The sequence below is a fragment of the Nocardia sp. NPDC049935 genome (assembly GCF_055586645.1).
On sequence record NZ_JBVJHV010000001.1, the window covers coordinates 847,248 to 959,697 of the forward strand.

Sequence of the window (112,450 nt, forward strand, 5' to 3'; positions counted from 1 at the left end):
GGACCGGATCGGCGCAGTGCACACCGAGCGCGCGGATCCAGCCGATCGCGTCGGCGAAACCGTCGACCAGTGCGTGGCGCAGTGCCGGATCGCCGTCCGGATTCACCACGTCCATCACCGCACGGGTGGGCGCGGTCCACGCGTAACCGGCGTACCGGGCCGACCCGCCGACCGATTCGGCCTGCTCCACCACGACGACCGAGCTGCCCCGGTCGAGTGAGCGGGTCGCGGCGGTGAGGCCGGCCATCCCCGCTCCGATCACCAGAACGTCGGTTTCGATTGTTCGCATCGTCGTCTCCTCATCGCTCGAATCGCGGGTCACCGCCCGCGGCGGATCCGGAATCGGCCGGTTCACACCGTGAACCGGCCGCCGTTGCTCAGCAGGACCGCACCGATCACATTGGCGGCACCCGGTGAGGCCAGATACAGGATGTTGTCGGCCAGTTCGGTGGCGGTCGCGTATCCGCGCGGGGCGTTCGCGGTCATGGCCGCCCGCAGATGCGCCGGGGTCCGGGCCGCCATCCCGGTGTCCACCGGGCCCGGGGCGACGGTGTTCACCCGGATTCCGAAAGGCGCGACCTCCTTGGCCACCGCCTGGCTCAGGGCGTGCACGCCCGCCTTCGAGGCCGCGTAGTGCGGATATCCGGTCAGCGTGTCGAACGCCGCGGAGGAGCCGACGGTGACGATCGCGCCGCCACCGGTCTCCTTCATCGCGCGGACCGCCGCGCGCAGCACATGGAAGGTGCCGTCCAGGTTCACCGAGATGATCCGCCGCCACTGCTCGTCGCCGAGGTGGGTGAGTACATCAGCGGGCAGGTTCTGCTCGGCCGCCTCGTAGATCCGCTGTTTACTGAGCGGATCATCGACACCGGCCGCGTGGACCACTACATCCACCCGGCCATGGTCATCCAGTGCGCGGGCGAAAGCGCTGTCGACCTGGGCGGAGTCGGCCACGTCCAGCTTCAGCGCGGTAGCACCGGCCAGATCGGCCGCGGTCCGGGCAGCGGCCTGCCGGTCGATATCGCATGAATACACGGCTCGGGCGCCCCGCCGGGCGAGGAGCCGGGCGGTCGCGGCTCCGATACCAGAACCGGCGCCGGTCACCAGTGCCACCCGGTCGGCGAACTGTGCTGCCGTCGTCTCCCGCGCCCCGGTCGCCGAGCGGTCGGTGTCCGTCACTGGAAGATCCCCTCCCAGTCGTTGCGGTAGCGTTCGGCGCCCGCGCCGGTGGTGACCGCGAGGTTCTGGTCCGGGACGTCCTGCGCGACGGCGAGCGCGCCGTCGATTCCCGGGAGTGCGGAACCGTAGCCGGGGGAGGTCGCCCGCTGGCCCGGCCGGCTCACCATGAAATCGGCCAGCACCTGGGCGGCGTTGGGATGGGGTGCCGAACCGAGTGCGAGCCCGTACCAGCGGGCGCCCCACACCTGTGGGCCCTCGGTCCAGCCGACCGGAGCTCCGGCGGCCCGTTCCGGCAGCATCGGATTGCACATGAGCGCGGCCACGATCTCCCCGGAGGCCAGTGCCTGCCCCAGTGGCTGGGTGCTGGGATAGATCCGGGGACTGTTCTGTGCGAGCTGCCGCAGGAAATCGCGTCCGCCGTAGTTCTCCTCGATATGGTCGTAGTAGTCGATATAGGTCGGCGAGGTGGCCGGGGTGACGATGCCGACCTTGCCCTTCAGCGCGGGGTCGAGCAGATCCTGTGCGGTCCGGATTCCCCGGCGGTAGGCGGCGGTGTTCCAGCCGAAGCCCAGGACCACCGCGCCCTCGAGGAAGAACTTCCCGCCGACCACGCTGTCCGCGCGCCGGTACTCGGGTGCGTCGAACGAGGGGCCCGTCACCTCCACCGCCAGATCGGTGCCTTCGGCCTTCTGCATCCACGAGACATCGGTGATCACCGCGATATCGCCGGTGCCCTTACCCGTGCGCGATTCCGCATCGATGCGGGAGAGCAGGTCGGCGTCCACACCGCGGACCACGGTGAGATCGATCTGCGGATAGGCGGCTTCGAATGCCTTCTCCAGATCGGCGAGCACCGGCTGTGCCTGGGTGGAGTAGATCGTCACCGCGCCTTCGGTATTCGCGGCGGCGACGATATCGTCCCAGGTGCCGGAGACCGGCCGGGAGACCTGGCCGGTTCCACCGCAGCCGGCCAGCGTCAGGGCAAGGGTTGCGAGCGCTGCCGCTGTTCGCAGCGCGTGCGTTCGGCGAGTTTTCCGCATGGGTACCTCATCATTTCGATCCGCTGCCGATCGGTCGGCAGCGTGGGTTCGATATTTCCGGTGGGCCACCGGGCCGGCCGGGGGAGTGGCGGGAGTGGAGTTCCGTGCCGTCACCCCGCCGGAGCGGGGGAACGGCTGGTATTGCCGATGACGGCGGCCGCGGCCGCGAAGCCCTCGGCCACGGCGTGCGACACCCGCCGGGGCACCACCGCGTCGCCGATGACCTGCACCCGGGCGTGCGGAAGTTCCCGCCGGAACGACGCCGTATCGGTGACCCGGCGTTCGCCCGCGACCACGATGCGATCGCAGATCAGCCGAGTAGTACGGCCGGAGAGCAGATTCCGGTAGACCACCGCGGTCTCGGTCTCTTCCCGCACCAACTCCGTCACCGCGGTGTCGACGACGAACTCGACCGGTGTGCCGGACAGGCGCCTCCGTAACTGCACCCGGCTCTCCGCGGGGATACCCGCCGCGACCGCCGGCGCCGGCACGAGCACGGTGACCTCGCCGGCGCCGCTCGCCAGCGCTGCCTCCACGGCGCCGAGGGCGGGCCAGTACCCGAACCCGTCGTCCACGACCACCACCCGGTCGCCCGGCCAGAACTGCCGGGGGTCGAGCAGAGCCGCGGTGGTGGTCGCGGTGCCGGAAGTGGCGTTTTCGGTCGCGCCGGTCGCCACGATCACCTCGTCGAAATCGGTGAGGTCCGCCGGCCGGGCCCGGTGGCCCAGTTCCAGCGCGACACCGGCGAGATTGTCCTGGTAGTACCGCAGCAGGGCCGACCAGCCGGTGCGATTCGGGGCCTGTGCGGCAGTGCGTAACTGTCCGCCGAACCAGCGGTTCGCCTCGAAGAGGGTGACATCGCGAACCGGAGCCAGCCGGAACGCGGCCTCCAGTCCGGCGGGTCCGGCGCCGACGATGGCCACCCGGGCTCCCGGGGCGGGCGCCGAACCGAATCGCAGCGGCCGGGCGGGGCGGGCGGAGTGGCCGGGCGGGGCCAGGGCCGGGTTCACCGAGCAGAGCAGTACCGGGGTGAACGACCGGCAGTCCTCGTTACAGGAGACGCACGGCCGGATCCGCGAGTCCTCGCCGTTCAGCAGCTTCACCGCGATATCGGGGTCGGCGATGAACGGGCGGGCCATACCGACGAGATCGGCGCCGGCGGCCAGCGCCGCCTCGATATCGGCCCGGCCCCGGAACGCCTGGGAGACCAGCAGCGGCCGGTCGGTGGCGGCACGCAGCCGGTGCAGATCCGGGAGCAGCGGGGGCGCGGCGGTCGCCATATCGCGGACGTAGGTGGTGCGCACGCCCACCGTGACGTTGAGGTAGTCGAATATGCCCAGTAGCGGCAGCAGTTCGCACAGGCCGTCGGTATCCAGGCCCGCTTCCTCGGCGCCGTCGATCGATACTCGGACGCCGAGGACGAGGCCGGGACAGGCCGCGGTGATCGCGGCGTGCAGCCGGTGCAGTATCGCGGCGCGCCCGGCCGCGGTGGCCGCCTCCGGTCGGGTATTGGACGCGGGGGACAGGAACTGGGCCAGCAGGTACCCGTGCGCCGCGTGCAGTTCCACCGCCGCGAATCCCGCCTCGGCGGCGTGCCGGGAACTGAGCACGAAAGCCGCGATGATCTCGTCGATATCGTCGTCGGAGAGCACTCGCGCCCGGACCGGTTCGCGGGGTGAGCGGATACCCGAGGGCGCCACCGGGTGTTCCCAGATCTCGGCCCCGAGCGTTTCGCGCCCCAGATGGACCAGCTGGCAGACCGGGACAGCGCCCGCTGTGGCGATCGCGTGCGCCCGGCGGTGCAGGCCCGGCAGGCCCGCCGGGTCCGACGCGTCGGTGATATTGCCGGTCCGGTTTCCCGAGTCCGGGCTCACCACCGTGCCGCCGGTGATCACCATGGCGGCACCGCCGGCCGCGCACCGATGCCAGTAGTCGTCGTCTCCGGGCCGGGCCACACCCGCGCTGACCACCCCGGATCCGTGCGCGGTGGCGACCAGGCGGTTGCGCAGGGTCAGGGGACCTATCCGCAGTGGTGACGACAGATGAGGGGAGAGCACCGTTCCTCCTTGAACTGGATTCACTTCATATTATTGCCACACAGTGATTGACACCACAATGGGTTTGGCATAGTTTCAAACTGACATCAGTTCAGTTCTGCGGGATGTGGGTATTCGCACCATGAAGTTGTTGTTCAAGGCCACGGCGGCCGCGGCAGCCCTCGCTGTCACCTCGGTTCTGGCGGCGTGCGGCGGAGGTCCGGGCACTACGGGCCCGGTCTCGGGCGCCTGGTCCGACGTCGAGGCGGCCGCCGCGCAAGAGGGCAGTGTCCTGCTCTATTCGAGTCAGAAGCCGGCCAATCTGGAACGGCTCGAGACGGCGTTCGAAAAGAAATATCCGGCGATAGACCTGGAGTTCGTCCGGGGCACCGACGCCGATATCAATCCGCGGGTGGAAACCGAGAACCGTACCGGTCGCGGCACGGCCGATGTCCATATGCTCACCGACGCGACGTGGATCGGCAACGCGGCCCAGTCGGGCAGCTATTCGACCGATCTGGTCGGCCCGAATCTGCGGGCGCCGGAATACCGGCCGGAATCCAGTGTGCTCGAGAACCGGTTCGCGCTCAGCAGCGCGGCGGTTTTCGCCCTCGGCTGGAACACCGGCGCGGTGCCCGGCGGCCTGCGCTCCCCGCAGGACCTCCTCGATCCGAAATACCGCGGCAAGATCGGCATCGTCAATCCCACCGGGATCGCGTCCTATGTCGATCTCTACCGCTTCTACGCGCGGACCTACGGGGACGACTACTGGGATCGGCTGGCCGAACTGAAACCGCGTATCTATCCGAGCGCACTGGGTATCGCCCAGGCGCTGACCTCCGGCGAGATCGTGGCGACCCCGTCGGTGCAACCACTGGTCACCGAGGTGGCCGCCGGTGCACCGGTCGATTGGGCGCTACCGTCGCAGCCCTGGGGAACACCCTGGTACACCCATGCGCTGAGTGTCGCGCCCCATCCGAACGCGGCGCAGGTCCTGGTGGATTTCATGACCACCCGGGAAGGCCAGATTGCTCTGAACGACGGATACGCGGCCGCGCTGCCGGATATCCCGGGAGCCGTGGTGCAGGCGCAGGAGATCGCCGCGCCGGATACCGCCGATCTCACCCCGGACAAGGTCACCGAGTACTCCCAGGAATGGGCCCGGCGCTTCCAGAGCTGATCCGGCTCCGCCGCACACCGACCGATCAAGGAACAGGTATGGACAACAGGGCCGAGCCCCTGCACGGTACGAACGTGCTGGTCACCGGGGCATCCGGAGGGATCGGCGGGGCGACCGCCGAATTGTTCGCCGCGAGGGGCGCGACGGTCTACCTCACCGATATCGACGATATCGCCGGCCGGAAACGGGCACTGGCGCTCGGCCCCCGCGCGCACTATCGCCACCTGAACGTCGCCGAGGAGACCGATTGGCAGGCCGCGGCCGCCGCGATGGAGCAGGCCGGACACCGGATGAACGTCCTGGTGAACTGTGCCGGGGCCGCCATGAAGGCAACGCTGGCGCAGACCACCCTCGCCCAGTTCCGCGGGATGATCGATCAGCACCTCGTCGGTACCTTCCTCGCACTGCGGACCGCCGCGACGGCTATGACCGGCGGCGGCACCGTCATCACCATCTCGTCGCTGCGGGGTGTCCTCGCGACCGCCGAACTCGGCGCCTACGGTGCGGCGAAATCGGGTGTGCGCGCGCTGACCAAGGTCGCCGCGCTGGAATTGGCAGAGCAGGGAATCCGGGTCAATTCGGTCTGCCCGGGCAGTTTCACCACCGAGATCACCTCGGCGCCCGGTTTCGCTGCCGACGATATGGAGAGCTACGTCCGCAGTATTCCCATGCAGCGCCGCGGCTCGCCCGACGAGGTCGCGGCGGTGATCGCATTCCTGGCGGGTTCGGACAGCAGTTATGTCACCGGAATCGACCTGCTGGTCGACGGCGGGACCGCCGCCGGTGTCCGTACCCCGAAACTATCGACCCAGAAGGTATGACGATGACGTCGACATTCACCGTTTCCGGCCTCACCAAGACCTACGGCGCCAATATCGTCGTCGACCAGCTCGATCTCACTATCGAAGACGGTGAATTCCTGGTTCTGCTCGGGCCGAGCGGCTGCGGTAAGACAACAACGTTGCGCTGTCTCGCCGGACTGGAGAATCCGCAGGGCGGTTCGATCGCGTTCAAGGACAGGCCGGTTTTCGATGCCGGGACCCGGGTGAATGTGCCTGCGCACAAACGCAATATCGGGATGGTGTTCCAGTCGTACGCACTCTGGCCACATATGACCGTGCGCGACAATATCCGCTATCCGCTGAAGGTGCGCAAGATGAAGACCGCGGTCGCGGAGGGGGCGGTGGAGGCCGCCGCCGAGATGGTCGACTGCGGCGCCCTGCTCGATCGCTATCCGGCCCAGCTGAGCGGCGGTCAGCAGCAGCGCGTCGCCGTCGCGCGGGGACTGGTCGCGCGGCCCGATCTGGTGCTCTTCGACGAACCGCTCAGCAATCTGGACGCGCGCCTGCGTGACCAGGTGCGGTCTCAGATCCACCAGCTGCATCAGCGGCTCGGGTTCACCGCGGTGTTCGTCACCCACGATCAGGCCGAGGCGTTCGCCCTCGGCGACCGGCTGGCCATTATGAAATCCGGGAAGATCGAGCAGTACGACGAACCGGAGCGGGTGTTCGAGAATCCGGTATCGGATTATGTGGCCGCCTTCATCGGGATGAGCAACCGCTTGTCGTTGCGAAGGGGGCACAACGGATGGGCCACCGCCGCAGGGGATTCCATCGATCTGACCCATGCGGTGGTCCGCGATTCGGCCGATGAGCACAGTACCGCGATAGCGCGGTTACGTCCCGACGATGTGCTGCTGCACGCCGGCGTCGAGGAGGTGCCGCCGGGCAATGTGGCCCTGCATGCCGAACTCGTGACCTACGAATACGGCGGCCGGTACTTCGATGTCACCGTCGAAACCGGCGGTGAACAGCTGATTCTGCGTGCCCCGGCGGCCCGGCACAGTGCGGCGCTACGGGGGAGCGGCCCGGGTGCGCCGCTGGTGGTGAGTTTCTCCCCGGCCGCGCTCCGCGTCTTCGCGGCGCCGGGCGGAGCTCCGGCGGCGGCGCCCGAGCCGGTGGCCGTGAGCGCGGGAGGGCACGTCTGATGGCCACCGTGACCACCACCGTGTCGCGGTCGTTCGCCGTCCCCGCGCAATGGCGCTCGCGCCTGGGTTACGCCGCTCTGCTGGCCGTGCTCGGTTATCTGGTGGTGCTGCCGATGATCCGGCTGCAATCACTGGCCTTCGCCGACGGCGCCCGCGGCTATCGGGCGCAGTACACCCGCTTCGATATCGCGGAAACCATCCGGACCACCATCGCCCTGGCGCTGGGATCGCTGGTGATCGCGATGGTGCTCGGCACCCTGCTCGCCTTCGCCGCGAGCCGGCTTCCGGATCGGCTCGGGTTCCTGCGGATCATCCCGATCCTGCCGATCGTGATGCCCGCGGTCGCCAATATCGTCGGCTGGGCGTTTCTGCTGTCGCCGGGACCGGGGTATCTCAATGTGCTGCTGCGGAAACTGCCCTGGTGGAGCGGATCCGATACCGGGCCGATCGACGTCTACACCGTGCCGTGGATCATCATCCTCACCGGATTCGGCCTGACCTCGTTCGTCTACCTGTTCGTCAGCGCGGGTATGCAGAACATCAGTGCCGAACATCTCGAAGCCGCGCAGATCAGCGGATCCTCGACCGTCGGCGTGTTCTTCCGGGTGGTGCTGCCACTGCTGCGTCCCTCCCTCATCTACGGCGGCGGTATCGCGCTGCTGCTGGGTCTGGGCCAGTTCACCGGACCGCTGCTGCTGGGGCAGAACTACGGCGTCAAGGTCCTGACCACGGAGATGTATCGCCGGGTATCGGAATCGCCGTCGGATTTCGCCGCGGCCGCGGCCGCCGGCTCCCCACTGGTGATCTTCGGACTGGCGCTGGTGCTGATCCAGAAAGGCCTGCTGGGCAACCAGTCACGGTTCGTGACCCACGGTGGGAAGGCGTTCGCCGCGCCCGCCGGGCGGTCGGTGTGGGCCACCGCGACGATTATCGTCTACGCGCTGTTCGCCCTGATCATCCCCCTGATCGGCCTGATGATCGTCTCGCTGACGCCGTACTGGTCCGGTGCACTGTCGTGGGACCTGCTCACCCTGGACAACTTCCGGACCCTGGCCGCGGACAACGCGATCGTGGAATCGGTGGTCACCAGTGTGTCGACCTCGCTGGCCGCTGTGCTGATCTGTGTACCGCTCGGCTACCTGATGGCGACCCTGCTGGTGCGCGGAAGGCAGTTCAAGATCCTCGCGTTGCTCGCCGATCTGATGACCGCGCTGCCCCTGGGAATTCCGGCCGTTATCTTCGGTGTCGGATTCCTGCTCACCTACACCGAGCCGCCGTTGATCCTGTACGGAACCAAAACGGTGATCATCCTGGTCTACATCGTGCTGATGCTGCCCTACGCGACCAGGATGCAGATGACGGCGATGCTCTCACTGGGCAACACCTACAGTGAGGCCTCGGCGACCAGCGGGGCATCCCCGCTGGTGACGAATCTGCGCGTGATGCTGCCGCTGATGCGGCCGACCATCCTCAGTGCCGTCGCCCTGATGTTCATCCTGCTGACCCACGAGTTCGCGGCGTCGCTGCTGGTCCGGGCTTCGACCACACAGGTGATGGGGACCCTGCTGTTCGATCTGTGGCAGAACGGGTCCTATCCGCTGGTGGCCGCCATGGCCCTGCTGATGACCGCGGTGACCACCGTCGGCGTCGCGATCGCGATGCTGGTCGGCGGGCGGAACGTGCTGAACAAACTATGAGCCCGGCCGAGTTCGCCGGCACCGCGACAGAAAGGACAGCCATGGCACCGGGAGCGTCCAGACTCCGGGACAAGGTCGTACTGGTCACCGGGGCGACCGGCGGTATCGGCGTCGAGATCGTGCGCCGCTTCGCCGCCGAGGACGCCGCGGTGGTGGTGACCGATCTCGGCGAAGCCGCCTGCGCCGAGCTCGTCGCCGGGCTGGACCCGCCCGGCGGGCATCTCACCCATCCGCTCGATATCGCGCGCGAGGACGAGTGGCGCGACGTCGTCGCCGCGGTACGCAGCCGGTACGGGAGGCTGGACGCCCTGGTGAACAACGGCGCCATCGGCAGCCTGGCCTCGGTGGTGGACGAGGACCTCGACCGCTACAACCGGGTGATCGAAGTGAGCCAGACCGGTACCTGGCTGGGTATGAAACACGCGGGTGCCCTGATCGAGGAGGGCGGGGGCGGGTCGATCGTCAACCTGTGCTCGATCCTGGGCACGGTGGGCGGACTCGGCAACAGTCTCGCCTACGCGGCGGCCAAAGGTGCGGTCCGCACCATGACCAAGAACGCCGCGTTGCACTGGGCGATGAAGGGGGTCCGGGTGAATTCGATCCATCCGGGATTCATCGAGACCGAGCAGTTGCTCGAGCGGTACGAGGGCACCGAGCGGCACCGGGGGATGCTGGCGGGTACCCCGATGGGTCGTCTCGGGCGGGCCGCCGAAGTCGCGGCGGCGGTCGCGTTCCTGGCCGGGGACGATGCCACGTTCGTCACCGGCACCGAACTCTATGTGGACGGCGGCTGGACCTGCGCCTGAACGCAGCGATCCGGTCATCTTCATCGGATGAGGGTGAAGATGACCGGATCCTTCGTGTGCTGGTGTTACTTCGCCGCGGAAAAGATGTCCACACCCTCGCAGTTCGCGGCGGTCACGGTATCCAGGGTGGTGAGAACGTCGAGGTGTGCCATGGTCTCGCAGGTCGCGACCATCTGATTGAACGTGTCCAAGGTGGTGAACGGGCGTTCCCGGCGGGTCCAGCTCAGGGCCTGGGCCACCTCGAGGCCGGTGCACGGCGCCAGTTCGGCGAGCGCGGACCGGACCTGGGCGAAACGTTCGCCGTGGTGTTCCAGCAACTCCCTGGCCCGGCGGCCCACACTGCCGCCGTCGGGCCCGTGGGCCGGAAGCATGGTCTGGTCGTCGTTGTCGCGCAACAGTTCCAGGGAGCGCAGGAAATTGTCCAGGGGGAGTTCCCAGGTGCCCAATTCGAACCCGATCGACGGGGTGATCGTGGGCAGCAGGTGATCGCCGGTGAACAGCAGCCGGCGGGCGGGATCACGGAATACCAGGTGTCCCTTGGTATGGCCGGGAGTGGCGAGGGCTTCCAGTTCGAGTCCGCCGAGCCTCAGCGTTCCCGGGAGCAGCCAATGATCCGGCGCCGCCCAATCCTGTGGGTCGAAGGGTTCGCCGGCGCTGTCGATGTGGACTCGTGCGGCGATACCGGCGGCGCCGGCACGGCGCAGTTCCCGCAGCGAACTCTCGGGCACATTGCTACCCAGTTCTCGAATCGATTGCAGGCCGGGGGATTCGGCGGCACCCAGATGGACCCGGCAGCCGTGCCGGCGGCGTAGTTCGACCGCGAAGGTGTAGTGGTCGCGGTGGATATGAGTGACTAGCACATCGTGGATCTCGTCGGGGGAGCGGCCGATTCGCGCGAGTCCGTCGGACAGTTCGCGATAGGTGTGCCGGCGATGCCAGCCGCCGTCGATCAGCACCAGCCCGTCGTCGGTGTCGAGGGCGTAGACATTGACCGCCCGCAGGCCGTCCTGGGGCAATTGCAGCGGTATGCGATGGATACTGTCGGCGACCGGATAGCAGCCGGGGTCGGCCCAGTGGGCGGTCACGCGCCACCGGCCAGGGGCACCATGGTCTGCTCCTCGCCGTACCAGATCATGCGCCGGCCGCGCATCGCGCCGACATGGCGCACGGCCGCCTTCCATTCCGGACTGGCCAGTGCGGCGTCCAGGGCCTCCCGTGACTCGAAGCTGAGAATGGACAACCCGTCCCAGCCGGCGGATTTCTCGTCGGCGGTGTCGAGCAGTTCGGTGTGCTGCCAGCGCAGCAGGCCGGGCAGTGGATAGGTCACCTCGGCGTGTTCGCCGCGCCACCATTCGATGAACTGGTCATGGGTCCAATCGCTGGGGCGCGACGCCAGCACGATGAGGTTGTACATCCTGGTATCCTAACTGAATTCTGTTCGGTTTGACAGGGCACGCGAAACGCCGGGGGCGCTTGCTGCGGGGAGTTACGCGCGCACCATCCGCACCGCCGTCTCGGTGACGGTATCGGTGATCTCGGCCAGAGTGAGTGCGCCGTCGGGGCGGTACCAGCGCCAGACGCTGATCACCACGGCCAGCACGAGCCGGCCCTGGATGCGGGGATCGGCGTCGGTGAAATCACCGGACTCGATACCGCGGGCGATGAGATCGGTCCAGTTCTGTTCGATCTCCTGGACGAGCTCGCGAGAACGCAGCCTTTCGGCTTCCTCTTTTTCCGATTGCCGCGGCGCGGCCAGCAGATCCATATGGTTCTGCAGAATCCGCCGCTGCAATGCGTCGGTGGGCTCGGCGCGCAATGCTCCGGCCACCGCGGCGCGGAGTGCGCTTTCCGGATTCTCCTCGCCCTCGGTGGCCGCGACGAAACGGTCGACCGAATCGGCCAATTCCAGGCGCATGATCGTCAGCAGGCAATGTGCTTTCGATTCGAAATAGTGATAGAGCGCCGTCTGGCCGATTCCGACCTCGTCGGCGATCGACGCCCATTTCGTATGCTCGTAACCGATTCGTCCGAATTGCTCGATGGCCGCGGCCAGGATACTGCCCCGCTTGGATCGCGGGCTTTCCCGCCGAGCTCCGGTATCAACGGTCATGAGTGAAGTGCCCCCAGGATTGGACTGTGTGGATGCTTCAACACTACCCCACCTGATATGAACTCGAGTCGGCTGCGGCCAACCGCGCGGCGAGCCGGACCGCATCGGGCCGGGATAATTTCCCGACCCGATTCTGCGGGAGGTCGGCCACGGTGAACAGGTATTCGGGCCACTTGAATTTGGGAAAATCCGCGGCCTCGAGCTGTGCCGTCACGGCCGGCAGCGTCAGCTCTCCGGTATCGGCCACGACCAGCGCCGCGGCGCGTTCACCGAGTAGATCGTCGGGCACGGGGACGACACACACCTGCACGACACCAGGTATCGCCGCGATCGCGGCCTCGATCTCGTTGATATCGATATTGCGCCCGCCCCGGATGATGATCTGCTTCTGGCGGCCCATCACCTGGATGGAACCGTCCGGCGCGACCTCTACCAGGTCGCCGGTGGGCAGGAATCCGTCCTCGGTGAGCGCCGGCGGTACCGGAACACCGCCGCGGGCGTAGCCGACGAACAGGGAGGGGCCTTTCACCTGCGCGTCGCCGATTTCGCCGGTCGGTAGCACGGCGCCGTTCTCGTCGACGGCGCGGACGACGGTGCCCTGGAACGGGCGCCCGTCCCGCCCCAGCCGGATCTCCGGCGGATCGCCGAGTCGCGGCGTGGTGTGTCCTAGGCACTCCGACATACCGAACACCCGCAGGAATGTGGTGCCGAGTTTCGCCTCCGCCTCGGCGAGGGCCCGCTGGTTCATCGGCCCCCCGCCCACAGTCATGGCCCGTAGTGCCGCGAGTCGGCCGGCGCTGTGCTCGACCACCGAGAGCTGGAGTGCCATGGTCGGCACCAGCATGGTCCATGCCACTCGGTGCCCGGCCATCGCGTCGAGCGCGGCGGCCGGTGACCAGCGGCCGATGGCGACCATGGTGGAGCCCAGGAAGGCCGGGAGATACATACCGAAGCAGAACGCGGCCACCGAGGACAGCGGGACGAAAGCGCCCACGGACTCGCCCGGCCGCAGCCCGACGGTGTCGATGGTGCTGCGGCAGGCGTAGCGGATGGCGTCCTCTGATTGCACAACGCATTTCGGCCTGCCGGTGGAACCGGAGGTCATGGCGATCGCACTGCCGCCGTGCCAGCGCCGCACAGGTCCGAAGGGTGCCTCGCGTGCCAGCAGGAGATGATCGCCGACGGCGGGGCCGCGGCGCGGGAAGAGGTCCTCGGGCACATCCCAGCTGCGCAATGACTCGGGTTCGCCGATCACCAGATCGGGCTCGATATCCTCGAGGGCCAGCCGGAACTCCGATTCGCTCGCGTGCGGGCTGAACACGGCGACCACACCGCCGCGCAGACCGACCGCGAGCGCCGCGGCGAGGGTCCGCCAGGTGTTATCGGCCTGGATCAGCACCGTGGGCGCGCGGTCGTCGATAGCCGCTATCCGGTCGGCGAGGGTTGTCGCCGCCGCCGTGATCTCACCGAGGGTGTGCTGTCCGAGCTCGTCGATCACCGCGATATCCGCCGGTGTCCGCCGCGCTCGCTCGAGCATTTCCTGCGCCAGTACTCTCATCGCCCGTTCCTCGTGCCGCTGTGATCTCTGTTTACTCGTCGCCGCGTCGCCGCGGGGCGGAATGCGCTCGTCACGCCGGTGGCACCAGTACGGCGCGGCCGGTGATATCACCCGCGCGCAACCTGCGGTACACCTCGGCGGCCGCGGTGAGCGGGAAGGTCTGTGCCGTGACGTGCAGGACGCCCCGCCGGGCCAGCTCGACCACCGCGGCCAGATCCGATCGCGGACCCCAGAACGGCGCCGTGACACCCCAGCCCATGGCGAGACCCACGTCTTTGCCGACCTCCAGCCGGCCGCCCGCACTGCCGACCACCACCAGCCGCCCGCCCGGGGCCAGCGCCGGTCCGGCCGGGCCGACGGTATCGGGTGCGCCCGCGAAATCCAGGATCAGATCCGCGCCCTCGTCCAGTTCGGCGAGCGCGGAGCGGATATCCGGATGGACCGCGTCCACGCCGAGGCGCCGCGCCTGGGCGCGTGCCTCCGGCCGGTTGTCGACGCCGATGATCCGCCCCGCTCCGAATTCACGAAGTATCTGGACCGCGAGATGGCCGAGCCCGCCGATCCCGGCCACGAGGCATACGCTGCCCGAATCGATCAGGTCCCGCTGCCTGCTCACCGCGTGGTAGGCGGTGAGGCCGGCGTCCGCGAGGGGCGCGCAGATCGCCGGATCCACCCCGGGAGCCCGGACCAGGAACCGGGCCGCGGGGACGATCATGGCCTCGGCCAGCCCGCCCGGGTGACCGAGCCCGTTGCCGATGGGAACTCCCGGGCCGCCGGATCGCAGCCGCAGGCAGTAGTTCTCCCGCCCCCGCAGGCAGTTGCGGCATATCCCGCAACTCCAGATGCCGTGGACCACCACGTTCTCCCCGATCCACCCGGGATCGGCGGCCGGTCCGGCCTCGATGACGGTGCCCGCCACCTCGTGACCGAGGGTCAGTGGCAGGGGATAGTCGAAGTTCCCGGCGTCGGAATCCATCACGTGCAGATCGGAGCGGCACAAACCGGCCGCCTCGACCCGCACCAGCAGTTCCTCGCCCCGGGGGCGCGGAGTGGGGATCTCGCGCAGCTCGGGTTCGGATCCCCAGGCGGTGAGCTGGACCGCGAGCATCAGCGGGCCGTCCAGCCGCCGTCGACCACGACGGTCTGCCCGGTCATATACGAGGAGGCGTCCGAAGCGAGGAACAGTACCGCGCCGTCGACCTCCCCGGGGCGGCCGCCCCGGGCGAGCATGGTGTTGCGCCGGACCCAGCCCGCGGATTTCTCGTCGGCGAACAATCCGTCTGTCATCTCCGTATCGAACCAGCCCGGGACCACGGCGTTCACCCGGATACCGCGCCGGCCCCACTGGCCGGCGAGCTCTCGGGTGACGCCCAGGGTTCCGGCCTTGGACGCGGCATAGCTCGCGCCGCCGATGGGCGCGGTCGACACCAGGCCGATCACCGAGGAGATATTGATATAGGAGGCGCGTTCGCCCTCGGGTAACCGGGCCGCCGCGCAGACGGCGAGGTGGAACCCGGCGAGCAGGTTCAATTCCAGGATCGCGTGGAACTCCGCATCGGTTTCCTGTTCCGCCTGTGGCGGCCCGGGCCGGCCCGCATTGTTGACCAGGACATCGAGGCGCCCGGACTCCGTATAGCAGCGGTCCACGAGGGCGGTGCGGTCCTCGGGCCGGGTCACATCACAGGCGACCGGCACGATCCGGGGGTCGGTATCGGCCAGTTCCCGCAATCGGTCCACCCGGCGGGCGGCGGCGTAGACGGTGGCCCCCGCTCCGGCCAGGGTGCGGGCGAATCCCAGACCCAGCCCCGACGAGGCGCCGGTGACCACCGCGACCCGCCCGCTCAGCCCGAACAGGCTCTGCACTGTCCCGGTATCCGATCCGGGTGGCTGCGCGCTCATCAGTACACCGCGGTCCGGCCGCCGTCGACCGGGATCAGGGCCCCGGTCGTATACCCGGCGGCATCGCCGGCCAGATGGACCACCAGCCCGGCGATCTCCGCCGGCCGCCCCAGGCGGCCCGCGGGCAGCCGGTCGACGATTTTGCCGACGAACTCCTCGTCCCAGTGTTCGGCCATATCGGTCGCGAAGCCTCCGGGCAGTATGCAGTTCACCCGCACCGTCGGGGCGTACTCCTGGGCGAAGGCCATGGTCAGCGCGTTGAGCCCGTTCTTGGCCGCCGCGTACATCGCTTCCGGCGGGCTGGGCCGGACCGCGCCGATACTGGAGATGTTGACGATCGACCCGCCGCCCGCGGCGGCCATCCGGGCACCGGCCACCGCCATCAGGCGGAACGGTCCCTTCAGGTTGACCTCGAGGGTTTTGTCCCACAGTCCCTCGGTCACCGAGACGAGGTTCTCGGCCAGGGGTGCGATTCCGGCGTTGTTGACCAGGATGTCGAGGCCGCCGAAGTCGCCGATCATCCGGTCGACCGCGGGTTCGATGCTGTCCCAGCGGCCCACGTGCAGTTCCCGGGGATGCGCGCTGCCGGGACCGTCGTCGCCCAGTGTGGCGACCGCTGCCTCACAGGCCGCGAGTTTGCGGCTGGAGACGATCACGGTGGCCCCGGCGTCACGCAGTCCACGGGCGATCGCCAGCCCGAGTCCGCGGCTCGCACCGGTGACCAGTGCGACCTTTCCGGTCAGATCCATTGTGCTCATCGGTATTTCTTCACTTCCAGACGCGCGATGGTGCGCAGATGTACTTCGTTGGGGCCGTCGGCGATCTGCAGGGCGCGGGTGATGGCGTGCATCCGGGCCAGCACGGTGTCGTTGCTGACCCCCGCCGCGCCGAAGGTCTGCACCGCGCGGTCGACCACCGCGTGCGCGACCTCCATGGCGGCGACTTTGATCGCGGCGACCTCCGACCGCGCCGCAGCATTGCCCGCGGTATCCATCAGCCAGGACGATTTCAGGACCAGCAGCCGGATCTGATCGATCTCGATCCGGCTGCGCGCGATCCACTCCCGCACCACCCCGCGGTCGGCGAGCGGTCCGCCGAACGCGGTGCGCTCCAGCGAGCGCCGGCACATCAGTTCCAGTGCGCGTTCGGCCATGCCGATGGCGCGCATCGCGTAGTGCATCCGGCCGGGGCCCAACCGGCCCTGGGCGATCGCGAATCCGTCGCCCTCGGCGCCGAGCATATTCGCGGCCGGCACCCGGACATCGGTGAACTGCACCTCGCCGTGACCGAGCCGATCGTGGAAACCGAACATCGGCAGATCCCGCAGGACTTCGATTCCGGGTGCGTCCGCGGGAACCAGGATCATGCTCTGCTGCCGGTAGGTCGTGGCGTCCGGATCGGATTTACCCATGAATATGACGAGCTCGCAGTCCGGGTCGAGAATGCCGGAGATATACCATTTGCGGCCGTTGAGTACGTACTCGTCGCCGTCACGGCGGATGGTCGAGGTGATATTGGTGGCATCGGAGCTGGCGACGGCGGGTTCGGTCATGGCGAATGCCGACCGGATCTCACAATCCAGCAGTGGCCGCAACCATTGCGCCTTCTGTTCGTCGGTGCCGAACATCGCCAGGATTTCCATATTGCCGGTATCGGGCGCCGAACAATTGATCGCCTCGTTGCCGATAATGGACCGGCCCACCATTTCCGCGAGCGGGGCGTATTCGAGATTGGTGAGCCCGGCGCCCAGGCCGTCGTGGGTCATGAACAGGTTCCACAGGCCTGCCGCTCTGGCCCGTTCCTGCAGTTCCCGCATGATGTGCGGCTGTTCGTGCGGATTGTCCGCGGCGGCGATCTGCGCATCGTAGATCGGCTCGGCCGGATAGACATGGTCGTGCATGAAACGCTCGAGTGTTCCGAGCAGATCCTGGGTGCGGGCGGAGTAGGAGAAATCCACAGTGCGGCTCCTGAACAGGGGAGGGACCTCAACCGGCGAGCAGCGCGGTTCCGGTCTCGATGAGGCGGGCGATGGTGGCGGGCAGCTTTTCCTGGTCCGGGTCGTGGTGCCGGCCCTCCCGGTGTCTGCGCAGGTTGTGGCCCATGATGGCGGCCATCTTGAGGCGGCCCAGGGCGTCGAACCAGGTCAGCTCGGGCAGCGCCGGTCCGCCGGTGCGGTAGCGGTCCACCAGTTCGGCGGCGCTCGGCAGGCCGGGCACGGTACGCCCGACCTCGGGGAAGTTGGCGCCGTCGGCGAAAACGAGGAACCAGCCGAGTTCCACCCTCGGATCGCCGGCGCTCCAGATCTCCCAGTCGATCAGCGCGACCGGTTCGGTACCGGCGGCGATGATATTGCCCAGCCGATAGTCGCCGTGGACCAGCGTGGGGGGCAGCGGCTCCGGGATCCGGTTGCCGAGCAATTCGAGCAAGCGGTCGCCTCCGGCCACCAGTTCCGGCGGTACCGCGCCGAGGGTGCGGGCCCAGCGGGCGAGTTCGTCGGCCGGAGTGAGGGCGGCCTCGATACCGGGAACGGTGCCGAGTGCGACCGCGTGCAACCTGGGCAGTACTTCCGCAGCCCGCAGCATCCGGGCCGCGGCGATATCCGGGGCGACCGCCGGGTCGTCCAATACCGGCTCCAGCGACTGCCCGGCGACGAATTCCATGGCGAACCAGGCGGGCTCGCTATCGTCTTCCACGACGATCGCCGGCACCGGGACGTCGGTCGGCGCCAGCGCGCGCATGATCCGGGCCTGGCGCAACATATCGTGGCGGCCGACCGGTTCACGGCCCTCGGGCACCGCTTTCACCACATAGGTTCCGCCGGTGGTCACGGCCCGGTAGGTGAGTCCCGAATGACCGCCGGGCAACCGCTCGAACCCGGTGAGTTCGGCCCCCGCCACAGCGGACAGCCTCTCGCGGACACGGACTTCCAGCGTCATGGGCGCGGCTCCTTGGGCAGGCCGAGCACCCGCTCGGCGATGATGTTGTGCTGGATCTCGTCGGTACCGCCGGCGATCCGGTAGCCGGGCGCACCGAGGACGTGCTCGGTCCAGGCGTAGGTTCCCCAGCGCCCCGAATCGGCGGCCAGATCGCGTCCGAGCAGTAGTCGTACGACCTCGGAGGTGCGGGCCATCGTGTCGGTGGCCAGGAGCTTTCCCGCCGAGGCCTCCGGACCGGGATCCCGGCCGGCGACGACCGCCGCGGCGACCCGCATACCCGCCACCCGCTGGACGTAGCTGCGCGTGACCAGATCGGCGACCCGGTCGCGTTCCAGATCCGACAGTTCACGGCCCAGGTTGCGGGCCAGTGCCACGGCCCGGTCGGCATTGGCCAGGCCGAGCGTCGCGCCGTCGAGGCGTTCGGCGGCGAGAACGGTCAGCGCCACCGGCCAGCCCTTGCCGACCGGCCCGAGGCGTAGCGCGTCGTCGACCACCACACCGTCGAGGTAGACCTCGTTGAACGAGGTTCCTCCGGTCATCTGGCGGATCGGCCGGATGGTGACGCCGGGCGAGTCCATCGGGACCAGGAACACCGTGAGTCCCGCGTGTTTGGCCGCGTTGGGATCGGTCCGGCAGACCGCCACCCCCAGATCGGCGACGCGGGCGCCCGAGGTCCACACCTTGTGACCGTCGAGGGTCCAGGTACCGTCGTCATTGCGGCCGGCCCGGGTCCGCGCGGCCGCCAGATCGGAACCCGCTTCGGTTTCGGAGAAGAGCTGGCAGGCGATCAGATCGGTGCGCAGCATGGCCCGGACGTAGCGGTCCCGCTGTTCCGTGGTGCCCCACTGCTCGATCGCGGGAGCGATCAATTGCTGTGTCACCGAGAACATTTCGGTGCGACGCGGTACCTCGAACTCCGCCTCGGCGCGCCGGAATGCCAGCACATACGACATCGGCAGCCCGCGTCCGCCGTATTCGGCGGGCCAGTCCAGCGCTCCCCAGCCCGCATCGAACTTGGTTCGTTCGTAGTCGCGGATCACGTCGGTGTGCCGGCGTTCTTCCGCGGCGGTCCAGTTCTCGAATACGGCGACCGAATCGTCACCGTGACCCCACGCGGCCTCGGTCCGGGGGGCGGCGACCTCACGCAACCAGTCCCGGGCCGAATCGGTGAATTCCACGATATCCGGCAGTGTCCGTGTACTCATCTGCTACCTCGACTCACACCGAAAGAACTGTGCAGGCGCTGATTCCGGGAGCGCCGTAGACGTGGGTGAAACCCGTGCGCGGACCGTTGGGAACCTGCCGCTCACCGGCTTCACCGCGCAGCTGGGTGACGATCTCGTGGACCTGCCGCAGCCCCGAGGCGCCGATGGGTTCGCCGTTGGCGATACAGCCGCCGTCGGTATTGATCGGCAGCCAGCCGTCGATCTCGGTGGCGCCCGCGGCGATCATTTCTTCCTGGGCGCCGTGCACACAGAATCCGCATTCGGCCATATGCATGATCTCCGCACCGCTCTCGGTGTCCTGGAGCTGTGCGACGTCGATATCGGTGGGCCCGATCCCGGCCTGTTCGAAGGCCGCCGCGGCGGCATCGGCACTCACACTGGTCGGTTCCCCGCTGCCCTGGACCGCAGGGCTGAAGACCTCGAACGACCCGAATCGGCGGGTGCGATGGCTGATCGCGCGCAAGCGCACCGGGCGGCCCTCGAGCCGCCGTGTGGTGGCCGAGTTCGCCACGATCACGGCCGCCCCGCCCTCGCCGGGCGAGCAGAACATGAACTTGGTGAGCGGATCGTTCACCATCTCCGCCGCGGCGATCTGCTCCGCCGATACCGGGTCCCGCCGCCAGGCGTTCGGGTTGCGGCTGCCGTTGCGGTAGGCCTTCTCGGCGACCTTGGCCAGCGTCGCGGCGGAGATATTGTGTTCGCGCATATAGCGGCCGATCTTGGCGCCGAAGAACTGGGTGGTCACCATGAGCCCGGCCGCACCGTATCCCTCGGGGAGTCCCCAGTCGGCGGGGTCGGGATCGAAGGCCCCGCGCGGATGTTTGTCGAAGCCGACCGCCAGCGCGATCTCGGCGGCACCGGACCGCACCGCGTTGACCGCCGAGAACAATGCGCTGCCGCCGGTCGCGCAGCCGTTCTTGACATTGGTGAACGGGATCCCGGTGAAACCGAGTTCCGCGACCAGGGTGTCGGCCAGACCGGCGCCGTCGCTACCGCCGAAGGCGACCTGGATATCGGGCCAGGTCAGTCCGGCGTCGGCCACGGCCGCCGTGATCGCCTCCACCGCCATCCGCCGGCCGCTGACGCCCGGCCGGCGGCCGAAGCGGGAGAGCCCGCTGCCGATGATCGAAACCTGCTCTGTCACCGGTCCTCGCTCTGCTGGATGGATGTGGCGGCGAATCGGGGGACCGGTGTGACCGCGACCAGTCGCACCGGAGCCCGGTCCAGGGCGGCGAAATCGTCGCAGTCGAGGATCGCCTCGATCTTGATCCCCTCGGGGAGTTCGACATAGCCGACCGCGTAGGGGCCGAAGCCCTCGGCGGGAACGACATACGGTGGTGACTTCGGCGGGAACCGCTGGACGGTGTAGGCCCAGACCACTCCTTCGCTGCTCAGCGGCAACGGGTCGGCCGTCGGCCGGGCGCAGCGCGCGCAGATCGCGCTCGCCGGGAACCCCACCGTCGCGCATACCCGGCACCTACTGCCTTCCAGTACGGGTTTCACCTGCTCACCCATATCGTTCCTTCCGAATCGCCGCTACCGGTGGATGCTCAGCGGCCGACCCACTTGGGTTCGCGCTTCTCCAGGAAGGCGTTGACACCCTCGCGGGCGTCCTCGGACTGCAGGGCGTTGCCGACCGCGAGATGTTCCATCACCATCAGCGATTGGATATCGGCGTCCAGGCCGCGGTCGATGGTCATCTTGGTGAGCTTCATGGCGAAGGGGCTCTTATCGACGATCGGCGCGATGAACTCCGCCACCAGGGCGTCGAGTTCGGCGGCCGGGGCGGAGGCGTTGATGAGGTCGAAATCCTCGGCTTCCTTGCCCGAGAGCAGTTTTCCGGTGAGCATCAGTTCCTTGGTCTTGCGGATGCCGATCATCCGGGGCAAGCGGTAGATCGGGCCCGCGCCGCCGAACAGCGCGCGGCGGATATGGAAGTCGCCGATCCGGGCGTCGTCGGCGGCGACCGCGAAATCGCAGGAAATCATCAGCTCGAAGCCGCCCGCGGTGACGTATCCCTCCAGCACCGCGACCGAGGGGGTGTTCATGGAGTAGAGCCGGTCGCAGACCTTCGCCGAGAGCACCGCGACATCCATCGCGTTGGTCTTGCCGACGTAGTTCTCGCGCAGTTCGTCGAGGTCGAAGCCCGAGCAGAAGGTGTTCGCCCGCCCCCGCAGCACCAGGACTTTGAGGTTCGGGTCGTTGTCGACCTCGACGATGATCTCGTCGAGCCGGTGCAGCAGCTCCACGGTGACCGCGTTCTTCTTGTGCGGGCGGTTGAGCCAGACACGCGCGATCTCGCCGTCTTTCTCCAGGACGATGTGGTCGGTGTCAACCATGGTGGGGCCTCTTTCGGTGTCCGTTATTGAACTGGATTCACTTCAGTTGTACTGGATGGCGCGGGACTCGTCAATACGGATTCCCGCACCGGTTCCGGGCCTGTCACACGCCGATCAGGTCGGCGATACGCGCCCGATGACTGCGCGAATCACCATGTGCTGCTTCATTTCCGAGTGCGCGGCGAAGATAGGAATGCGCAGGATGCTCCCAGGTGAAGCCGACTCCGCCGTGTAGTTGCACGGCTTCGGATGCCGCGAAAACGGCCGCATCGGTGCAGACGGCGCCCGCCACCGCGACGGCCAGGCGGGCCGCATCGGGGTTCTCGGCATAGGCGGCCGCGGCGTAGCGGGACGCCGATCTCGCGCGTTCGAGCGCGACGAGCAGATCGGCCAGGCGGTGTTTGATCGCTTGGAACGAACCGATCGGCCGGCCGAACTGACGGCGTGTACCGGCGTAGCCGACCGTGAGTTCCAGGAGCCGGTCGATGATGCCGGTGTTCTCGCAGGCCGTCGCGAGAGTGGCGAGGTCGCGTAGTCGTGCGGTCGCCGTCCCGGTGGATCGGGGGTCTGTCAGCGCGACGGCCGGGCAATCTCGCAGGGTCAGATCCGCTTGACGCCGGGTGGGGTCCAGGACCCGGCGTGGCGTGTGCGCGGTCCCGGGTCCGGGTCGGAGGGCGAAGAGCCGGCGGCCGTCGTCGGCGTCCGCGGACGCCACCACGATATGTGCGGTCGCGCCACCGATCAGGTGTGTCACCGTTCCGTCGACGCGCCAGCCCGCCGGGGTCGGGTGGGCGCGTAGGTCGTCGGTGTCGGTGCCGAGTGTGCTGACCGCGGTGAGGAGCTGTCCGGCCAGGACCTCGGGGTAGAAGTCGATCTCGCCGGCGACGGGTAGGAGGGCGCGGGGCCCGAGGACCGCCGCGCCGAGAATCGGTTCGCAGGTCAGTGCCCGGCCGCATTCCTCGAGAACGATCGCCAGCTCGGCGGTGCCGTATCCGAGGCCGCCCGCCTCCTCCGGGATTGCGAGACCGGCCACCGACATCTCGTCGGCCAGGAGTCGCCACAGGGTTTCCGAGTAGCCGATGCCGGATTCCGCCGAGGCGCGGATCTGCTCGATATCGCTGTGCTTGCCGAGTATGGCGCGCAGTGTCTCGCGGAGTTGGCTCTGCTCGGGGCCCGGTGTGAGTGCTGCCGGTTCCGACCCGGGCCAGGGGGCTTCGGTAACGGCTGCGGGGGTCGGGGACATATTTCTCCGGTTGAGTTGAGTTCAATTCGGTAAACGGAGCCTAGCGCTTCGGACTCTCGACAAGAAGAGGTTTGCTGAACTAAGTTCATTTCATGAGTTACGTGATCGAGGACTACTACGCGACGGTCGACAGCGGCCGGCTGCGGGACGCGGTGGCGTTACTGGCCGACGACGTGGACTTCGTGATGATCCTGCCCACCGGGATCAATCGGGACCGTGGCCGTTCGGCGATGCTCGACTATCTCGGCGGCCGGCCCGCGGTGAATCGCAAACACGTTCTGCTGCGCGCGGCCGCGGACGGCGACCTCCAATTCGCCCACGGCGCCGTCACCGAGAACGACACCGTGACCACCGGCTACTTCGTGGCCGCCATGCATCTCGACGCGGCCGGTCTCATCGACCGGTACCAGGTCACCTTCAGCGCGGATTTCGCGCTGGTGGGGCAGTCCTCGAACGAAGGAGAACGGATATGACGGCCGAGGTCCCGGTGCTCACCCGCTGGTTCGGGTACATGGATTCCGAAGATCCCGACCGGGTGCTGGGAATGATCGCCGAGGATTTCACCATGTCGGTGCAGTTCTCCAAGGGTGCCGGGCAGAGCGCCGAATTCGTCGGTGACCGGGCGGGACTGATCGCCTATCTGGCCCAGCGCGAGAAGAGCACCCTGGTCCATCACATCGATATCGGCGCGGTGGTGGGCGAATACGAGCTGGTCCTCGGCCGCACCACTCGCGACGGTGTGTTCGAGGCCTCGTTCAACGCGACCCTGCAGCTCGATACCGCGGGCGCGGTACGCCGTCTGCTCATCGCGCGGACCCCGGAGGTCGCCTTCGCGCCCTGATCGGCGCACCTATCCGGAACAGCCGGGCCCACCACTGCAGGAGACCACGATGAATCGCCGACTCTGCCTGGCTCGACGACCGGCCGGGAAGCTGACCGTCAACGATCTCGCACTCATCGACGAACCCGTGCCGGTGCCCGGCCCGGGTGAGGTGCTGGTACGCAACACCTGGCTCTCGATCGACCCGTCGATCCGTATCCGGCTCGCCGAGACCACCCCGAACGGATACCTGCCACCCCTTCGGCCGGGCGACCCTCTCACCGGGCTCGCCCTCGGCATCGTGGCCGAGACCCGCAATCCCGATTACGCCGTCGGCGATCTGGTCTCGCATACCCTCGGCTATCGCGAGTTCGCGGTGGTGGGAGCCGGTGCCCGGACCATCGGCGGTTATGGGGCACCGGCCCGGGTCGATGCCGGTGAGCTGCCACCGCAATGGTTCCTCGGACCGCTGGGCAGCGCCGGGCTCACCGCCTATGTGGGGCTGGTCGAAATCCTCGAACTGACGGCGGCGGATACGGTATGGATATCCTCGGCGGCCGGCGCGGTGGGCGCACTGGCGGGGCAACTCGCGGCACTGCGGGGCGCCACCGTCCTCGGGTCGGCGGGAAGCCCGGGCAAGGTCGCCTACCTGCGCGACGAACTGGGAATCGCGGCCTTCGACTACCACGAACCCACCCTCGCCGAATCGCTGGCCGCGCTCGCGCCCACCGGGATCGACGCCTATTTCGACAATGTCGGCGGCGGCCATCTCACCGCGGCGCTCGACGCCCTGCGCCCGCGGGGCCGGGTCGCGCTGTGCGGCGCGGTCTCGGGGTACGACGGCGCCGCACCGGCCGGACCGCCGAACCTGTTCACCATGGTGGCCAAGGGATTACGAATGCGAGGATTCCGGGCCGGTTCCTTCACCCACCTCGAGGGGCCGATGCGTACCGAGATCGCGGGTCATCTCGCGGCCGGCCGGCTGGTGCATCGCGAGTCGGTTTTCGACGGTATCGAGCGGGCGGCGGACGCGCTGGTCGCCATGCTGTCCGGTGCCACCACCGGCAAAACGCTGTGCCGCCTGGCGTGACACCGGACGCTCACCGTACGCGGACCGGCGGTCCGGGGCAGAATAGCCTCCGACGTGGCCTTCGCGTGGATCGCCGGTCGGGCCGGAGGGAGTGGTATGGCGACAGTCCGCGACTTCGCGGTCCGGGCCGGACTTCGCTCCCTCACCCCCGGTCCCGCCGCGAGCGCGTGGTCCGAGCCGGTCACCGCCCTGCACGAACTCGACCTCGGTGAATCGGGCGGTATCGGCCCCGGCAGCGTGATCTATGTGCCGTCGAAGCGGTGGGCCGCGATCGCGGTGCCCGCGGAACTACCCCGGGAGCTGAAATCGGCCGGCGGTCTGGCGGTGGTGGTCGACAACGATGATCGCGATCTGCCGCCCGAGTTCGTCGCCGAATGTGTCCGGCGCACCCTGCCGGTGTACCTCATGCCGAAAGGCGCCTCCTTCGAGCAGCTGGGTGCGGCGCTCACGGCGGAGACGCCCGGTTCGGCCGCGGGGGAGGCCGGTGCCTCGGGGCCCGAAGCGATACGGGCCGCGCTCGACCGCTTCATCGGCTCCAGTACGCTTCGGATCTGGCTGGTCATGCAGGGGTGCGCACTGCCGGGGTCCCACGGAACCGATATCGAGCTGCTGACGAAGCTGCTGTCGCGGAAACCGGTGGGACCGGAACAAATTCCTTCGGCCACCGCGGCCGCATTTCATATCGCGCTGCCCGAGTCCGGTCTCGCCCTCGTTATCTCGAATCCGGACCGGCTCGAGATAGCGCTCAGGCGCCTGACCGGACTGCTCCGGCACCTCGATGCGCTGGCCGGGGCGATCGAGGTGAAACGATCGGCGCGACAGGAGTTCGAAACCGCCCTGATCCGGGAGCTGGTAGAAGCCACGGTCGCCTCCGCGGCGCTGGATCCCTGGGCCGGGTCCCTGGGACTCGAACCGGGGGCGCGTATCCGGGCGCTGGTCGCGCGTACCCCCGCAACCGGTGCCGAAGACGGCAGGCGGGTGGTCACGGCGCTCCGGGATCTCGGGGCGAGTATCGGGAATTCGTGTGTGGCCGGGGTGCACGGCGAGAACACCTACGCGCTGATCACGCTGAACAGCGAGGAGTTCGGAGCACCGGGTGAACCCGCTCCGTTCGAACGGGCCGCGGCGGTTCTCGATGCGCTCTTCGAACTCCGCTACGGTTCGACCCTGGCGCTCGGCACCAGCTCGTTTGTGATGCGCGACAGTAACGACCTGGTCCGGGGATTGATCAATGCCCAGCAACTCGCGGACCGGCAGGCCCGTTCGGCGCACGCCGGCGCGGTCGCGCTCCCGTCGCCACTGGCGGCGACCCTGCTCGCCGGAGAACCACAGCTGTCGGCAGTCCTCGAACGTTCGCTGCTGCAACCGGTGCTCGACTACGACCGTGACAAGGGGTCGAGCTACCTGCATACCCTGCGGACCTTCCTGGCGCTCGACTGCCACTTCGGCGCGACCGCCGCGGAGCTGGGTATCCATATCAACACCCTGCGGTACCGGCTGAGCCGGATCGAAAGGCTCACCGGCCGTGGCGTCCAGTCCACCGCGGACCGGGTGGACTTCTATCTTGCGCTCTGTCTGCGGGAACTACCGCGGACCGATTAGCGACCTGCCTTCGGACCACCGGGGTTCCGGCAGCCGCGGCGCGAACTCCTCGACCACCTCGTAGTCGCCGCCGGCCGCCCGGCCGACGTAGGCGGGGTGGGCGCTGTAGTGATCGCTGCGGAAATAGAAGGGCAGGCCCTCGGGATTACCGTCGAAACGGATTTCGAGCAACGCGTCGGCGAGAGCGTCCGTGGCCGCGGATCCGGCTTGCTCGGCGGCGAGCCGGAGTGCGTGAACGGCGTTGTAGGCCCCTACTTGCGCCGAATGCGAATGTTGTTGTCCGCGAACGGCGGTGAGTGCGGACCGATAGGAGGTGTTGGCGGGGGATTCGAGCCGGGAGAAGTAGGTGGCCACCATATAGTGCCCGTCGCTCACCTCCGGCGGCATATGGGCGAGGTCGATCGCGGTGGTGACGGTGGCCGCGATGGGCAGGGTCGCCGATTCGAAGCCCGCCCGGTGGAACTGGGTGTAGAACTGCGTGGTGGAATCGATACCCACGAGGTTGCTGATGACGACCGACGGGCGTACCCGCGCGATATCGGCGAGTACCGCCGTGAAATCCGTCTCGCCCAGCGGTGCGTGCCAGCTGCCCACCGTGGTGAGGTCCCAGCGTTCTCCGAACCGCCGGATCACCTCGGCGAGAACCCGCGGATAGATGTAATCGGATCCGACGATATATATCCGCCGGCCCAGCTCGGACGCGATCCAATGCAGATAGTCGGCCAGGTACTGATTGGGCGCGGCGCCGCAGTAGAAGACCCGCCGGTCGGTCTCCTCGCCCTCGAAGTAGGTCGGATACATCAGCAGGCTGCGATTGGCGTGCACGGCCGGAATCATCACGACTCGACTCGCCGAGGTATAGCCGCCCACCACGGCGTCGACGAATTCCGTACGGCACAGGTGGTCGATTCCGGGGGCCGTCAGCGAGACCTGCGAACGATCATCGAAGATCGCCACCTCGAGGTCCGCACCGAGGACACCACCGGCCGCGTTGATCTCGTGCACCGCGAGCAGAGCACCGTCGAGTATCGATTGCTCCATCCGGGCCTGCGCGCCGCTGAGCGAGTAGAGCATGCCGATCTTCACGCGCAACGCTCCTCTCGCCGGGCGCCACCGCGGTGGTGACGAAATCACTGTACGGCCCGGCGGCAACCGGTACCTGCCGGGCCTGCGTGCCAGGTGTGACAGTGGGCGGGCCTGTTTCGATGTGGTGACCACACATCTCCCCCGTGTATCGGATACCTGGTCGTTACGTACGAGTGGAACACGTTTCCGCAGGTCGAGGCTGCGACGGTCCGGCGCACTCGTATCGATCTCCAAGCCGGGACGGCTACCGCTCGGCGGATGGGCCAATTGTCGCGAGCGCCCCCGCGGCGTTTCGTAATACCCGTCCGCGACATGTTCCGAGGAGGGCGAAATGACCGAAACCACCGGCCGAGCGGAGAAGATCCGCACCGCGGTCGATATCGGTGGGACATTCACCGATGTCTTCATCCAGCGCGGCGACGGCACGATTGTCACCGCCAAGTACCCGACCCAGTCGGATCCGATCGAGGGCGTCCTCGCGGGGATGAAGCAGGCGGGGGTGAACTGGGAGGACGTCGAGTTCTTCTCGCACGGTACGACCATCGCGACGAACGCACTGATCACACGCCGATTCCCCCGGGTGGCGATGGTGACCACCGAGGGATTCCGCGATGTGCTCGAAATCCGCCGCGGCGACCGCGAATCCTGGGACCCCTACGACGAGGTGGCAGCGCCCATCGTGTCACGGCGTCACCGGCTGACGGTGCGTGAGCGTATCGGCTACGACGGCAAAGTGCTGCAGGCGCTGGACGAGGACCAGGCCCGGGATATCGCCCGGATCCTGAAGCGTCGCGAGGTCGAAGCGGTGGCGGTGTGTTTCGTGAACTCGTTCACCAACCCCGAGCACGAGGAGCTGATGGCCGAGATCCTGCAAGAGGAACTGCCCGGGGTTTCGGTCACCACCTCGAGCGATGTACTGCCGGAGATCTTCGAATACGAGCGTTTCTCGACCACGGTCGCCAACGCGGCACTGGTGCCGATCATCGGCCCGTATGCCCGCACGCTGGAGGGCCGGCTGAGTGAGAACGGCTACGCCAACGATGTCCTGCTGCTGCATTCCGGTGGCGGTGTCATGACTCCGGCGCTGGCCGAACGGTACGGCGCCCGCCTGGCCGCCTCCGGTATCGCCGCGGGCGCCATCGCCAGCCGCCATATCGCCCGCATGTGCGGATTCGAGAATTCGATCGGCTTCGATATGGGCGGTACCTCGACCGATGTCTCGCTCACCGATGACGGTGTCCTGGGCACCACGAACCGGTGGAGTGTGGAATTCGGCCACCCCATCTGCTTCCCGAGTATCGAAGTTCTCACCATCGGTGCGGGCGGCGGTTCCATCGCCTGGCTCGACGACGCCGGCTCGTTGCGTAACGGTCCGCAGTCCGCGGGTTCCGAACCGGGCCCGGCCTGCTACGGAATGTCGGGTGCGGACGCGACGAACACCGACGCCAACCTGATCCTGGGCACCGTCGGCAAGAAGCTCGCCGGCGGCGTGCGGGAACTGGACGAGGCCCGGGCGCGGGCAGCCCTGGAGCGGATCGCGGCGCCGCTCGGTCTCGACGCCGATACCGCCGCCCAGTCCATCATCAAGGTGGCCAATGCCAACATGGCCGACGCGATCCGCCTCATCTCCATCAGGAAAGGGCACGACCCCCGCGATTTCGCATTGGTCGGGTTCGGCGGCGCCGGGCCGCTGCACGCCGCCTACCTGGCCAAAGACCTGGGCATTCCCACTGTGATCATCCCGCCGCACCCCGGCGTGACCTCCGCGATGGGGTGCATGCTGGTCGACGTCCAGCACGATCTGACCACCATGTACCTGGCCGACGCCGCCGACGTCGATCTGGGTCATCTCGGCGAATCTTTCCGCAAGCTCCAGGCCGAGGGGCGCGAGCGGCTGGTCGCGGAGCACGTCGCCGAGCAGGACATGATGTTCGAGTACTACGTCGACACCCGCTACATGGGCCAGTGGCGTGCCATCGCGGTACCGGTCACGATGCCCCTGACCTCCTTGGACGATGTCGTCGCCACCTTCCACGCGCAGCATTACAAGGAGCACAACTTCGCTGACGAACAGGCCGGGGTGGAGATCTACCGGATCTCCGTGCGCGCCATCGGTGTCACCCCGAAGCCGACTGTGGAGCCGACGCAACTCATCGACCCCGCCGGATTCACACCGGTCCCCACCGAGGTGCGCCGGGTCCTGTTCCCCGATGAACCCACCCGGCTCGACACCCCGGTCTACCACCGCGCGGACCTGCCCGCGGGCGCGGTCCTGGACGGTCCGTGCATCGTCGACCAGCTGGATTCGACCACCGTCGTGCCGCCGCATACCACCGCGCAGGTCGACGAATGGGGAAATCTGCTGCTCCGGACCGCCGTCTGAGGTCCGATCCGTCCGAACCGTACTCCCACGAGGTATAGAACCATGGCTACATCACTGGACCCGGTGACCTTCGAGGTCTTGAAGAACTCCTTCATCAGCACGGTGGATCAGATGGCGGAGCAGATCCTGCGCACCTGCTACTCTTTCGTCATCTATTCGCGTGACTTCTCCTCGGCGCTCTGCGATACCGAGGGCAATACCGTTATGCAGGGCACCGGCGATATCGCCGCGCACGTCGGCACGCTGCATTACACGGCCAAGGCGGTGATCCGGCAGTTCGCCGGCGATATCCATCCCGGCGACGTCTTCGTGATCAACGATGTCTACGAGGGCGGCAGCCATTTCAACGACACCCGTATCATCCGCCCGATCTATTACGAGGGTGAACTTCTCGGCTACGCCCAGGCCAACGGTCACTGGGCCGATGTCGGCGGCGCGACCCCGGGCTCGTTCAATGTGAAAGCGCTCGACCATATGGGTGAAGGGCTGCGCATCCCGCCGACCCGGCTGTGGAGCAAGGACGAATTCCTGGAGGATGTCGCCTATCTCATCGCCAAGAACACCCGGAATCCGCGCGACATCATCGGAGATATGCAGGCCCAGGCGGAGGCCACCCGCGTCGCCGAACGCGAGATCCAGCGTCTCTGCGATAAATACGGTGTCGATACGGTGAAAACCGCGATGGCCGAAGTGCAGGATTACGTCGAGGACCTGACCCGCGCCAAGATCGCGGCTCTCCCCGACGGAGTCTGGTACACCGAGGACTACATCGACCAGGATCCCGCGCTGGGTGAAGGGCTGATCCCGGTGACGATGAAGATGACCATCGACGGCGATACCGTGCACTACGACCTGAGTGATTCCCACGCGTCGATCTCCTCGATGATGAACGCGGGCTTCGGCGGCTCGTTCGCCGGGATCGTGGCCGGTACCAAGATGCAATTCCCGGATATCCCGCTGAATTCCGGTTTCTACCGAGTGGTGACCGCGGATCTCGGCCCGGTGGGTTCGGTGGTGAACGCGGATTGGCCGTCGCCGTGCGCCGGCTTCTGCTCCGGGCCGTTCGAGAAGATCATGAGCTCGGTATTCGAGATCTGGTCCGATATTCTGCCCGACCGGGCGATGGCCTGCACCTTCAATCTGGAATATCTATTGGTCGGCGGCCGGGACGAAAGGGAAAGCGGCAAACCCAATTTCATGTGGTACGACTGGATGATGGGCGGCTGGGGCGCCCGCAACGGCGCCGACGGCTATAACGCCTCGGCGGCCGTATTCGGCGTCCAGTACGGCACCCAGCCGTTCGAGGGGCAGGAACGTCTGGCCCCGGTGCTCACCTCCCGCCACGACCTCGTCCCGGATTCGGGCGGGCCGGGGAAGTTCCGCGGTGGCCTCGGCGCGGAGAAGGGCGGCAAGTTGTGGGCGAGCAACAATACGGTGATGTCGTACTGCTGTGATCGTGAGCGCTCGGTCACCTGGGGGCTCTGGGGTGGGCTGCCGTCGATTCCGCACGGTGTGTGGCTGAACAAGGGCACCGAATCCGAAGAGTATCTGGGGTCCATCTTCGCGGCGGTGCCGATCAGATCCGGTGACGAGTTCACCCGGCCCTCGGCCGGTGGCGGGGGTCTGGGCGACCCGCTACAGCGCGAGGTGAGCGCCGTTCTCGAGGATGTGATCGACGGTTACGTCACCCTCGAACGGGCCGAGAAGGACTACGGCGTCGTGATCAGGGAAGTCGATCCGGAGATCTTCGAATACGCCGTGGACGCCGCGGCCACCGAGAAGGCGCGCGCCTATATCCGCGACAACCGCCACGCCTGGATGGACCGTGATCCCCGCGAGGTCGCCGGTGAGTACCGCTCCGGGCTGATCAACGAAATGGACTGCGTACGGCAGTACGGCGTGATCCTGGACTGGGGCAGCGGCGAGGTCCTGGAGAACACGACCGGTCAGTTCCGGCGAATGCTGCAGCGGCGCACCGTTGTCCACTGGACCGACGATCCGGCGGTCGCGTATGTCAAGGGCACGCTGACCGTGTCGGAGGCCGCGGCCGTCTAGGCGCGCGGCGCGGGTGTGCGGGGACGGCGTGGTCTCCGCACACCCGCGCGGGCTCCGGGCTCGTTCCGGAGCGGAACCCAGAGCTCTTCACGAATGGGAGTACACCCATGTCACACTCCGCGGAGGCGGTCGCGACCGCCGTTCCCGAACTCGTCCTCTCCTCTTCCGACGACCCGAAAGTCCTGGAAAAAGCTGCGGCGGAGGACTATTCGATGCATATCGTCCCGTTGTCCTGGCGCAGCACCCGCCTGTCGGTGTCCATGGCCTGGTTCGGGCTGATGAGCGCAATGTTCTGGGTGGTGGTGGGCAGTACCGTCACCCTCACCGTGGGGACCGTCGACACCCTCGTCGGGATCGCCCTCTCGGCCGTGAGCTACGGGGCGATCAACTCGATCGTCGCGCGCTACGCGGCCCGGACCGGCACCAGTGTGTCGCTGTTCTCGCGCGCGCTGTTCGGCCGGGCGGGGTCGGCTTTCGCCGCCGCCCTGTTCGGCGTGACCATCACCTACTACGTGGTCGCCGAAGGCGCGATCGTGGCCAGTGCGCTGCACGCCTACCTGCCCGCCCTGCCGATGGCGGTGTGCTGTCTGATCGTGGTCGTCTACCAGGCGCCACTGGCGATGCGCGGTATCGCCACCTGGCTGGACAAGATCAACGGTGTGCTGCTCCCGCTGTACCTGCTGGGCCTGGTCGGCGCGGTGGTGTGGGCGATCGTCCGCTACGGATACAGTAACGACTGGCTCACCTACGAACCCGCCGGCGCCGCCGATGTCGGCGTACCGGGCTGGTGGTTCGCCTACACGGTGTACATGGGTGTCTGGGTGGTCACCATGATGGCCTGGGACTTCGCTCGCTTCGGCCGGCCGCGGGACGCGGTGTTCAACGGCCGGATCACCTTCGGCGCCCCGTTCTATGTGATGACCCTCCTCGTGAACGGCATGGTGGGTATCTTCCTGGCCCACACGATCGATATCGCCGGTGCGCTGAACGAGGAATCGGCGATCCTCGGTGTGGTGTCGATGATGGGGTTCTGGGGCCTGCTGTGGGTGGTCGTCAGTCAGACCCGGGTCAATACCGGCAATTTCTATCTCGCCTCGACGAACCTCCAGAATTTCTTCGCACGCTCGCTCCGGCTCACGCTGCCCCGTGTGTTCTGGCTGGGTGTGGTCGCGGTTGTCGTGTACGTGATGATGCTGACGAATGTGCTCACCTGGATCCTGCAGGCACTGACCTATCAGGGCGTGATCATCGTCGGCTGGGTGGCGATCGCGCTCACCCATATCGCGCTGACCTCACGGCGCGCCGGTGGGCGGGCGGCGGAACCCGAGTTCCGGCCGGGCCGGGTGCCCGCGGTGAATCCGGCCGGTGTTTCGGCGTGGGTGGTGTCCTCGACGGCCGGTATCGCCCTGGTGGCCTTCGGCGGCAGCGCCGGGTCGGTCTGGGCGCCGCCGGTGAGTTGTGCCCTGGCCGCAGTGATCTACGGTGTCGCGGTACGGTTCCCGGTGCCGTCGTGGTTCACCCTGGACCGGCCGTTCGACCCGCGTGCCGAGGTCGGCGATCCGTGGGAGAGCCGGGTACGGTGCCACTGCTGTGGTGACTCCTATATCGCCTACGAGATGGACCGTGACCCCTCGGCCGGGCATCAGGCGATCTGCCTGGCGTGCGCGGCCGGTAGCCCCGGTTTCCTGTCGGCGGCGGACGCGGAGGCGGCCGCGTACCGGCGCTCGGCGGTGACCGCCCCGGTATCGGAGGCAGGTGTGACGGCTGCCGGATGATCGGCGGGCCGAGCGGGCGGGTTCTCCGCCGGCCCGCCCGGCCCCATCCGGTCGGTTCTCCGCCGGACTCGCCGGATCGCGGGCGGGGCCGGCGGCGTGCGGGGAAAGAAGATATCGCCGATCCCGCGCGATGAGTCCGGGGGTCCACTGCCGTCTGAAGTAGCGGTGCCGCCGCCGGGGCGGTCACAAGGGTGAGGAGCGGGGCATGAGCAAGGTCGTATGCGATATCTCGATTTCGGCGGACGGCTATTCGGCCGGACTCGACCAGACCGAGGAACGACCCTTCGGGGACGCCGACGAGACGATTCTGCATTCCTGGATGTTCGATACGCCGGAGGAGAACCGCGCCGAGATCGCGGCGATCACCCGTGCCAAGGCGTTCATCATGGGCCGCAACATGTTCGGTCCGATCCGCGGTGAATGGAGTGGTGACTGGACGGGCTGGTGGGGTCCGCGTCCGCCCTACGAGGCCCCCGTCTTCGTACTCACGCACTACGAGCGCGATTCCGTGGTGATGGAGGGCGGCACCACGTTCCATTTCGTCACCGGCGGTCTCGGCGCCGCGCTGGAGCGGGCGCACGGCGTACCGGGGGACGGCAATATCGCCGTGGCGGGGGGTGCCACGACGGTCAACCAATTCCTGGCCGCGGGGCTTCTCGACGAATTACGCCTGCACATCACCCCGTGCACCCTCGGCGCCGGAACCCGTATCTTCGACGGCGTCCCACCGCTGCGGCTCGAGCAGGTGTCGTCCCGGTCGGCCACGAAGGTCACCCACGTGACCTACCGGCCCGTCCGCTGACCGGGCCCGGGCGTCAGGAGCCGCGACCGGCTCCGCCCGCGCGGCGTTCGCGATCGCGTTCGGCCGCGGTGGCGAGATAGTCGCCGAGTTCGCGGCGCAGGGTGGTATCCAGCGATCGGGCCAGACTGGTGTGCACGGCCGCGACCCCGAGTTCACGCATGGTGTTCAGCATGCGGGTCGTCGCCGCGATCTCGTCGTTGGAATCGGGGAGCCACCCCGGGCCGTGCTGGTCGACGATATGTTTCTTCGCCGCGTTGATGAGCAGGCTGCTGATCCCGTCGATCCGGGTCGCGACCTCGGCGTACACCGAGATCAGGGTGCCCAGCTCCACACCGTATTCGTGGAGTTCGGTGAACGAGGTGAGTAGCTGGGTATCGGTGATCACCACCGTTTCGCCGTCCATCCGGACCAGGCCCATCCGGCTCAGCTGTGCCACCAGTTCCTCGGCCTGCTCGCCGAGAATGGTGTCCAGCAACTCGCGGGGGACCTCGAAGGTCTCCTCCTCCGACCAGTTGGCCGTCACCGCGTGCTGCAACCCCAGTACCTCGGTGAGGTCCTTACCGGTTTCCCAGCTGGTGATGAAATCGGCGATATGGGCGGTGGTGAAACCGCGCTGCAGCAGCGCGTCGATGAGCCGGAGCCGCTCGAGGTGGGAATCGTCGTAGAGGATGGCCCGGCCCTCCCGGCCCGCGGGCGGCGGCAGTAGTCCGCGCTCCTGATAGGCGCGGACATTGCGGGCGGTGGTGCCCGCCGCACGTGCGAGGTCGTCGATGCGGTACCTCGGCATTGGCTCGCATACCTCCCTCGCCCGCCTGCCGGCGATCGTCCCGGTCCGGGAAACCGAGTGTATCCGCCTACGACACGGCCACGGCCCGCGACCGTAGTGCCGGTTCGGCCGTTTCCACCGTGTAATCGTCGAGGTCCACCTCGCGCAGTTGATTGCGGTACTGCGTGGCGAAGCCGGGGTACATGGTGGCGTTGAAACCGTCCTCGGTGAGGTACCAGCTGCGGCACCCCGAATTCCAGGTGGTGCCGGCGAGCCGGCGCTGGATGGCCGCGTTGTAGCGATCCTGCCGGTCGCGCCGGACATCCAGCATCCGCAGATCCCGATCCAGGATGATGCCGATCGCCCGGACCAGGTAGTCGATCTGGGACTCCATGTACACCAGCGCCGAATTGTGCCCGGGTCCCGAATTCGGGCCGAAGGTGAGGAAGAGGTTCGGGTATCCGGACACCGCGACGCTCTTGTACGCGAACGCGCCGCGCCGCCATTCCTCGGCCAGTACCCGGCCGTCGCGGCCGGTGACCGGAATCGGGGAGCCGGTCTTGGAGACCTCGAACCCGGTGGCGAAGACGATGCAGTCGGCGCGGTGCTCGATGCCCTCGGCGGTGCGGATACCGTCCGGGGCGATGCGGGCGATCGGCCAGGTGATCAGCTTGCAGTTGTCGCGCTGCAGCGCCGGGTAGTAGTCGTCGGTCATCAGCAGTCGTTTACAGCCCGCCCGGAAATCCGGGGTGAGCTGGCGGCGCAGCCACGGGTCTTTCACCTGGCGGCGCAGCTGGGCCCGCCCGGCCAATTCGACCACCCGGGTCAGCGGCGTATTCCACACCACGCCCAGCGCCACCGATTCGTGGCCGTAGTACCAAGCCTGGCGGGCCAGTGTTTCGGCGCCGGGCACGTGCCGGTAGATTCCGCGGGTCAGCGCGCCGGTGTGCCGGTTCACCCGGGGCAGCACCCAGCCTGGGGTGCGCTGGAAAACCTTCACCGACCCGGCCCGCGCCACGAGTTCCGGGATGATCTGCACCGCGCTGGCTCCGGTGCCGATCACGGCGACCTTCTTACCGGTGAAATCGTAGTCGTGGTCCCAGCGGGCGCTGTGGATCGTATGGCCGGTGAACGTATCGATCCCGGGAATGTTCGGATAGCCCGGATTGGCCAGCGGGCCGGAGGCGAGGACCACCGCCCGCGCCCGGACCGGTTCGGTCTCGCCCTCGAAGGAGATATCCCAGTGGCCCGCGGCCTCGTCGAAGGTCATCCCGCTGACGGTGTGCCGGAAACGTATATGCGGTGCGATTCCGGATTTCGCCACCATCGACTCGATATACCCGAGGATTTCACCGCTGCCGGAATAGGTATGCGACCACTCGGGGTTCGGGGCGAAACTGTAGGAGTACAGCCGGGAGGGGATATCGCAGGCGGCGCCGGGATAGGTGTTGTCACGCCAGGTCCCGCCGATCGCGGTATCGCGTTCGAAGATCGCGAAGTCGGTGATGCCGCGCTGTTTCAGCCGGATCGCGGCGCCGATTCCGGCGAATCCGGCGCCGATCACCGCGACATCGAGCGGTGCTGTGCTGGTGGTGGTCATATCGTCCTCGTCACGCGGCGGGGGTGTAGGTGATTTCCTTCGACCAGCTCGGGTCCTTGCGCAGCAGCCGCCGCGGAATCCGGCCGGTGACCTTCACCAGGGTGTCGGCGAGCAGGTGATAGGGGTGCCCGCGGTCGACGACCCAGGTCCCGTGCATTTTGACGATCTGGTACATCGGCAGCCGGCGGGCGAATTCACTGCGCTCGCCGACCTTGCGGTAGCGCTCCAGCGCGGTGTAGAGCTTCTGCTCGTCCACGCCCATCGCGACGATGTTGTCGCGCATCTTGTTGAGCAGCGGAACGTAGCTCAGTACGCCGATGAGGAAGGTCGGTTTCACCCAGCCGCCGACGAGCTCGATGAGCAATTTGCGCATCTCGGCGTGGCCGAGGACGTCCATCACCGCGAAATCGACCGCCAGGTGCCGGGATTCGTCGGCATTGATCCGCCGGAACGCCTCCTGGCAGACCGGATCCTCGATCTCGTCCATGATGAATTTCACGAGCGCGCCGTCGAGCGCGACCTCGAGCATCGGGATCACCGTGCCGAGGAAGGACAGCGACATCTCGTCGGAGTACTTGTCGAGGAAGTCGATCACCAGTTTGACGTTGATATTCGGCTGGGGGATCTCGTCGCCGTCGAGCATGCCCCAGCGCCGCATCAGCGCCAGTTCCGCATTGGCGTGCCGCTGTTCCTCGGCGTGGAAATAGCGGTAGATCTCGCGCAGGGTCTCATCGGGCGCCTTCTTGGCCATGGCGGCGAAACCGCGGGCGCCGACGTTCTCGATCCACATCAGATCCGCCATGAACGGCTTGAGCTTGGCGTGCTGTTCGGGCGAGATGGTCTCGGCGCCGGGGGCGTCCCAGTCGATATCGGCCAGCGCCCACTGGCGATCCTTGATCTTGGCGAGCATGTCCTCGAAGTCCATGGTGGGCATATCAGACCCCTGTCCTTTCTCCGGTGGTGCGCGGCGCCGGTTCGTCCTGCGGCAGCAGGCGTTCGAGCAGACCGGCGACGGTGGTGTACTGGCCGGGGAACGCGCGTTTGAGCAGCCAGATCAGCTGGGCGTCCGGCTGCGGGAGTACGTGCAACCGGCCGCGGTCGTGCGCGTCCAGGGTGGTGCGGGCGACCCGCTCCGGGGAGAACCCGGTCCATCGCATGAGGGTGTCGGCGAGCGTGCGCGAACCCGAGGTGATGCGGCCGTCGCGGGCGACGTTGGTGCGCACGAAGGTCGGGCACAGGACGGTCACCGCGATATCGGTGCCGCCGAACTCCGCGGCCAGGGTCTCCGACAGGGCCAGTACCCCGGCCTTGGAGGTGTTGTAGACCGCCATCGAGGGCGCGGCCGCGAACCCGGCGGCCGAGGCCACGTTGATGATCCCGCCGTGCCCGGCCGCCCGCAGGCGCGGCGCGAAGATCTCGCAACCGTGCACCACACCCCACAGGTTGATCCCGAGCGCCCATTCCCAGTCGGCGAAGCCGATCTCACCGACCCGGTGCCCGCCGATCCCGACACCCGCGTTGTTGATCACCAGCGTGACGGGGCCGTCGAACACCGAATCGGCGAAGCGGGCGAGGATCTCCACGTCCTCGCGCCGGGCGACATCGCAGCGGAACGCATGCGCGGCGCCCGGGTGTTCGCGTTCGATCGCGGCCACCGTCTCCGCGGCGCGGACCTCGTCGATATCCGCGCAGACGACCTGCCCGCCCCGCGCCGCCAACTCCAGGGCCAGGGCGCGGCCGATACCGCTGCCGGCCCCGGTGACCACCGCGCGAGCGCGGTGGGTGCGTCCGGAGGTACCGAACGGCAGCAGGTTTCGCAGTCCCGGCATATCAGCTCACTTTCCTCGGAGTATTCGCCGCCAGTGCCGCGCCCAGGAACCCGGCCGCCCGGTCGAGCGCGGCGTCGGCTTCGGGCGCCAGCCGGGGGAGCGCCTGGAAGACGTGCACCTGCCCGGGCCAGATCTCGAGGGTGCAGTCGCCGCCGGCGGCGCGAATCATCCGCTGCAGGTGCCGGGCGTCGGCGCTGAGCATCTCGGCGCCGCCGGCCTGTACGAGGATCGGGGGCAACGCGGTACCGGCCGCGATGCTCAGCCGCAGTCGCGGCGTATCGTCCGGATGCCCGCTGGTGTAGACGCGGGGCAGCCGCCGGGCCGCCGCCGCGGAGATCACCGGATCGCGCCGGTGGCGTTCCTGTTCGGCCGCCAGCGTGAAGGTCAGGTCGATGAGCGGGGAGAACATCGCCACCGCCGCGGGTTGCCCGGCGCCGCGGGCGGCGTTCTCGAGCAGGAGATCGAGTGCGAGGTGCCCGCCCGCGGAGTCCGCCGCGATCACGAGATCGCCCGCGTCGAAGCCCTGATCGAGCAGCAGGCGGAATCCGGCCGCGATATCGTCGGCGGCCGCGGGGAACCGGTGCTCGGGGGCGAGCCGGTAGTCGACGACGAAGACCGGCAGCCCGGTCCGCCGGGACAGGCGGGAGGCCAGGCCTCGGTGGGTGCGGGCCGAGCAGAGTACATAGCCGCTGCCGTGGATGTAGTAGACGGCGCGGTCGCCGAAACGCACGCCCGGGGCGCACACCCATTCGCCGCGCACCCCGGCCTCACGCACCGGACGGACTTCGGTGCCGCGGAGCGGCGGGCCGCCCAGCTCCATGATCGTGGCGATCAGAGTCCGGGCGAACCACACTCCGGGCCGGTTCAGCGGGACGGCGCAATTGAGGGGGCGCAGCCCGTATTCCGCCGCCGTGGCCGCCAGCTGTGAACGCACGGACGGTGCGTCGGGTACCCCGGGAGGCGAGGTCCTCGTCGACCTTGTCATGCGTTCAGAATCATTCAGCAATGTGCCATTTGTCAATGGCAGATTGATCGGAAGTTCACTCCGCTTGTGATTCAGATCACTCAGGGGCCAGTGGTGCCGGGATCGGACATCAGTCGTTCCAGCCGCTCAGGGCGACGAGATCGTCCCAGGTCGGCACCAGTTCCGGATGCCGGAGCCGGACGATCTCCCCGGGCAGCGAGCCGGGTTGCGCTTTCCGCGGGTTCGCCACCGCCTGGTCGACCACCGCACGAGACAGCGCGCGGATCCCGCCGTGCCGCGGATGGACCGCGTGTACCGCGTCCGCGAATCCGTCGGGCAGGGATTCGCTCTCGGGGCCGCCGCCGATATCGAGACCGATCCCGTCCACCGCGATCCAGATCGCGGCCGGGCGGCGGCGCCGATACACCGGCGAACCGCTGAGGCCGCTGCTGTGCGCGGCGATCGCATCCCAGATCACATCGACCCGGTCGTCGGTCACGCCCCGCGCCTCCAGGAACTCGGCCGCGTAATCGGCGCCGTCGACCTCGAACCGCTGATCGCCGTTGGCCACCTCGGCGAGCCCGATATCGTGCAGCGCGCAGATCAGGAACATGATCTCGGCGTCGTAGTCCACCTCCGCGTGCAGGCCGCGCGCCTCCGCCAGCGCGCGGCCGAAGAGAAACGAGCGCACGCTGTGATTGCGTAGTGCGGCGTCGAGTTCGGTTTCGATCAGAGCGTGGGCCGCCTGTGCCAACGGCGTGGACGGGAGAGCGAGGGACATGCGGAACTCCTTGTCGTGGAAGATGATTCGAGTGGAAGGCGAGATCGAGGCCGAGGTCGGGTGCCGGCGGGCGGCGTCAGACCGGACGGCCCGCGCCGGTGGGCGAGCGGAACCGGTCCCGGTAGTCCGAGGGCGCGACCCCGACCCGGCGATGGAACGCGCGACGCAGTGATTCGGCGGTTCCGAACCCGCACCGCCGGGCGACGGTGTCCACCGGCTCGTCGTCGTCGGCAAGCAATCGCTGGGCCGCCTCGATCCGGACCACCTCGACGTAGGCCGCGGGCGGAATACCGAGTTCGGCGGTGAATCGCCGCTGGAAATGACGTGCGCTCAGACCCGAGCGGGCGGCGAGATCGGCGATACCGTGCGGTGCGCCCGGTTCGGTATGGATCGCGGTCACCGCCGTGCGGATCGGATCGGTGGCGGGCTGCGCGTGCCACAGGGAAGCGCTGTACTGGGTCTGCCCGCCGGGGCGGCGCAGGAACAGCACCAGATAGCGGGCCAGGGTGAGTGCGGCCCGGCGGCCCAGATCCTGTTCCACCAGCGCCAGCGCCAGGTCCATCCCCGCGGTGACCCCCGCCGACGACCAGATCCGTCCGTCCTGGACGAATATCGGATCGGAGTCCACGACGACCCGTGGATGCTCGCGGGCCAGCCGGTCCGCGTACGCCCAGTGCGTGGTGGCCCGCCTGCCGTCCAGGGTTCCGGCGGCGGCCAGCAGGAAGGCGCCCGTGCACACCGAGGCCACCCGCCGCGCGTGCGCGGAGGCCGTCGTCAGCCAGGCCATGAGGTGGGTGTCGTGGCAGGCGGTATCGGTACCCGGGCCGCCGGCGACCACCACGGTGTCCACGGTGGCCGGATCGATATCGGCCACCCCGTATTCCGCGTACACGGGTAGGCCGCTGTCGGAGCGGACCGGTCCGGCGTGGGCCGCGAGCACCCGGCAGTCGTACTCCTGGGCGCCCTGGAAGACCTCGTGCGGCCCGACCAGATCGAGGGCCTGGAAATCATCGAAGATCACGAATACGACATCACGCTGCGGCACGATTCCAGCTTCTGCCGTCCGGGCCGATGGCGTCAACGACACATACCCCACAGATCACGCCATCCGGCCGGGGCGGCGAACCCGGAGGGACAGGGTCCCGGGTCCCCGCGTGGCAGCACCGGCCGCGCTCGCACCGTGCGGCACGATGAGGGAATGAACATCGACCTGTCCGGACGGCACGCATTGGTAACCGGTTCCAGCCAGGGAATCGGTCTGGCCATCGCCACCGCGCTGGCGCGCGCCGGTGCGTCGGTGATCGTGAACGGACGCGGTCCCGATAAGACCGACGCGGCCCGGGCGGCGATTCTGGAGTCGGTTCCCGGGGCGTCGGTGCGGGCGGTGGCGGCCGATCTCTCCTCCGCCGTGGGCGCGGCCTCGCTGCGGGAGAAGGTTCCCGAACTGGACATCCTGGTCAACAATCTCGGCATCTTCGAGGCGAAACCGGTGCTCGAGATCGACGACGACGATTGGCGCCGGTACTTCGAGGTCAACGTGCTGTCGGCCATCCGGCTCATCCGGATGTACCTGCCGGAGATGATGGAGCACGGATTCGGCCGGATCATGAATATCGCCAGTGATTCCGCGGTGGTGACGCCGCTCGAGATGGTTCACTACGGAACCACGAAAACCGCGCTGCTCGCGGTCACCCGCGGTTACGCGAAGGCCGCGGCCGGAACGGGTGTCACGGTGAACTCCGTGATGGCGGGTCCGACCCATACCCCCGGTGTCGAGGATTTCGTCCGGGACATGGTGGGTGAGGACCTTCCGTGGGAGCAGGCGCAGCACCGGTTCATGCTCGACCACCGTCCGCATTCGCTGCTGCAGCGCCTCATCGAACCCGAGGAGATCGGCAATATGGTCGTCTACCTCGCCTCGAACCAGGCCTCGGCGACCACGGGTGGCGCCGTCCGTGTGGACGGCGGATACATCGATTCGATCCTGCCCTGAGCGCGAAGGACCGTAGCGGTCCCCGTGGTCCGAGCCGCCCCGGCGACCGCCTCAGACGACCTCGAACTCGGCGCTGACCCCGACGACCGGATACAGGCCGCCGTCGACCGCGAGCCGGTCGGCGTAGTGCACGAAACGGTATCGGCCGGTGTCCGCGGCGGCCGGGATATCCCAGGTGAATGCCGCCACCGATGTGGCGGGTGCGCGTTTGCTCCAATGGAACCGCACTGCCCATTCGCCCTCGTTCGCGACCCGCACCCACTGTCCGCCGTCCAGTCGTTGCACCTCGAGGAAGGTGCCGTTGCGGCGCGGATTGTGCTTGGGATGCGCGGACAGGAACTCGACCTCGGCCCGGGTTCCGCGCCCGTAGGAGGCCGCCGGCTGTACGAGGGTCGCGCCGAAGTCCTGTCCGGGCAGGGCGGTGTCGGGCCCGGGTGCGGGCACGAAGTCGGGTTGCAGGTGCGAGAGGTCTCGCGGGGCGGGCCCGCGCGGCACCGGGGTTCCCGCGGCGAGCGCCGCGGCGAGCCGGGTGAACTCCTGCTGATACGCGGGCAGGGTGTAGCGGCCGAAAAGCGTGGACGCACCCTCGTACTGCTGGGCGTCGTATTCCTCCGGGGTGGTGACGTATTCGTGGTACGCGTTGGCGTAACCCTGCATCAGCACCTGCTCGAGCCCGACCCCCAACGCCGCGGCCACCGCCCGTCGCACCCGCAACCCCGCGACGATGGTGAACTCGCCACCCGCCGCGGCCAGATACAGCTCACCGAGTCGCACGATCTGGATCGGCACCACACTCGGCACCCAGGGCGCCGGCGGCAGCAGGGCGAACGGCACGGCGATCGCCTTGGGCGCCTGGGCATCGGCCAGCCAGGCGGGCGCCCGACGGTGCGGATCACCGCCCAGGGCGTCGAGGAACGGGTTGCGCACACCCTCCGGAATGGGACCGCCCGGTAACCCGGGGCCGTCCTCGACGCTGCCCGCCAGCAGGGAGACGCCCGCCGCCGGCGGCGCGGTGCGGCGCGGTGCGCCGTCCGGGGTGTACCGCCCGTCGACGGCGGTATCGGACAGGTCGATATAGCAGAACACCGAGCCCACCGGGCCGGTCATCGACCGTGCCGCCGCCAGTGCGGTCCGGGACGCGTCGTATTGGCGCTCCCCGAGAATCCGGGTGTTGTCGAATTCGTCGTCGGTGGGCCCCGATCCGGGACGGAGGTTCAGGTTGGGCGACATATCGCCGGCGTTGGTCTGGGCGAAGGCGGCCACGAAATCCGGTGCCCCGTCCAGATATCGGACCCCGTGCTCGGTGTGCTCGCAGGTGAAGGCCGCATAACCCTTGTTGTCCGAGCTGATCAGCCGGTTCTTGTTGGTCATGGAGGTGTTGTGGGTGGCGAACCAGGTGATCTCGCCGGCCCGCCGGCCACCCTTGATGATCGACAGCGTCGTCACGGCCGGATCGATCGCGTCCGGGAAATGCGCGGTGTCCGCGGCGGGGTTGCGATCGAAGGCCACCCGGGAGCGGTTGACGCTCGCGTTGCGCAGTTCGGCGCGGCCCAGCGCCAGCGTCCCCGGACCCAGATCGGCGTCGGCCGCGACGATCGCCTCGACCAGACCGTTCACCTCGGCGTCGTAGACCTGCTGCTGGAAACCGAGGATCGACAGGTTGTAGGCGTAATCGTGGGCGGCGCCGCCGCATACGGCGTGCGAATGCGTAGAGGTGAGCAGGACATTGCGTTCGGTGTAGCGGTCGCCGAACCGGCGCGTCAGTTCCGTCAGGACGCCGCGGTGGACCGACTGGAAGATCATCGCGTTCTCCGCGACGGCGAAGACGATCCGCTCGTCGCCGGTGGCGAAGACGAACGCGCGGGCACGGGGGCGCAGATGGATACCGGCGGTGGTCTGGTCCTGCTGGGAGTAGCCCATCATCCCGCATTCGGCGGCCGGGCCGGTGATATCGGAGATCCCCACGCCGATCGAATACTCGCCCGCGTCCGCCCCCGCCACGGCGGCCGACCGCTCACCGAGCGCGGGGACGGTGGTCGCCAGCGCGCCGAGGGTGAGGGTTCCGGCCGCCGCACCCGCCAGCACGGTTCGGCGGGGTAGCGCCGGGTCCGCGGCGGAGCCCACCGGTTCGGATGCGGAGGCCGGTGATTCGGGGGTTACCACCATCGAGGTTCCTTCCTGCTCGAACTGGCAGCGAACCACACTGTTGAACAAACGTCCAGATCTGGTGGCGGCGGGTCCGCTTCCGGCCGCGGTGTTCCCGGCGGCGCCGCCGCGGATCAGTCCGGGAGCAGCGGTACCGAGAGCCCTTCGCCACGGCCCAATAGTGCGGCGCGGGTGACCGCCGCGGAACCGAAACGACCGCGCAGGGCATCGAGGGTGGTATCCAATTCCGGCCCGGCGCCCCGGTCGAAAGGCAGGGCGAGTTGCCGGGGATCGGCATCCTCCAGATTCGTCAGCGCCAGTCCGATCAGTGTGAGACCCCGTTCCTCGATCATCGGCACCGCCTCCGCCAGCAGCGCGCGGGCAGCCCGCAGGAGCGTCTCCGTATGATCGGTCGGCGCGGCCAGCGTGCGTGATCGGGTGGCCCGGGAGAAATCTCCGAAACGCATGCGGAGCACCACGGTTCGGCAGTTCCGGTCCGCCGCGCGGAGCCTGCGTCCCAACCGGTCCGTGAGACCGTGCACGTACGCCTCGACCTCCTCCGGCGGCCGGGGCCGGCTGCCCAGCGCCCGCTGCGCGCCGATGGACCGGCGTCGTCGGCCGGTTTCCACCCGGCGTGGATCGCGCGCCCAGGACAGCGCGTGCAGATGCCGCGCCGCGGCGGCGCCGACGATCGGGCGCAATCCGGATTCGCCCAGTTCGGCCAATTGCCCGATCCGCTCGATTCCGCGCGCGTGCAGCGCCCGCTCGGTCACCGGCCCGACACCCCACAGCCGGTGCACCGGAAGCGGATGCAGAAATGCCAGCTCGTCCTCGGGCTCCACCCGCCGCAGGCCGTCCGGCTTCGCCACCGCGCTGGCGACCTTGGCCAGGAATTTGGTACCCGCGATCCCCACCGAGATGGGTAACCCGACCTCGCGGCGCACCCGCGCCCGCAGAACACGCGCGATCGCTTCCGGTTCGCCCGCGATCCGCCGCAATCCGGCGACATCGAGGAACGCCTCGTCGATCGAGATCCCCTCCACGATCGGCGTGGTATCGGCGAAGATCTCGAACACCGCCTTGCTGGCCCGGCCGTACTCCGACATCCGGGGCGGCACCACCACCGCGTCCGGGCACAACCGCAGCGCCGCCCCGATGTTCATCGGGGTGCGCACCCCTCGGGCCTTCGCCTCGTAACTGGCCGCGAGCACCACCCCGCCGCCGACCAGAACGGGTTTCCCGCGCAGATCGCACCGGTCGCGCTGCTCCACCGAGGCGTAGAACGAGTCCAGGTCCGCGTGCAGGATCGAGGCGTGATCCCGGGACGCGATCCGCGGGCGGCGGGCGGGGTGGGGGTCCGCGGTGTTCCCGCCGGCCGCACGCTCGCCCCGACCTCGACTTTCGCGACCGGATTCGAACATATGTTCACACTAGCAGTCGTGCTCATCCGGTGGTGCTGTGCGCGGCGATATCGTTTTCCCGGGCTGCGCGCGGCCGGGCGGGACGTGGGATCGCCCCGTGGATCGCGTGACCGGGGTGCCCGATCGGGGTGTATAGATTAGCCATGGGTCGACGCTCGCCGCAGACCGAACGACTTGTCGAAATGATCGAATATCTCGCCGAGACGCCGGATCGCGACTATCACCTGACCGACCTCGCGCGCATGGTCGGCCTGGACAAATCGACCTGCTACCCGATGCTGAGCGAACTCACGCGCGTGGGATGGCTGGTCAAGGATCGTGTCAAGAAAACCTACCGGCTCGGGCCCCGGTTGATTTCGATCGGTTCGGCGGCTCGAATCTCCGTACGCATCGCCGATGTTGCCCGTACGGGAATGGAGAATCTCAGTCGCGAGACCGGTGGAATGGTGTGCCTGATCCTCACGTCATCCGATGCGCTGGTGATCGGTGAGGTCATCCGGCCCGCCGCCCTCGCGGGACTCGATCTCCCTTTGAAGGCGGGTGATCATCTCGAGTTCACGCCCCCTCTCGGTTCGGTTCTGGCGGCTTTCGCCGATCTCTATGCCCTCGACAAATGGGTCAAGAAGATCGACCGGCCGGCGGAGGAGCTCGATGCGGTCCGGCGGACCCTGCATGTGGTCCGGAAACGACGGTTCGCGGTCGAGTTGCTACCCCGCTCGCCGGGAGATTTGCAGCAGACCGCTCTCGGTGCGCTTGCACAGGCATACGGAACTCGGCGCGCGGACCGGATAGCGACCAGCCAGGCGCCGCACCTCCCGCCCGGTCTGCTTCTGGGGGAGATAGACCCGACCGGGAGCTACGCCCCCATGGCCGTGAGCGCGGCCTCCTTCGACCAGGCAGGGAAGGCCGTCTGTGCCCTCTCGGTGCTGGACGGAGCGGAACGCCTGCTCAGCGGTCGCGAGTTGATAGACCTCGGGGAGCGGGTGGTGCGGACGGCCGACGAGGTGACCGAACAGCTGGATGGGGTCGTGCCGAGCTGATACAGCTGCGCGCCGTTGTTTGCACTATGCCAATCGTTGCGATCGGCCGGTCACCGACATTAGCGTGACGGCATTCACAGTCTCCTGAGAGTGTGACCGAACCGGCGAGTGGACGGATGGCCCGATGAAAGCCCTGCAAATGGAGCAACCCGGGATCGTCGCAATGGTCGACACGGATGAGCCCAGCGCGCAGCCGGGCGAAGTGCTCGTTCGCGTGCACGCTGTCGGCGTCTGCGGTTCGGACACCCATGGAGTCAGCGTCGGCTATTACCTTCCCCCATGTGACCATCGGTCACGAATTCGCGGGAGTCACCGAAAACGGTCAGCGGGTCGCGGTCAACCCACAGGTAGCGTGTAAATCCTGTCCTGCGTGTGTGAACGGCGTGAGCCATTTGTGTTCGGCGAACGGCATAATCGGAGTCAGCCGCCACGGAGCCATTGCCGAAGTGGTGGCCGTTCCGGAAGACAGGCTTGTCGTACTCCCCGAACACTGCTCGTGGACCGCAGCGGCGATGGCCGAGGTCGCGGCAACAACGCTGCACGCGTTCGATCGAGGGGGTGGGGCCGCCGGAAAGCGGGTCGCGATCATCGGGGCCGGTCCCATCGGGATCACGGCAGCCATGTGCGCCCGCGACGGCGGAGCCGCGGAAATCGTGGTGACCGATATCTCCGAGCGACGGCGTGAATTGGTGCGGAGTCTCGGGTCGGCGCGGGTCGAGGAGACGCTGGACGAGGGGTACTTCGATCTCACCATCGACGCGGCGGGAGTACAGGCCAGTCAAGCACTCTCCGTCACGGCGCTGAAACCGGGCGGGACGGCCGTATGGGTCGGTGTCCACGACGCGGATATCGCGCTCCGCGGCGGGACCTATGTACTTGTCGTCGGTGAGCGTAGTGTCCACGGTTCCTTCGCCTACACCGACGAAGAGTTCCGGACCGCACTATCGCAATGCGCCGATTGGGATTTCAGCTGGGTGTCGACCTTTCCGCTCGAGGAGGCCGGAGATGTGTTCACCGATCTGTGCTCGGGCGGTTCGGAAGTGGTCAAGGCGCACTTCGTGCCCGCGAGGCCCTGAAAGACCCCGGTTCAACACTTGTGAAATCGAATTCGATGGATGCGGTTCACGATATCCAGGAAATGCTGTGTGCCCGGATATGTGATTCGTATGCCGACCATCCCTATCCAGGAGAAACAGGTGGCGCAAACAACTGGCGGGCAACTCGCCGCTCGAACACTCGCCGCATTCGGGGTCCAGAATCTATTCGGGGTGCACGGCGGTCATCTCGACTCGTTTCTGATCGAGTGCGACCGGATCGGGATGCGGATAGTCGATCACCGGCACGAGGCGGCTGCCGGAAATGCTGCCGAGGGCTACTCCCGTGCAACAGGCGGTATGGGCGTTGTCTTCGCGACATCGGGGCCGGGGTTCGCCAATGTGTTCTCCTCCCTCTGCAACGCTGCGGCGGATCGGATTCCGCTGCTGGTCATCACGAGTTCGCCGCCACTGCGCGAGACGGAACTCAACGTCTTGCAGGACGGTCTCGATCAGGTCGCTGTCGCCAAAGCGGCGTCGTGCAAGTGGGCGCACCGCGCAACCACGGTCGGCCGCATCCCCGACCTGGTCGCCCTCGCGATCCGGCACGCGACGACGGGTGTCCCGGGGCCGGTGGTGCTCGACATTCCCATCGACATCATGTTCAAAGCGATCGACGATCGGCTCGCCGCGAACCCCTCTCTCACGCTCGCCGATCGCCCGGCGCCGTCGCCGGCCACTGTCGATCGAATCGTCGAGGTCCTGGCCGGGGCGCAACGCCCGGTAATCCTCACCGGCGGCGGCGCGTCGATGAGCGTGGGATTTCGCCCCGCGCTCGAATCTCTGCTGGAGGAACTCAGGATTCCGGTGTACGGAGTTTCGTGGGGTCTGGGCACACTCGATCCGGAGCATCCGTGCTGGGGTGGGAACAGCGCCGACCTCTCGGCTCTGCAATTCATGGTCCGGCCACCCGACGTCGTGCTGCTGCTCGGCGCTCGGCGGGGCCCGATGACGGGATCGCGAACCGCATCGATGATTCCGGCCGAGGCAACGGTCATCCAGGTGGATCTCGACGGTACCCAGCCGGGCAGGATCGGCGAGGTCGCCGTATCGGTCGTCGCGGACGTGACACAGACGATCAGGGCCCTGTCCGACCGGGCCGGCGAGCTCCCCGGGTGGACCGAGTGGACGAAATCCGCGCGTGCGGCGGTCGACGCACACGCTCTCCTCTACGCTGATGCGCCCGCCGAAAGTCCTGCCGGTTTGCACCCGTACTGGGCGACGAAGGCGATTGTCGACGCGCTCTCCCCGGAAACCATCGTTATCTTCGACGGCGGCGAGGCCGCGGCGTGGACGAGTTTCTTCGCCCGCGCGGCATCGCCCCGATCGTGGTTCGGTCTGGGGGCACTCGGTGGCCTGGGCGTGGGTCAGGGCATGGCTATCGGGGCGCAGGTCGCGCAACCGGACAGGCCGGTCGTCGTGATCACCGGTGACGGCGGAGTCGGATTCCATCTACAGGAGTTCGACACCATGGTGAGACACGAATTGCCTATTACGACGATTGTCATGAACAACGCGAGCTGGGCGATGTCGGTACACGGCCAGTCGGCGTTGTTCGGTCCGGAGACCGCTGTCGCCGTGGACCTTCCCGGCAGCCGCTACGACAGAATCGCGATGTCCTTCGGCTGCGGGGGCGAACGTGTCGAATCGATCGGCGAGGTCGGTGCCGCGGTCGAGCGCGCACAGGCCGCGGGACGCCCGTACTGCATCGACGTCCGGGTCTCGGCCGAACCGGTCCACCCGATGATGGCCGATATCGCCGGCGAACTGGATGCCGGATGGACCCGGGTTCCTTACTACGAGGCCATCCCGAACGGAGAGGTGTAGGGAGTGGACGTGAACATCGAGTTTCGGCTTCGGCCGGGGAAAGTCGACCTGGGAGGTCTCGGATTCGATACCTTGACCACCGCCGCGGTCGCCGATGCGCACAGCGACAACGACCCTGTGCTGTTGTTGCACGGCTTCCCGCAGAGCAAAGCATCGTGGATACCGGCCCTGGGTGTCCTGAGCGCCGAAAATGTGCCGGCGGTGGCGTTCGATCAACGTGGATATTCGGCGCGAGCACGCCCCAGTTCACCGGTCGACTACGCGATGGATCACCTGGTGTCCGACGTCCTGGGGATCTGTGATTCGTTCGGATTCGATCGCGTCCATGTCGTCGGGCATGACTGGGGCGCTCTCGTCGCATGGAACGTCGCAGCCCGTTACGCGGATCGCGTCGCGTCGCTCATCGCGGTCTCGGTGCCCCATCCCGCCGCGTTCGAGTGGGCCATCGAGCATGATCCGGACCAGCGGGAACGCTCCTCCTATATGGATTTCCTGCGCAGCGACGACAACGCTGCCGCACTCCTGACCGCTGACGACGCCGCCGCACTGCGGATCGGCTTCGGTGACGCCGTTCCGCCCGAACTCGCCGAGCGGCATCTGAGCGCACTGCGCGAACCCAACGCGATGGACGCGGCACTGAATTGGTATCGCGCACCCGGGTCGGGTGATCCCGTCGGCCGGGTGGCCTGTCCGACAACGATGATCTGGGGGGACGGCGATATCGCGATCGGTCCCGCGGGCATCGAGCGTTGCCGTGAGTTCGTGACGGGAGAGTACACACTCCAGGTGCTTCCGGGCGTATCCCATTGGGTTCCCGAACAGGACCCTGCCGCGATCGTGTCCGCGATTCGGCATCATCGCGCAGAGTCGTCCCGGTAGCTTCGCCGCCGAGGCGGGAACCGAAACACATCCTCCCCGTTCCGGTTGCCCATAACCTGATCGGTATGAGTCTCGACCCCCGCACGCAGACGATCGACGGTGTGCTGCGCCGCTCGGCGGCCAAGAATCCGGACCGTATCGCGCTGACCTTCGACGGACGTGCCCATACCTATCGCGCCCTCGACGAGGCGGTCACCCGGGCGGCCGCACACCTGATCCGGCTGGGCCTGGCGCACGGCGACCGGGTCGCCGCCTACGGGACGAACTCCGACGCCTATGTGATCGGGTTTCTGGCCTGCGCGCGAGCGGGGCTGGTGCACGTGCCGGTGAACTACGCCCTCCGCGGGGAGGAACTGACCTATCTCGTGGCGCAGTCGGGTGCGCGAGCCGTTCTGGTCGATCCCGCGCTCGCGCCCACGCTCGACGCGGTGCGGGCCGGTCTGCCGGCGGTCGGCCATATCCTGGCGCTGCGGGATGCCGAGGGTTCACTGCTCGGGATCGCCGGGGCGGGTGAGGCGCCGGATACTGCGCCCGGGGCGGTCGCGTCGGATCTTGCGCAGTTGCTGTACACGTCGGGCACCACCTCGAAGCCCAAGGGCGCGATGATGACCCACGAGGCACTGATCTACGAATATGTTTCGGCGGTGATCGCGCTGGACCTGACGGCCGACGACAATCCGCTGGTCGCGATGCCGCTCTATCATTCGGCCGGTATGCATGTGTTCGTGCTGCCCTACCTGTCGGTGGGTGCCACGGTGAACCTGCTGGCCGCGCCCGACGTTCCGGAGATCCTGCGACGCGTGGAGGCCGACCGGATCGGGTCGTTGTTCCTGGCGCCGACGGTCTGGGTGCCCCTGTCCAATCACCCCGACCTCGACCGGCGCGACCTGTCCTCGCTGCGCAAAGCGCAGTACGGCGCCTCGATCATGCCGGTCACGGTGCTGAACCGGTTGCGCGAGCGCTATCCGGATCTCGGTTTCTACAACTGCTTCGGTCAATCCGAGATCGGTCCGCTCGCGACGGTGCTGCGTCCGGAGGAACATGCCGAGAGGCCGGCGTCGTGCGGGCGTCCGGTGTTCTTCGTGGAGAGCCGGGTCGTCGATACCGCCGGCGACGAGGTGGCCGACGGCGAGGCCGGTGAGATCCTCTACCGGTCACCGCAACTGTGCCGGGGCTACTGGGACAACCCGGAGGCCACCGATGCCGCCTTCGACGACGGCTGGTTCCACTCCGGAGATCTGGTGACGCGGGATGCCGAGGGGTTCATCACGGTCGTCGACCGGATCAAGGATGTGATCAACACCGGAGGCATCCTGGTGGCCTCCCGTGAGGTCGAGGATGCGCTCTATACCCACCCGGCGGTCGCGGAGGTCGCGGTGATCGGCACGCCCGACGAGCGATGGATCGAGGCGGTCACCGCGGTGGTCGTGCTGCGTGATGGGCAGGAGGTCACCGCCGAGGCCCTGATCGGTCACGTCAAGGAACTGATCGCACCGTTCAAGGTGCCCAAGCGGGTCCGCTTCGCCGACGCGCTGCCGCGCAACCAGAGCGGCAAACTGCTCAAGCGTGAACTCCGGGATCCGGTTCCCGGCGCGCGCGTCGATCCTGCCTGATCGGGCCGGTCAGCGGGCGGCGCGGCGGGCGGCGCCCACGGTGCGTTTGGCGATGGCCCAGCGGTGCACCTCGGAGGGGCCGTCGTAGATACGGAACGGCCGGACCTCGCGGGAGAGCCGGGCCAGCGGCAGATCGTCGGAGACGCCGAGCCCGCCGCACAGCTGGATGCTACGGTCCACCACCCGGAAGATCGCCTCGGCGGCGAAGGTTTTCGCGATCGAGGTGGCGTTGGCGGCGTGATCGCCGGTGTCGAGTTCCCAGCAGGCGCGCACCAGCAGTGCGCGGGTGGCGGCGATATCGATCTCGTTGTCGGCCACCATCTTCTGGGCCAGGCCCAGGTTGCCGATGGTCGAGCCGAAACCCTCCCGTTCGGCGACGTGGGCGACGGCGACATCATGGGCGCGGCGGCAGGCGCCGAGCCAGCGCATCACATGGGTCATCCGGGCGGGCCCCAACCGGACCTGCGCGTATTCGAATCCGCGGTCGACGGCGCCGAGCACCGCGTCGTCGGGGACGAACATATCCTCGAAGAACACCTCGCAGTGGCCGCCGATCATGGCGCGGTCCAGGGTGTCGATATGGCGGCCGACGCGCAGGCCGGGGGTATCGGCGGGCGCGAGGAACATGGTGGCGCCGCCGCGTTGGCCCGGTTCGCCGGAGGTGCGGGCCATGACGATGAAGAATCCGGCGCCGTCGGCTCCGGTGATGAAGTGTTTGCGGCCGTCGATCCGCCAGCCGCCGTCGGCTTTGGTGGCGCGGGTGGTCAGGGCCGAGGGGTCCGAACCGGCGCCCGGGGCCGGTTCGGTCATCGCGAACGCCGAACGCAGCTCGCCGCGGGCCAGCGGTTCGAGGAATCGTGCCTTCTGATCCGGGTCGGCGATATGGGCGAGCATGTGGACGTTGCCCTCGTCGGGTGCGGCGATATTGAGGGCGGTCGGGCCGAACAGCGAGTATCCGGCCTCCTCGAACACCGGGGCGCGATCCGACATCGACAGGCCGTGCCCGCCGTATTCGACCGGCGCGTGCGGGGCGAAGACACCGGCGGCGCGCGCCCGTTCCTGCATGGTCACGCGGACGGTGTCGCCGCCGGCGACGGTGATATCGCCGCGATGTTCGTCCTCGATCGGCAGCACCGTCTCCCGGACGAAATCGCGGGTGGCCTCCACCAGCTTCGTCACATCGGCGGAGTAGGTCAGATCGATCGGCACGGCAGTCCTCCTGGCATCCGGTGGATCGCCGCGTCGTGACCGAGCGATCGCTCCAAATGAACATTGTCATCGCGGCGGTGGAATGTCAAAGAGGCAGATAGTGACGGTGCAGCTGCGAACAAGACAAATTCGTGAGTGTTCGGATAATCTGAACATCGTGTCCGATCCCGCTGTTTCACCGCCACATGAGGCCCTCCGGGCCGCGCGCCGGATGAGCGGGGTGTCATTGCGTGAGCTGGCGCGCCGGATCGGGGTGAGCCCGGCGACGCTGAGCGCGGTGGAGAACGGCCGGACCCGGTTGTCGGTGGCGCGGCTGGCCGCGGCGGCCGACGCGCTCGGCGTATCCGTGCACGATCTGCTGGGGGAGGTTCCAGGGCGAAGCCGGCCGGGCGCCGCGTCCGAAAGCCGTCCGCCGGAAGACGCCGTGGCCGGATCCGGCCGATTCGCGCCGGAATCATGGCGGGAGTTCGGGCCGCTCGCCGCCGACCCCGTACTCACCGCGGCGGTCGCCTCGTTCGTGGAGATCGGGTATCACGGCACCACCGTGCGCGCGCTGGCCCGCCGGGCCGGGACCAGTGTGCCCGGGCTCTACCACCATTATCGTGACAAACAGGAGGTCCTGGTCCGGATTCTGGACCTCACGATGGACGAGTTGCACTGGCGGGTCCGGGCGGCCCGGGCCGACGGCGGCGATCCGGTGGAACGGGTGCGATCGATCGTGGAGGCACTGGCGCTGTTCCACACCCACCGCCGGGATCTGGGTTTCATCGGCGCCAGCGAGATGCGCAGCCTGCTTCCCGCCGAGCGGGCGCGGATCGCCCGCTCGCGCAGCGAGATCCAGCAGGTGCTCGACGACGAGATCGCCGCCGCCGCCGCGGACGGGCGGATCACCACCGCGCACCCGCGGGCGGCGGGGCGTGCCATCGCCACCCTGTGCACGGGGATATCGCAGTGGTATCGGGCGGGTGGGGCGGCCGGCCCCGAGGAGATCGCGGCCCAGTACGGCCGGTTCGCGCTGGATATGCTGGGTGTACCGCCGGGCGGTGCCCGGGGCCGCTAATCCGCCCGCCCGAACCGCTCCCGCGACACCTCCGCGTGTGCGACCCGTCGCAGCGTCGCCATCAGCGCGTCGCCGAGAACGGTACCGACCACCGCGCCTTCCACCAGGTCTTCGGTGGACGGCGCGGCGGCGAGCGCGTCGATATCCGCCTCGGCCACGCGCTGGGCGGCCTCCGCGTAGACCGGCAGGGCCTCGACCGCCCACTCGTGCCCGGCCACGCGATAGGTGCAGACGGTATCGACCAGGGCCGCGAGCACCGGTGATTCCGGGGGCGGCCGCCAGCCGCGTTCGGCGATCACCGCCGCCACTCGCTCGGCGGCCCATGCGCGATCGGCATCGCCGGCGGCGACCGGTGGTGTGGGGGGCAGGCCGTGCTGGGCGACGCCGAGGACATCGTGGGGTGTGGCGTCCGGCCGGTCGATCGCCGCCAGGACCTCGCGGATACCGGACACCGGGAGTCCGCCGACGTCCATGAGGGCCCGGACCAGGGTGAGGCGCCGGAGGTGGGAGGCGCCGTAACGGGCCTGGTTGGGGCTGGTGAGTTCACCGGGCGGGAGCAGCCCCTCGCGCTGGTAGTACTTGATCGTCGCGATCGGGATCCCGGATTCCCGGCTCAGCTCCGCCATCCGCATACGTTGTGACCTTTCGTTCCGGTGCCCGTCGTCGCATCATGCCGGGCTCGCGGGCGGCGATGCGGGCCGGTGGCGAACCCAGGCGACGGCGAACGCGGCGGTGAAGGCCAGATGTACCACGAGGAAGAGGGCGGCGAGGTCGCGCGCCTGCCCGCTGAGTACACCCCACACATCGTTGAGCGCCACGACGCCGAAGCCGACCACGTTGGCCAGGACGACGGTATTCGCGATCGAGGCGGGTGCCGCGCGCCGCGCCGTCCAGTTCAGTGCCGCGATGCCCAGGAACGGCCCGCCCAGCAGTCGCAGGAGCGCGATCAACTCCGGTGGGGCGTCGTCGGGGACCGCGCCGACGCCGAACTGCGCCGGAACGAGCAGGAGGGCGAGGCCGACGGCGGCGAGGTAGGCCGCGGCGAGGGTCAGCAGTGTTTTCGGCATGGGGATGCGTCCTGAGTCCGGTAGAAGATTATGGATAGTACTTGTATCCATAATGGAAACGTACGCTATCCGAACCGCGGCGTCCAGACTCCGATGACCCGAGAGCGGCCCGCGTGGTCCGGGCGGTGGTTTCCGCTGCGGCGGTATTGGATTCAGCGTGATCGAGACCGGCGACGGGTTCCCCGGGCCCTCCTAATGTCGTCCCTACCAGCCGGGTTTCGGCACGATCCCGCCCGGCCCGACGATGCCGCACCGGTTCACCGGGTGGCGCGATCCGGAGAGCTCGATGAGAAAACGCGTAGCCCTGTCCGGGGTGTTCGCCGTGCTGCTCACGCTGACGGCATGCGGCAACCAGGGACCGCAGGGCGGTGCGGCCGGCCCGCCGCAGCCCGGCGGCACGCTGCGCTACGGCCTGTCCCAAGCGCCCACCTGCGCCGATCCCGCCCAGGCGGGGACCAACCAGACGATCTACGTCGCACGCCAGGTGGTGGATTCGCTCACCGATCAGGATCCGGCCGATGGTGAGATCCGGCCCTGGCTGGCCGAGCGGTGGGAGGTGAGCCCGGACGCACGCACCTTCACCTTCCACCTGCGCGACGGCGTGACCTTCAGCGACGGCAGCGCGCTGACCGCGGATTCGGTGCGCACCACCTTCGATTCGATCGTGCACACGCTGGGCGGAGTGAAGGCGCCGCTGGGGGCGACCTATCTGGCGAACTACGCCGGCACCCGGGTCCTGGACCCGCATACCGCCCGGGTGGAATTCGCCGCGCCGAACGCCCAGTTCCTGCAGGCGACCTCCACACCTCAGCTCGGAATCCTGGGCGCGGTGACCACGGCGCGCACGGCCGAGCAGCGCTGCCTCGGCGAAGTGGTGGGCAGTGGTCCGTTCACCTATGCCGAGTACCGCCAGGGCGATAAGGCCACGCTGGCCAAACGAACCGGATACCGGTGGGGCTCGGCGGTCTTCGCGCATCAGGGCGAGGCCTATCTGGACCGTATCGAGTTCACGGTGATACCGGAATCCGGGGTGCGCACCGGCAGCCTGGTCTCGGGGCAGCTCGATACGATCAGCGACGCGCTGCCTCAGGACGCCCCGCAGATCGAGGCCACCGGCGGCCGGGTGGCGACCGCGTCGAATCCCGGGATCACCTTCGGGCTGCAACCCAATGTGACCCGGGGCCCGCTGCGTGACCGGGCGGTCCGGACAGCGCTGCTCACGGCCATCAACCGCCAGGAGCTCGTCGAGACCGTGCTGGGCCCGCAGTTCCGCACCGCCAGTAGCCCGCTCGCCCACACCACACCCGGGTACGCCGATCTCTCCGCCGATCTCGGGTTCGACCCGGAGCGGGCGAAACAGATCCTGGACCGGGCGGGCTGGGTGCCGGGTCCCGACGGAATCCGGGTGCGCGACGGCGCGCGGTTGTCCTTCGCGGTGCTGTTCAGCCAGGTGTTCGCGGGTAATCAGGCCGTTCTCGAACTGGTACAGCAGCAGGTGCGCGGCGTCGGTATCGATCTCCGGCTGGACCTGGTGAGCAACCAGGAGTACACGGCGCGGCAGAACGCCAAGGACTTCGACACGGTGTACTACAACAGCACCCGCGCCGACGGCGATATCCTGCGCACCGCGTTCGGGCTGGACGGCCGCAACCTCAATGCCCGCGGCCCGATTCCGGAACTCGACGGGGTGCTCACCGCCCAGCTGGCCGAAACCGACGGCCCGGCCCGGACCCGGCTGATCGGTACCGCGCAGCGGCTGCTGCTCAGCGAGGGACTGTGGGTTCCGACCATCGAACTCTCCCAGGCGATCGGCGTGGCGCCGGTGGCGCAGGGAGTGACATTCGAGGCCTCGGCGCGGCTGCAGTTCTTCGATACCTGGCTGAGCGGCAGGTGATATCGATGGCCCGCTACGTGTTGATCCGGGTCCTGCAGGCCGCGGGCGTGCTGTGGGCGGCGTTCACCGTGACCTTCGGGGTGCTGTATCTGCTCCCCGCGGACCCGGTGCAGCTCGCGGTGGATGCCACACCGGGGACTCCGGTCGACGCGGCGGCCGTGGCCGAACTCCAGGCGCGGTACGGCCTGGACCGGCCGGTATGGGAACAATATTGGACCGCGCTGAGCCATGCGGTGCGCGGAGATCTGGGCTATTCGCTGACCACCGGGCAGACCGTGGTCGCCGCGATCGGCGAAGCGGTGCCCTCGACGCTCGCGCTGGCGGGGACGACCCTGGCGCTGGCCGTCGTGTTCGGCGGCGGGCTGGCGCTGGCCGCGGCCTACACCGAACGCGGATGGCTGCGGGAACTGCTCACCGCGCTACCGCCGATCGGTACCGCCATGCCCACCTTCTGGGTGGGATTGATCCTGCTGCACCTGTTCTCGTTCCAGCTGCGACTGGTACCCGCGTTCGGCGGGACCGGCTTCGCCGGGACGATTCTGCCGGCGGTCACCCTGGCGATACCCGTGGGCGCGGTGATCGCGCAGGTGCTCCACAGCAATCTGGTCGATACCTGGCGGCAGCCGTTCGTCGCTGTCGCTTTCGCCAAGGGAGCCTCGCGGATGCGGGTGCAGTGGCGGCACGTCCTGCGCGCCGCGATCGGTCCGGCGCTGACCGTCGCGGGGGTCTGGGTGGGCACCGTGCTGGCCGGATCGGTGGTCGTGGAAACGGTTTTCGCGCGGGCGGGTATCGGGCGGCTGACCCAGACCTCGGTGCTGAACCAGGACATCCCGGTGGTCCAGGGCATCGTCGTTTTCGGCGCCGCGGTGTACGTGCTGGTGAACCTGCTGGTCGATCTGGTGTATCCGTTGCTGGACGCGCGGGTGACGGACGGCCCGCGCGGCAAGGCGGTCGTCTATGCCTGAGCCGAGCACGGTGCGGAAGCGGTTCGCGTTCCCGGCGCGATGGCGGACCGGCGCCGGTATCGCGGTGGCGGCCGGGGTGCTGGTGCTCGTCCTCGGATGGGCGGTGGCGCCCGGACTGTTCGCCGGGGGAGATCCACTCACCGGGGTACCGGCCGAGAAGTTCCGCGGGCCGGGGCCCGGGCATTGGTTCGGCACCGACAACCTGGGCCGCGACCTCTACACCCGGGTCGTGCACGCGGCGGCGCTGTCGCTGACCGCCACCGTGCTCGCGGTGGCCATCGGCCTGGTGGCCGGTTCGCTGATCGGCCTGCTCTCGGGCGCGGTGGGCGGACGCTTCGACAGCGCGGTCATGCGGTGTGTGGACGTGCTGCTGTCGATCCCGGAACTACTACTGGCGCTGGCCCTGGTGACGGTGCTCGGTTTCGGCACCGGCAATGTCGCGCTGGCGGTGGGAGTGGCGCTCATCGCGCGATTCACCCGGGTGATGCGGGCCGAGGTGCTGCGGGTACGCCGCGCGCCGTATGTGGAGGCCGCCTTCGCCTCCGGCGTGCGCTGGTACACCGTTCTGTTCCGGCATGTGCTGCGCAACGCCTACGCCCCGGTAGCGGCGCTGGCCGCCGTCGAGTTCGGGATGGCGGTGCTCGCGGTGTCCTCGCTGAGCTTCCTGGGTTACGGCGCGAGTCCACCCACCCCGGAGTGGGGATCGCTGATCTCCGACGGACGCAACTTTCTGGCCACCGCCTGGTGGCTGACCACCCTGCCCGGTCTAGTCATCATCGCGGTGGTACTGGCCACCCAGCGGCTCGGCCGGGTCCTCGCACAGGAGGGACTGCGGTGACAGTGGAGGAAGATCATGCCGGCCGGTTCGGCCGCCGGCCGCCGGCGGACCGGCATCGGGAGACCGCGGCCGCGGTGGTACACCGGCTCGGCCGGTTCCTGCGTACGGGCTGGTCGTTCCACAGCGAACTGGCCGGGCGGATGCCCGGACTGTTCCTCACGGGCGGGCAGCTGTGAGCGGATCGCCCGGCGGCCGGGGAACCGCCGAAGCCGGAGACGTTCTGCTGCGGGTCGACCGGCTCGGCGTCGAATACCGCGCCGGTGACACCGTGACCCCGGCCGTCGACGAGGTATCGCTGATCGTACGCACCGGGGAGACCGTCGCCGTCGTCGGTGAATCCGGTTCGGGGAAATCCACCCTCGCGCACGCGATCATCGGCCTGCTCGGTGCGGGCGGTGAGATCACCGCGGGCGGTATCGAATTCGCGGGGGAGCGGATCGACGGCCTCCCTGCGAAGGCCTGGCGGCGGATCCGCGGCGCCGGGATCGGGCTGGTGCCGCAGGATCCGGCGATCTCGCTGAACCCGGTGCTGCGGGTGGGGGATCAGGTGGCCGAGACCCTGCGCATCCACGGCCGCGCCGACCGGCGCACGGCCGGGGCCGAGGCGGTCCGGATCCTGACCGACGCCGGTCTGGACCGGCCGGAACTGCGGGCCCGGCAGTTCCCGCAGGACCTCTCCGGAGGCCAGCGGCAGCGAGTGCTCATCGGTATCGCGCTGGCCTGCGGTCCCCGGCTGATCATCGCCGACGAACCGACCAGCGCTCTCGATGTCACCGTCCAGCGCCGGATCCTCGACCACCTCGCCGGGCGTACGGCAGCGGCCGGTACCGCGGTCCTGCTGATCACGCACGACCTCGCGGTGGCGGCCGACCGCGCGGACCGGATCGTGGTGATGCACCGCGGCCGGATCGTGGAAACCGGTACGGCCGAGGAAGTGTTCACCCGGCCGCGCCACGATTACACCCGCCGCCTGCTGGCGGCGGTACCCACGACCCACGGTCCGGCGCGCCCCGCGCGATCGCCCGGCACGCCCGCGCCGCTGCTCTCGGCCCGGGGGCTGTCCAAGAGCTTCCGCATCACCCGCGGTACGACCCTGGCGGCGGTATCCGATGTCTCGGTCACCGTGCGGCGCGGCGAGACCCTCGCGCTCGTCGGGGAATCCGGGTCCGGTAAATCGACCACGGCCCGGATGATCGCCCGGCTGGAGCGTCCCGACCGCGGCAGCGTCGAATTCGACGGCACCGATATCGCCACCCTGCGCAGCGCGCGGTTACGGGAGTGGCGGCGGCGCATCCAGATCGTGTACCAGAATCCCTACGCCTCACTGAACCCCAAGCTGAGCGTCGAGGCCATCGTCGCCGAACCGCTGCGGGCCTTCGGCCTGGAAGACCGGGCGGGCCGTCGCGCCCGGGTCGCCGAACTGCTGGACCAGGTGGCGTTACCGCCGGACAGCGCGGCGCGCCGGCCGGCGGAACTGTCCGGCGGCCAGCGGCAGCGGGTGGCGATCGCGCGCGCCCTGGCCCTGCGCCCGGAACTGGTGGTCCTCGACGAACCGGTGTCGGCGCTGGATGTCTCGGTGCAGACCCAGATCCTCGGGTTGCTCGACGAGCTGCAAACCGAACTGGCGCTGAGCTATCTGCTCATCTCCCACGACCTCGCCGTCGTCCGCGGCGCCAGTGACCGGGTCGCGGTCATGCGGGCCGGGCGAATCGTCGAAACCGGCCGGACGGCGGAGATCTTCGAGGCGCCCCGGCACGAGTACACCCGGGAACTGCTGCTGGCCGTGCCCGGTGCCGCGGGCCGGCACCGGCCGAGCGAGAGGACCGCGTGATGCCGCACGCGTCGCCCCTGCTGACCGCCGTGGAACTGGCCGGTACCGGTGCGCACCCCGCGTCCTGGCGGCGCGCCGATTCCCGGGCCGAGGAGTTGTTCACCGCGGCGTACTGGGTGGATCTCGTGGTCGCCGCCGAACGGGCCGGCCTGGAGCTGGCCTTCCTGCCCGATTCCTTCGCACTGCAGGCCGAGGGGGTGCGGGGCCGGCCGGAAGCGGCCGGTATCGCGGCCCGGGTCGCTCCGGCCACCGGGCGGATCGGGCTGATCCCGCAGATCCCGGTCACCCATACCGAACCGTTCCATGTGTCCAAGGCGGTCGCCTCGCTGGACTACGCGAGTTCCGGCCGCGCCGGTTGGGAGGTGACCGTCTCGCCCGGCGCGGAGCAGGCACGATTGTTCGGCCGCAAATCCGAACAGCCGGAGGGGTCGCTGTGGCACGAGGCCGGTGAGGCGATCGAGGTGGTCACCCGGCTGTGGGACAGCTGGGAGGACGACGCCGAGATCCGCGACGCACCGACGGGCCGGTTCATCGACCGCGACAAACTGCACTACATCGATTTCGCGGGCGACAATTTCGCGGTGAAGGGCCCGTCCATCACACCTCGGCCGCCGCAGGGGCAGCCATTGATCGCGGTACGCGCCGCCGGCGCCGACGCCACCCGGATCGCGGTGCGGTACGCCGATCTGATCCGTATCCGCGCCGATGACCTGACCTCGGCGGCCGAAACCCGCGCGGCACTGCGGACCGCCGCTGCCGCCGCGGGCCGGGATCCCGATCTGATCCGTGTGCTGCTCGATCTCGAGGTGCATATCGCGGTGACGGCGAAGGTCGCGGCGGACGAGATCGCGCAGCTGGAACAGTGGACCACCACCCCGGACACCGGCGGCGTGCGGCATATCGGGACCTCCGATTCCCTGCATGCCCTGCTCGATACCGCGTACCGGCAGGGGGCGGCCGACGGGGTGGTCCTGCGTCCCCTGGCGCTGCCCGTCTTCCTGGAACGGATCTCCGGACCGCTCACCACCCTGCGCGGTCGACTGGGGTTGCCGCGTCCCCACAACCGGTATGCGACCGAACGGGTATGACATGGCGAAATCGACAGTAGGCAGACAGGTTCACCTCGCCGCCCATTTCCCGGGCGTCAACAACACCACGGTCTGGAACGACCCCGAGTCCGGGAGTCAGATCGCTTTCGATTCGTTCGTGCATCTGGCCCGTACGGCCGAACGCGGGTTGTTCGATTTCTTCTTCCTCGCCGAGGGACTCCGGCTGCGCGAACACCGCGGCCGGATCCACGACCTCGACGTGGTCGGGCGGCCCGACACCTTCACCGTGCTCAACGCGCTGGCGGGGGTCACCACCCGGCTCGGGCTGGCGGGCACCATCAACACCACCTACAACGAACCGTTCGAACTGGCGCGCCAATTCGCCACGCTGGATCATCTGTCCGGCGGCCGGGCCGCCTGGAACGCGGTGACCTCCTCGGACGCGTTCACCGGGGAGAACTTCCGCCGCGGCGGCTACCTTCCGCATGCCCAGCGCTATACGCGGGCCGCCGAGGTGGTCACCGCGACCCGCGCCCTGTGGGACAGCTGGCCCGACGACACCCTGGTCGTAAACCGGGAGCGCGGGGTGTTCAGCGGTCCGATCCCGGAATTCCGCCACTCGGGTGAACAATTCGATATCGCGGGCCGCTCTGTGCTGCCGCGCAGCCCGCAGGGCTATCCGGTGCAGATCCAGGCGGGCGACTCCGAGGAGGGCCGGGAATTCGGCGCCGCCACGGCCGACGCGATCTTCAGCCGGCACGGCGAACTCGAAGCGGGGCAGCGCTTCTACACCGATATGAAGAACCGGCTCGCCCGCTACGGCCGCACCCGCGACGATCTGCTCATCCTCCCGGCGGCGACCTTCGTCCTCGGCGACAACCGCGCCGACGCCGAGGAACGCGCCCGGCATATCCGCCTGCAGCAGGTCGGGCCGCAGACCGCGATCGCGTTCCTCGAACAGGTGTGGGGCCGCGACCTGTCCGGTTACGACCCCGACGGGCCGCTACCCGATCTGGACCCCGTGGACGACGCGAACATCACCCGCGGCCGGGTGCGGCATGCCAAGGATCCGCTCGCGGTGGCCCGGGAGTGGCGGGAGCGGGCGCAGGCGCGGAAGCTCAGCATCCGCGAGCTGATCATCGAGGTCACCGCCCGCCAGCAGTTCGTCGGCTCGCCCGCCGAGGTCGCCGCCGATATCGACCACTACGTCCAGCAGGACGCGGCCGACGGATTCATCCTCGTACCGCATCTCACCCCGCACGGACTAGACGAATTCGTGGACGAGGTGATTCCGGAACTCCAGGAGCGCGGTAGCTTCCGCACCGAGTACACCGGCGCCACCCTGCGCGAACATCTCGGCCTGCGGCATCCCCATCGGACCGGAGAACAGGTGAAGGCATCATGACCATACCGCTGTCCGTACTGGATCTGTCCCCGATCAGCACCGGATCGGATGCCCGGCAGGCGATCCGCAACACCGTCGATCTCGCCCGCCGGGCCGAGGCGTGGGGATACCGGCGGTTCTGGGTCGCCGAACACCATTTCGTGGCGGTGGCCTCCTCGTCGCCCACCGAACTCATCGCGCTCATCGCCGCCGCCACCGAGACGATCCGGGTGGGATCGGCCGCGGTCCAGGCCGGATTCCGGACCTCGGCGTCGGTGGTGGAGGCGTTCGGCACGGTCGACGCACTGTATCCGGGCCGGCTCGATCTCGGGCTGGGCCGGTCTGCGCACCGGATTCCACCCGCCGGTGCCACACCGCCACCGGCCGCGCCGGCCCGGACGACCGTGGTCCGTGACGGTGTGGTGGTGCCGCCGCCGTTCTCGCCGGGGCAGATCCGCGATCCCCGCCGGCTCACGGCCTCGCTGGAAGCGCTACGGCTTCCGGGCGCCGAACCGCTGGACTACGGCCGGCAGGTCGCGGAGATCCGCGCACTGCTCGACGGCACCTACACCACCTCCGACGGAATACACCTGCGGGCGGTCCCGGGGGAGGGTGCGGATGTACAGCTGTGGCTGTTCGGTAGCAGCGGAGGTGAGAGCGCGCAGCTGGCGGGCCGGCTCGGTCTGCCGTTCGTCGCGAACTATCACGTCTCACCGGGAACGGTGCTGGAAACCGTCGAGGCCTATCGCGCCGCGTTCCGGCCGTCGGCACGGTTCCCGCGGCCCTACCTGGTGGTCTCCGCGGACGTCGTGGTCGCCGAGGACGAGGCCCGGGCCCGTCACCTCGCCTCCACCTACGGGCACTGGGTGGCCAGTATTCGCAGCGGGGCCGGGGCCGCCGAGTTCCTGGACCCCGCGACCGCCCCGCCGCTCACCGACGACCAGCGGCACCTGGTGGACGACCGGTTGCGCACCCAATTCGTCGGAACCCCGGGCACGGTGGCCGCGCGGCTGTCCGCGTTGCGGGATCTGACGGGAGCCGACGAATTGGTGGTCACCAGTGTGACCCACCGGCACGAGGATCGGCTCACCTCGCACCGGCTGCTCGCCCGGGAATGGGGGCTGTCCGGGGCGCGGGCGGCCTGACCCGGCTACGGGAAACGGGAGGGCCGCCCTGTCGGGTCCGCCCCCCGTTTCCCGGATATCGCCCGTCAGACGATGGCGGGGGCGGGTGCGAATCGGCTCGCCGGGGTGGGCAGGCCGAAATGATCGCGCAACGTGGTGCCGGTGTACTCGGTGCGGAACAGGCCGCGCTGCCGCAGGATCGGGACCACGGTCTCGGTGAAGATCTCCAGTCCGCCCGGATAGTAGGGCGGCATCACATTGAAACCGTCGGCCGCGCCCGACCGGAACCATTCCTCGAGAGTGTCGGCGACCTGCTCGGGTGCGCCGGCGAATACGCGGTGCCCGCGGGCGCCGGCCAACCGGTGCAGCAGACCGCGCAGCGTCGGGTGTTCGCGGCGGACGATACCCGCGACGACCTGGCGACGGCTCGCCGCGTTATCGGTCACATCGCCGGCGTCGGCGAACAGTTCCACCGGCACGGGCTCGTCCAGCGGCAGCCGCCGCAGAGATTCCCCGGCGAGCGATTCCAGCTGTCCGAGACCGTATTCGGGCACGGTGAGCTCGTTGAACTCCCGCTCCAGCCGCTTGGCGTCGGCTTCGGTGCCGGCGATGAACGGGCTGATCCCGGGCAGGATCTTCACCTGTTCGGGGGCGCGGCCGAATTCGCGGGCCCGCCGCTTGATATCGGTGTAGAAGGCCTGGGCGTCGGCGAGTTGCTGATGCGCGGTGAAGATCGCCTCGGCATAGCGGCCCGCGAACGCGCGGCCGTCGTTGGAAGCCCCGGCCTGGACGAGTACCGGATGGCCCTGCGGAGTACGGGCCGCGTTGAACGGGCCCCGGACCCGCAGATACTCACCGGCGAAATGGATGGGATGGATCTTGTCCGGATCCGCGTAGCGGCCCGCCTCGCGATCGAGCAGGATCGCGTCGTCCTCCCAGCTGTCCCAGAGCGCGGTGACCGCGTCGACGAATTCGCGTGCGCGGGCATAGCGTTCGGCGTGATCGGGATGCCGGTCGAGCCCGAAATTGGCGGCGGCCAGATCGGTTCCGGTGGTCACGATATTCCAGCCTGCCCGGCCACCGGAGATATGGTCGAGCGAGGAGAACAGCCGGGCCAGGTTGTAGGGCTCGTAGTAGGTGGTCGAGGCGGTCGCGATCAGGCCCAGATGCGTTGTCGCCGCGGCGATGGCGGTGAGCAGGGTGATCGGCTCCAGTCCGGGAGCGGCGTTGTAGGCGACATTGGTGCGCAGCGCCGGTCCGTCGGCGAAGAACACCGCGTCGAAGGTGGCGGCCTCCGCGGTGCGGGCGATCTCCTGGAAGTAGGTGACATCGTAGATGCGGTCGGGACGGCTGGCGGGATGCCGCCACGCCGCTTCGTGATGGCCGGCCGGATAGATGAAAGCGTTCAGGCTGAGCCGGCGGGGTTCACTCATCGAGAGGTGTCCTCGTACTGGTTTCGGTCGGTGTCCACACCGAGCGCGGTCAGGAGTCGTTCGCGGTGGCCGAGGAAGGCGGGATCGCCGTGCCGGCGCGGCCGGGCCTGTTCGATGTCGATATCGACCGCGATACGGCCTTCGTCGAGCACCAGGACGCGGTCGGCCAGGAGCACGGCCTCGTCGACGTCATGGGTCACCAGCAGCACCGCGGGCCGGTGCCGGGCGCACAGATCCTGCAGCAGCCGGTGCATCCGGATCCGGGTGAGCGCGTCGAGCGCCCCGAAGGGCTCGTCGGCGAGCAGCAGCGCCGGTTCCCGGACCAGTGATCGCGCCAGGGCCACCCGCTGCTGTTCACCGCCCGACAATTCCCGGGGCCAGGCCCGCTCCCGGCCGGCCAGGCCCACTTCCTCCAGTGCCTCGCGGCCGCGCCGGGCGGCGCCGGGCCCGGTGAGCCCGAGGGTGACGTTGTCCAGGACCCTGATCCACGGCAGCAGCCGGGAGTCCTGGAACACCACCGCCCGCTCGCGCGGCACGGCGATCTCACCGGCGCCGGCGATATCGCGGTCGAGCTCGGCCAGGGCCCGCAGCAGTGTGCTCTTCCCCGACCCGCTGCGCCCGAGCAGGGCGACGAACTCGCCCCGGGCGATATCGAGATCGACTCCGTCCAGCACCGTCCGCGTATCGAAGGACCGGGTGAGGCCACGCACGTGGACGGTGAGTCCGGTCTCCGCGGGTGCGGTCAGTCCGCGAGTGTCTGGCGCCATGACAGCGCTCTCCTCTCCAGCGTCCGGACGGCCAGGTCGCCGAACAGTCCCAGTAGTCCGTAGATCACGAGCCCGACCACGATCACGTCGATCTGCCCGTAGGTGCGCGCCTGGGTCATCAGGTAGCCGATGCCGCTGGTGGCGTTGACCTGCTCGACCACGACCAGCGCCAGCCACGAGATGGTGACCGCCAGCCGCAGGCCGGTGAAGAAGCCCGGTAGCGAACCGGGCAGCGCGATCCGGCGGATGAAACCCCAGCGCGACAGGCCCACCGTCTGCGCGAGCTCCACGTAGCGGGCGTCGACACCGCGTAACTGCGCATGGGTGTTGATGTACACCGGCACCAGGACGGCAGCGGTGATGACGATGAGCTTCATCTCCTCGCCGATGCCGAACCACACGATGAACAGTGGGATCAGGGCCAGCGTCGGAATGGACCGTTTGATCTGCACCGGCCCGTCGACCACCGCCTCGCCGATCCGGCTCAGACCGGAGACCAGGGCGAGCGCCACACCGATCGAGACGCCCAGCGCCAGGCCGATCGCGGCGCGCTGCAGCGAGGTGAGCAGATTGGACTGCAGGGTTCCCTCGGCCGCCAGGTCCGAGGCCGTGCGCAGTACATCCCAGGGCGCCGGCAGTGTTTCGGGATCGAGGGCGCCGGAGACGGAGCCGAGGACCCACGCCAGGACCAGCAGGGCCGGCCCGATCGCGAAACCGAACGGAATCGGCCGCCCGGGGCCCAGCCGTACGGGCCGGCGGGCGGGACCGGAGGTCGCGGGCCGGGACCGGGTATCGGATCGGGTCCCGGCCGGGATATCGATGGTCGCCACTAGCGTTTCTCCTGTTGTTCGAACCGGGCGCCGGCCGCGGTGACGGCCTGCGTGATCACCTCGTCGAAACGCAGATCGAATCCGTCGGCGGCGTCGATATCGCGGGGCAGCTCACCGGCCGCGTCGATCACGTCGATCGTGGCCTGCTGCTGATCGATCAGCTGCTGATTCAGATGGGGGAAGGTGAATTCGCCGAGGGAATCCACGATCCGCCCGGCGTCCTCGGCGCTGAGCTTCTGGTTCTCGATGTAGTAGAGACGGGCCCATTCGTCGCGATGGGCGTTGGTCCAGTGGAACGCCCGCACGAATGCTCCGACCAGGGCGCGCAGCGCGGCGGCCTTGGCGGGTTCGGCCGTGGCCTCACGGCGCGCGTAGAGATAGCCGAGCCCGAAGTAGATGCCCTCGGTCTTCGCGGCCGGGATCACCGTGGCGCCCGGGGTCCGGAGGAAGCGGGTCAGCCGCGGTTCGTTCAGCGGCGCGATATCCACCTGACCGGTCCGGACGGCGTCGTTGAAATCCGAGAGCTGCAACCGCACCAGTTCCACATCGCCGGTGGTGAGCCCGGCCAGGTCCAGGGCGCGCAGGACGGCCGCCTGCTGTGCGGTGCCCTCCGCGTAGGCGATCTTCTTACCCCGTAGATCGGCGACCGAGGTCGCGGTGACACCCGGGGCGACGGCGAGCTGGATACCGTCGGGATCGGTCTGGTAGGCGGCCACGATCGGCACATCCTGCTTCGCGGCCAGGGCATGGATCGGCGGGACGTCACCGACCGGCGCCACATCGGCCGCGCCGGCGCGGAACGCCTCCAGGATCTCCGGTCCACCGATGAAGTTGGCGAACTCCACCCGGAACGGCAGCTTCTCCAGCTCGCCGGAGGCCCGCAGCGCGGTCTGGAATCGCTCCTGCTGGTCGGCGACCACCAGGGTGGTGCCCGGGGGAACCTCGGTGGGCAGGGGTGTGTCGAGGGATACCGTGCCCGGGTCGTCGCCGGCCGCGCACCCGGTCAGCGTGACCCCCACCGTCGCGACGGCGAGGACCATCGCGACGGTTCGGTCACGGAGACGCGTGGCGAGGCAACGAAACTGAGGCATTCCCGCATTGAATCAACGCCGCGGGCACCCCGGAATGATTAAAGCGAAGGCGATTCGAATTACCGGGCGGACCGGCCCTCGCGATGACGGCCGGCCGTCCGGGTCCGGCCCACCGCATCGGCCCGGAACGCCTCGAGCAGCGCGATCTTGGCATCGGTGGGCTGGCCCGCGGCGTGGACGACGAAATCGCCCGGACGATGCTCGTTCCAGAAACTGTTCATCGCCCGTTTCGCCACCACCTTGACCCGGAGTTCGGGCTGCAGGGCGATCGCGCGGGTCATCGCGGTCTGCTCGTAGAACAGGGCCGATACCTCGTGCCGCCAGGTACTGCGCAGCAGCTGGATACCGCGGGCGTTGTTGCGCAACAGGAAACTGCCCGAGTTCAGCCCGAGTTCGTCGTGGGTGACGATCAGGTCGTAGTCGTCGTCGCACAGATCACGCAGATCCACATCGAAATTCGTGATGGCGGCGTCGGCGTCGGTCCAGAAGATCCAGTCGTGCTCGCTCAGATGCCGTTGTACGGCGGGAATCTTCGACCAGTGCGGCGCCCGGGCGGAGGTGAAGACCCCGGCATATCCGTAGAACGCGAAACCGTGACGGGCGCAGTAGGCGTATTTGTCCTCCGCGTGCGGGCGGGCCCAGTGCGCGATATCCGGTGTCCACAACGTCACGACTCCGATCGGCGCGGAGCGGTCCTGCAGACTCCACACCGGCGGGTCACCCGCGCGCAGGGTGCGCTCGCGGGCGAGAACCGGCGGCTCGGGAAGGGCCGGGACCGGGCGCACCCGCCCCGTCCGCGCCGCCGCGCCACCGGATCGCAGCGCGCGCCGGGTACGGCGGTGTTCCTCGATGACCGCCAGCACATCGGGCCCGCAACGCCGGATATCGCGATGCTCACGGACCCAGCGCGCCGCCGCGCGGCCCATATCCACCGCCTCCAGCCGGTGCCCGGCCACCCAGCGCAGGCGGGCGGCGATATCGCCGGTGTCCGGAACGGCGACGGCGCCGTGCGACGTCTCCCCGTAGGGATGCCGGTACGGGCGCCAGGTCGCCGGTTCGACGGGGAGAACCAGGTCGGCGGCCTCGCGGCAGAGATCGGCGTGCCCCTCGGAATCGGTGGCGATCACCGGCAGACCGGTGGACATGGCCTCGAGCGCGACGGTCGGGGACCCCTCGTTGCCCAGGGCCAGTACGACATCGGCCGTGTCGTACCACCGCGCGTCACCGCGGGTCCGCCCGGTCACCGTTTCGATATGGATCCGCGGGTCGGCGGCGGTATGGCAGTCCGGCCAGCCGCGCCACGATTTGATCATCAGCCGCGCGGCGGGATCACCGCGGAAGGCTTCCTGCCAGGCGGCGATCCCCTCACGGTAGTTCGCCGACTGCGGCTCCATCATGCCCACCATCAGGGTGGTGAGCCCCCGGCGTACCGGGCGTTCCCGCAGCGTATGGATCCGCGTATCCACTCCGGCCGCGACGATGTGCACGGGCACGGTGACCCCGCAGGAACGGAAGACCTCGGCGACATAGCGGCTCGGCACGATCACGGCTCGGGCCCGGTCGAGTTGCCGCACCCAGTGTTCGGGGATCCGGGAGCTCTCGCAGGTGGTCCGGATGAACAGGTCGGTGCCCCGCAGACAGTCCGGCTCGGGCGCGCCGGGCCATCCGCAGAAGAGCACCGGGCCGTCCACGCGGGCCGAGGACTTCTCCGCCAGGGCCAGGAACTGCGCGGAACAGCCGGCGGGTTCCGGATCGAGCGGCGCCACGTTCACCCGGGCGCCCGCCTCGTGCAGACCCAGCGCCAGATATTCGTTGGCGGCCGGCCGGCCACCGTCGGCGGCGAACTCGCCGACGATCGTCACCGGCGCGATACCGAAGCGCCGGCGCGGATTCGGCGCGTGCCGGGCGGCGCGGTGCGAGGTCCCGGCCCGGCCGTCGTGAATGCGGGTCACGCTACCCGGCCCCGTAACCGTAAGGGGCCGAGCCGTATCCGTACGTGTCGTACCCGTACACCTGGTAGCCGTAGGTGGCGTCACCGTGGGTCCGCGATCCGTCGCCGCGATCCGGCCGGCCGGGCCGGGGGGCCTGCGCGCGGGCGAATTCCGGGAACACCGCGGTGGCGAGCGCGGCGAGCGCGCCCGCCCCGGAATAGCGGAACATGGTGCGGCGAGTGAACATAGAACCTCCCTTTCGCTCAGGCGGTGGCAGCGAGCCGTGGGCGCTGCCGCCGCGCGCGGTGGACGACGGTGATCGCGACCGTGGTCACCGATATCGCGGTCACCGCGGCCGTCTGGAGCCATACCTCCCGGGCGCCGAGCGCCGGAGCGGTCGTTCCGCGGAGTCCGGTGACGACGACGGCGACGAGGAACAGGGCGTTGCGCAGTACGGCGTAGCGGGACAGCAGCGGCCGGAGCCGGTGCAAGCTGCCGCCGGTGAGAGTGCGCCCGCGTACCCGGGCGACCACCGGGGCGGCGACGACCGCCGCGAGCACGGTACCCGCGGCGATCGTCGCGGCGATGCCGAACGCACCTGCCAGCAGGAGTATTCCGGCCAGGAGCGTGAACGCGGGAATCGGCAGCGCGACCGGTCGCACCAGCCGGGCGGGGATCAGCTGGTATGCGGCGAACCAGATCTCACGCCGGGCGGCGGTGGAATTGAGCATCGCCAGACCCCAGGCGATCAGCACACCACCCACGACCAACCGGGTTCCCCACTCGAATACGGTCCAGGACACCGGCAGAACCATGACGACTCCTTCGGAACGGGTCTACCCGACCAGGTGACGGATCCGTCGGGCCTGCCGGGAACCACCGGCCTCACCCGTGACGTCCGCTGTGGCACTGCGCTTTCGCACTCCGTTTTATAGGGTCGGGCAGTTGTTCCGCAAACCGGCCCCGTGCTCCCGGGCTCGGTGCCGAAGTACGCAGGTCCGGGGATTTCCGGTGTTCGGCCCGGTCGGTCCGGCGTGTTGCCCTGGGCGATGGCCGGGAGAACCGGCAATGATGTGGCATCCGTTTCCGCCCGGCCGGACCGGGACGGCCGGAAGTCCCGGGCGACACGACCGCCGCCGCGCCGGAAGTGTCCCGGCGCCGCGGGTACGCTGCCGCCTATGGCCAGTGCCGACAGCACCGCACCACCGCCGCCGCCACCCACCACGCGTCTCCGCACCGCCGCCCGGCTGCTGCTCGCCGCCGCGCTGATCTTCGCGGGGGCGAGCCACCTGTTCTGGGCCCGGAAGGATTTCCGGGCCCAGGTACCCGACTGGGTGCCACTGGACAAGGACGGCGTGGTCATGGCATCGGGCGGGGTGGAGATCATGCTCGGTGCGGGACTGGCGGTGCTCACCCGGGACCGGGTGCGGCTCGGCCGGATCACCGCGCTGTTCTTCGTCGCCGTATTCCCCGGCAATATCGCCCAGTGGCGCGGGAAGCGGTCGGCCTTCCGGCTCGACACCGATGAGCTGCGGTTCGCGCGGCTGCTGTTCCAGCCGCTGCTGGTGCTGTGGGCATTGTGGTCGACAGCGACTCCGCGGCGCTGAGGTCACGCGCGCGCCGGTGGTCGTACGCCGGCGTCGCGGCCGGTCTGTTGTGTGCCGTCTGCGCGGTGACCGCCCCGGCGCCGGCGACCGCCGCGGAACCCGGTAGTGCGTGCGGCGCCCCGATACCGGCCGAATCCGCCGCCGAGATCGCTGCCCTGTCCGATACCTCGGCGCTGGCCGACGAGGCTTCCGGGCCGGCCGCGCAGCGGCTCGAACGCGCTGTCGAACGGAATCGGCGGATCACCGAGATCCTGGTCGGATACCGCGACCGGCGCGGGCTGTTCGCCGTGGGGCTCGACGCCGTCGAATACGCGGCGGTGATGCCGCTGCAGCGCGATCCGGCCGCGTTCGACAACCCCGAATGGGCGCATCGCGTCAGTCTCGACCTCCTGCTGCGGTACCTGCGCAATGTGCACGCCGAATTCACTGGTGCGCCGGTGGCGCCGCACTGGGACCACTATTTCCGGCTCGCCCGGCAGTGTGAGCTGTCCCCGGCCCGGGTGGCGATGGCGGGCTACAACGCCCATCTCACGATCGACCTCTCGGAATCGGTGGCTGCGACCCGTGCCGTCCCGGCCGATGCCGGGGATCATTTCCGCATCGTGGACGCCATCGCGAGTCACGGTTTCCTGATCGTCGATATCACCGACGCGGTATACGGGGCGGACCTCGGCCCGCTGTGGCGGTTCTACTTCCTCGGCGAGGGTCTGGACGCCGTACTCGGCGCCGGGGTGGCCTCCGGTCCGCTGTTGCGGCTGGCCGACGCGGGCGCCAACGTGATCATCTTCGCCAACGGGCTCGCACTGCAGGACCCCGCCGCGGCGCCCGCGGTACGCGCGGAGATGGACGCGCTGTGGCGCGGTGCCGAGGTGGCGTTCGAGGTCCTCGCCGCACACGGAGGGCTGTAGCCGCCGGTCCACTCCCCGACAGGCCGGGCACTCGCTGCTGTTCGCGCGCGGAAAAGTGGGTATATCGCGGCTGCCGACGGTGAGAGGAGAGGCCGTGAGCTACCGGACCGTGATGGCGGCGACACTGGTCGCCGCGGCCTGCAGTGGGGTGGTCGGGGTGCCGGCGGTGGCCGGCCCGGGATCCGGGCCGGGGGCGGTGGTCGTCCCGGCCGAGAGCGTGCCGGACCGGACGGCGATCGCGCTGCGCGGTCCGGGCGGTACCCGGTGGGAAACCGCGAACGCGGACGAATCGCGCAGCGCGCTGTCGATGTCCAAGCTGTACCTGGCCGATTACGCCCTGCGTCACGGGGACGGTTCCGCCGCGGATCGGGCCTGCGCCGAGCGGATGATCCGGGTATCCGACGATGCCGCCGCCGACGCGATCGCCGGCAAGTACCCGGAGGCGATCGCCGCCGTCGCCGCCGAGTACGGCCTGGACCGGACCGCGCCCGGTCCGGGATGGCAGATGTCGACAACCAGTAGCGCCGACCTCGCCGATTTCCTCGCGGCGAAACAGTCCACCGACCCCGGTTCGCCCATTCTGCAGTGGATGGCCACGGCCCCGCCGACCGCCGCCGACGGGACCGCCCAGAACTGGGGTACCGCGACCCTGCCCGGCGTCCGCGGCACCAAATGGGGCTGGTCGGATCTGCCGCCGCCGGAGGTTGCCTCGGCGTCGTTCGGCCCGGGTTTCACCGTCGCGGCGCATACGCGCGGTAGCCCGGACGATCAGACCGCCGACGTGCTGGGGGCGTTGCGGGAGGTGTTCCAGCGGGTGGGCGGTCCCACCGTCCGGGTCGCGGGACGGTAGGCCGCCGGATTCGGCGCCGGGTCCACCGCCCGCGGGATCACCGCCGGCCGCCCCCGGCGGCGAAGGCCCGGCGGAACAGGGGGCCGACGACCCCGGCGAGATGGTCGCTGCCGGGCACCGTGACGTGCGCCGCGGCGCCGAAGACCGCCGCCAGCTCGGCGTCACCGGTGGGCGCGCCGATGGTCAGGCAGACGCAGCCGATCCCGTCGGCCCGCGCTTCGGTCAGCGCCCGGTGCGCGTCGGCGGCGCCGTAGCCGCGTTCGTAGCCGTGGTCGTAGGCCAGCCCGTCGGACAGTACGAGCAACACCCGCCGTGCCGTCCCGCCGTCGCTGCGCAGTACCGAGGCACCGTGCCGGATGGCCGCGCCCAGCCGCGAATACGCCCCCGGTTCCAGGCCCTGCAGGCGTTGTCGCGCGCGCAGCGCGAAGGGTTCGTCGAATCGTTTGACCGGTAGGAGATGGACCGCCGCGCGGCCCTGGGAACGGAAACCGTAGAGGGCGACGCGGTCGCCGAGTTCGTGCAGGGTGGCGGTCAGCGCCGCGGCGGCGGCCCACTGGTGGTCGTGGACGGAGCGCCCGTCGCCGCCGGGTTCGGCGGCCGAACCCGAGATATCCAGCAGAATCAGCACGGACAGGTCACGCCGGTGGCGCGGGGAGTCGAGGTAGACGGCGTCCTCCGGCGCCGATCCGGCGTGGATCTGCACCCGGGACGCCACGACCGCGTCGATATCGAGATCGTCGCCTCGTGGCTGTCTGCGCACCTGTGCGGGGGCGGTGCCGAGCCGGGCGAGCGGGCGCCGCAGACCCGGACGGTCCCAGTGCGGTAGCCGTGCGTCCGGACCCGGATCGGGTTCGGTTTCCGAGACGGTGCACCACCGCTGCCGGTAACGCCGCCGATGGATATCCCATTCGGGGTAGAGATGCGTCCCGGGCCGGTGATCCTCCGGGCGGGCGCCGCCGGCCGGGGGAGTCGCGCTCGAGGTCACCGCCCCCGCACCGCGCGTCCGCGGCCGGCCACGGTACCCGGCGGATTCGGCGCCGGGCGGACCGGTGCGGCCACCGTCGCGGCCCGCGCCCAGCAGCCGGCGCAGCAGGCCACCGAGGAATCCACCGCCGCCGATCGGACTGGAGAACGGGTCGGGGAGATCGTCGCCGGGGCCGGTCTCGTCGAGTTCCGCCGGCTCGCCCGATGCCCGGGCGGAACGCGGGCGATGACTTCCACCGGCGAGTGGTGCGGACGGATCGTCGCGGCGGACCGAACCGGCGCGAAGCACTCCGAAGAACGGCGGCGCGTCGGGCAACCGGGCGCCTCCGCGGGCGACGGCCAGCGATTCGGCGGCACAGCCGGACAGCGCGGCGACCTCGCGATCGATCGGTTCCAGGAGGTCGGGAGGCAGGACGGCCGCATGGGCCAGGAGCGCGCGGTGCCCTTCGACCGTGAGATACCGGCCGGCCGGTCCCGGTTTGCGGCCGAGCGCGCGCAGCACGGACGGGTCGAGACCGCCCGCGCCGATCAGGCAGGAATGCACTGCCAGCGACCACCGCCGGTCCCGCCGCGACGCGGTGGGGTCCAGGTAGACGTATCGGCCGTCGGTCCAGCTCGGCTCGCCCGGTGCGGTGCTCGCGACCCCGATCGCCCGGCCGGCCAGGGCGCGGGCCAGCAGGCCGAGCCCCGCCGAGTCGTCCGTCTCGTCTGCGCAGTCGCTCACGAATACTCCCGCCGTCCGGCCGCGGTCCGCGGTGGATACGCGTTGACCAAATATCTGTTCCACGATAGGGTTCGTACCCGCACTGGTCAACGCGGTCGCCGGCTGGAGAACCATGGATTTCTCGTATCCACCCGATTCCGAACGCTTCCGGGCCGGACTCCGGTCCTGGCTCGCGGCGAATATGACCCCCGAGGTGGTCGACAGCGGTTCCCGTCGCGGCACCGACGACACCGCGTTCGAGACCCTCCGGAAATGGAACGCGACCATGGCCGACGCCGGCTGGGGCGCGGTGGCCTGGCCCGCCCGCTACGGCGGCCGCGGCGCGACGGTTCTCGAACAACTCGTCTACGCCGAGGAGACCACCCGGGCCCGGGTCCCGATGCCGCTCAACGTGATCGGCATCAACAATATCGCTCCCGCGATCATGCGCTACGGCACGGACGACCAGAAGGACCGGTTCCTGCGGCGGATGGTGCGCGCCGACGATATCTGGTGCCAGGGTATGTCCGAGCCGGAGGCCGGATCGGATCTGGCCGCGCTGCGTACCAGGGCGGTCCCCGACGGGGACGATTTCGTCATCGACGGGCAGAAGGTCTGGACCTCGCTGGGCCACCGCGCCGACTGGTGCCAGCTCTACACGCGCACCGATCCGCAGGCGCCGAAACATCGCGGCATCACCTGCTTCCTGGTGGATATGACGCTCCCCGGTATCGAGGCCCGGCCACTGGTGACCCTGACCGGTGAGGCCGATTTCGCCGAGATCTTCTTCGACCGTGTCCGCGTCCCGGCCGCGGCGATGCTGGGCCCGCGCGACGGCGGATGGCAGGTGGCCACCACGACGCTGTCCCATGAGCGGGCCGGCGCCGCGCGGCTCTACGCCGAACAGCAGGTCCTGCTCGCCGATCTCGTGGCGGCCCTGGCCGCGGTGCACAAAATGGGCCGCCCGATCCTGGAGGACCCCGTCACCCGGTGCCGGCTGGGTGGCCTGTCGGTGCGGATCACCTACCTGGAAATGCTGTGCCGCCGCGCCATTTCCGCCGAGTTGCACGGCGGCGACTCGACCGCCACGGCCAGTCTCGCGAAAACGGTCTGGGGCGAGATCGGCCAGGAGCTCGCCGCGACCGCCTACGACCTCCTCGGTGACGACGCGGACCCCCGGTGGAGCCGCCATCGCCTCGCGACGCGGTCGCTGACGATCGCGGGCGGCACCACGCAGATCAACAAGAACGTCACCGCCGGCCGAGTGTTGGGACTGCCACGGTCATGAATCTCGAACCCACCGAAGAACTCACCGCCCTACGCGACGCCCTCCGGGCCTTCCTCGCCAGGGACGCGAGCGTCTCGGGCCATCTGCGACCACTCCTGGACGATCCGCGCGGCACCACCGACGCGGTCTGGCAGGGGCTGGCCCGGCTGGGGGTCACCGGTGCGCTGGTGCCCGAACAGTACGGCGGCGCCGGGGTACCGCTGGCCGATACGGCCGTGATACTCGAAGAACTGGGCGCCGCGCTGTATTCGGGCCCGTGGCTGTCGACCGCGGTGGCCGCGCCGCGCGCGCTGATCCGGTTCGGCGCCGGGGAATCCGCCGCCGGCCTGTTCCGTGGCATCGCCGCCGGATCGGTGATCGCTACCGTGGGCCCGCTCGACCCCGCCCAGCGGCGACCCCGGGTGGACACCGATACCGCCGGGGCGCCGGTGCTGCGCGGAAGGCTGGAAGCCGTACCGGACGCCTGTGCGGCCGATGTACTGCTGGTGTTCGCGGAGGACCCGGACGGGACCGGGCCGCGGGAGTCCGGTGCGGACGGGATCGGACTGTACGCGGTGCGGACCACCGACCCCGCCGTCACCGTGTGCGCGCGGCCGGCCGTGGACATCACCCGCCGCTGCTTCGACGTCGAGCTCGCCGGCGCTCCCGCGGTGCCGCTGGCGGCCGGTGGTCTCCGTGATCTCGAATCGGTGCGCGACGATGTGCTCGCGGCGCGCGCCACCGACGCGGTGGGCGCGGCGCGCGCCGTCACCGATCTGGTCGTCGACTACGCGAAAGCGCGGCACCAGTTCGGCCGTCCGATCGGGTCGTTCCAGGCCGTCCAGCACCTGTGCGTGGATATGTTCGAAATCGTCGAACTGGCGCACGGCGGCGCCCTGTACGCACTGTGGGCCGCCGACAGCGCCGACGCCCGGTCCCGATCCGGTGCGGTCCTGCATGCCAAGGCGTACTCGGGATGCCTGGCATCGGTGGGCGACCGGGCGATCCAGGTGCTCGGCGGTATCGGCTACACCAGTGCGCACGATGCCCATCTGTACCTGCGCCGGTTGCTGGGCTGGAGTGCCTATCTCGGAGGACCCGACCAGTATCTCGAACAGGTGGGGGAGCGCCTCGTGGCCGAATACTCCGCGAGTGCGCCATAGCCCGCGGCCCGGATGCGGGAGCCGAGCCCGGACTCGGCTCCCGCATCCGGGTCACAGCACCGGATCGAATTCCACGTGTAGCGCCGACAGTCCCCGCATGACGAACGTCGGCTCGTAGTCGTATCGGCGCGCGCCCGCTTTCCCGTGCCGGGTCTCGTCGATCCGGAGCCCGGCCATCCGGTCGAGCAGCCGGTTGATCGAAATCCGTGCCTCGGCGCGGGCGAGCGGGGCGCCGGGGCAGCTGTGGGCGCCCCGGCCGAACGCGATGTGCTCGCGGGCGTTGCGACGGTCCACGTCGAGCCGTTCCGGGTGCGGGAACTTCCGCGGATCGCGGTTGCTCGCACCGGGCAGCAGCATCACCGTCGTACCCGCTCCGATCGGGCACCCGGAGATCTCGGTGCTCGTCCGTGCCATCCGGAAATGGCTTTTGACCGGGCTCTCCAGCCGCAGTGTCTCCTCGAGGAAGGCCGGGACGAGATGGCGCTCGGCCCGCACCTGCTCCTGGATATCCGGGTACTCGGCGAGATTGCGCACCGCCGCGCTGAGCAGTTTGGTCGTCGTCTCCTGGCCCGCCGCGAACAGGAAGGTGGCGAGTTTGACGACTTCCTCGACCGTCGGCACCGCGCTGTCGGCGTACCGGGCCCGGGCGAGCGCGGTGAGGACGTCGGCACGCGGCTGCTCGCGCCGCGCGGTGATGTAGCCACGGAATTTCTCGTCCAGCCACTCCAGCGGGTTGTGCGCGAGTTCGCCGTCGAGTTCGCCGACGAGCTGATCGCCGAGTACGGCGCGGAACTCGCGATGGTCGGCCTCGGGCACGCCGAGCAGATCGGCGATGACGAGCATGGAGAACGGTTTCGCGTACCCCGAGAGGAATTCGGCCCGCCCGTCGCGCAGGAAGGTGTCGATCTGCTCGTCGGCGAGTTTCCACATGAAATCTTCGTTCTCGCTCAACCGCTTCGGGGTGAGCAGCGTGCTCAGCAGTCCCCGGGTGCGGAGGTGCCGGTCGGCGTCCATGGTGACCACGTGTTCGGCCATCGGGATTCCGTCACGATGTTCTTCGATCAGGTCGGTGATGTCGTCACCCTCCGGCGTGAACGGCAGCGGTGCGAACGGGCCCACCACCGCGTTGCAGGAGGAGAACGCGGTATCGCGGTACGCCGCCAGGGCCTCCGCGTATCCCGTGATCGTGACCACGCCGCCCGGCCCGTCCGGGAGTACCGGCGCGCGATCGCGGAGATAGTCGAAATAGCCGTAGGGATCGGGAATCAGCGAGGCGTCGGTGAAATAATCGACCGACTCGAATTCGGACATGGGTCCTCCTGAGATCTGTCGGAGACCGGCTCAGCCGCGGGACGCGCTTCCGGTGGGGGTGTTCCCGCCGGCGGTGAAGAGCACGGGAAGCGAGGTCGGAGAACGGAACACCTGGCCGCGGATATGCGGATCCTCGGCCGCCGGATCCAGGCGCAGCCCCGGGAGCCGGTCGAGCAGCAACTCGATCGCGACCCGCATCTCCAGCCGGGCCAGATGCATCCCGAGGCAGACATGCGCGCCGTGCCCCCAGGAGACGTTCGCCTGCGGCGGGCGGAAGATATCGAAGGAATCGGGATCGTCGTAACGGTCCTCCTCCCGGTTCGCGGCGCCCAGCATCGGCATCACTGAGGAACCCGCCGGAATCGCCACCCCGCCGAGTTCGGTATCGCGGGTCGCCACCCGGGTGATGGTGAGCAGCGGCGGTTCCCAGCGCACCGCCTCCTCGATCGCCTGCGGGACCAGCGACCGGTCCGCGCGGACCGCCTCGAGCTGGTCCGGGTGGGAGAACAGTCCGAACAGCAGATTGCCGAGTGATCGATAGGTCGTCTCCACTCCGGCGGGCAGCAGCAGCCGGAGGAAGGAGAAGATCTCCGGATCGGTGAGCCGTTCGCCGTCGATCTCGGCCACCGCGAGACGGCTGATGAGGTCGTCCCGGGGTTCGGCGCGCCGGTCCGCCAGGATCGGGGCGAAGTACTCCTCCAGCGCCACCGACGCCGCCCGGCCGCGTTCCGGATTGATCGTGAAACTCAGCAGTGAGATCGACCATTTCTGGAACTGCTGGAAATCCTCGCGCGGGAGCCCGAGCAGTCCCGCGATGATCTGGGTCGGAAAGGGAAAGGTGAACTGTTTGACCAGATCCGCGCCACCCGCGCCGGCGAACCGGTCGATCAATCGGTTGCCGACCGCGCGGACCAGCCCGTCCTCCCATTTCGCCAGCGCCTTCTGGGCGAACGCCTTCGATACCAGCGCCCGGTGGCGTCCGTGTTCGGGTTCGTCCATCCCGAGCATGACGTGGCGGCCGAGCACATCGCCGAACGCCTGGATGATGATCGCCGACGAGAAGGTCTCGTTATCGCGCAGGATCTGGCGGATATCGTCGTGCCGGTAGGCGATGAACAGCGGCAGCGCGTCGTCGCCGGGCATGGTGGACAGCTCGATCCGCTGGACCGGTTGCGTGCGCCGGGTCCGCGCGAGTTCGGTGTAGGGGTCGCGGACATCCCCGGACACCACATCGTCGAAGGACCCGAAATCTTCCAGATCGTCGAACAATTGCATATCGATCACTCCTGATTCGCGGGGTAGGCGACGGATTTGATCTCGGTGTACTGATCGAAACCCGCGCTCCCGTTCTGCCGGCCGATACCGCTGGCCTTGTAGCCGCCGAAGGGCACATCCGCGCCGTAGCCGGTGGTGCCGTTGAGTCCGATGAAGCCCGCCCGCAGGCGGCGGCCCAGCGCGAGCGCGCGGTCCAGCGACCCCGACATCACATTGCCCGCGAGCCCGTAGGCGCTGTCGTTGGCGATCCGGACGGCGTCGTCGTCGTCCTCGTAGGGGATCACCGCGAGCACCGGCCCGAAGATCTCCTCTCGGGCGATCGTCATCGTGTTGTCGACATCGGTGAACAGGGTGGGCCGCACCCAGAAGCCCTTACCGCGGCCCTCGGGTGGTTCGACGCCGCCGACCAGCGGGGTGGCGCCCTCGTCGATACCCTTGCGGATGTAGCCCAGAACGCGGTCGCGCTGTTTCGCCGAGATCACCGGTCCGCACAGCGTCGCCGGATCCTGTGGATCGCCCGGCGACACACTCTCGTACATGGCCTTCAGCAGCGCCACGCCCTCGTCGTAGCGCGAACGCGGCAGCAGCAGCCGGGTCGGGTTCGCGCACCCCTGCCCGGCGTGCATACAGGGCGCGATCCCGATCGCGCAGGCGGAAGCGAGATCCGCGTCGTCACAGACGATGGTGGCGGATTTGCCGCCGAGCTCGAGGAAGAGCCGCTTCATGGTGGCCGCGCCCTTTTCCATGATCCGGCGTCCGACGGCCGTGGACCCGGTGAAGGAGATCAGATCGACCTCCGGTGCGAGAGTGAGTTCTTCGGCCACCAGGTGATCGGAGGCGGTCACGATATTCACCACCCCGGCCGGGATATCGGTCTGTTCCGCGATGAGCCGCCCGATCCGGGTCGCGTTGAAGGGGGTGTCCGGTGCCGGTTTGAGGACGACGGTGTTGCCGGTGGCCAGGGCCTGGCCGAGTTTGTGGGCGGTGACCTCGAACGGGAAGTTCCACGGGACGATGGCGCCCACCACGCCGACCGGTTCGCGCAGCACCTTGCGCCTGGTCTGCACGCCGGTCAGGGCGACGAACGCGTCACCGAGATCCGTTTCCCACGGATAGGTCTCGATCAGGCCGGCCGGAAAGGTGAAGGCATCCGACAGGGGAGCGTCCAGCTGCGGCCCGTAGGTGATCGCGCGCGGGCATCCCGCTTCGCGGATGAGTTCCTCGCGCAGCGCCTCCCGCTCACCGGCCAGCGCCTCGGACAGCTGCCGCAGACAGTGCGCCCGGAATGCGCGGTCGGCGGACCAGGTGGTGTCGTCGAACGCGCGCCGGGCGGCGGCGACGGCCCGGTGGATATCAGCTGCCGAGCCGTCGGCCACCTCGCCGATGACCTCTTCGGTGGCCGGGTCGACGACCGGGAATGTCCCGTTCTCACCCTCGGCCGGGCGTCCGTCGATCAGCATCCGTGATTCGTGGTGGATCGGAGGTGTCTCACTCATACTTCGAACTCACTTCCTCGGGTGCGTTGGGCGCCGCCAGCGCGCGGAACCGGGGCAGGCCCATGGCCAGGCGCGTCAGGTGGTGCATGGCCCGGGCGGGCAGCAGCCGGCCGGCCACCAGCAGCGAGACGGCGTCCGCGCCCACCGCGCGGCGGACATAGGGCCTGCGATCCCGGAGCGCCGCCGCCAGCGCGGCGGCGAACTTCCCGGGTGGGTTCGCGATCTTCATCGCCGCGCGGCCACGCCGGTCGATACTCGTGTGCAGCGGCCGGTAGGGTCCGGTGAAATCGCGGAAACTGGTGGTGCCGGCATCGGTGATGATCTCGGTATCGAAAACACCCGTCACCAGGACCGTGACCCCGATTCCGAACGGTGCGACCTCACCCGCCAGAGCCTCACCCCAGCGTTCCAGGGCGCCCTTGGCGGCGGAGTAGGCCGCGATCGCCGGCATCCCGCGGACACCGCCCGCGCTGGAGATCAGCACGATCCGGCCGCGCCCGGCCGCGCGCATGGCCGGGAGCAGGGCCCGGGTCAGGGCCACCGGACCGAACAGATGGGTGGCGAACATGCGCTGCCACAGCGCCATCGGCGTCTCCTCGACCATGCCGGCCGCCGCGATACCGGCATTGTGGACCACGGCGTCCGGTATCCCGGCCAGCTCCCGTACGGTGGCCGCGGCCGTTTCGACGGACTCCGGATCGAGCAGGTCGAGCCGCACGCCGAGCAGGCGGGGATCGTCCGGACCGGCGCCGGTGGCCGTCCGGAGCGCGGTGAGCGCCGTATCGACCGATCGCACCGCCGCGACCACTCGCCAGCCGCGGGCGTACAGATGGCTCGCCGACGCCAGCCCCAACCCGCGCCCGGCCCCGGTGATCACCACCGTCGGATATTCGTTCATCGCGGATCACCGCACCGTCCGCCGTCGGCCGGCGGTTCGACATCTGGCCGGCCGTCGGGCTGGGCGCTCATCCAGGTCGACCAGATGCCCACCGAATAGGGCCCCGGGGCGCCGTTCTGCTCGTAGAACCCCTGCGGGTCGTACACCTTCGCCTCGGGATAGGGCCACGGGCAGGCGACGGAGGTCGCGGCCCGGGTCCATTTGATGACCGCGAACCAGCCGCCGTAGGTGAAATACGAGACGTTCATGACCACGAACATCACCAGCACCATCCCCACGAACGGGCGTCCGGTGAATATCCGGGCGCGCAGCGCGAGTTTCTCGGCCACGGTCCGGCCGGTGTCGTCGCGATAGATGAGCACCCCGGCCGGAATCATCACGAAGGTCACCGACAGCGATTCCCACAGCAGCGGGAACTGATAGGTCGATCCGGCGAACAGCGATCCGAACGGGATGACCTGCGAGTAGATGTACATCCCGGTCCGCACGAGCGAGACCTCGAGAATCATGTCGAAAACGAAGCCGATCGGCAGGATGAGCAGCGCCAGGGCGATCAGCGGGTGCTTCCACACGAAGGCGTCCGGCGCGCGGCGGGCCTGGAGCCGGCGCAGCAACCAGATGGCCGGGAAGTACGGGCCCAGATAGAACAACACGTAGCCGAACACCACGAACGGTTCGACCGTGGGGGACAGCGATACCAGCGGCCAGTCCTCGGGCCAATGCCACAGTTGCGGGTTGTACACGGCGAACGGCGCCCAGTTCATGATCGGGTCCTGCCAGACGATCATGGTCGTCATGAACCCCATGAGCAGCACGGGGTCGCGTGGGTTGCGCCGGAACATCCGCACCCACACCACGATCACCACCAGGACCGCGAGCAGCGTGCCGATATGAATGACGTCGATCCAGTGGTCGAATCCGAACAGCGGTTCCACCGGCCGCGGCGCACCGGTCACCTCGGGATCGCGGATACGGTCGGATACCGCGCCGCGGCGGGCGTGGGCGGCCACCAGGGCGATGATCAGCAACGCCAGCGCGAGCAGACCCCAGCCGAGGTAGTTGCGCCGGGTGGTCGCCGAATCCGTGGTGGATACCGCGGTCCCGGGGGCGGATTCGCGCGCCGTCACTGTGCATCCGATCCGAAGCGGTCCACCAGACGGGATGTCACGCCGTCGGGGTCGAGACGCCGGGCCACCAGATACCCCGCGCCCATCCACCCGCGCCGCGTCCATTTCCCGAACGAGACCCGGGTACCCGGTGCGCCCGCGGCGGCGGGCAGCATCTTCACTCGTTCCAGGGCTTCTTTGATCCCGCGCGGACTCAGCGGCCGCGCGTCGGTGAGCGCCCGCAACACCGTCTGCGCGATATCGTGATTCACCACCGGAACGCAGTACTGGGGCCGCCGCCCGTAGCGACGCTCGAAGCGGTCCAGATAGGCCTGCCCGACCCGATTGTGCTCGTCGTACTGATCGACCCCGATCCAGCCGGTGAAGGCCTTCCACATGATCGGGTTCACCCAGGCGTTCTGGAAAGCCGTGCTGGTGTATCGGGGAGGATCCCAGCCGAGCGCCTCGAGTGCGGGATTGATGAACACGATCCCGAATCCGAATCCGCAGTGGATGATGGCGTCGGGTCCGGCGCCGTGCAGCGTTTTCACGGCCGCGGAGATGTCCTGCGCGGTCTGCGCGATGGGCGCTTCGGCGACGATCCGGATTCCCCTCTCGGCGGCCGCCCGGCGAAAGTTCCGCGCATAGGTTTCACCGATCAAGGAGTCCTCGATGAGCAGTCCGGCGCTGCAATGGCCGGCCCGCTCCAGGAGATCGGCCCAGAAGATGGGTTCGTCGGTCATCGAGCCCTGCGGGAACGAGAAGGTCCATTCGCCGAGCCAGTCGTCGGTGCCGGTGACCGAGACCGCCGGTACGCGGAAACGTTCCTCGATCGCTTCCTTCACCGCGACGCAGTTGTCGGTGATGTTCGGTCCGAAGACGAGCAGACAGCCCGCCTCGACGAGTTCGCCGAATCCGTCGATCACCGCCTTGACCGAGCCCTTGGGTAGTCCCTCGACCTCCTTGTAGACGATCTCCACGGGGCGGTCGAGGATGCCGGCCTCCCGGGCTTCGGCGAATACGAGCTCGAACGGCAGGGAGAAGTCGGCGCGCATCTGTTCGGGAAAGGATTCGGGGAGACGGAAATCCATGAGGTAGCCGATCTTTATCGGTTCGGCGGTGCTCTCGTAGGCCATGACGTGTTCCTCCGGTCGCTCGCGACACCGGGACGCGAGGTAACCTAATTTTTGTTCTGACCCGTCCGGGGGTGGCGGACGGTTTCGGTGCCGGTCGGTTATTCCTCCGAATCGCCGAGATAGACGTCGATCAGATCGCGCAGTCCACGGCCGGCCACCGGATCGTCGGTGAGCGGACCGGCGATGGCGGCCCGGGCGGCCTCCCGCGGAGACAGGCCCTCGGTGATGAGGCGCGCGGTCGAGATGAGCACCCGGGTGGAAGCGACCTCACGGACGGTCGCGGTGTCGAGTCGCCGTACGGCCCCGGCCAGCCGGACCAGCCGTGCGGCGTGCCCGGCACCGACCCCGGACTCCGCGATCACGATCGTCTCCTCGAGTCCGGCTTCCGGGTAGTCGAATTCGATGGCGATCATGCGCTGGCGGGTGGAGTCCTTCAGGTCCTTGAGGACGCTCTGATATCCCGGGTTGTACGAGACGATCAATCCGAAGGCCGGATGCGCGTCGAGGGTCGTCCCCAGGCGTTCGATCGGCAGCTGACGGCGATGGTCGGCCAGGGGGTGCAGGACCACCGTCGTATCCTGGCGGGCCTCGACCACCTCGTCGAGATAGCAGAGCGCCCCCTCGCGCACCGCCCGGGTGAGGGGGCCGTCGACCCATTCGGTATCGCCGCCGCGCAGCAGGTACCGGCCCACCAGATCCGCGGCCGTCAGATCGTCGTGGCAGGACACCGTGATCAGGGGGCGGTCCAGTTCATGGGCCATCGCCTCGACGAACCGGGTCTTCCCGCAACCGGTCGGGCCCTTGAGCAGGATGGGAAGCCGCTGGCGGCAGGCGGCGCGGAAGACCGCCACTTCGTTGGCCACCGGCTGATAGAACGGCCGCTCGGTACTCAGTGCCATCGTCGCGCTCATACCGTGCTCCCGGTCGTCGATGTGGCCGCGGCTCGTCTCGCGGGCTGTCGGTCCCACACCACCGGTAGGTGCGGCGGGGAACGGAAGTAGGTGCCCGCGATATACGGTGGCGGGGCCGCCGGATCCAGGCGGAGCCCGGGAAGCCGGTCGAACAGCGTCTCGAACAGGATGGAACTCTCCAGCCGGGCCAGATGCATACCGAGGCAGACGTGGGCGCCGTGCCCGAACCCGATATGGGGCCGGCGCTCCCGGAATATGTCGAACCGCTGTGGATCCGGCCACCGGGTTTCGTCGTGGTTGGCGCTGCCGAGGTTGACCGCGACCGTCGAACCGGCCGGGATCGCCCGGCCGTAGAACTCGATATCGCGGGTGGTCTCCCGCATGAAGTCGAGCAGCGGTGTCTCCCAGCGGATGCCCTCTTCGATCGCCTGGGGGAGCAGTCCGCGGTCGGCGACCACCGCGGCCAGCTGCTCGGGATGGGTGAGCAGGCCGAAGGCCAGGCTCGCGGTGGATCGTGAGGTGGTCTCGGCGCCGGCGGGCAGCAGATTGCGCATGAACCCGTAGATCTGCTCGTCCGACATCCGCACGCCGTCGAGTTCGGCGCCGGCGAGCACGGTGACCATATCGTCGCGTGGGACGCGGCGGCGGTCGGCGAGAATACCGGCGAAATAGTCGCGCAGCCGGGCCGAGGCGAGCATCGCCCGGTCCATATCGGAATGAAACCCCAGCAGATCGATGGCGAGCCGGTGGAATTCGGAGATATCGGTTTCGGGCAGCCCGAGGAGGGCGGCGATCACGCGGACCGGAACGGGCATGAACACCTCCTCCACCAGGTCGGCTCGTCCGGCGTCACGGATCCGGTCGACGGTCCGTTCCACCAGCGGCCGGACCAGTTCGGTCTCCCAGCGGCGCATGGCGGTGCGCGCGAAGGCGAATTCGTGCAACTTCCGGTAGGTCCGGTGCTCGGGGTCCTGCATCTCGAGAATCGTCGGCCCCTGCAGGGGGCGCACGACGGCCTCGTAGCACCTGGTGCTGAACGTCCGGTGGTCGGTGAGGACGGTCTTCACCGCGTCGAAGGTGTACGCCGAGAAGATCTGCGGGCCCTCGGGCGGGTTCTCGAACACCCCCATCTCGGGCCATCCGGTATGCACGGCTCCCGCTGCTCGCAAGCGGGTGAACAGCGGATACGGGGACGCGTCCCCGTCGGCGCCCATCCCGGCGTCGAACCGGGCCTGCGCGTCCTTGACGTCCTGTGACCTATCGCCGGTGGCGGTGGGCTCGGACATACAGCGCCTCCTCGAACCACCCACGCCGGCCGGCCGATCGTGCCGTGGGCAGCGCGGTCCGGTGGTGGCGTGGTGGGCACAACGCCCGGTCGCCGGCGGCGTCGAGCGAGGGAACCTAACTTTTGTTCAGAGGGTAGCCAGAGCGTTCGGTGCGCGTCAATGGCGCGACGCCGTTGACCAAATATCTGTTCCACGGCTACAGTTCGAGGCGACCGGCAGTCGACGAGCTCGAAAGTCACCCGGGCCGATCGGATTCGACACGACGGTCAGGACCAAGGAGTGCCGCATGGATATGAACGATTTCGTCCTCGTCTCGGTCGACGACCATCTCGTCGAACCGCCGGATATGTTCGACAACCACATTCCGGCCAAATACAAGAACGATGTGCCCAAACTCGTACAGCGCGCGGACGGGACGGACGCGTGGGTCTTCGAGGGCCAGGAGGCCACCAATGTCGGCCTGAACGCGGTCGCCGGCCGCCCGCCGGACGAATACGGCGCCGAACCCACCAAACTCTCCGAGATCCGCGACGGATGCTACGACATCCACGAGCGAATCCGAGATATGGATGTCAACGGGGTGGCCGCGGCGCTGAATTTCCCGTCCTATCCGCAGTTCTGCGGTCAGTACTTCGCGCGCGCCCAGGACAAGGATCTGGGGCTGGCGGTGCTGCGGGCCTACAACGACTGGCATATCGACGAATGGTGCGGCGCCTACCCGGGACGGATGATTCCCCAGGCCCTGCCGCCGATCTGGGATCCGGAACTGATGGGCGCCGAAGTGCGCCGGGTGGCGGCGAAGGGCTGCCACGCCGTCACCTTCTCCGAGAACCCCACCAAATTGAACTATCCGTCGCTGCACGATCCGCACTGGGATCCGTTCTGGCAGGCGTGCAGCGATACGAACACGGTGGTGAACCTGCATATCGGGTCGTCGTCGAGTGTGGTCATCACCTCGATCGACGCGCCGATCGATACGATGATCACGCTGCAGCCCATGAGTATCGTGCAGGCCGCCGCCGACCTCATCTGGTCGCCCACGCTGCGCCGCTTCCCGGACCTCACCTTCGCCCTGTCCGAGGGCGGAATCGGCTGGGTGCCCTATTTCCTCGAGCGTGTGGACCGGGTCTACACCATGCACCGGGCGTGGACCCATCAGGATTTCGGCGGCAGGCTGCCCAGCGAGGTCTTCCTGGAACGGGTCGCCCTGTGTTTCATCGACGACGGTTTCGGCGTCGAGAACCGGCACCGGCTGAACCTCGATATGGTCGCCTGGGAATGCGACTATCCGCATTCGGATTCGACCTGGCCGCAGGCGCCGGAATCGCTGGCGGGCTATCTGGACGGCGTCCCCGACGCCGAGGTGAACAAGATCACCCACGAGAACGCGCTGCGGCTGTACTCCTTCGATATGTTCCGGCATCTGAAGAAGGAGGACGTGACGGTCGGCGCCCTGCGCGCCCGGGCCGGTGATGTGGACCTCGGATTCCGGTCCTCGGAACGGCTGAAGAAGACCGGAACCGACACCGTGACCGTGCTGAACCTCGCACAGCAACTGCCGGCGTCGTCACCGTAGGAATCCGCCCGGTGCGGCGGCGACCGATCGCACCGGGCTCCCTCGGCGGTGCCCTGCCCGGCGGGTCGCGCCGGCCGATGTGCGACCCGTCCGGCCGGGTCTGCTCTGGTACCTTTGAACAAATATTGGGTGCCGGAAACCGGGTGGTCACGGGCTCGGAGGCGGCCCGGCCGCCCCGGTGCGGTCCGTGGCCGGGCAGTGTGGTGGAGGAGTTGTGGGGCGTGCGCAGGTGACACTCGAGCAGGGGGACGGGGGATCGGCGAACCCGGCGCTCGCCGCGGGCGCCGGTCACTCCTACGACGACGGCTCCCGGCGCACCGAGATCCTGCGCACCGCCGCGACCCTGATCGCCGAATCGGGGCTGCGCACTTCGCTGCAGGAGATCGCCGACGCGTGCGGCATCCTGCCCGGCAGTTTGTACCACCATTTCGCGTCGAAGGAAGCGATTCTCGTCGAATTGCTCCGCCGGTATCACGACGATATGGACCAGGTCGCGGCGCGAGCCCAGGAGCGCCTGAACGGCCCCGATCCGCGGTCGGCGTTCGAGCGGGTGGCCGATCTCGGCGCGGCCGTCGCGCGGTGCGCGGTCGCCCACCGCGCCGCGCTGCAGATGTCGTTCTACGAGGGTCCCAGCGCGAATCCGGAACTCATCGCCATGACCCGCCGGCAGCCGACGGCCATCCTCGAGGCGATGCTGGAGACGTTGCGCGCGGCGAAATGGAGCGGCTATCTGCGACCGGATATCGATCTGCCGGTACTCGCGGATCGGATCTGCCAGTCGATGCTGCAGGTCGGCCTGGACGTGATCCGGCACAACGGCTCGCCGGACCGGGTGGCGACCCTGCTGTGCCGGATCCTGCTCGAGGGGCTGGCCACCCGGCCGCCCACCGACGCGGAACTCGACGAATCGGAACCCTTCCGCGCGGCCGACGAGGTCGTCCGGTCCTGGGCCGAGGCCGGCGCCGATCCGGACGACAAGACCGCGCGGATCCGCGCGGTCGCCCGGGCGGAATTCGGTCGCCGGGGATACGAGAGCACCACGGTGCGCGATATCGCCGCCGCCGCGGGGATGGGGACCGGCACCGTGTACCGGCTGATCGGTTCCAAGGAGGAACTGCTGGCCACGATCATGCGGTCATTCGGCGAGAAGGTCGCGGTGGGCTGGACCGATGTACTGCGGTCGCAGGGGCCGGTGGTCGCCAAGCTCGACGCGTTGAGCTGGGTCAACACGAACGCGCTCGATCGTTTCGGCGACGAGTTCCGGATCCAGCTGGCGTGGATGCGGCAGTCCCCGCCCGATACCCCCAATCCGGGCTGGCTGTTCGCGACCCGCGTGCGGCAGATGAAAGCACTGCTTTCCGAAGGTATCCGGGCGGGCGAGATCCGCGGGGACAGTCCGTCCAACGAAATGCTCGCGCGCGGTGTGATCGGCCTCGGCTGGTTCCCGGAGAACATCGTCCGCGATCTCGGGACCCGGGCTTCGCAGCTGCACGTCCGCGACACCACGCTCCGCGGGGTGATCCGGCGCCCGGGCTGATCGCGGCCGCGCCGCCGCTCAGTCGAACGCGTGCCGGGGCAGGGTGGCCGGCAGGTCCAGCGAGCTGAGCAGGCCGGCCGGTGCGCCGACCACGAACGGGATGGCGTTCACCACCCGCATGGCGGTGGCCGCCATGGCGGCGCGCCCCGCGGCGTGGCCCTCCGCCGCGCCGAGGTTCATCGCGCAGTGGATATCGGGGTCGCCGTCGATATCGACCCGGTAGGTGGCGTCGAATTCCGAGGCCGGCCAGTCGGGCGCGGTATCGCGGGCCATCCGGATGATGTGCTCGATGACGATGGCCTCGCGGCCGTTCACCACCCCCGCCGCCCGGGTCCGGACCGCACCGCAGGTGCCCGCCGCGATGGTGCCGAAGGCGACCTCGATATCCCGGTCGGTGCGGCGCCGGTCGAGTGTTCCCTCGATCCGCTCCACCTCGGCGCCCAGTCCCGCGGCGATCAGGTGGATCGGTGCCTTCCAGGCCATTTCGATGAAGCCGGGCGTCTGCAGCATGGGTGTGAAATCCAGCGGCCTGCCGAAACCCATCCCGTCCGTCATCACATCGGCCACGGGATAGTGGTCGTTGAGGGCGATCTCGGTGGCGGTGACGCGGGTGATTCTGCTGGACTGGGTCGCCAGCAGGAGCGCGAGATCGTCGGAACCGAATCCGGGGAAGACGCCGGAGGCGTAGAAGGACGAGTTCCCGGTCTTCGCCGCCAGTTCGAGTTGCCGGAGCCAGTGCGGGGCGTAGAACGCGGGCGGGTACACCAGCGCGGTCGACGTGGTCGAGACGATATTGATCCCCGCCTCGAGCAGCCGGATGTAATCGGGAACGGCCGCGCCGTCGCGTTCCGGACCGCTGGCGGCGTAGACCACGCAGTCCGGACGCAGCGCGATGAGGGCGGCGGCGTCATCGGTCGCGACGACCCCGATCGGATCGCCGCCCGCCAGTACGCCGGCGTCGCGACCGGCCTTCTCGGTGGAATGCACCCAGACTCCGACGAGTTCGAGATCCGGTCGCCGCCGGAGGGCGTCGATGGCGAGCGAGCCGACGCCGCCGGTGGACCAGACGACTACACGTGCGGGTGCGGACATGGAAATCTCCTAACCGGCCGAGGCCACGCTCCCCCGGGGCCTGACCGAGTGTACCTAATATTTGTTCTGGAAGAGGAGTATCGCTCTCCCGATCCCGGCCCGGTTACCGGACTCGCTACGCGGTCAGCGGAACTCGGCCGACCGCAGCCGGCGCACCGCCTCGTCGAGCGTCTCGGGTCGTTTGCAGAACGTGAACCGCACCAGATGCCGCCACGGTGCCGGGTCGTCGGTGAATACACTCATCGGTACCGCCGCGACACCCAGCGTGCCGGGCAGTTCCCGGCAGAACCGCATCCCGTCGGACGCCCCGAACGGACGGATATCGGCGCAGAAGAAATAGCTGCCGGCACTGGGACGGACGCCGAAACCCGTATCGGCGAGCGCGGCGGACAGGCGGAGGCGTTCGGCGGACAACCGGGCGCGCAGTTCCGCGACCCATGCCATCTCGTGCGTGAGCGCATGCGCGACGGCCGGCTGGAACGGCCCGCCGCCGACGAAGGTCAGGAACTGCTTCGCCGCCAGCACCCCGGCGATCAGTTCGGCGGGCCCGCATACCCAGCCGATCTTCCAGCCGGTGACGCTGAATGTCTTGGCGGCACTGGACACGACGAGAGTCCGTTCGGCCATCCCGGGCAGAGTCGCGATACTGATGTGCTCCGCGTCGTCGTACACGAGATGCTCGTAGACCTCGTCGGTGAGCACGAGCAGATCGTGCTCGCGGGCGATATCGGCGATGGCGGTCAGATCCGCCCGGCCGAGGACCGTACCGGTCGGGTTGTGCGGTGAGTTCAGGATCAGCATGCGGGTGCGCGGAGTGACGGCGGCGCGCAGGCTGTCGTGGTCGAGAACGAAACCGTCACCGTCGGCGACCAGCCGCGCGGTGCGGCGATGTGCCCCGGCCAGTGCCACCGCCGCCGGATAGGAATCGTAGAAGGGCTCGATCAGCACGACCTCCGCGCCGGGCTCCACCAATCCGAGGACCGCCGCGCTCACCGCCTCGGTGGCACCCACGGTGACCAGCACTTCGGTATCGGGGTCATAGGAGGTGCCGTAGCGGCGGGCGCGGTCCGCCGCGATCGCCCGCCGCAGGACGGGCATCCCGCGCCCCGGCGGATACTGGTTGAGGCCGCCGGCGATCGCCTCGCGCGCCACCTCGAGCATTCCCGCCGGCCCGTCGCTGTCCGGGAACCCCTGGCCGAGGTTCACCGCATCGTGCCGGACGGCGAGCTCGGTCATCTCGGCGAACACCGTGGACGCGAACGGCCGCAACCGGGTGGCGGTGGGTGGTGGGGCGGTCATACGGACGAGCCTAGACGCGCCGGTCCCGGGCGCCGGCCCGCCGGTGCCACGCGCGGCCGGCCGTGGCGGACCGGCCGAATACGCTGACGCGGAGACGACGAACCGGGACAACAGGTGAGGAGTGCGGTGAGGCAACGGTCACGGCGCCGGCGCACCGGAGTGGTCGCGGTATTCCTGCTGGTGATGGTGTTGTGCGCCGGATACCTGGCCGTCGTCGGGGTGCTGCGTCATCAGGTCCTGGAGCTCCCGCGACCGGGCGGTGAACACCTCGTCGGACGGGTGCTGACCAGTGTGCCCGCCGGCACCCCGGACCCGGACGAACCCCGGCGGGCGGTCTGGCTCTGGTATCCCGCCGACCCCGCCGCCCGCGACACCACCGCGATCGCGGAGTACGCCCCGGCGGGATGGCGTGAGGGTGCGCTGCCGCCGGCGCTCGGGCGGGGCTGGTTCGTCCAGGATCCGGGCCGGATCCGCTCCTGGTCGCGCGATACGGCCGCGCCGGCGCCGGGAGTCCGGTCGCTGATCGCGCTGGCGCCCGGATACGGCACCGCCCCCTGGATGTACACGACCCTCGGCGAGGAACTGGCGGGTCGCGGCTATATCGTCGCGCTGCTGGTGCCCACCACGACACCGGCGCGCGTGGTCGACGGACGGCAGCGGACCACGCCGCCGGGCGGACAGCCCGAACCGGAGGAGATCGACCGGCTGGCCGTGGAACAGGCCGCCGATCTGGCAGCGATGGTCACCGAACTGACCGCGGGGCGGGTCGGACCGGTCGGCGCGCGGGTCGATCCGGCCCGGGTGGTCCTGGGCGGGCACTCCCTGGGCGGTCCGGCGGCGGCGATCGCCTGCGAGGAGGTGGCCGGGTGTGCCGGATCGGTCAATCTGGACGGGCCGCAGCCCGTACCCGCCCCGGCCGGGCACCGGGCGCCGCGAATGCTCGTCGCCTCGGAGCACAGCTGCGCGGCCACGGTGCCCTGCGACGGCCAGGGCGCCTCCGGGGATCGTATCGACTGGCTGATCGATCGGCATCGGCGTTCGGTTCCGGACCGGGAGGTCGTGGTCGAGGGGGCGGGCCACAATTCCTTCGGCGACACCCCGTTCTATTTCACGGCGCCACCGGTGAACGATCTGGCGGGTACGGGCGATCTCCCCGCGGACCGGATGCGGATCGTGACGACCACCCTCCTGGCCGAGGCCGCCGCCGCGTTTCTCACCACCGGCGTCCCGCCACCGCTTCCGGACCTGCTGGCCGCGATTCCGGAGCTGGAACCGGTTCCGGGGGCACCGGCCTCCTAGGCGTTCGCCGGCGGCGCCCGGCATCTTCGGTGCAGCGGGATCGTAAGGATGTCCCGGCGGCCCGGCGCTGCGCAGAATGCCTGTGGCCGGCTGCGAAACGAGGAACCCATGTACGACATCCGCCGTTTGATCCTGCTGCGGGATCTCGCCGAGCGCTCCACCATGACGGCCGTATCGGAATTGCACGGGATCACCACCTCGGCGGTCTCGCAGCAGTTGCGAATCCTGGAGGAAGAGGTCGGTACGGTGCTCACCCGGCGGGAGGGCCGGGTGCTGCGCCTCACCTACGCGGGACGGGTCCTGGTGGACCACACCGCGCGGATCGTGGCGGCGCTGGAGGAGGCGGAGAGCGCGGTGGCCGCCACCGCCGAGAACGTCACGGGTGTGCTCACCCTGGCGACCTTCCGGACCGCCCAGGCCCGATACGCGCTACCGGCCGCCGCCGGTCTCATGCGCGACCATCCCGGGCTGCGGGTACGGGTGGTGGAATCGATACCGGTGGAGTCGGTTCCCGCGGTCCGCCGCGGCGAGGTCGACCTCGCGATCACCTACGCCTATTCCTTCGGCACCCGCGATATATCCGTCGGGCTCGCGACCGAGTACCTCGGCGACGATCCGCTCGTCCTGCTCACGCCGGCGGGGCTGCGGGAGGAGGCACGGCAGCACGGACCGGCGGCGGTACGCGAGGCCGACTGGATCGCCGCCCGCGACGGGGCGCCGTCCATCGACTCGGTGATGTTCGCCTGCCGGGAGGCGGGGTTCGTACCGCGGATCGAGCACCGCAGTGGCGATTTCGCGAGTATGGCCGAGATGGTCGCGCACGGGCTGGGGGTGACGATCGTGCCGGAGATGGCGGTAGCACGGGAATATCGCCCGCTGATCGCGTGCCGGGTGCACGGCGGAGTCCGCCGCGTCGGCGTCACCTACCGGCAGACCTCGGCGCGGCGCCCCGCGGTGGCGGCCGCCATCCGCGCGCTGCGTGGCGCGGTCGCGCCGCGGGAACTGGCGTCCTGAGCCGGATCCCGCTCGGACCGGGACGGCGGCCGCGGTCACCGATCTCGTAGCGCTCGCGGAGCGTGGTTTCCGCGTAGTCGTGCCGGAAGAGATTGCGCCGATGCAGAATCCGTGTGATTCCAATAGTTCTCCGGCCGGTTCCGCTCCGCGAGGATCCGGAGGTCGCGTGCTGCCGGATTCCGATTTCCCGGCCGTATTCCCGGGCCGTGCCGCGTTGCGGCCACTGTCCGGCCGACCTCGCCACCGGCCCCCGGGGCCCGATCGGAGGAGTTCCCATGACCAGTACCGAGACCGCTGTCGCCGCCGTACCCCGGCCCGGGTCGCCGGAGCTCACCCAGCTGATCGCGGATATCGCCGCCGATGCCCGGCGCCGCCGTGCGTCGGGCGGCACCGAACTCCCCGACGCCGCGATCGCGGCCGTGAGACGACTCCGGCTCGGCGCCCTGCGAGTGCCGGTGGCCGACGGCGGACCGGGCTGGTCGGTGACCGAATTGTTCGGCCTGCTCATCGATCTCGCCGAAGCGGATCCGGACGTTCCGCACATCCTGCGGGTGCACTACGGTTTCGTGGAGGAGCTGTACCGGCTGCCGCGCACCGATCGCAAATCGGCGTGGCTCCCGGAGGTGCAGGCGGGGAAATTGTTCGGGGGCGCCCTCACCGAACTCGGCACGAATCCGGTCGGCGACTACACCTACGACAGCACGCTCACCCCGGCGCCCGGCGGTTACCTGCTCAACGGCCGTAAGTTCTACAGCACCGGTGCCCGTTACGGCGACTATGTGCGGGTCACCGCGAACGCGCCCGATATCGGCGTACTCAGTGCCATCGTCCCGGTGGACAGGCCGGGAGTGGAGCATGTGGACGATTGGGACGGGATCGGGCAGCGGCACACCAGTAGCGGCACGACGGTATTCACCGATGTCGCGGTGGCGGTCGGGGAAACCCTGCCCTTTCGCGATTCGCGTGCGCCCGAGCGGCAGCGCCAGGCCTTCCCTCAGCTCTATCTGCACGCCATCGCCGCGGGCATCCTGCGGACGGTCGCCACCGACGCCGCCGCGCTGGTGCGTTCGCGGGTCCGGAATTTCGCCTTCGCCAATACCGAGGAGCCGCGCCACGATCCGCAGTTGCTCGCGGTGATAGGCGAACTGGACGCGGCCGCCTTCGCCGCGCGATCCCTCGTGCTGACCGCGGCCGCCGCGCAGGACATCTCGTTCGCGGCGGCCCGGTCCACCGGGGTGGACCCGGAGCTGGAGGCCGAATCCTCGCTGCGGGCCGCCCAGGCCAAGATCGTCATCGAGGAGTTCGCCCTGCGCGCGGCCGGGCGCGTCTTCGATGTCGGCGGCGCCTCGGCCACCCGGGCGGCGGTGGGCCTGGACCGGCACTGGCGCAATCTGCGCACGCTGTTCTCGCACAATCCGGCGGCGTACAAGGCGCGGGCACTGGGGGATCGGCTGGTGAACGATCGGCCCCTGCCCTTCGCGGGGCATTTTTGAGCCCGGTGGGCGGGGACGCCGGAATGGCGCGCATCCGGAGCTCCCCGGATGCGCCGTCCGGTGGTGTGCCGCATACTCCGGTTGTGTCGGACTACGACGAGTTCGGATTGTTCGCCGAGAACGCGGCGGAGGCCGGTCTGCCCTGGAACGGCCCGCCGACGGTCCAGCGGATCGCGATCGATATCGGGGCGGGGCGCCGGATCAGCGGTCTGCGCTGGGGTGACGGTGAGCCCGAACTGGTGCTCGTGCACGGCGGTGCGCAGAACGCGCATACCTGGGACACCGTGGCGCTCGCCCTGGACCGGCCGCTGCTCGCCCTGGACCTGCCCGGCCACGGGCATTCGGACTGGTGGCCGGACCACCTGTACACACCGCAGCGGCTGGCCGACGCGGTCGCCGCCGCGGTGGCGACGGCGGCGCCTCGCGCCGCCGCCGTCGTCGGGATGTCCCTCGGCGGGCTGACCGCTCTGCGGCTCGCCGCCCGGTATCCGGACCTGGTACGCCGCCTGGTCGTCGTGGACGTGACTCCGGGGACCGGCGACGATCCGGCCAAAACGGCGGCCATCACCGCGTTCGTCGGCGGTCCCGCGGAGTTCGCGAGTTTCGAGGAGATTCTGCAGCGCACCGTCGACCACAACCCGACCCGGTCGGTGTCGTCGTTACGCCGCGGAATCCTGCACAACGCCCGGCGCCGGGACGACGGCCGCTGGGTCTGGCGCTACGACCGGATCCGGCCGACGGCGGACGGTTCGCTGGACTTCTCGGCGCTGTGGGACGACGTCTCCGCGGTACGGGCTCCGATTCTCCTGGTCCGCGGCGCGCGTTCACCGGTCGTGGACGACGCCGATATCGCGGAACTGCGCCGCCGGAGGCCCGCGGCGCAGGTCGCGGTGGTCGACGGCTCCGGTCATTCGGTGCAGGGCGACCGGCCGGTCGAATTGGCCGGTCTGATCACCGGTTTCGTACCGCGCTGAGGTGCGGGCCGGTCCGGGCGCCGGGTTCACATATGGGATCCGCCGTCGATGCGGATCTCGGTGCCGGTGATGAAATAGGCATCGGGTGAGCCCAGCATCGCCACCACCGAGGCCACCGAATCCGGGCCGGCGAAGATCGCCCCGTCGTCCAGCGGCAGGGCGGGCGCGATCTTCGCGAACATCGAGAAGTCCGCGTCCTCGGGGAGGCCGGGACCGATGCTCTGTTTGGCCTCGCCGGAACCGTCGGTCATCCCGGAGGAGATCGAACCGGGCTGCACGGAGTTGAACCGGATGCCCTGTTTACCGAACTCCATGGCCAGCGCGTGGGTCATCGCCTGGATACCGCCCTTGGAGGCCGCGTAGGCCGACATGTACGGATGCGCGTAGGCCGCGGACGTCGAACTGAAATTGACCACCGCGGGCGCGACGCCTTCGCGCAGGGCGGCCACGGCTTCGCGGATGACCAGGAAGGTGCCCACGAGGTTGATCCGCAGGACGTGCTCGAAATCGGCGAGCGTCGTCTGCTCCAGATGCGCCGAGCGCAGGATCCCCGCCGCGTTCACGAGGGTGTCGAGCCCGCCCAGCCGGTGGACCGCCTCGGCGACGCCTTCCCGGACCGACGACTCGTCACCGATATCGACGGTCAGGGTGCTCAGCCTGTCGGTACCGGCCTTGTCCGCGGTGTCCTTCAGCCCGGCCTCGCTGATATCGGCGGCGACGACCCGGCCGCCCTCCCGCAATATCCGGAGAACGCTGGCCTGACCGATTCCGGAGCCACCACCGGTGACGAGGACACGACGACCGTCGTAGCGTGCGAGGTTGGTCATGCGGCCGATCTCCTGCTCTCGGTTCGGCGGACCTCGTCCGGGCCCGCTCGGGTGTCCCAGCATGGGCCCGCCGCGGCCGGCCGGCGCCGCGACCTTCCGCTCAGTAGGAGAAAAGCGACCTCGGGCCCTGCCTCCATTATCCGGCGCCGCCCGGCGCGGGTGCGGCGAGACCGGCCGGGCGGTCACATGTACACGCGGTGCGGGGACTGATAGTCGTGGGGGATGAGCACACCGGATGAATTCGAATTCGAAGCCGTCTATCGCGGTGACGGCCCACTGGGCGCTGGGGTCGCGCCGCCGTGGAGTATCGGGGAACCGCAACCCGAACTCGCCGCGCTGATCGAGCAGGGCCGATTCCACGGTGAGATTCTCGACGCGGGATGCGGTGAGGGGGCCATCTCGCTGTACCTGGCCGAACACGGTTTCACCACCGTGGGGCTCGATCTCGCACCGACCGCCATCGCCTCGGCCCGTGCCGAGGCCGACCGGCGCGGGCTGGGTTCGGCGACGTTCGAGGTCGCCGACATCACCTCGTTCACCGGCTACGACGGCCGGTTCGGCACCATCGTCGACAGCACGCTGTTCCATTCCATTCCGCCGCAGGCCCGCGAGGGTTATCTGCGGTCCATCCGCCGCGCCGCCGCGCCGGGGGCGTCGTACTTCGCCCTGGTCTTCGACCGGGCCGCCCTGCCCGATATCTCCGGGCCGGGTCCCGCGCCGGTCACCGCCGAGGAACTGCGCGCCGCGGTCGCACCGTACTGGGAGATCGACGAGATCGCCCCCGCGCGTATCCACGGCAATATGCTCGACGCGCTCGAGGCTCCCGCGGGTGCCCCCGGCGTGCGGTTCGAGGGCCTGCGGGACGAGTCGGGTGGCCGGAAATCGGTACCGGCCTGGTTGCTGTCGGCGCATCGGGACTGAGCGATCGGCAAGACGGCGTTGACATGCAAGTCATGACTTGCCTATGGTGGCCGAGTGGACAACGGCACCGACTCCGGCGGGGTGTTCAAGGCGCTGGCCGACCCCACGCGCCGGGTGATTCTCGACGAACTGGCCGAGCGTGACGGCCAGACCCTGTTCGAACTGTGCGGCCGGCTCACCATGCGGCATCAGTTGTCGTCCACCAGGCAGGCCATCTCGCAGCATCTGGAGGTGCTGGCCGCCGCGGGCCTGGTGACCGCGACCCGCGAGGGCCGCTACAAGTTCCACCACCTGAATCGAGACCCGTTACGGAATCTCACCGATCGCTGGCTGAAGGAGTAGAGATGCGGATCAATCTGACGAGTGTGTGGGTCGACGATCAGGCCCGGGCACTCGGTTTCTATACCGAGAAACTCGGCTTCGTGAAGAAGACCGACGTTCCGGCCGGCGAATACCGGTGGCTCACCGTCGTATCACCGGAGAATCCGGACGGGGTGGAACTGCTCCTGGAACCCGACGGTCATCCCGCGGCCGCACCGCTGAAGAGCGCGCTGGTGGCGGACGGTATCCCGTTCACCTCCTTCGCGGTCGACGATGTGCACGCGGAGTACGAGCGGCTGCAGGCCGCGGGCGTGCTCTTCACGCAGCCGCCGGTGGATCACGGCCCCGTCACCACCGCTGTTCTCGACGACACCTGCGGCAATCTGATTCAGATCGCCCAGTACAAGGCCTGATTCCCGCCCGGCCGGGTGCGCCGGAGCCGGATGCCCGCGGGATTTCGCGTATCCCGCGGGCCTCGGCGCATCACAGACCCTGGGGGCCCTGCGAACGCAGATCGTCGACCTTGCGCATGGCGCCCCGCAGTTCCTCGAGCCAGGCCTCCGTATGCTGCCCGGCCAGTTTCACCGTCCAGGCCAGCGCGTCGGCGCGTGACCGGGCGACGCCGGCGTCGACGAGGGTGTCGAGCACCTTGCGTTCCGGCTGGCGCAGCCGGGTCATCACCGGTACCGCCAGGTGAGTGAACAGCACCCGCTCACCGTCGACCGAAACGCCCCACGCGACGCTGCGCCCGTAGCGGCGCTGGGCTTCATCGGCGATCTGCATCCGGGCGGGCCGGGTGGACTCCCGGAACCGGGCGATCGCGCCCTCTTTGGTGGCGTCCGGGATCTTGCGCGTCGATCCGGCGTCCGCCTGCTCCGTCTCGGTGTCCGCGGTGGTCTCGTCGCCGGTGGCCGCCTCGGGAGCGGGTAGCGGCAATTCGCCGATCACCACGATTTCGTCGCGATCGATCTCGATAACGGGTGCGCCGGTGAACCATTCGTCCGGGAGCCGCCCCGCGAACCAATCCGGTACATCCGCGGTCTCGGGCAGATCGGCCTGCTGCCACCCGCCCGGTCTGCCGAATCCTCGTCCTCGATGTCCGTGCCTCATGGGACTCACCTTCTCGCCTGGTTGCGATTACTTGATTACAACGTTACGCCGCCGGTCGAGCCTTCGCGTACGCCCTCGGCGAACACCCTTCCGCCACCGCTAGCCAAATTTGGCTAGCGAGGATACGCTGGCAGTACTAGCCAAATTTGGCTAGACTCCGATCGGTTCAACGAGGTGAGGCAATGTCTTCGATTTCTCCGTACGTCATGGTCGACCGCGCGCGCGATTACCGGGCGTTCCTCGAGCGTGCGTTCGAGGCCGAGATCACCGATTTCGTCGTACTGCCGGAAGATCCGGACCGGGTCCTCCACGCGGCGGCCCGTATCGGTGACGGCGTGCTGTTCTTCGCCGACTCCGGGGAGGGCGGGCAGCGCTGTCTGACCTCCCCGGAGGAGCCGGTGCATGTGCAGTTGTGGGCGACCGTGCCCGATGCCGATACCGTCTACGGGCGCGCGATCGACGCGGGCGCCCGGCCCGCCCGGGCGGTCGCCGAACAATCCGACGGCAGCCGGCTCGGCGGATTCGTCGATCCGTTCGGCACGCTCTGGTGGGTGAACACCATCGCGCCCGCGGGGGTCTGATCGGATGTCGGCGGTCCGGCTGCTCGCACTCGGCGCGGTCCGGCGACGCGGGCGCGCGCACGGCTATCAGGTTCGTGCCGATCTCGAGTCCTGGGGTGCTCACGAATGGTCCAATGCCACGTCGGGTTCGGTGTATCACGCGCTGAAATCGGCGGCGGGTCACGGACTGCTCCGGGAGCACGAGACCTCGCCGAGTGCGGCGGGCGGACCGCCGCGCATCGAATACGAACTCACCGACGAAGGGGAGCGGGCCTATGTGGACCTGCTCCGTAACGCGCTGTCCAGCCGCGACCCCCGGATGGACCTACTGGCCGCCGCCGTCGGGTTGATCGAGGATCTGCCCCGGGCCGAAGCGATCGAGCTGCTGCGACGGCGGGCCGCGGCGATGGACGAGTGGGAGGCCGGGATCACCGCGCATCTGCCGCCGGGCGCCGACCTCGAAACCTGGGGCCCGGTCGGCGATGTCATCGGACTGTGGTTGCATACCGCGCGCAGCCGGTCGGAATGGACGCGGGCGCTCCTCGGGCGGGTCGAGAAGGGCGCGTACCGGATGGCGGGGGAACAGTAGGACTACGGGTGCGGGGCGCGGAGACCGTCGACGAGTATCGACAGTAGTCGTGGGCCGCGCGCGTCGAGTTCGGCGTCGTCGAGCCGGGACAGCCAGCTGATGAGCACGATGACGTCGCGGGCCTCGGCATCGGCGCGGACGGTGCCGGCTGCGCGCCCGGCGCCGAGGAGCCGCTCCACCGCCTCACCGATGGGCCCGAGGCTGTGGGCGGCGAGATCGCGCGAGGTCCCGGCCTCGACGGCGGCGAAGATATCGCGTTTGATCCGAGCGTAGCCGGCCACGCGATCGAACCACGCCGCCAATGCCTCCAGTGGTGGATGTGCCGCGAGTAGATCCGGTGCCGAGGCGGCCAGCTCGGCCGCCTCGCGGTGGTAGACCTCGGCGAGGAGGGCTTCGCGGGTCGGGAAATGCCGGTACAGGGTGCCCTGTCCGATCCCGCAGGCCTTGGCGACCGCGTTGAGTTTCAACTCTCCGGGTTCACGCACGAGATCGCGCGCCGCCCGCAGGATTCGCTCGCGGTTTCGCTGCGCGTCCGCACGCTGCGGCTTGCCGCTCTCGACATAAGCGGACATGTGTCCGCTATGCTGGTCGGGGTAACCGGACATCTCTCCACTTTAGACGGAGGACTTCTGTGACGATTCAGGGCAAGGTTGCCGCCATCACCGGTGCCAGTAGCGGAATAGGCGAGGCGACCGCGCGCGAACTCGCCGCACGCGGTGCGGCGGTGGTCCTCGGTGCCCGCCGGACCGACCGGCTCGATCGGCTGGTCGCCGAGATCGAAGCCGCCGGCGGCCGGGCGGCCGCGGTGCGCGTGGACGTCACCGAACCCGCCGACCTCCATGCGCTTGTCGATCTGGCGGTCGCGCGCTTCGGTCGGCTGGACGTCATGGTGGGCAACGCTGGGGTCAGCAGGATCGGTGCGATGTCGGAGTTGGATGTCGTGGGCTGGTCGGCGATGGTCGATGTGAACGTCAAAGGCATCCTGCACGGGATCGCGGCGGCCCTGCCGGTGTTCCGTCGCCAGGGCGGTGGGCATCTGGTCACCGTCGTCTCGACTTCCGGCCTGAAGATCGTCCCCACTCAGGCTGTGTACGCGGGAACGAAGAACGCGGTGCGTACCCTCCTGGAAGGTTTGCGGCAGGAGAGCACCGACGGGGTGCTGCGGACGACGTCGATCTCGCCCGGTTATGTCCGTACCGAACTCATCGACCACGCCGTGGACGATCCGGCCGTTCGCGAGCAGGTGAGGCGGAATATGGCCGATCTCGGCATCGATCCCGCGGCGGTGGCGCGCGCGATCGCCTTCGCGATCGATCAACCCGGCGATGTCGAGATCGGCGATCTGACCATCCGCCCGGCCCGTCAGGGCTGAGCGCGGGTCTATACCGCGCGGACGAGGCGGTTGGCGAGGGTGGACATCGTGTAGGTCCCGATTCCGAAGACGACCTCGAGTGCGTTGCGCCGGGTGTACCCGTGGGACAGGAAGCTTTCGAGGGTCGCGTCATCCACTCCACCGGCGGTGGCGAGGACCGCGAGAGTGAAGGTCCGGATCGCTTCGAGTGCGTCCCCCGGCAGCGGCCGTTGTGCGCGCAGGGCGGTGACGAGGTCGGCCGGTGCGCCGAGGGCGCGGAGCTTGCCGGTGTGCATGGCGACGCAGATATGACACTCGTTGCGCACCGCGACGGTCATGATGACCACCTCCCGGGCCACCGGATCCAGTGTGCAGCCTTCGAAGCTCTTGCTCATGGCCAGGAATCCGTTGAGCAACTCGGGAGATTCCGCCAGGCGCCGCACGGCGTCGGGTGCCGCACCGGACAGGCCGGTGGCGCCCCGGATGGCCGCACGGGATTCGGGCGGTGCGGTGTCGAGGGTATGGACGGTGAACATCTCGCTCCTAGTATGGACAACATGGTTGACGATAGGAATGAAATGGTAAATCAGGTTGACCATTCTGCCAAGGGTCATTCCGCGACCCCGGACCACGACGCACGCGCGGGCTACGAACTCCCGCTGCTGCTCTTCGCCGGTTTCCGGACCCTGATCGACGCGTTACATGCCGAACTGGCGCGGCGGGGTCATCCGGATATGCGCCCGGCGCACGGTTTCGCCATGCAGGCGATCGGTGTCGACGGCGCCTCGGCCAGCGATATCGGGCGCCGGCTCGGTATCTCGAAACAGGCGGCGGGAAAAACCGTCGACCGCCTGGTCGCCCTCGGGTACGCCGAACGGGCCGGCGATCCGGCCGACACCCGGCGCCGGATCGTCCGGCTCACGGCCCGGGGATTCGACGCGCTGGCCCGGTCGGCCGAGGTCTTCGAGGAATTGCGCGCGGGGTGGGCCGCCGTGCTGGGGGAGCCCCGGGTCCGCGCCCTGGAGGACGATCTGCGCACCGTCGCGGCGCCGGTCGCCTACCGTCTGGACGCGGCCGGATGGCTGGGCGGGATGAACTGAGCGTCACGGGGCGGCCGCTACCCTCGGAGTGATGCGGTCAGCCGAATACGCAGCCCGGCAGGGCACCCGACTATGCGACGTACCCGGCGACTCGGCGAGCCGGTGCGGCCTCGGGTCGGGCGACCTGTGCATCCCGTACCACCGTGCGCACGACGGCACCTGGGGTTATGTCTGGGGTGACTGCTGGCGGGGCCACAGTCAGTCCGGGGGCTACCTGGGCTCTCCGTTGATCCTGACGCAGGACGGTTTCGACGCGTCCGGGCGCGGGCCGATCGAATTCACCGGACAGGTTCCCGGCGCCGGCCCGGCGCGGCAGGTGTTCGACTACCGGCATCGCCGGGACAACGGATTCGGTGTCACGGAGGTGTCGCGCATTCCCAACGACGCGATCGAGATCGAGGGCCGGACCTTCGTCCAGTACACCTCGGTGCACCACTGGGTGCCCGACGGTTCCCCGGTCGACGGCTCGGCGTTCTCCGGACTGGCCTATTCCGACGATTTCGGCCTGAGCTGGCGGGACTTCGACCACCACTGGGACGGTCAGGCTCTCGGGCTCGACGGAAATGCCTACGGTATGTGGACCTTCGCGGGTATCGACCCCGACGGCTACCTCTATATCTTCGCCAAGCGCTGGAACGGGAGTCACCACTACCGGGGCGACCACGGCTACATCCAGCTCTTCCGGTACGAGCCCGCGGATTTCGTGCGCGGGAACTTCGCCGCCCAGCAGAACTGGGCGTATGCCGACGGACGCTGGGGCTGGTATCCCACGGACCGGTGCGCGCCGTCCCCGCTCTTCGCGCCCGGACACGACCTCGGCGAACTATCGGTGAAGCGGCTCGGCGCCACCTATGTGATGTCGTATTTCGATTGCACCGCCCCGAGTATCAGGACCCGCACGGCACCGCGGCCCGACGCGCAATGGTCCGATGAGACGATCCAGGTCGTGCACGACGAGACCCGGCCGCCGGCGCATCGGGGAAAGCCCTGCCTGCCCACGCTCTACGGTGGATACATCCACCCGGGTTCGCCGTCGCCGTCGAACCTGACACTGATGATCAGCCGCTGGAACGGGATCGAGGGGTCGCCGTACACGGTGACCCAGTGGAGCGGCCTGTCCGCCTGACCACAGGGCAGGCGGACAGGCCCTCGGCTCAGGACATCAGATCGGCCGCTTTCTCGCCGATCACCACCGCCGGCGCGTGCGTATGGCCGCGGATGATGGCGGGCATCACCGAGGCGTCGGCCACCCGGAGTCCCTCCACCCCGCGAACCTTCAGATCGGGGGCCACCACGCTGTCGGCGTCGCTACCCATCCGGCAGGTGCCGACGGGGTGGTACAGCGTATGGGAATGCCAGGTGAGGGCGTCTTCGAGAGTTTCCTCCAGGGTGGCGAGTTCCCGTTTCGGCTGCAGGAACCCGCCGAGCGCGGAACCGAGCGGACCGGTGCCGGCGATCCGGTGGGCGATACGCAATCCCGCCAGGACAGCCGCCCGGTCGGCGCCCTCGCTGTCGGACAGATAGTTCGGATCCACCAGCGGTGCGGCGTCGGGCGCGGCCGAGGCGAGGGTGACCGTGCCCCGGCTGCGGGGCTTCAGCAGGATCGGGCCGAGGGCGACGGCATGACCGGGGGCGACCCCGATGCCCTCGTCGAAGAACGGGGCGGGCCCGAAGATCAGCTCGAGGTCGGGTAGTTCGAGTTCGGCACGGCTACGCACGAATCCGTAGGCCTCACCGACATTGGACGTGAGCATCCCGCGCCGCCGGATCAGATAGTCGAGGAGCTGGCGGGGCTTCTCGGCGTCGAACAGGGTGCCCGATTCCACCGAGAACCCGATCAGCGATACCAGATGGTCCATGAGGTTGCGCCCGACCTCACGGGAGTGGCGCAGCACCGGAATGCCGTGCGCGCGCAGCTGCTGCTCGTCTCCGATACCGGAGAGCATGAGCAGTTGTGGCGTGTTGACGGCGCCGCCGCAGAGTACGACCTCCTTACGGGCGCGGACGGTGAGTACTCGATCACCCCGGCGGTATTCGACACCCACGGCCCGGGTGCCCTCGAAGATCACCCGTTCGGCCTGCGCGCCGGTGACCACCGTGAGGTTGGACCTGCGCCGGGCCGGTTTCAGATACGCGTCGGCCGAACTCCAGCGGGCGCCACGCTTCTGATTCACCATGGTCTCGCTGAAACCCTCGGGCTGCGCGGTATTGGCGCGAACCCGCTTGTAACCGGCGAGTTCAGCGGCGGCCAGGAAGTCCCGGGTCCACGGGCTGGCGCTGCGCTGCCGGGAAACCCGCAACGGACCGTCGCGGCCCTCGTCGGGTTCGCGCGCACCCTCGACGGATTCGATCTTCTGGAAGTATTCCGCGACGGCGGCGAACGACCAGCCGTCTCCGGCGGACCGGGCCCATTCGTCGTAGTCGGCCGCGAACCCGCGCACCCACATCATCGCGTTCATCGACGACGATCCGCCGAGCAGTTTGCCGCGCGGATACAGGATCCGGCGATTGCCCAGCTCGGGTTGCGGCGTGGTGAGATAGGACCAGTCGCAGTCGCTCTGGAACAGTTTGGAGAACGCGGCCGGGATATGGGCGAAGCGATTCGTATCCTCGGGGCCGGCCTCGAGGGCCAATACCTGGTTCGCCGGCTTCTCGCTCAGCCGGGCGGCGAGAACGGCGCCGGCCGAACCTGTTCCGACGACGATGTAATCGACGGCGGCCGGAGGGTTCTTCTCGGTGGTCATCGGTGTACTCCAGACGAGGTTCAGCCGCGCAGGGCGGAGGCGAAGAGTGCGGGCAGCCGGGTCCAGCTCGGGTCGGCGCCGAAGGCGGCGAGCCGGCGGCCCGTGGTCGCGGCGGTCCGATTGGTGACGAACCAGGGCGGTTTGGGGGTCAGTGCCCATTCGCGGTGCAGTATCGAGCGCGGAGCGGGCCGGAACGGTCCGCGGACCACGGTGCGTTCGACTCCGTCGATCAGCCAGGCGTTGTGGACGATCCCGATACCGCTCTGTACATCGTCGAGGGTGTGGCCGGGGTAGGCGCCCCAGGTCGCGGTGGGGGTCAGGTAGCCGACCGCCGTCCAGGCGTTGACCGCGACGGTGCCGTAGCGCAGGTCCTCGATCAGCGCGTCGAAATCCGCGCCGAGCTCCGCGACGGTGTCCGGGTGCGCGATGATGTTGACCCCGAGGGTGCCGCTGAGCTCGTCGTTGGCGGTCGCGGCGGCGGCCCGGGTGAAGGCGGCGCCGGTGCCGGGTAGTTCGAGCACGCCGAGAACCGGCGCGAAGTATTCGGAGGTGAACAGCGGCTCCTCGGCTGCCGCGTGGAGCCCGGTCACGAGCAGTCGTTCGCCGTGGAGTCCCAGGCGGCGGGCATCGGGGTAGGTGTGGTGCGCGGCCGCGAGCCGGTCGTCGCTGCCGGGGTAATAGGCCCGCCGCCCCGGCGCCCGGTCGACGGCGGCCGCGAGGGCGGCGAGGAACGCGTCCTTCTGCGGCCAGTCGGCGGAGACGATCACCGCTTGCGCCGCCACACAGTTGTAGCCGCCGTTGTGCAGGCGCTGGGTGGCGATGTGCTCGGCCTGGAAGGCCAGATCGGCGCTGCTCCAGGTACCGGGCACCACGATCGTGGGTGATACCCCGCCGAGTTCGCTGCTGATGGGTTTGCCCAGGACCGGTTCCCCGGCGGCCTTGCGCCGGATCGCGTCCTGCCCGGTGCCCCAGACGATCGCGTCGTGGGTGGCCGCACTGCCGGTCATATGGACATGCGCGACCCGTTCGTGGGTGACCAGGCGGCTGCCGACGTCGGGTCCGCCGGTGAGTATCCGCACCGCCCCGAGCTCGATCAGCGGGGCGAAGATCTTCTCGAACACCGGGCGCAGCGGGTCGGTCACCGGGTTGAGTTTGAGCGCGACCACCCGGTTGTGCGCGATCAGCTCGTACACCGTGTCCAGCGGTGCGATCGAGGTGATGTTCCCGGCGCCGAGGACCGCTCCGATGCCACCGGTGCGCTCCGGATCGAGTTGCGCGAGTCCCGCGCCGGCCTTCGCGGCGGCGGAACTGATGCCGCGCCGGAGCCACACCTGTGCGCTGAAGCCGCTCAGCAGCAGCTCGTCGTAGAGCCCGGTGGGCAGCACCTCGACGGTGACCCGGTTTCCGGCGGCGCCGAACTTCGCGCCGGCGATCGGGCTGCGACCCCGCTCCAGCGACTCCAGAGTCCGCGATACCGCGCCCAGCGTCGTCGCCAGCACGTAGGGCCCGGATATCCACTCCTCGCCGACCAGCGGCGACGCGGGGTCGAGGCCTTTGATCCGCGCGGCCGCCTCGACCCATTCCCGGGCATGCCGTCCGGTCAGCGCGCGTATCCGGTCGAACAGGGCGCGTCTGCCGGCCAGCGACAGTCGCGACCATCGCTGCTCGCCCTCGGCGAGTTCGGCCAGGGCGGTATCGAGAACGGAGTGGGCCGCGGGGGCCTGTTCTGTCTGCACGGGGGCGCTCCGGAGGTGCGGGGGTGGGTGTCTGGACCCCATGAGTGTGACTGTGCTCACGACCCACCGAAATGTGTCCTCGTTGCGACTTCCGGCACCGCATTTATGCACGAGCACAATGGCGCTGTGTTCCAGGCCACGATCGGTGGTTACACTGCCCGGTATGAGCGCGCCGCTTCCCGTGACCCCTACCCTGCCGGAATCGTCTCTGGCCGCCGGGCTGGAAGCGGCGGTCGAGGCGATGGCCGAGACCCTGGTCGACCGGATCGCGACCGGCGACCCGGCCTACGCGCGGGCGGGCCTGCTCACCGAGGAGCAGCTGTACACGACCTGTCGCGAGAATCTGACCGCGATCATCGGCGCGCTGTCGGGAACCCGGCCGCTGCGGTTGCGGTCGGCACGGGCCGCCGGGCGGTTGAAGGCGGAGCAGGGCATACCGGTCGCCGCCCTGCTCCACGCCTACCGGCTGGGCGGCCGCCTGATCTGGGAGGAACTGACCGCGCGGTCCGCCGGGCCGGGCGATCCGCGCCTGCACGATCTCGCGACCCGGCTGTGGGAACTGATCGACCTGTACTCCGATGCGGCCGTCGAGTCGTACCGCGATACCGAGGTCCTGCTCGCCCACTCCGACGCCCAGGTACAGGGCAGGCTCATCCGGACCCTGTTCGACGACCATTCCGGAAACCCCGCCCGGGTGCTCGAGGCCCTCCGGATCCTGGGCTTCCCGGAACGCGGGACCTTCGCCGTCGTCACGATCGATACCGAACCCACCGCGCCGCTGCCGCGGCAGCTCACCGCGGCATTGAAGGATCTGGGGATCCATTCGGTCTGGGACGCCCAGATCGATGCGCATATCGGTCTGTTGTCCGCGGTGTCGGAGGCGGTTCTCGAGCGGGGCACGGCGATCCTGGGCGGGTATGTGGCTGCCCGGATCGGTATCAGCACCGCCTTCGCGACCCCGTACTCCCTCATGGCGGCGCTGACCGAAGCGCGGCTGGCGTCACGTTCGGCGCGCCCGGGCACGACCGCGACGATCCGTTACGGCGCGCAGCCGGTGGCCCATCTACTCGTCGCCGTTCCCGACGCGGGATTGCGGGCCGCCGGGCAGATCCTCGGACCGCTGCTGCGGCTGCCGGAGGTGGAGCGCCGTGACCTGCTCGATTCGCTGGACGCCTGGTACCGGTGTGCCGGCTCTGCCGCCGCGGTCGCCGATATGCTGCACTGCCACCGCAATACGGTGCGCTATCGGTTGCGCAAGATCCGCGATCTCACCGGCCGCGATACCACCGACCCCCGCCAGTCCGCGGAGCTGTACCTCGCGCTGGAAGCGCTCACCCTGCTGGAGCGCACCGGTGCGGGCGGTGGCGACGCCGCGCCGGTCGGATGAGATCACCTCAGAGCCGGGAATCGTCCGATCCGGCCGGAACTCGCGCGGGGCCGGGACGCTCGCCGAGCAGTGCCGCGAGTTTCGTCAACTGCGCGGGGCGGTGGGCCGAACGCCAGATCAGTGCCAGCCGCGATTCCTCGTCGAACCCCGTGACCCGGACGTAGCGCAGGTCCGAGCGCTGGTTCCGTTCGGCCACCGGAAGGCAGGTGAGCAGCGCGTACCGCCCCGTCGCGGCGAGGGTCATCCCCTCCTGGAGGGTGCTCACCCCGATCGAGCCGGCGATCGGCCTGCCCAGCGGTGTGAAACGCGGGAAGTGCACGTCGCGCCAGTACCCGGGCGCGGGTCCGTCCGCCGAGACCAGATCCACGCCGGCCAGCGCTTCGGCATCGACGCGTTCCAGCTGTGCCAGCGGATGGTCGTTGCCCACGGCCAGCATCCGCGGAACGGGCGCGAACGCGAACCCGACCGAGAGCCCGGGCTCCCGCACCGGTAGCAACGCCACGGCGGCGTCCACCCCGCCGTCCAGGAGAGCCCCGAAGGGGTCACCGAGCGGGAGCTCTCGCAACGACAGTGTGATCTCGGGATTCTCCCGGGCGAACTGGTTGAGGGTCCAGGTGATCGTCTCGTAGGCGATGCCCTGGAATCCGATCCGGATCGGTGTGCCCCCTCCGGCCTCGCGTCGCGCGCTGTCGACCAGCCGGATCAGCTGGGTGTACACGGGACGTACCCGCTCGACGAATTCCGCGCCTCGGTCAGTGAGTGCCACCCGGCGGCTGGTGCGCTCCACCAGCGGCGTGCCGATCGAGCGTTCCAGCGCGGCGACGAGCTGGCTGACCCGGCTCTGCGATAAACGCAGCCGTTGCGCCGTGCGGCCGAAATGCAGTTCCTCGGCCAGTACCAGCAGACATTCCAGCTCGCGGACGGGTAGGTCCGGCATCGCGCTCCTCCCGTCGCGGTGATCGATGAGTTCAGCTGATCGAACAATGAGGTGATCGCTGTTGTTCCGGTGTCGGGGGCGTCCTTGACTGGATGTATGTCCCTTGTGAGCGAATCACGGCCGCCCGCAGCCGATTCCACCGACCGCTGGCCGGCCGTCGCGGTTCTCGCCCTGTCCACTTTCCTGGTCGTCACCGCGGAGATGCTCCCGGTGGGTGTGCTGACCCCGATGTCGGAGGGGCTGGATATCTCGCCGGGAACGGCGGGGTTCAGTCTCGCGGTCACCGGTTTCGTGGCCGCGGTGGCCGCGCCTTTCGTCTCCCGGCTGATCGGTGACCGGGACCGCCGTCGCGTACTGGTGGTGGCGGCGCTCGTTCTCGCCGCCGGAAATCTGATCACCGCCGTCGCG

General features: G+C 69.0%; 105 protein-coding genes and 1 pseudogene (2 of these 106 only partly in view). 50 read left to right on the forward strand and 56 right to left on the reverse strand.

Features of this window, described 5'->3' with window-relative positions; translation table 11 throughout:
* The 4 genes from ACZ6SF_RS03965 to ACZ6SF_RS03980 form a co-directional block, all read right to left on the reverse strand.
* Positions 1-289, reverse strand: the 5' portion of a protein-coding gene (locus tag ACZ6SF_RS03965) for an FAD-dependent oxidoreductase (RefSeq protein WP_466060473.1). 1,040 nt of this gene lie to the left of the window's left edge; 289 of the gene's 1,329 nt are visible here — the first part of the coding sequence; it begins with the start codon at positions 287-289; its stop codon lies beyond the left edge, outside the window.
* Between the two features lie 62 nt (positions 290-351).
* Positions 352-1,179, reverse strand: coding sequence for an SDR family NAD(P)-dependent oxidoreductase (locus ACZ6SF_RS03970; RefSeq protein WP_466060474.1), 828 nt, complete (start codon positions 1,177-1,179; stop codon positions 352-354).
* On the reverse strand, positions 1,176-2,219 hold the full coding sequence (locus ACZ6SF_RS03975; RefSeq protein WP_466060475.1) for an ABC transporter substrate-binding protein: 1,044 nt from the start codon (positions 2,217-2,219) through the stop codon (positions 1,176-1,178). Before ACZ6SF_RS03975 ends, ACZ6SF_RS03970 begins: the two co-directional genes overlap by 4 nt.
* Before the next feature lie 110 nt (positions 2,220-2,329).
* The gene (locus ACZ6SF_RS03980) at positions 2,330-4,276 is read right to left on the reverse strand and encodes an oxidoreductase (protein WP_466060476.1); all 1,947 of its coding nucleotides are present in this window, start codon (positions 4,274-4,276) and stop codon (positions 2,330-2,332) included.
* A 121-nt stretch (positions 4,277-4,397) separates the two neighbouring features.
* Between ACZ6SF_RS03980 and ACZ6SF_RS03985 the strand changes: the two genes are divergently transcribed.
* The 5 genes from ACZ6SF_RS03985 to ACZ6SF_RS04005 are packed head-to-tail and all read left to right on the forward strand — an operon-like array spanning position 4,398 to position 9,925.
* A complete protein-coding gene (locus ACZ6SF_RS03985; protein WP_466060477.1) occupies positions 4,398-5,435 on the forward strand; it encodes an ABC transporter substrate-binding protein in 1,038 nt (345 codons plus the stop codon).
* Positions 5,436-5,473: 38 nt separating this feature from the next.
* Positions 5,474-6,256, forward strand: coding sequence for an SDR family NAD(P)-dependent oxidoreductase (locus tag ACZ6SF_RS03990; RefSeq protein ID WP_466060478.1), 783 nt, complete (start codon positions 5,474-5,476; stop codon positions 6,254-6,256).
* Between the two features lie 2 nt (positions 6,257-6,258).
* The gene (locus tag ACZ6SF_RS03995; RefSeq protein ID WP_466060479.1) at positions 6,259-7,422 is read left to right on the forward strand and encodes an ABC transporter ATP-binding protein; all 1,164 of its coding nucleotides are present in this window, start codon (positions 6,259-6,261) and stop codon (positions 7,420-7,422) included.
* Positions 7,422-9,119 carry an ABC transporter permease gene (locus tag ACZ6SF_RS04000; protein WP_466060480.1) on the forward strand — a complete coding sequence of 566 codons (1,698 nt, stop codon included), beginning with the start codon at positions 7,422-7,424 and terminating at the stop codon, positions 9,117-9,119. The genes ACZ6SF_RS03995 and ACZ6SF_RS04000 overlap by 1 nt, the downstream gene beginning before the upstream one ends.
* A gap of 41 nt (positions 9,120-9,160) precedes the next feature.
* Positions 9,161-9,925 (forward strand): SDR family NAD(P)-dependent oxidoreductase, encoded by a 765-nt coding sequence (locus tag ACZ6SF_RS04005; protein WP_466060481.1) that lies wholly within the window; start codon positions 9,161-9,163, stop codon positions 9,923-9,925.
* 65 nt (positions 9,926-9,990) lie between these two features.
* Here the strand turns inward: ACZ6SF_RS04005 and ACZ6SF_RS04010 are convergent, their stop codons facing one another.
* The 14 genes from ACZ6SF_RS04010 to ACZ6SF_RS04075 all read right to left on the reverse strand — a co-directional run bounded on the left by ACZ6SF_RS04010 (position 9,991) and on the right by ACZ6SF_RS04075 (position 23,236).
* Positions 9,991-11,010 carry an MBL fold metallo-hydrolase gene (locus ACZ6SF_RS04010; protein WP_466060482.1) on the reverse strand — a complete coding sequence of 340 codons (1,020 nt, stop codon included), beginning with the start codon at positions 11,008-11,010 and terminating at the stop codon, positions 9,991-9,993.
* The gene (locus ACZ6SF_RS04015) at positions 11,007-11,339 is read right to left on the reverse strand and encodes an EthD domain-containing protein (RefSeq protein ID WP_466060483.1); all 333 of its coding nucleotides are present in this window, start codon (positions 11,337-11,339) and stop codon (positions 11,007-11,009) included. The genes ACZ6SF_RS04010 and ACZ6SF_RS04015 overlap by 4 nt, the downstream gene beginning before the upstream one ends.
* Before the next feature lie 72 nt (positions 11,340-11,411).
* Positions 11,412-12,035, reverse strand: coding sequence for a TetR/AcrR family transcriptional regulator (locus ACZ6SF_RS04020; RefSeq protein ID WP_466060484.1), 624 nt, complete (start codon positions 12,033-12,035; stop codon positions 11,412-11,414).
* Positions 12,036-12,078: 43 nt separating this feature from the next.
* A complete protein-coding gene (locus tag ACZ6SF_RS04025) occupies positions 12,079-13,593 on the reverse strand; it encodes a class I adenylate-forming enzyme family protein (protein WP_466060485.1) in 1,515 nt (504 codons plus the stop codon).
* A 70-nt stretch (positions 13,594-13,663) separates the two neighbouring features.
* A complete protein-coding gene (locus ACZ6SF_RS04030; protein ID WP_466060486.1) occupies positions 13,664-14,701 on the reverse strand; it encodes an NAD(P)-dependent alcohol dehydrogenase in 1,038 nt (345 codons plus the stop codon).
* Positions 14,701-15,492, reverse strand: coding sequence for an SDR family NAD(P)-dependent oxidoreductase (locus ACZ6SF_RS04035; protein ID WP_466060487.1), 792 nt, complete (start codon positions 15,490-15,492; stop codon positions 14,701-14,703). Before ACZ6SF_RS04035 ends, ACZ6SF_RS04030 begins: the two co-directional genes overlap by 1 nt.
* Entirely contained in the window at positions 15,492-16,250 is a 759-nt protein-coding gene (locus tag ACZ6SF_RS04040) for an SDR family NAD(P)-dependent oxidoreductase (protein ID WP_466060488.1), read from the reverse strand. Before ACZ6SF_RS04040 ends, ACZ6SF_RS04035 begins: the two co-directional genes overlap by 1 nt.
* A complete protein-coding gene (locus tag ACZ6SF_RS04045; RefSeq protein WP_466060489.1) occupies positions 16,247-17,449 on the reverse strand; it encodes an acyl-CoA dehydrogenase family protein in 1,203 nt (400 codons plus the stop codon). Before ACZ6SF_RS04045 ends, ACZ6SF_RS04040 begins: the two co-directional genes overlap by 4 nt.
* Positions 17,450-17,477: 28 nt before the next feature.
* On the reverse strand, positions 17,478-18,428 hold the full coding sequence (locus ACZ6SF_RS04050; protein WP_466060490.1) for a phosphotransferase family protein: 951 nt from the start codon (positions 18,426-18,428) through the stop codon (positions 17,478-17,480).
* On the reverse strand, positions 18,425-19,633 hold the full coding sequence (locus ACZ6SF_RS04055; protein WP_466060491.1) for an acyl-CoA dehydrogenase family protein: 1,209 nt from the start codon (positions 19,631-19,633) through the stop codon (positions 18,425-18,427). The genes ACZ6SF_RS04050 and ACZ6SF_RS04055 overlap by 4 nt, the downstream gene beginning before the upstream one ends.
* 13 nt (positions 19,634-19,646) lie before the next feature.
* Positions 19,647-20,798 carry a thiolase family protein gene (locus ACZ6SF_RS04060; protein WP_466060492.1) on the reverse strand — a complete coding sequence of 384 codons (1,152 nt, stop codon included), beginning with the start codon at positions 20,796-20,798 and terminating at the stop codon, positions 19,647-19,649.
* Positions 20,795-21,169, reverse strand: coding sequence for a Zn-ribbon domain-containing OB-fold protein (locus tag ACZ6SF_RS04065; RefSeq protein ID WP_466060493.1), 375 nt, complete (start codon positions 21,167-21,169; stop codon positions 20,795-20,797). The genes ACZ6SF_RS04060 and ACZ6SF_RS04065 overlap by 4 nt, the downstream gene beginning before the upstream one ends.
* 35 nt (positions 21,170-21,204) lie before the next feature.
* Positions 21,205-21,993, reverse strand: coding sequence for an enoyl-CoA hydratase/isomerase family protein (locus ACZ6SF_RS04070; protein ID WP_466060494.1), 789 nt, complete (start codon positions 21,991-21,993; stop codon positions 21,205-21,207).
* A gap of 103 nt (positions 21,994-22,096) precedes the next feature.
* Positions 22,097-23,236 carry an acyl-CoA dehydrogenase family protein gene (locus ACZ6SF_RS04075; RefSeq protein WP_466060495.1) on the reverse strand — a complete coding sequence of 380 codons (1,140 nt, stop codon included), beginning with the start codon at positions 23,234-23,236 and terminating at the stop codon, positions 22,097-22,099.
* Between the two features lie 92 nt (positions 23,237-23,328).
* Here ACZ6SF_RS04075 and ACZ6SF_RS04080 point away from each other — a divergent pair, with 92 nt between their 5' ends.
* From ACZ6SF_RS04080 to ACZ6SF_RS04095, 4 genes are all read left to right on the forward strand, one after another.
* Complete coding sequence (locus ACZ6SF_RS04080; RefSeq protein WP_466060496.1) at positions 23,329-23,709, forward strand: nuclear transport factor 2 family protein; 381 nt, start codon at positions 23,329-23,331, stop codon at positions 23,707-23,709.
* Positions 23,706-24,077 carry a hypothetical protein gene (locus ACZ6SF_RS04085; RefSeq protein ID WP_466060497.1) on the forward strand — a complete coding sequence of 124 codons (372 nt, stop codon included), beginning with the start codon at positions 23,706-23,708 and terminating at the stop codon, positions 24,075-24,077. The genes ACZ6SF_RS04080 and ACZ6SF_RS04085 overlap by 4 nt, the downstream gene beginning before the upstream one ends.
* Positions 24,078-24,126: 49 nt before the next feature.
* Positions 24,127-25,146, forward strand: coding sequence for an NADP-dependent oxidoreductase (locus ACZ6SF_RS04090; protein ID WP_466060498.1), 1,020 nt, complete (start codon positions 24,127-24,129; stop codon positions 25,144-25,146).
* A gap of 96 nt (positions 25,147-25,242) precedes the next feature.
* Positions 25,243-26,748 carry a PucR family transcriptional regulator gene (locus ACZ6SF_RS04095; RefSeq protein ID WP_466060499.1) on the forward strand — a complete coding sequence of 502 codons (1,506 nt, stop codon included), beginning with the start codon at positions 25,243-25,245 and terminating at the stop codon, positions 26,746-26,748.
* Here ACZ6SF_RS04095 and ACZ6SF_RS04100 read toward each other — a convergent pair.
* Positions 26,731-27,834 (reverse strand): transporter substrate-binding protein, encoded by a 1,104-nt coding sequence (locus tag ACZ6SF_RS04100; RefSeq protein ID WP_466060500.1) that lies wholly within the window; start codon positions 27,832-27,834, stop codon positions 26,731-26,733. The genes ACZ6SF_RS04095 and ACZ6SF_RS04100 overlap by 18 nt on opposite strands.
* Before the next feature lie 331 nt (positions 27,835-28,165).
* Here ACZ6SF_RS04100 and ACZ6SF_RS04105 point away from each other — a divergent pair, with 331 nt between their 5' ends.
* From ACZ6SF_RS04105 to ACZ6SF_RS04120, 4 genes are all read left to right on the forward strand, one after another.
* Positions 28,166-30,217: a hydantoinase/oxoprolinase family protein gene (locus ACZ6SF_RS04105; protein WP_466060501.1), complete on the forward strand. Its 2,052-nt coding sequence runs from the start codon at positions 28,166-28,168 to the stop codon at positions 30,215-30,217.
* 42 nt (positions 30,218-30,259) lie between these two features.
* Positions 30,260-32,272, forward strand: coding sequence for a hydantoinase B/oxoprolinase family protein (locus ACZ6SF_RS04110; RefSeq protein ID WP_466060502.1), 2,013 nt, complete (start codon positions 30,260-30,262; stop codon positions 32,270-32,272).
* A 107-nt stretch (positions 32,273-32,379) separates the two neighbouring features.
* Complete coding sequence (locus tag ACZ6SF_RS04115; RefSeq protein WP_466060503.1) at positions 32,380-34,047, forward strand: purine-cytosine permease family protein; 1,668 nt, start codon at positions 32,380-32,382, stop codon at positions 34,045-34,047.
* A gap of 205 nt (positions 34,048-34,252) precedes the next feature.
* Positions 34,253-34,849: a dihydrofolate reductase family protein gene (locus ACZ6SF_RS04120; protein ID WP_466060504.1), complete on the forward strand. Its 597-nt coding sequence runs from the start codon at positions 34,253-34,255 to the stop codon at positions 34,847-34,849.
* 13 nt (positions 34,850-34,862) lie between these two features.
* On the opposite strand, the gene ACZ6SF_RS04125 is transcribed toward ACZ6SF_RS04120, so the two are convergent.
* The 7 genes from ACZ6SF_RS04125 to ACZ6SF_RS04155 form a co-directional block, all read right to left on the reverse strand.
* Positions 34,863-35,636: a MerR family transcriptional regulator gene (locus ACZ6SF_RS04125; protein WP_466060505.1), complete on the reverse strand. Its 774-nt coding sequence runs from the start codon at positions 35,634-35,636 to the stop codon at positions 34,863-34,865.
* Between the two features lie 67 nt (positions 35,637-35,703).
* Positions 35,704-37,215: a flavin-containing monooxygenase gene (locus ACZ6SF_RS04130; protein ID WP_466060506.1), complete on the reverse strand. Its 1,512-nt coding sequence runs from the start codon at positions 37,213-37,215 to the stop codon at positions 35,704-35,706.
* Between the two features lie 10 nt (positions 37,216-37,225).
* A complete protein-coding gene (locus ACZ6SF_RS04135; RefSeq protein ID WP_466060507.1) occupies positions 37,226-38,149 on the reverse strand; it encodes a ferritin-like domain-containing protein in 924 nt (307 codons plus the stop codon).
* 1 nt (position 38,150) lies between these two features.
* On the reverse strand, positions 38,151-39,044 hold the full coding sequence (locus ACZ6SF_RS04140; RefSeq protein ID WP_466060508.1) for an SDR family NAD(P)-dependent oxidoreductase: 894 nt from the start codon (positions 39,042-39,044) through the stop codon (positions 38,151-38,153).
* Position 39,045: 1 nt separating this feature from the next.
* A complete protein-coding gene (locus tag ACZ6SF_RS04145) occupies positions 39,046-40,029 on the reverse strand; it encodes an alpha/beta hydrolase (protein WP_466060509.1) in 984 nt (327 codons plus the stop codon).
* A 109-nt stretch (positions 40,030-40,138) separates the two neighbouring features.
* Positions 40,139-40,789: an HD domain-containing protein gene (locus ACZ6SF_RS04150; RefSeq protein ID WP_466060510.1), complete on the reverse strand. Its 651-nt coding sequence runs from the start codon at positions 40,787-40,789 to the stop codon at positions 40,139-40,141.
* A 76-nt stretch (positions 40,790-40,865) separates the two neighbouring features.
* Positions 40,866-41,837, reverse strand: a complete 972-nt coding sequence (locus tag ACZ6SF_RS04155) for a GlxA family transcriptional regulator (protein WP_466061331.1) — start codon at positions 41,835-41,837, stop codon at positions 40,866-40,868.
* Positions 41,838-41,987: 150 nt separating this feature from the next.
* Here ACZ6SF_RS04155 and ACZ6SF_RS04160 point away from each other — a divergent pair, with 150 nt between their 5' ends.
* The gene (locus ACZ6SF_RS04160) at positions 41,988-42,782 is read left to right on the forward strand and encodes an SDR family NAD(P)-dependent oxidoreductase (protein WP_466060511.1); all 795 of its coding nucleotides are present in this window, start codon (positions 41,988-41,990) and stop codon (positions 42,780-42,782) included.
* Positions 42,783-42,833: 51 nt separating this feature from the next.
* Here ACZ6SF_RS04160 and ACZ6SF_RS04165 read toward each other — a convergent pair whose 3' ends face one another.
* Together ACZ6SF_RS04165 and dinB are read right to left on the reverse strand one after the other, a co-directional pair.
* Positions 42,834-44,948: a neutral/alkaline ceramidase gene (locus ACZ6SF_RS04165; RefSeq protein WP_466060512.1), complete on the reverse strand. Its 2,115-nt coding sequence runs from the start codon at positions 44,946-44,948 to the stop codon at positions 42,834-42,836.
* A gap of 113 nt (positions 44,949-45,061) precedes the next feature.
* Positions 45,062-46,348 (reverse strand): DNA polymerase IV, encoded by a 1,287-nt coding sequence (dinB, locus tag ACZ6SF_RS04170; protein WP_466060513.1) that lies wholly within the window; start codon positions 46,346-46,348, stop codon positions 45,062-45,064.
* 143 nt (positions 46,349-46,491) lie between these two features.
* On the opposite strand from dinB, the gene ACZ6SF_RS04175 reads away from it, so the two are divergent.
* The 6 genes and pseudogenes from ACZ6SF_RS04175 (at position 46,492) to ACZ6SF_RS04200 (ending at position 52,801) form a co-directional block, all read left to right on the forward strand.
* On the forward strand, positions 46,492-47,388 hold the full coding sequence (locus ACZ6SF_RS04175; RefSeq protein ID WP_466060514.1) for a helix-turn-helix domain-containing protein: 897 nt from the start codon (positions 46,492-46,494) through the stop codon (positions 47,386-47,388).
* Positions 47,389-47,551: 163 nt separating this feature from the next.
* Positions 47,552-47,816, forward strand: a pseudogene (locus ACZ6SF_RS04180) (alcohol dehydrogenase catalytic domain-containing protein); the annotation flags it as partial.
* 21 nt (positions 47,817-47,837) lie between these two features.
* Entirely contained in the window at positions 47,838-48,464 is a 627-nt protein-coding gene (locus ACZ6SF_RS04185; protein WP_466061332.1) for a zinc-binding dehydrogenase, read from the forward strand.
* Positions 48,465-48,584: 120 nt separating this feature from the next.
* Complete coding sequence (locus ACZ6SF_RS04190; RefSeq protein ID WP_466060515.1) at positions 48,585-50,309, forward strand: thiamine pyrophosphate-binding protein; 1,725 nt, start codon at positions 48,585-48,587, stop codon at positions 50,307-50,309.
* Between the two features lie 9 nt (positions 50,310-50,318).
* Positions 50,319-51,188, forward strand: coding sequence for an alpha/beta fold hydrolase (locus ACZ6SF_RS04195; protein WP_466060516.1), 870 nt, complete (start codon positions 50,319-50,321; stop codon positions 51,186-51,188).
* 65 nt (positions 51,189-51,253) lie between these two features.
* Positions 51,254-52,801 (forward strand): acyl-CoA synthetase, encoded by a 1,548-nt coding sequence (locus tag ACZ6SF_RS04200; protein ID WP_466060517.1) that lies wholly within the window; start codon positions 51,254-51,256, stop codon positions 52,799-52,801.
* 9 nt (positions 52,802-52,810) lie between these two features.
* On the opposite strand, the gene ACZ6SF_RS04205 is transcribed toward ACZ6SF_RS04200, so the two are convergent.
* Positions 52,811-54,010, reverse strand: a complete 1,200-nt coding sequence (locus ACZ6SF_RS04205) for an acyl-CoA dehydrogenase family protein (protein WP_466060518.1) — start codon at positions 54,008-54,010, stop codon at positions 52,811-52,813.
* A 157-nt stretch (positions 54,011-54,167) separates the two neighbouring features.
* On the opposite strand from ACZ6SF_RS04205, the gene ACZ6SF_RS04210 reads away from it, so the two are divergent.
* A complete protein-coding gene (locus ACZ6SF_RS04210) occupies positions 54,168-55,070 on the forward strand; it encodes a TetR family transcriptional regulator (protein ID WP_466060519.1) in 903 nt (300 codons plus the stop codon).
* On the opposite strand, the gene ACZ6SF_RS04215 is transcribed toward ACZ6SF_RS04210, so the two are convergent.
* Positions 55,067-55,696, reverse strand: a complete 630-nt coding sequence (locus ACZ6SF_RS04215; protein WP_466060520.1) for a MerR family transcriptional regulator — start codon at positions 55,694-55,696, stop codon at positions 55,067-55,069. The two genes, ACZ6SF_RS04210 and ACZ6SF_RS04215, sit on opposite strands and share 4 nt — an antisense overlap.
* Before the next feature lie 42 nt (positions 55,697-55,738).
* Positions 55,739-56,137 (reverse strand): hypothetical protein, encoded by a 399-nt coding sequence (locus ACZ6SF_RS04220; RefSeq protein WP_466060521.1) that lies wholly within the window; start codon positions 56,135-56,137, stop codon positions 55,739-55,741.
* 286 nt (positions 56,138-56,423) lie between these two features.
* Here ACZ6SF_RS04220 and ACZ6SF_RS04225 point away from each other — a divergent pair, with 286 nt between their 5' ends.
* The 8 genes from ACZ6SF_RS04225 to ACZ6SF_RS04260 are packed head-to-tail and all read left to right on the forward strand — an operon-like array spanning position 56,424 to position 65,243.
* On the forward strand, positions 56,424-58,031 hold the full coding sequence (locus tag ACZ6SF_RS04225) for an ABC transporter substrate-binding protein (protein WP_466060522.1): 1,608 nt from the start codon (positions 56,424-56,426) through the stop codon (positions 58,029-58,031).
* A gap of 5 nt (positions 58,032-58,036) precedes the next feature.
* The gene (locus ACZ6SF_RS04230; protein ID WP_466060523.1) at positions 58,037-58,996 is read left to right on the forward strand and encodes an ABC transporter permease; all 960 of its coding nucleotides are present in this window, start codon (positions 58,037-58,039) and stop codon (positions 58,994-58,996) included.
* Positions 58,989-59,834: an ABC transporter permease gene (locus tag ACZ6SF_RS04235; RefSeq protein ID WP_466060524.1), complete on the forward strand. Its 846-nt coding sequence runs from the start codon at positions 58,989-58,991 to the stop codon at positions 59,832-59,834. The genes ACZ6SF_RS04230 and ACZ6SF_RS04235 overlap by 8 nt, the downstream gene beginning before the upstream one ends.
* Positions 59,831-60,010, forward strand: a complete 180-nt coding sequence (locus ACZ6SF_RS04240) for a hypothetical protein (RefSeq protein ID WP_466060525.1) — start codon at positions 59,831-59,833, stop codon at positions 60,008-60,010. Before ACZ6SF_RS04235 ends, ACZ6SF_RS04240 begins: the two co-directional genes overlap by 4 nt.
* Positions 60,007-61,665: a dipeptide ABC transporter ATP-binding protein gene (locus ACZ6SF_RS04245; protein WP_466060526.1), complete on the forward strand. Its 1,659-nt coding sequence runs from the start codon at positions 60,007-60,009 to the stop codon at positions 61,663-61,665. Before ACZ6SF_RS04240 ends, ACZ6SF_RS04245 begins: the two co-directional genes overlap by 4 nt.
* Positions 61,665-62,753: an LLM class flavin-dependent oxidoreductase gene (locus tag ACZ6SF_RS04250; protein ID WP_466060527.1), complete on the forward strand. Its 1,089-nt coding sequence runs from the start codon at positions 61,665-61,667 to the stop codon at positions 62,751-62,753. Before ACZ6SF_RS04245 ends, ACZ6SF_RS04250 begins: the two co-directional genes overlap by 1 nt.
* A gap of 1 nt (position 62,754) precedes the next feature.
* Positions 62,755-64,119, forward strand: coding sequence for an NtaA/DmoA family FMN-dependent monooxygenase (locus tag ACZ6SF_RS04255; RefSeq protein ID WP_466060528.1), 1,365 nt, complete (start codon positions 62,755-62,757; stop codon positions 64,117-64,119).
* Entirely contained in the window at positions 64,116-65,243 is a 1,128-nt protein-coding gene (locus tag ACZ6SF_RS04260) for an LLM class flavin-dependent oxidoreductase (protein ID WP_466060529.1), read from the forward strand. The genes ACZ6SF_RS04255 and ACZ6SF_RS04260 overlap by 4 nt, the downstream gene beginning before the upstream one ends.
* Before the next feature lie 65 nt (positions 65,244-65,308).
* Here ACZ6SF_RS04260 and ACZ6SF_RS04265 read toward each other — a convergent pair whose 3' ends face one another.
* Genes ACZ6SF_RS04265 through ACZ6SF_RS04295 form a run of 7 tightly spaced genes read right to left on the reverse strand, consistent with a single transcriptional unit; the run spans position 65,309 to position 72,089 of the window.
* Entirely contained in the window at positions 65,309-66,655 is a 1,347-nt protein-coding gene (locus tag ACZ6SF_RS04265; protein ID WP_466060530.1) for an LLM class flavin-dependent oxidoreductase, read from the reverse strand.
* Positions 66,652-67,422, reverse strand: a complete 771-nt coding sequence (locus ACZ6SF_RS04270; protein WP_466060531.1) for an ABC transporter ATP-binding protein — start codon at positions 67,420-67,422, stop codon at positions 66,652-66,654. Before ACZ6SF_RS04270 ends, ACZ6SF_RS04265 begins: the two co-directional genes overlap by 4 nt.
* Positions 67,398-68,243: an ABC transporter permease gene (locus ACZ6SF_RS04275; RefSeq protein WP_466061333.1), complete on the reverse strand. Its 846-nt coding sequence runs from the start codon at positions 68,241-68,243 to the stop codon at positions 67,398-67,400. The genes ACZ6SF_RS04270 and ACZ6SF_RS04275 overlap by 25 nt, the downstream gene beginning before the upstream one ends.
* 8 nt (positions 68,244-68,251) lie before the next feature.
* Complete coding sequence (locus tag ACZ6SF_RS04280; RefSeq protein ID WP_466060532.1) at positions 68,252-69,343, reverse strand: ABC transporter substrate-binding protein; 1,092 nt, start codon at positions 69,341-69,343, stop codon at positions 68,252-68,254.
* Positions 69,344-69,402: 59 nt separating this feature from the next.
* A complete protein-coding gene (locus ACZ6SF_RS04285; RefSeq protein WP_466060533.1) occupies positions 69,403-71,295 on the reverse strand; it encodes a glycosyltransferase in 1,893 nt (630 codons plus the stop codon).
* A 1-nt stretch (position 71,296) separates the two neighbouring features.
* Positions 71,297-71,521 (reverse strand): hypothetical protein, encoded by a 225-nt coding sequence (locus ACZ6SF_RS04290; RefSeq protein WP_466060534.1) that lies wholly within the window; start codon positions 71,519-71,521, stop codon positions 71,297-71,299.
* 16 nt (positions 71,522-71,537) lie between these two features.
* Positions 71,538-72,089 (reverse strand): MauE/DoxX family redox-associated membrane protein, encoded by a 552-nt coding sequence (locus ACZ6SF_RS04295; RefSeq protein WP_466060535.1) that lies wholly within the window; start codon positions 72,087-72,089, stop codon positions 71,538-71,540.
* 363 nt (positions 72,090-72,452) lie between these two features.
* Here ACZ6SF_RS04295 and ACZ6SF_RS04300 point away from each other — a divergent pair, with 363 nt between their 5' ends.
* From ACZ6SF_RS04300 to ACZ6SF_RS04310, 3 genes are all read left to right on the forward strand, one after another.
* Positions 72,453-72,881, forward strand: a complete 429-nt coding sequence (locus ACZ6SF_RS04300; RefSeq protein WP_466060536.1) for a DoxX family protein — start codon at positions 72,453-72,455, stop codon at positions 72,879-72,881.
* Positions 72,845-73,789, forward strand: a complete 945-nt coding sequence (locus ACZ6SF_RS04305) for a DUF5995 family protein (protein ID WP_466060537.1) — start codon at positions 72,845-72,847, stop codon at positions 73,787-73,789. The genes ACZ6SF_RS04300 and ACZ6SF_RS04305 overlap by 37 nt, the downstream gene beginning before the upstream one ends.
* A 94-nt stretch (positions 73,790-73,883) precedes the next feature.
* Positions 73,884-74,639 (forward strand): hypothetical protein, encoded by a 756-nt coding sequence (locus ACZ6SF_RS04310; RefSeq protein ID WP_466060538.1) that lies wholly within the window; start codon positions 73,884-73,886, stop codon positions 74,637-74,639.
* A 37-nt stretch (positions 74,640-74,676) separates the two neighbouring features.
* Here the strand turns inward: ACZ6SF_RS04310 and ACZ6SF_RS04315 are convergent, their stop codons facing one another.
* The gene (locus tag ACZ6SF_RS04315) at positions 74,677-76,347 is read right to left on the reverse strand and encodes a nitric oxide reductase activation protein NorD (protein WP_466060539.1); all 1,671 of its coding nucleotides are present in this window, start codon (positions 76,345-76,347) and stop codon (positions 74,677-74,679) included.
* 112 nt (positions 76,348-76,459) lie between these two features.
* On the opposite strand from ACZ6SF_RS04315, the gene ACZ6SF_RS04320 reads away from it, so the two are divergent.
* Together ACZ6SF_RS04320 and ACZ6SF_RS04325 are read left to right on the forward strand one after the other, a co-directional pair.
* Entirely contained in the window at positions 76,460-77,614 is a 1,155-nt protein-coding gene (locus ACZ6SF_RS04320) for an acyl-CoA dehydrogenase family protein (RefSeq protein WP_466060540.1), read from the forward strand.
* Positions 77,611-78,756, forward strand: a complete 1,146-nt coding sequence (locus ACZ6SF_RS04325; protein ID WP_466060541.1) for an acyl-CoA dehydrogenase family protein — start codon at positions 77,611-77,613, stop codon at positions 78,754-78,756. The genes ACZ6SF_RS04320 and ACZ6SF_RS04325 overlap by 4 nt, the downstream gene beginning before the upstream one ends.
* A 51-nt stretch (positions 78,757-78,807) precedes the next feature.
* Here ACZ6SF_RS04325 and ACZ6SF_RS04330 read toward each other — a convergent pair whose 3' ends face one another.
* The 8 genes from ACZ6SF_RS04330 to ACZ6SF_RS04365 form a co-directional block, all read right to left on the reverse strand.
* A complete protein-coding gene (locus ACZ6SF_RS04330) occupies positions 78,808-80,067 on the reverse strand; it encodes a cytochrome P450 (protein WP_466060542.1) in 1,260 nt (419 codons plus the stop codon).
* A gap of 30 nt (positions 80,068-80,097) precedes the next feature.
* Complete coding sequence (locus tag ACZ6SF_RS04335; protein WP_466060543.1) at positions 80,098-81,342, reverse strand: cytochrome P450; 1,245 nt, start codon at positions 81,340-81,342, stop codon at positions 80,098-80,100.
* Positions 81,343-81,347: 5 nt separating this feature from the next.
* Positions 81,348-82,802 carry an aldehyde dehydrogenase family protein gene (locus tag ACZ6SF_RS04340; RefSeq protein ID WP_466061334.1) on the reverse strand — a complete coding sequence of 485 codons (1,455 nt, stop codon included), beginning with the start codon at positions 82,800-82,802 and terminating at the stop codon, positions 81,348-81,350.
* A gap of 28 nt (positions 82,803-82,830) precedes the next feature.
* The gene (locus ACZ6SF_RS04345; RefSeq protein WP_466060544.1) at positions 82,831-83,736 is read right to left on the reverse strand and encodes an SDR family oxidoreductase; all 906 of its coding nucleotides are present in this window, start codon (positions 83,734-83,736) and stop codon (positions 82,831-82,833) included.
* The gene (locus ACZ6SF_RS04350; RefSeq protein WP_466060545.1) at positions 83,733-84,863 is read right to left on the reverse strand and encodes a spirocyclase AveC family protein; all 1,131 of its coding nucleotides are present in this window, start codon (positions 84,861-84,863) and stop codon (positions 83,733-83,735) included. Before ACZ6SF_RS04350 ends, ACZ6SF_RS04345 begins: the two co-directional genes overlap by 4 nt.
* The gene (locus ACZ6SF_RS04355) at positions 84,860-85,978 is read right to left on the reverse strand and encodes an ABC transporter substrate-binding protein (protein ID WP_466060546.1); all 1,119 of its coding nucleotides are present in this window, start codon (positions 85,976-85,978) and stop codon (positions 84,860-84,862) included. Before ACZ6SF_RS04355 ends, ACZ6SF_RS04350 begins: the two co-directional genes overlap by 4 nt.
* A gap of 98 nt (positions 85,979-86,076) precedes the next feature.
* Positions 86,077-86,889 carry an AAA family ATPase gene (locus ACZ6SF_RS04360; RefSeq protein ID WP_466060547.1) on the reverse strand — a complete coding sequence of 271 codons (813 nt, stop codon included), beginning with the start codon at positions 86,887-86,889 and terminating at the stop codon, positions 86,077-86,079.
* On the reverse strand, positions 86,886-88,175 hold the full coding sequence (locus ACZ6SF_RS04365) for a cytochrome P450 (protein WP_466060548.1): 1,290 nt from the start codon (positions 88,173-88,175) through the stop codon (positions 86,886-86,888). The genes ACZ6SF_RS04360 and ACZ6SF_RS04365 overlap by 4 nt, the downstream gene beginning before the upstream one ends.
* Before the next feature lie 286 nt (positions 88,176-88,461).
* On the opposite strand from ACZ6SF_RS04365, the gene ACZ6SF_RS04370 reads away from it, so the two are divergent.
* Together ACZ6SF_RS04370 and ACZ6SF_RS04375 are read left to right on the forward strand one after the other, a co-directional pair.
* The gene (locus ACZ6SF_RS04370; protein WP_466060549.1) at positions 88,462-89,751 is read left to right on the forward strand and encodes an amidohydrolase family protein; all 1,290 of its coding nucleotides are present in this window, start codon (positions 88,462-88,464) and stop codon (positions 89,749-89,751) included.
* Positions 89,752-89,980: 229 nt separating this feature from the next.
* Positions 89,981-91,288 (forward strand): TetR/AcrR family transcriptional regulator, encoded by a 1,308-nt coding sequence (locus ACZ6SF_RS04375; protein ID WP_466060550.1) that lies wholly within the window; start codon positions 89,981-89,983, stop codon positions 91,286-91,288.
* Between the two features lie 18 nt (positions 91,289-91,306).
* Here ACZ6SF_RS04375 and ACZ6SF_RS04380 read toward each other — a convergent pair whose 3' ends face one another.
* Both ACZ6SF_RS04380 and ACZ6SF_RS04385 read right to left on the reverse strand, forming a co-directional pair.
* On the reverse strand, positions 91,307-92,380 hold the full coding sequence (locus tag ACZ6SF_RS04380; RefSeq protein WP_466060551.1) for an NAD(P)H-dependent amine dehydrogenase family protein: 1,074 nt from the start codon (positions 92,378-92,380) through the stop codon (positions 91,307-91,309).
* Between the two features lie 123 nt (positions 92,381-92,503).
* Positions 92,504-93,679 carry a pyridoxal phosphate-dependent aminotransferase gene (locus ACZ6SF_RS04385; protein WP_466060552.1) on the reverse strand — a complete coding sequence of 392 codons (1,176 nt, stop codon included), beginning with the start codon at positions 93,677-93,679 and terminating at the stop codon, positions 92,504-92,506.
* A 126-nt stretch (positions 93,680-93,805) separates the two neighbouring features.
* Between ACZ6SF_RS04385 and ACZ6SF_RS04390 the strand changes: the two genes are divergently transcribed.
* From ACZ6SF_RS04390 to ACZ6SF_RS04405, 4 genes are all read left to right on the forward strand, one after another.
* On the forward strand, positions 93,806-94,978 hold the full coding sequence (locus ACZ6SF_RS04390; protein WP_466060553.1) for an alpha/beta hydrolase: 1,173 nt from the start codon (positions 93,806-93,808) through the stop codon (positions 94,976-94,978).
* Between the two features lie 108 nt (positions 94,979-95,086).
* Complete coding sequence (locus ACZ6SF_RS04395) at positions 95,087-95,992, forward strand: LysR substrate-binding domain-containing protein (protein WP_466060554.1); 906 nt, start codon at positions 95,087-95,089, stop codon at positions 95,990-95,992.
* Positions 95,993-96,267: 275 nt separating this feature from the next.
* A complete protein-coding gene (locus ACZ6SF_RS04400) occupies positions 96,268-97,485 on the forward strand; it encodes an acyl-CoA dehydrogenase family protein (RefSeq protein ID WP_466060555.1) in 1,218 nt (405 codons plus the stop codon).
* Positions 97,486-97,568: 83 nt separating this feature from the next.
* A complete protein-coding gene (locus tag ACZ6SF_RS04405; protein ID WP_466060556.1) occupies positions 97,569-98,459 on the forward strand; it encodes an alpha/beta fold hydrolase in 891 nt (296 codons plus the stop codon).
* Between the two features lie 26 nt (positions 98,460-98,485).
* On the opposite strand, the gene ACZ6SF_RS04410 is transcribed toward ACZ6SF_RS04405, so the two are convergent.
* On the reverse strand, positions 98,486-99,286 hold the full coding sequence (locus tag ACZ6SF_RS04410; RefSeq protein WP_466060557.1) for an SDR family NAD(P)-dependent oxidoreductase: 801 nt from the start codon (positions 99,284-99,286) through the stop codon (positions 98,486-98,488).
* 222 nt (positions 99,287-99,508) lie between these two features.
* Between ACZ6SF_RS04410 and ACZ6SF_RS04415 the strand changes: the two genes are divergently transcribed.
* Genes ACZ6SF_RS04415 through ACZ6SF_RS04425 form a run of 3 tightly spaced genes read left to right on the forward strand, consistent with a single transcriptional unit; the run spans position 99,509 to position 100,941 of the window.
* Positions 99,509-100,207 (forward strand): class I SAM-dependent methyltransferase, encoded by a 699-nt coding sequence (locus ACZ6SF_RS04415; RefSeq protein WP_466060558.1) that lies wholly within the window; start codon positions 99,509-99,511, stop codon positions 100,205-100,207.
* A 54-nt stretch (positions 100,208-100,261) separates the two neighbouring features.
* Positions 100,262-100,549 (forward strand): ArsR/SmtB family transcription factor, encoded by a 288-nt coding sequence (locus ACZ6SF_RS04420; RefSeq protein ID WP_466060559.1) that lies wholly within the window; start codon positions 100,262-100,264, stop codon positions 100,547-100,549.
* A 2-nt stretch (positions 100,550-100,551) separates the two neighbouring features.
* Entirely contained in the window at positions 100,552-100,941 is a 390-nt protein-coding gene (locus ACZ6SF_RS04425) for a VOC family protein (RefSeq protein WP_466060560.1), read from the forward strand.
* Positions 100,942-101,011: 70 nt separating this feature from the next.
* On the opposite strand, the gene ACZ6SF_RS04430 is transcribed toward ACZ6SF_RS04425, so the two are convergent.
* The gene (locus tag ACZ6SF_RS04430; protein WP_466060561.1) at positions 101,012-101,638 is read right to left on the reverse strand and encodes a hypothetical protein; all 627 of its coding nucleotides are present in this window, start codon (positions 101,636-101,638) and stop codon (positions 101,012-101,014) included.
* Positions 101,639-101,820: 182 nt separating this feature from the next.
* Here ACZ6SF_RS04430 and ACZ6SF_RS04435 point away from each other — a divergent pair, with 182 nt between their 5' ends.
* Both ACZ6SF_RS04435 and ACZ6SF_RS04440 read left to right on the forward strand, forming a co-directional pair.
* Positions 101,821-102,219, forward strand: a complete 399-nt coding sequence (locus ACZ6SF_RS04435; protein ID WP_466060562.1) for a VOC family protein — start codon at positions 101,821-101,823, stop codon at positions 102,217-102,219.
* A gap of 4 nt (positions 102,220-102,223) precedes the next feature.
* Positions 102,224-102,787 carry a PadR family transcriptional regulator gene (locus ACZ6SF_RS04440; protein WP_466060563.1) on the forward strand — a complete coding sequence of 188 codons (564 nt, stop codon included), beginning with the start codon at positions 102,224-102,226 and terminating at the stop codon, positions 102,785-102,787.
* A gap of 2 nt (positions 102,788-102,789) precedes the next feature.
* Here the strand turns inward: ACZ6SF_RS04440 and ACZ6SF_RS04445 are convergent, their stop codons facing one another.
* Positions 102,790-103,359, reverse strand: a complete 570-nt coding sequence (locus ACZ6SF_RS04445; RefSeq protein WP_466060564.1) for a TetR/AcrR family transcriptional regulator — start codon at positions 103,357-103,359, stop codon at positions 102,790-102,792.
* A gap of 59 nt (positions 103,360-103,418) precedes the next feature.
* On the opposite strand from ACZ6SF_RS04445, the gene ACZ6SF_RS04450 reads away from it, so the two are divergent.
* Positions 103,419-104,159 (forward strand): SDR family oxidoreductase, encoded by a 741-nt coding sequence (locus ACZ6SF_RS04450; RefSeq protein ID WP_466060565.1) that lies wholly within the window; start codon positions 103,419-103,421, stop codon positions 104,157-104,159.
* An 8-nt stretch (positions 104,160-104,167) separates the two neighbouring features.
* Here ACZ6SF_RS04450 and ACZ6SF_RS04455 read toward each other — a convergent pair whose 3' ends face one another.
* On the reverse strand, positions 104,168-104,674 hold the full coding sequence (locus tag ACZ6SF_RS04455; protein WP_466060566.1) for a carboxymuconolactone decarboxylase family protein: 507 nt from the start codon (positions 104,672-104,674) through the stop codon (positions 104,168-104,170).
* Positions 104,675-104,716: 42 nt separating this feature from the next.
* Between ACZ6SF_RS04455 and ACZ6SF_RS04460 the strand changes: the two genes are divergently transcribed.
* The gene (locus ACZ6SF_RS04460) at positions 104,717-105,238 is read left to right on the forward strand and encodes a MarR family winged helix-turn-helix transcriptional regulator (protein WP_466060567.1); all 522 of its coding nucleotides are present in this window, start codon (positions 104,717-104,719) and stop codon (positions 105,236-105,238) included.
* 31 nt (positions 105,239-105,269) lie between these two features.
* Positions 105,270-106,364, forward strand: a complete 1,095-nt coding sequence (locus ACZ6SF_RS04465; RefSeq protein WP_466060568.1) for a DUF4185 domain-containing protein — start codon at positions 105,270-105,272, stop codon at positions 106,362-106,364.
* A 28-nt stretch (positions 106,365-106,392) separates the two neighbouring features.
* Here the strand turns inward: ACZ6SF_RS04465 and ACZ6SF_RS04470 are convergent, their stop codons facing one another.
* Both ACZ6SF_RS04470 and ACZ6SF_RS04475 read right to left on the reverse strand, forming a co-directional pair.
* On the reverse strand, positions 106,393-107,982 hold the full coding sequence (locus tag ACZ6SF_RS04470; protein WP_466060569.1) for a GMC family oxidoreductase: 1,590 nt from the start codon (positions 107,980-107,982) through the stop codon (positions 106,393-106,395).
* Positions 107,983-108,002: 20 nt separating this feature from the next.
* Positions 108,003-109,760: an aldehyde dehydrogenase family protein gene (locus tag ACZ6SF_RS04475; protein ID WP_466060570.1), complete on the reverse strand. Its 1,758-nt coding sequence runs from the start codon at positions 109,758-109,760 to the stop codon at positions 108,003-108,005.
* A gap of 121 nt (positions 109,761-109,881) precedes the next feature.
* Between ACZ6SF_RS04475 and ACZ6SF_RS04480 the strand changes: the two genes are divergently transcribed.
* Positions 109,882-111,105: a PucR family transcriptional regulator gene (locus ACZ6SF_RS04480; protein ID WP_466060571.1), complete on the forward strand. Its 1,224-nt coding sequence runs from the start codon at positions 109,882-109,884 to the stop codon at positions 111,103-111,105.
* A gap of 7 nt (positions 111,106-111,112) precedes the next feature.
* Here ACZ6SF_RS04480 and ACZ6SF_RS04485 read toward each other — a convergent pair whose 3' ends face one another.
* On the reverse strand, positions 111,113-112,042 hold the full coding sequence (locus ACZ6SF_RS04485; protein WP_466060572.1) for a LysR family transcriptional regulator: 930 nt from the start codon (positions 112,040-112,042) through the stop codon (positions 111,113-111,115).
* Between the two features lie 96 nt (positions 112,043-112,138).
* Here ACZ6SF_RS04485 and ACZ6SF_RS04490 point away from each other — a divergent pair, with 96 nt between their 5' ends.
* Positions 112,139-112,450: the 5' end (the start) of an MFS transporter gene (locus ACZ6SF_RS04490; protein ID WP_466060573.1), read on the forward strand. The gene runs 876 nt beyond the window's last position; only the first 312 of its 1,188 coding nucleotides appear in the window; its start codon is at positions 112,139-112,141; its stop codon lies beyond the right edge, outside the window.

What these genes read in the sequence shown, in the direction of transcription:
- ACZ6SF_RS04120 (WP_466060504.1), top strand. Translation starts at nt 34,253, where the DNA reads ATGAGCAAGGTCGTATGCGATATCTCGATTTCGGCGGACGGCTATTCG.
- ACZ6SF_RS04330 (WP_466060542.1), bottom strand. Translation starts at nt 80,067, where the DNA reads ATGTCCGAATTCGAGTCGGTCGATTATTTCACCGACGCCTCGCTGATT.
- ACZ6SF_RS04440 (WP_466060563.1), top strand. Translation starts at nt 102,224, where the DNA reads ATGTCGGCGGTCCGGCTGCTCGCACTCGGCGCGGTCCGGCGACGCGGG.
- ACZ6SF_RS04385 (WP_466060552.1), bottom strand. Translation starts at nt 93,679, where the DNA reads ATGACCGCCCCACCACCCACCGCCACCCGGTTGCGGCCGTTCGCGTCC.
- ACZ6SF_RS04295 (WP_466060535.1), bottom strand. Translation starts at nt 72,089, where the DNA reads ATGGTTCTGCCGGTGTCCTGGACCGTATTCGAGTGGGGAACCCGGTTG.
- ACZ6SF_RS04090 (WP_466060498.1), top strand. Translation starts at nt 24,127, where the DNA reads ATGAATCGCCGACTCTGCCTGGCTCGACGACCGGCCGGGAAGCTGACC.
- ACZ6SF_RS04225 (WP_466060522.1), top strand. Translation starts at nt 56,424, where the DNA reads ATGAGAAAACGCGTAGCCCTGTCCGGGGTGTTCGCCGTGCTGCTCACG.
- ACZ6SF_RS03995 (WP_466060479.1), top strand. Translation starts at nt 6,259, where the DNA reads ATGACGTCGACATTCACCGTTTCCGGCCTCACCAAGACCTACGGCGCC.
- ACZ6SF_RS04460 (WP_466060567.1), top strand. Translation starts at nt 104,717, where the DNA reads ATGGTAAATCAGGTTGACCATTCTGCCAAGGGTCATTCCGCGACCCCG.
- ACZ6SF_RS04410 (WP_466060557.1), bottom strand. Translation starts at nt 99,286, where the DNA reads ATGACCAACCTCGCACGCTACGACGGTCGTCGTGTCCTCGTCACCGGT.
- ACZ6SF_RS04175 (WP_466060514.1), top strand. Translation starts at nt 46,492, where the DNA reads ATGGGTCGACGCTCGCCGCAGACCGAACGACTTGTCGAAATGATCGAA.
- ACZ6SF_RS04435 (WP_466060562.1), top strand. Translation starts at nt 101,821, where the DNA reads ATGTCTTCGATTTCTCCGTACGTCATGGTCGACCGCGCGCGCGATTAC.
- ACZ6SF_RS04145 (WP_466060509.1), bottom strand. Translation starts at nt 40,029, where the DNA reads ATGACAAGGTCGACGAGGACCTCGCCTCCCGGGGTACCCGACGCACCG.
- ACZ6SF_RS04425 (WP_466060560.1), top strand. Translation starts at nt 100,552, where the DNA reads ATGCGGATCAATCTGACGAGTGTGTGGGTCGACGATCAGGCCCGGGCA.
- ACZ6SF_RS04005 (WP_466060481.1), top strand. Translation starts at nt 9,161, where the DNA reads ATGGCACCGGGAGCGTCCAGACTCCGGGACAAGGTCGTACTGGTCACC.
- dinB (WP_466060513.1), bottom strand. Translation starts at nt 46,348, where the DNA reads ATGTTCGAATCCGGTCGCGAAAGTCGAGGTCGGGGCGAGCGTGCGGCC.
- ACZ6SF_RS04365 (WP_466060548.1), bottom strand. Translation starts at nt 88,175, where the DNA reads ATGTCCGAGCCCACCGCCACCGGCGATAGGTCACAGGACGTCAAGGAC.
- ACZ6SF_RS04065 (WP_466060493.1), bottom strand. Translation starts at nt 21,169, where the DNA reads ATGGGTGAGCAGGTGAAACCCGTACTGGAAGGCAGTAGGTGCCGGGTA.
- ACZ6SF_RS04110 (WP_466060502.1), top strand. Translation starts at nt 30,260, where the DNA reads ATGGCTACATCACTGGACCCGGTGACCTTCGAGGTCTTGAAGAACTCC.
- ACZ6SF_RS04115 (WP_466060503.1), top strand. Translation starts at nt 32,380, where the DNA reads ATGTCACACTCCGCGGAGGCGGTCGCGACCGCCGTTCCCGAACTCGTC.
- ACZ6SF_RS04125 (WP_466060505.1), bottom strand. Translation starts at nt 35,636, where the DNA reads ATGCCGAGGTACCGCATCGACGACCTCGCACGTGCGGCGGGCACCACC.
- ACZ6SF_RS04085 (WP_466060497.1), top strand. Translation starts at nt 23,706, where the DNA reads ATGACGGCCGAGGTCCCGGTGCTCACCCGCTGGTTCGGGTACATGGAT.
- ACZ6SF_RS04055 (WP_466060491.1), bottom strand. Translation starts at nt 19,633, where the DNA reads ATGAGTACACGGACACTGCCGGATATCGTGGAATTCACCGATTCGGCC.
- ACZ6SF_RS04095 (WP_466060499.1), top strand. Translation starts at nt 25,243, where the DNA reads ATGGCGACAGTCCGCGACTTCGCGGTCCGGGCCGGACTTCGCTCCCTC.
- ACZ6SF_RS04030 (WP_466060486.1), bottom strand. Translation starts at nt 14,701, where the DNA reads ATGCTCGCGGTCCAGCTCACCGCCTGGGGATCCGAACCCGAGCTGCGC.
- ACZ6SF_RS04130 (WP_466060506.1), bottom strand. Translation starts at nt 37,215, where the DNA reads ATGACCACCACCAGCACAGCACCGCTCGATGTCGCGGTGATCGGCGCC.
- ACZ6SF_RS04470 (WP_466060569.1), bottom strand. Translation starts at nt 107,982, where the DNA reads ATGACCACCGAGAAGAACCCTCCGGCCGCCGTCGATTACATCGTCGTC.
- ACZ6SF_RS04320 (WP_466060540.1), top strand. Translation starts at nt 76,460, where the DNA reads ATGGATTTCTCGTATCCACCCGATTCCGAACGCTTCCGGGCCGGACTC.
- ACZ6SF_RS04165 (WP_466060512.1), bottom strand. Translation starts at nt 44,948, where the DNA reads ATGGTGGTAACCCCCGAATCACCGGCCTCCGCATCCGAACCGGTGGGC.
- ACZ6SF_RS04485 (WP_466060572.1), bottom strand. Translation starts at nt 112,042, where the DNA reads ATGCCGGACCTACCCGTCCGCGAGCTGGAATGTCTGCTGGTACTGGCC.
- ACZ6SF_RS04260 (WP_466060529.1), top strand. Translation starts at nt 64,116, where the DNA reads ATGACCATACCGCTGTCCGTACTGGATCTGTCCCCGATCAGCACCGGA.
- ACZ6SF_RS04430 (WP_466060561.1), bottom strand. Translation starts at nt 101,638, where the DNA reads ATGAGGCACGGACATCGAGGACGAGGATTCGGCAGACCGGGCGGGTGG.
- ACZ6SF_RS04235 (WP_466060524.1), top strand. Translation starts at nt 58,989, where the DNA reads ATGCCTGAGCCGAGCACGGTGCGGAAGCGGTTCGCGTTCCCGGCGCGA.
- ACZ6SF_RS04345 (WP_466060544.1), bottom strand. Translation starts at nt 83,736, where the DNA reads ATGAACGAATATCCGACGGTGGTGATCACCGGGGCCGGGCGCGGGTTG.
- ACZ6SF_RS04360 (WP_466060547.1), bottom strand. Translation starts at nt 86,889, where the DNA reads ATGAGCGCGACGATGGCACTGAGTACCGAGCGGCCGTTCTATCAGCCG.
- ACZ6SF_RS04280 (WP_466060532.1), bottom strand. Translation starts at nt 69,343, where the DNA reads ATGCCTCAGTTTCGTTGCCTCGCCACGCGTCTCCGTGACCGAACCGTC.
- ACZ6SF_RS04340 (WP_466061334.1), bottom strand. Translation starts at nt 82,802, where the DNA reads ATGCTGATCGACGGACGCCCGGCCGAGGGTGAGAACGGGACATTCCCG.
- ACZ6SF_RS04455 (WP_466060566.1), bottom strand. Translation starts at nt 104,674, where the DNA reads ATGTTCACCGTCCATACCCTCGACACCGCACCGCCCGAATCCCGTGCG.
- ACZ6SF_RS04230 (WP_466060523.1), top strand. Translation starts at nt 58,037, where the DNA reads ATGGCCCGCTACGTGTTGATCCGGGTCCTGCAGGCCGCGGGCGTGCTG.
- ACZ6SF_RS04020 (WP_466060484.1), bottom strand. Translation starts at nt 12,035, where the DNA reads ATGACCGTTGATACCGGAGCTCGGCGGGAAAGCCCGCGATCCAAGCGG.
- ACZ6SF_RS04050 (WP_466060490.1), bottom strand. Translation starts at nt 18,428, where the DNA reads ATGACGCTGGAAGTCCGTGTCCGCGAGAGGCTGTCCGCTGTGGCGGGG.
- ACZ6SF_RS04135 (WP_466060507.1), bottom strand. Translation starts at nt 38,149, where the DNA reads ATGCCCACCATGGACTTCGAGGACATGCTCGCCAAGATCAAGGATCGC.
- ACZ6SF_RS04250 (WP_466060527.1), top strand. Translation starts at nt 61,665, where the DNA reads ATGCCGCACGCGTCGCCCCTGCTGACCGCCGTGGAACTGGCCGGTACC.
- ACZ6SF_RS04445 (WP_466060564.1), bottom strand. Translation starts at nt 103,359, where the DNA reads ATGTCCGCTTATGTCGAGAGCGGCAAGCCGCAGCGTGCGGACGCGCAG.
- ACZ6SF_RS04140 (WP_466060508.1), bottom strand. Translation starts at nt 39,044, where the DNA reads ATGCCGGGACTGCGAAACCTGCTGCCGTTCGGTACCTCCGGACGCACC.
- ACZ6SF_RS04160 (WP_466060511.1), top strand. Translation starts at nt 41,988, where the DNA reads ATGAACATCGACCTGTCCGGACGGCACGCATTGGTAACCGGTTCCAGC.
- ACZ6SF_RS04035 (WP_466060487.1), bottom strand. Translation starts at nt 15,492, where the DNA reads ATGAGCGCGCAGCCACCCGGATCGGATACCGGGACAGTGCAGAGCCTG.
- ACZ6SF_RS04335 (WP_466060543.1), bottom strand. Translation starts at nt 81,342, where the DNA reads ATGCAATTGTTCGACGATCTGGAAGATTTCGGGTCCTTCGACGATGTG.
- ACZ6SF_RS04290 (WP_466060534.1), bottom strand. Translation starts at nt 71,521, where the DNA reads ATGTTCACTCGCCGCACCATGTTCCGCTATTCCGGGGCGGGCGCGCTC.
- ACZ6SF_RS04475 (WP_466060570.1), bottom strand. Translation starts at nt 109,760, where the DNA reads ATGGGGTCCAGACACCCACCCCCGCACCTCCGGAGCGCCCCCGTGCAG.
- ACZ6SF_RS04325 (WP_466060541.1), top strand. Translation starts at nt 77,611, where the DNA reads ATGAATCTCGAACCCACCGAAGAACTCACCGCCCTACGCGACGCCCTC.
- ACZ6SF_RS03975 (WP_466060475.1), bottom strand. Translation starts at nt 2,219, where the DNA reads ATGCGGAAAACTCGCCGAACGCACGCGCTGCGAACAGCGGCAGCGCTC.
- ACZ6SF_RS04220 (WP_466060521.1), bottom strand. Translation starts at nt 56,137, where the DNA reads ATGCCGAAAACACTGCTGACCCTCGCCGCGGCCTACCTCGCCGCCGTC.
- ACZ6SF_RS04370 (WP_466060549.1), top strand. Translation starts at nt 88,462, where the DNA reads ATGGATATGAACGATTTCGTCCTCGTCTCGGTCGACGACCATCTCGTC.
- ACZ6SF_RS04265 (WP_466060530.1), bottom strand. Translation starts at nt 66,655, where the DNA reads ATGAGTGAACCCCGCCGGCTCAGCCTGAACGCTTTCATCTATCCGGCC.
- ACZ6SF_RS04015 (WP_466060483.1), bottom strand. Translation starts at nt 11,339, where the DNA reads ATGTACAACCTCATCGTGCTGGCGTCGCGCCCCAGCGATTGGACCCAT.
- ACZ6SF_RS04465 (WP_466060568.1), top strand. Translation starts at nt 105,270, where the DNA reads ATGCGGTCAGCCGAATACGCAGCCCGGCAGGGCACCCGACTATGCGAC.
- ACZ6SF_RS04075 (WP_466060495.1), bottom strand. Translation starts at nt 23,236, where the DNA reads ATGTCCCCGACCCCCGCAGCCGTTACCGAAGCCCCCTGGCCCGGGTCG.
- ACZ6SF_RS04025 (WP_466060485.1), bottom strand. Translation starts at nt 13,593, where the DNA reads ATGAGAGTACTGGCGCAGGAAATGCTCGAGCGAGCGCGGCGGACACCG.
- ACZ6SF_RS04215 (WP_466060520.1), bottom strand. Translation starts at nt 55,696, where the DNA reads ATGGCGGAGCTGAGCCGGGAATCCGGGATCCCGATCGCGACGATCAAG.
- ACZ6SF_RS04000 (WP_466060480.1), top strand. Translation starts at nt 7,422, where the DNA reads ATGGCCACCGTGACCACCACCGTGTCGCGGTCGTTCGCCGTCCCCGCG.
- ACZ6SF_RS04105 (WP_466060501.1), top strand. Translation starts at nt 28,166, where the DNA reads ATGACCGAAACCACCGGCCGAGCGGAGAAGATCCGCACCGCGGTCGAT.
- ACZ6SF_RS04080 (WP_466060496.1), top strand. Translation starts at nt 23,329, where the DNA reads ATGAGTTACGTGATCGAGGACTACTACGCGACGGTCGACAGCGGCCGG.
- ACZ6SF_RS03985 (WP_466060477.1), top strand. Translation starts at nt 4,398, where the DNA reads ATGAAGTTGTTGTTCAAGGCCACGGCGGCCGCGGCAGCCCTCGCTGTC.
- ACZ6SF_RS04380 (WP_466060551.1), bottom strand. Translation starts at nt 92,380, where the DNA reads ATGTCCGCACCCGCACGTGTAGTCGTCTGGTCCACCGGCGGCGTCGGC.
- ACZ6SF_RS04415 (WP_466060558.1), top strand. Translation starts at nt 99,509, where the DNA reads ATGAGCACACCGGATGAATTCGAATTCGAAGCCGTCTATCGCGGTGAC.
- ACZ6SF_RS04255 (WP_466060528.1), top strand. Translation starts at nt 62,755, where the DNA reads ATGGCGAAATCGACAGTAGGCAGACAGGTTCACCTCGCCGCCCATTTC.
- ACZ6SF_RS04200 (WP_466060517.1), top strand. Translation starts at nt 51,254, where the DNA reads ATGAGTCTCGACCCCCGCACGCAGACGATCGACGGTGTGCTGCGCCGC.
- ACZ6SF_RS04395 (WP_466060554.1), top strand. Translation starts at nt 95,087, where the DNA reads ATGTACGACATCCGCCGTTTGATCCTGCTGCGGGATCTCGCCGAGCGC.
- ACZ6SF_RS04270 (WP_466060531.1), bottom strand. Translation starts at nt 67,422, where the DNA reads ATGGCGCCAGACACTCGCGGACTGACCGCACCCGCGGAGACCGGACTC.
- ACZ6SF_RS04150 (WP_466060510.1), bottom strand. Translation starts at nt 40,789, where the DNA reads ATGTCCCTCGCTCTCCCGTCCACGCCGTTGGCACAGGCGGCCCACGCT.
- ACZ6SF_RS04300 (WP_466060536.1), top strand. Translation starts at nt 72,453, where the DNA reads ATGGCCAGTGCCGACAGCACCGCACCACCGCCGCCGCCACCCACCACG.
- ACZ6SF_RS04355 (WP_466060546.1), bottom strand. Translation starts at nt 85,978, where the DNA reads ATGGCCTACGAGAGCACCGCCGAACCGATAAAGATCGGCTACCTCATG.
- ACZ6SF_RS03990 (WP_466060478.1), top strand. Translation starts at nt 5,474, where the DNA reads ATGGACAACAGGGCCGAGCCCCTGCACGGTACGAACGTGCTGGTCACC.
- ACZ6SF_RS04070 (WP_466060494.1), bottom strand. Translation starts at nt 21,993, where the DNA reads ATGGTTGACACCGACCACATCGTCCTGGAGAAAGACGGCGAGATCGCG.
- ACZ6SF_RS04480 (WP_466060571.1), top strand. Translation starts at nt 109,882, where the DNA reads ATGAGCGCGCCGCTTCCCGTGACCCCTACCCTGCCGGAATCGTCTCTG.
- ACZ6SF_RS04400 (WP_466060555.1), top strand. Translation starts at nt 96,268, where the DNA reads ATGACCAGTACCGAGACCGCTGTCGCCGCCGTACCCCGGCCCGGGTCG.
- ACZ6SF_RS04040 (WP_466060488.1), bottom strand. Translation starts at nt 16,250, where the DNA reads ATGAGCACAATGGATCTGACCGGAAAGGTCGCACTGGTCACCGGTGCG.